The organism is Natronorubrum sulfidifaciens JCM 14089, from assembly GCF_000337735.1.
In the GTDB taxonomy this organism is placed as follows: domain Archaea; phylum Halobacteriota; class Halobacteria; order Halobacteriales; family Natrialbaceae; genus Natronorubrum; species Natronorubrum sulfidifaciens.
Window position 1 is genome coordinate 1 of record NZ_AOHX01000025.1, and the last position, 110,485, is coordinate 110,485.

At 61.8% G+C, this 110,485-nt stretch carries 119 protein-coding genes, 5 tRNA genes and 3 pseudogenes (1 of these 127 cut by a window edge); 78 read left to right on the plus strand and 49 right to left on the minus strand.

Translation table 11 applies throughout. The annotated features are described in order from the left end of the window. Complete coding sequence (locus C495_RS01100; RefSeq protein ID WP_394295658.1) at positions 1 to 1,959, plus strand: TRAP transporter permease; 1,959 nt, start codon at positions 1 to 3, stop codon at positions 1,957 to 1,959. 40 nt (positions 1,960 to 1,999) lie between these two features. Here the strand turns inward: C495_RS01100 and C495_RS01105 are convergent, their stop codons facing one another. From C495_RS01105 to C495_RS01120, 4 genes are all read right to left on the minus strand, one after another. Continuing rightward, on the minus strand, positions 2,000 to 2,311 hold the full coding sequence (locus C495_RS01105) for an MTH1187 family thiamine-binding protein (protein ID WP_008159215.1): 312 nt from the start codon (positions 2,309 to 2,311) through the stop codon (positions 2,000 to 2,002). 229 nt (positions 2,312 to 2,540) lie between these two features. Beyond that, on the minus strand, positions 2,541 to 2,894 hold the full coding sequence (locus C495_RS01110; RefSeq protein WP_008159217.1) for a HalOD1 output domain-containing protein: 354 nt from the start codon (positions 2,892 to 2,894) through the stop codon (positions 2,541 to 2,543). A 518-nt stretch (positions 2,895 to 3,412) separates the two neighbouring features. Continuing rightward, positions 3,413 to 3,483, minus strand: a tRNA-Gly gene (locus C495_RS01115). 445 nt (positions 3,484 to 3,928) lie between these two features. After that, positions 3,929 to 3,999 (minus strand) — tRNA-Gly (locus C495_RS01120). A gap of 497 nt (positions 4,000 to 4,496) precedes the next feature. On the opposite strand from C495_RS01120, the gene C495_RS01125 reads away from it, so the two are divergent. From C495_RS01125 to secY, 25 genes are read left to right on the plus strand one after another with little or no spacing between them, the layout of a single operon-like run. After that, positions 4,497 to 5,399: a putative RNA uridine N3 methyltransferase gene (locus C495_RS01125; protein ID WP_008159218.1), complete on the plus strand. Its 903-nt coding sequence runs from the start codon at positions 4,497 to 4,499 to the stop codon at positions 5,397 to 5,399. Between the two features lie 4 nt (positions 5,400 to 5,403). Then, entirely contained in the window at positions 5,404 to 6,423 is a 1,020-nt protein-coding gene (locus C495_RS01130; RefSeq protein WP_008159219.1) for a 50S ribosomal protein L3, read from the plus strand. A gap of 3 nt (positions 6,424 to 6,426) precedes the next feature. Further along, the gene (gene rpl4p, locus C495_RS01135) at positions 6,427 to 7,179 is read left to right on the plus strand and encodes a 50S ribosomal protein L4 (protein ID WP_008159220.1); all 753 of its coding nucleotides are present in this window, start codon (positions 6,427 to 6,429) and stop codon (positions 7,177 to 7,179) included. Continuing rightward, positions 7,176 to 7,430 carry a 50S ribosomal protein L23 gene (locus tag C495_RS01140; protein ID WP_008159221.1) on the plus strand — a complete coding sequence of 85 codons (255 nt, stop codon included), beginning with the start codon at positions 7,176 to 7,178 and terminating at the stop codon, positions 7,428 to 7,430. Before rpl4p ends, C495_RS01140 begins: the two co-directional genes overlap by 4 nt. A gap of 2 nt (positions 7,431 to 7,432) precedes the next feature. Then, positions 7,433 to 8,155, plus strand: a complete 723-nt coding sequence (locus C495_RS01145) for a 50S ribosomal protein L2 (protein WP_008159223.1) — start codon at positions 7,433 to 7,435, stop codon at positions 8,153 to 8,155. Continuing rightward, positions 8,152 to 8,574 (plus strand): 30S ribosomal protein S19, encoded by a 423-nt coding sequence (locus C495_RS01150; RefSeq protein ID WP_008159225.1) that lies wholly within the window; start codon positions 8,152 to 8,154, stop codon positions 8,572 to 8,574. Before C495_RS01145 ends, C495_RS01150 begins: the two co-directional genes overlap by 4 nt. Before the next feature lie 7 nt (positions 8,575 to 8,581). After that, a complete protein-coding gene (locus C495_RS01155) occupies positions 8,582 to 9,067 on the plus strand; it encodes a 50S ribosomal protein L22 (protein ID WP_008159227.1) in 486 nt (161 codons plus the stop codon). Continuing rightward, positions 9,067 to 10,008 (plus strand): 30S ribosomal protein S3, encoded by a 942-nt coding sequence (locus C495_RS01160; RefSeq protein WP_008159229.1) that lies wholly within the window; start codon positions 9,067 to 9,069, stop codon positions 10,006 to 10,008. Before C495_RS01155 ends, C495_RS01160 begins: the two co-directional genes overlap by 1 nt. After that, positions 10,008 to 10,220, plus strand: a complete 213-nt coding sequence (rpmC, locus tag C495_RS01165) for a 50S ribosomal protein L29 (protein WP_008159232.1) — start codon at positions 10,008 to 10,010, stop codon at positions 10,218 to 10,220. Before C495_RS01160 ends, rpmC begins: the two co-directional genes overlap by 1 nt. Before the next feature lie 7 nt (positions 10,221 to 10,227). Beyond that, complete coding sequence (locus C495_RS01170; protein ID WP_008159233.1) at positions 10,228 to 10,632, plus strand: ribonuclease P protein component 1; 405 nt, start codon at positions 10,228 to 10,230, stop codon at positions 10,630 to 10,632. Next, a complete protein-coding gene (locus tag C495_RS01175) occupies positions 10,623 to 11,057 on the plus strand; it encodes a 30S ribosomal protein S17 (protein ID WP_008159236.1) in 435 nt (144 codons plus the stop codon). The genes C495_RS01170 and C495_RS01175 overlap by 10 nt, the downstream gene beginning before the upstream one ends. After that, positions 11,057 to 11,455, plus strand: a complete 399-nt coding sequence (locus C495_RS01180; protein WP_008159238.1) for a 50S ribosomal protein L14 — start codon at positions 11,057 to 11,059, stop codon at positions 11,453 to 11,455. Before C495_RS01175 ends, C495_RS01180 begins: the two co-directional genes overlap by 1 nt. A gap of 3 nt (positions 11,456 to 11,458) precedes the next feature. Then, positions 11,459 to 11,815, plus strand: coding sequence for a 50S ribosomal protein L24 (gene rplX / locus C495_RS01185; RefSeq protein WP_008159240.1), 357 nt, complete (start codon positions 11,459 to 11,461; stop codon positions 11,813 to 11,815). Then, on the plus strand, positions 11,812 to 12,513 hold the full coding sequence (locus C495_RS01190) for a 30S ribosomal protein S4e (protein ID WP_008159242.1): 702 nt from the start codon (positions 11,812 to 11,814) through the stop codon (positions 12,511 to 12,513). The genes rplX and C495_RS01190 overlap by 4 nt, the downstream gene beginning before the upstream one ends. Beyond that, a complete protein-coding gene (locus tag C495_RS01195; protein WP_008159244.1) occupies positions 12,510 to 13,046 on the plus strand; it encodes a 50S ribosomal protein L5 in 537 nt (178 codons plus the stop codon). Before C495_RS01190 ends, C495_RS01195 begins: the two co-directional genes overlap by 4 nt. Then, complete coding sequence (locus tag C495_RS01200; RefSeq protein WP_008159246.1) at positions 13,039 to 13,227, plus strand: 30S ribosomal protein S14; 189 nt, start codon at positions 13,039 to 13,041, stop codon at positions 13,225 to 13,227. The genes C495_RS01195 and C495_RS01200 overlap by 8 nt, the downstream gene beginning before the upstream one ends. Position 13,228: 1 nt before the next feature. Then, positions 13,229 to 13,621, plus strand: coding sequence for a 30S ribosomal protein S8 (locus C495_RS01205; protein WP_008159247.1), 393 nt, complete (start codon positions 13,229 to 13,231; stop codon positions 13,619 to 13,621). Between the two features lie 2 nt (positions 13,622 to 13,623). Next, a complete protein-coding gene (locus C495_RS01210) occupies positions 13,624 to 14,157 on the plus strand; it encodes a 50S ribosomal protein L6 (RefSeq protein ID WP_008159249.1) in 534 nt (177 codons plus the stop codon). Positions 14,158 to 14,160: 3 nt separating this feature from the next. Next, positions 14,161 to 14,886, plus strand: a complete 726-nt coding sequence (locus tag C495_RS01215) for a 50S ribosomal protein L32e (protein ID WP_008159251.1) — start codon at positions 14,161 to 14,163, stop codon at positions 14,884 to 14,886. Continuing rightward, positions 14,879 to 15,328: a 50S ribosomal protein L19e gene (locus C495_RS01220; RefSeq protein ID WP_008159253.1), complete on the plus strand. Its 450-nt coding sequence runs from the start codon at positions 14,879 to 14,881 to the stop codon at positions 15,326 to 15,328. The genes C495_RS01215 and C495_RS01220 overlap by 8 nt, the downstream gene beginning before the upstream one ends. Then, positions 15,328 to 15,876 (plus strand): 50S ribosomal protein L18, encoded by a 549-nt coding sequence (locus C495_RS01225; protein ID WP_008159254.1) that lies wholly within the window; start codon positions 15,328 to 15,330, stop codon positions 15,874 to 15,876. The genes C495_RS01220 and C495_RS01225 overlap by 1 nt, the downstream gene beginning before the upstream one ends. Further along, entirely contained in the window at positions 15,873 to 16,526 is a 654-nt protein-coding gene (locus C495_RS01230) for a 30S ribosomal protein S5 (protein ID WP_008159256.1), read from the plus strand. The genes C495_RS01225 and C495_RS01230 overlap by 4 nt, the downstream gene beginning before the upstream one ends. Then, the gene (rpmD, locus tag C495_RS01235) at positions 16,523 to 16,990 is read left to right on the plus strand and encodes a 50S ribosomal protein L30 (protein WP_008159259.1); all 468 of its coding nucleotides are present in this window, start codon (positions 16,523 to 16,525) and stop codon (positions 16,988 to 16,990) included. Before C495_RS01230 ends, rpmD begins: the two co-directional genes overlap by 4 nt. Positions 16,991 to 16,992: 2 nt before the next feature. Beyond that, a complete protein-coding gene (locus tag C495_RS01240; protein WP_008159261.1) occupies positions 16,993 to 17,493 on the plus strand; it encodes an uL15m family ribosomal protein in 501 nt (166 codons plus the stop codon). A 3-nt stretch (positions 17,494 to 17,496) separates the two neighbouring features. Next, on the plus strand, positions 17,497 to 18,954 hold the full coding sequence (gene secY / locus C495_RS01245) for a preprotein translocase subunit SecY (protein WP_008159263.1): 1,458 nt from the start codon (positions 17,497 to 17,499) through the stop codon (positions 18,952 to 18,954). Between the two features lie 676 nt (positions 18,955 to 19,630). On the opposite strand, the gene C495_RS01250 is transcribed toward secY, so the two are convergent. After that, positions 19,631 to 19,891: a cytochrome C oxidase subunit IV family protein gene (locus C495_RS01250; RefSeq protein WP_008159264.1), complete on the minus strand. Its 261-nt coding sequence runs from the start codon at positions 19,889 to 19,891 to the stop codon at positions 19,631 to 19,633. 122 nt (positions 19,892 to 20,013) lie between these two features. Between C495_RS01250 and C495_RS01255 the strand changes: the two genes are divergently transcribed. Beyond that, on the plus strand, positions 20,014 to 21,417 hold the full coding sequence (locus C495_RS01255; RefSeq protein ID WP_049890083.1) for a hypothetical protein: 1,404 nt from the start codon (positions 20,014 to 20,016) through the stop codon (positions 21,415 to 21,417). A 509-nt stretch (positions 21,418 to 21,926) separates the two neighbouring features. On the opposite strand, the gene C495_RS01260 is transcribed toward C495_RS01255, so the two are convergent. Both C495_RS01260 and coxB read right to left on the minus strand, forming a co-directional pair. Next, positions 21,927 to 24,407, minus strand: a complete 2,481-nt coding sequence (locus C495_RS01260) for a cbb3-type cytochrome c oxidase subunit I (protein ID WP_008159268.1) — start codon at positions 24,405 to 24,407, stop codon at positions 21,927 to 21,929. Continuing rightward, positions 24,407 to 25,417, minus strand: a complete 1,011-nt coding sequence (gene coxB, locus C495_RS01265; RefSeq protein ID WP_008159270.1) for a cytochrome c oxidase subunit II — start codon at positions 25,415 to 25,417, stop codon at positions 24,407 to 24,409. The genes C495_RS01260 and coxB overlap by 1 nt, the downstream gene beginning before the upstream one ends. 449 nt (positions 25,418 to 25,866) lie before the next feature. On the opposite strand from coxB, the gene C495_RS01270 reads away from it, so the two are divergent. Next, entirely contained in the window at positions 25,867 to 26,157 is a 291-nt protein-coding gene (locus C495_RS01270; RefSeq protein WP_008159271.1) for an amphi-Trp domain-containing protein, read from the plus strand. Positions 26,158 to 26,400: 243 nt separating this feature from the next. Here C495_RS01270 and C495_RS01275 read toward each other — a convergent pair whose 3' ends face one another. Beyond that, the gene (locus C495_RS01275; RefSeq protein WP_008159273.1) at positions 26,401 to 26,817 is read right to left on the minus strand and encodes a hypothetical protein; all 417 of its coding nucleotides are present in this window, start codon (positions 26,815 to 26,817) and stop codon (positions 26,401 to 26,403) included. Between the two features lie 97 nt (positions 26,818 to 26,914). Here C495_RS01275 and C495_RS01280 point away from each other — a divergent pair, with 97 nt between their 5' ends. Beyond that, entirely contained in the window at positions 26,915 to 27,550 is a 636-nt protein-coding gene (locus tag C495_RS01280; protein ID WP_008159274.1) for an adenylate kinase, read from the plus strand. Between the two features lie 5 nt (positions 27,551 to 27,555). On the opposite strand, the gene C495_RS01285 is transcribed toward C495_RS01280, so the two are convergent. The 3 genes and pseudogenes from C495_RS01285 to C495_RS18585 all read right to left on the minus strand — a co-directional run. Continuing rightward, positions 27,556 to 29,064 carry a DUF7289 family protein gene (locus C495_RS01285; RefSeq protein WP_008159276.1) on the minus strand — a complete coding sequence of 503 codons (1,509 nt, stop codon included), beginning with the start codon at positions 29,062 to 29,064 and terminating at the stop codon, positions 27,556 to 27,558. Between the two features lie 334 nt (positions 29,065 to 29,398). Then, positions 29,399 to 30,463, minus strand: a pseudogene (locus tag C495_RS01290) (IS4 family transposase); the annotation flags it as partial. Positions 30,464 to 30,482: 19 nt separating this feature from the next. Continuing rightward, positions 30,483 to 30,833: pseudogene (locus C495_RS18585) on the minus strand (IS4 family transposase); the annotation flags it as partial. 365 nt (positions 30,834 to 31,198) lie between these two features. Here C495_RS18585 and C495_RS01300 point away from each other — a divergent pair. The 7 genes and pseudogenes from C495_RS01300 to C495_RS01330 all read left to right on the plus strand — a co-directional run bounded on the left by C495_RS01300 (position 31,199) and on the right by C495_RS01330 (position 35,474). Beyond that, positions 31,199 to 32,152, plus strand: coding sequence for a DUF106 domain-containing protein (locus tag C495_RS01300; RefSeq protein ID WP_008159282.1), 954 nt, complete (start codon positions 31,199 to 31,201; stop codon positions 32,150 to 32,152). Positions 32,153 to 32,294: 142 nt separating this feature from the next. After that, positions 32,295 to 32,870 (plus strand): (d)CMP kinase, encoded by a 576-nt coding sequence (gene cmk / locus C495_RS01305; RefSeq protein ID WP_008159284.1) that lies wholly within the window; start codon positions 32,295 to 32,297, stop codon positions 32,868 to 32,870. A gap of 4 nt (positions 32,871 to 32,874) precedes the next feature. After that, the gene (locus tag C495_RS01310) at positions 32,875 to 33,795 is read left to right on the plus strand and encodes an RNA-guided pseudouridylation complex pseudouridine synthase subunit Cbf5 (protein ID WP_008159285.1); all 921 of its coding nucleotides are present in this window, start codon (positions 32,875 to 32,877) and stop codon (positions 33,793 to 33,795) included. Positions 33,796 to 33,963: 168 nt separating this feature from the next. Then, positions 33,964 to 34,034 (plus strand) — tRNA-Pro (locus tag C495_RS01315). A gap of 169 nt (positions 34,035 to 34,203) precedes the next feature. Continuing rightward, the gene (locus tag C495_RS18300) at positions 34,204 to 34,440 is read left to right on the plus strand and encodes a DUF7563 family protein (protein WP_008159287.1); all 237 of its coding nucleotides are present in this window, start codon (positions 34,204 to 34,206) and stop codon (positions 34,438 to 34,440) included. Between the two features lie 402 nt (positions 34,441 to 34,842). Further along, positions 34,843 to 35,115 (plus strand): annotated as a pseudogene (locus tag C495_RS17135) (hypothetical protein); the annotation flags it as partial. A gap of 104 nt (positions 35,116 to 35,219) precedes the next feature. Continuing rightward, positions 35,220 to 35,474 carry a DUF7692 domain-containing protein gene (locus C495_RS01330; protein ID WP_049890112.1) on the plus strand — a complete coding sequence of 85 codons (255 nt, stop codon included), beginning with the start codon at positions 35,220 to 35,222 and terminating at the stop codon, positions 35,472 to 35,474. Here the strand turns inward: C495_RS01330 and C495_RS01335 are convergent. The 3 genes from C495_RS01335 to C495_RS01345 all read right to left on the minus strand — a co-directional run bounded on the left by C495_RS01335 (position 35,471) and on the right by C495_RS01345 (position 36,562). Continuing rightward, positions 35,471 to 35,854, minus strand: a complete 384-nt coding sequence (locus C495_RS01335) for a hypothetical protein (RefSeq protein WP_049890086.1) — start codon at positions 35,852 to 35,854, stop codon at positions 35,471 to 35,473. The two genes, C495_RS01330 and C495_RS01335, sit on opposite strands and share 4 nt — an antisense overlap. A 79-nt stretch (positions 35,855 to 35,933) precedes the next feature. After that, positions 35,934 to 36,113, minus strand: coding sequence for a hypothetical protein (locus tag C495_RS01340; RefSeq protein ID WP_241430570.1), 180 nt, complete (start codon positions 36,111 to 36,113; stop codon positions 35,934 to 35,936). A 113-nt stretch (positions 36,114 to 36,226) separates the two neighbouring features. Then, complete coding sequence (locus tag C495_RS01345; RefSeq protein WP_049890088.1) at positions 36,227 to 36,562, minus strand: hypothetical protein; 336 nt, start codon at positions 36,560 to 36,562, stop codon at positions 36,227 to 36,229. Between the two features lie 110 nt (positions 36,563 to 36,672). On the opposite strand from C495_RS01345, the gene C495_RS01350 reads away from it, so the two are divergent. Next, positions 36,673 to 36,855: a hypothetical protein gene (locus C495_RS01350; protein ID WP_008159299.1), complete on the plus strand. Its 183-nt coding sequence runs from the start codon at positions 36,673 to 36,675 to the stop codon at positions 36,853 to 36,855. 10 nt (positions 36,856 to 36,865) lie between these two features. Here the strand turns inward: C495_RS01350 and C495_RS01355 are convergent, their stop codons facing one another. Further along, on the minus strand, positions 36,866 to 37,357 hold the full coding sequence (locus C495_RS01355) for a type IV pilin (protein WP_008159301.1): 492 nt from the start codon (positions 37,355 to 37,357) through the stop codon (positions 36,866 to 36,868). Between the two features lie 2 nt (positions 37,358 to 37,359). Next, complete coding sequence (locus C495_RS01360; protein ID WP_008159302.1) at positions 37,360 to 37,758, minus strand: type IV pilin; 399 nt, start codon at positions 37,756 to 37,758, stop codon at positions 37,360 to 37,362. Positions 37,759 to 38,061: 303 nt separating this feature from the next. Between C495_RS01360 and C495_RS18440 the strand changes: the two genes are divergently transcribed. From C495_RS18440 to C495_RS01375, 5 genes are all read left to right on the plus strand, one after another. Beyond that, positions 38,062 to 38,196 carry a hypothetical protein gene (locus C495_RS18440; protein ID WP_275039958.1) on the plus strand — a complete coding sequence of 45 codons (135 nt, stop codon included), beginning with the start codon at positions 38,062 to 38,064 and terminating at the stop codon, positions 38,194 to 38,196. Beyond that, positions 38,196 to 38,414, plus strand: a complete 219-nt coding sequence (locus C495_RS18305) for a hypothetical protein (RefSeq protein ID WP_008159304.1) — start codon at positions 38,196 to 38,198, stop codon at positions 38,412 to 38,414. Before C495_RS18440 ends, C495_RS18305 begins: the two co-directional genes overlap by 1 nt. Beyond that, entirely contained in the window at positions 38,393 to 38,527 is a 135-nt protein-coding gene (locus C495_RS18445; protein WP_275039959.1) for a hypothetical protein, read from the plus strand. The genes C495_RS18305 and C495_RS18445 overlap by 22 nt, the downstream gene beginning before the upstream one ends. Before the next feature lie 61 nt (positions 38,528 to 38,588). Beyond that, positions 38,589 to 39,404, plus strand: coding sequence for an Nmad3 family putative nucleotide modification protein (locus tag C495_RS01370; protein ID WP_008159306.1), 816 nt, complete (start codon positions 38,589 to 38,591; stop codon positions 39,402 to 39,404). A 273-nt stretch (positions 39,405 to 39,677) separates the two neighbouring features. Beyond that, on the plus strand, positions 39,678 to 40,214 hold the full coding sequence (locus C495_RS01375) for an acyltransferase (protein ID WP_008159308.1): 537 nt from the start codon (positions 39,678 to 39,680) through the stop codon (positions 40,212 to 40,214). A gap of 156 nt (positions 40,215 to 40,370) precedes the next feature. Here C495_RS01375 and C495_RS01380 read toward each other — a convergent pair whose 3' ends face one another. Together C495_RS01380 and C495_RS01385 are read right to left on the minus strand one after the other, a co-directional pair. After that, on the minus strand, positions 40,371 to 41,525 hold the full coding sequence (locus C495_RS01380; protein WP_008159310.1) for an NAD(P)/FAD-dependent oxidoreductase: 1,155 nt from the start codon (positions 41,523 to 41,525) through the stop codon (positions 40,371 to 40,373). Positions 41,526 to 41,640: 115 nt separating this feature from the next. Continuing rightward, a complete protein-coding gene (locus C495_RS01385) occupies positions 41,641 to 42,660 on the minus strand; it encodes an arginase (RefSeq protein WP_049890089.1) in 1,020 nt (339 codons plus the stop codon). Between the two features lie 86 nt (positions 42,661 to 42,746). Between C495_RS01385 and C495_RS01390 the strand changes: the two genes are divergently transcribed. From C495_RS01390 to C495_RS01400, 3 genes are all read left to right on the plus strand, one after another. Beyond that, complete coding sequence (locus tag C495_RS01390) at positions 42,747 to 43,427, plus strand: metal-dependent transcriptional regulator (protein ID WP_049890090.1); 681 nt, start codon at positions 42,747 to 42,749, stop codon at positions 43,425 to 43,427. Between the two features lie 156 nt (positions 43,428 to 43,583). Beyond that, positions 43,584 to 44,516 carry a ZIP family metal transporter gene (locus C495_RS01395; RefSeq protein ID WP_008159315.1) on the plus strand — a complete coding sequence of 311 codons (933 nt, stop codon included), beginning with the start codon at positions 43,584 to 43,586 and terminating at the stop codon, positions 44,514 to 44,516. 316 nt (positions 44,517 to 44,832) lie between these two features. Then, on the plus strand, positions 44,833 to 45,366 hold the full coding sequence (locus C495_RS01400; protein WP_008159316.1) for an Rrf2 family transcriptional regulator: 534 nt from the start codon (positions 44,833 to 44,835) through the stop codon (positions 45,364 to 45,366). Between the two features lie 255 nt (positions 45,367 to 45,621). On the opposite strand, the gene gyrA is transcribed toward C495_RS01400, so the two are convergent. Together gyrA and gyrB are read right to left on the minus strand one after the other, a co-directional pair. After that, positions 45,622 to 48,096, minus strand: a complete 2,475-nt coding sequence (gyrA, locus tag C495_RS01405) for a DNA gyrase subunit A (protein WP_008159317.1) — start codon at positions 48,094 to 48,096, stop codon at positions 45,622 to 45,624. A 17-nt stretch (positions 48,097 to 48,113) separates the two neighbouring features. Then, positions 48,114 to 50,036, minus strand: coding sequence for a DNA topoisomerase (ATP-hydrolyzing) subunit B (gyrB, locus tag C495_RS01410; protein WP_008159319.1), 1,923 nt, complete (start codon positions 50,034 to 50,036; stop codon positions 48,114 to 48,116). A gap of 313 nt (positions 50,037 to 50,349) precedes the next feature. On the opposite strand from gyrB, the gene C495_RS01415 reads away from it, so the two are divergent. The 3 genes from C495_RS01415 (at position 50,350) to C495_RS01425 (ending at position 55,114) form a co-directional block, all read left to right on the plus strand. Continuing rightward, on the plus strand, positions 50,350 to 51,351 hold the full coding sequence (locus tag C495_RS01415; protein ID WP_008159321.1) for a potassium channel family protein: 1,002 nt from the start codon (positions 50,350 to 50,352) through the stop codon (positions 51,349 to 51,351). Between the two features lie 159 nt (positions 51,352 to 51,510). After that, positions 51,511 to 53,973: a DNA topoisomerase VI subunit B gene (locus C495_RS01420; RefSeq protein WP_008159323.1), complete on the plus strand. Its 2,463-nt coding sequence runs from the start codon at positions 51,511 to 51,513 to the stop codon at positions 53,971 to 53,973. A gap of 49 nt (positions 53,974 to 54,022) precedes the next feature. Further along, positions 54,023 to 55,114, plus strand: a complete 1,092-nt coding sequence (locus C495_RS01425) for a DNA topoisomerase IV subunit A (protein ID WP_008159325.1) — start codon at positions 54,023 to 54,025, stop codon at positions 55,112 to 55,114. Between the two features lie 137 nt (positions 55,115 to 55,251). Here the strand turns inward: C495_RS01425 and C495_RS01430 are convergent, their stop codons facing one another. The 3 genes from C495_RS01430 to C495_RS01440 all read right to left on the minus strand — a co-directional run bounded on the left by C495_RS01430 (position 55,252) and on the right by C495_RS01440 (position 58,279). After that, entirely contained in the window at positions 55,252 to 56,613 is a 1,362-nt protein-coding gene (locus C495_RS01430) for an Nramp family divalent metal transporter (RefSeq protein ID WP_008159327.1), read from the minus strand. Positions 56,614 to 56,779: 166 nt separating this feature from the next. Further along, entirely contained in the window at positions 56,780 to 57,481 is a 702-nt protein-coding gene (locus C495_RS01435; RefSeq protein ID WP_008159329.1) for an MBL fold metallo-hydrolase, read from the minus strand. 60 nt (positions 57,482 to 57,541) lie between these two features. Next, entirely contained in the window at positions 57,542 to 58,279 is a 738-nt protein-coding gene (locus tag C495_RS01440; protein WP_008159331.1) for a fumarylacetoacetate hydrolase family protein, read from the minus strand. A gap of 261 nt (positions 58,280 to 58,540) precedes the next feature. Between C495_RS01440 and C495_RS01445 the strand changes: the two genes are divergently transcribed. Then, positions 58,541 to 58,615 (plus strand) — tRNA-Glu (locus C495_RS01445). Positions 58,616 to 58,744: 129 nt separating this feature from the next. On the opposite strand, the gene C495_RS01450 is transcribed toward C495_RS01445, so the two are convergent. The 8 genes from C495_RS01450 to C495_RS01485 form a co-directional block, all read right to left on the minus strand. Continuing rightward, positions 58,745 to 59,848 (minus strand): ABC transporter ATP-binding protein, encoded by a 1,104-nt coding sequence (locus C495_RS01450; RefSeq protein ID WP_008159333.1) that lies wholly within the window; start codon positions 59,846 to 59,848, stop codon positions 58,745 to 58,747. Further along, complete coding sequence (locus tag C495_RS01455) at positions 59,845 to 60,663, minus strand: ABC transporter permease (protein ID WP_008159335.1); 819 nt, start codon at positions 60,661 to 60,663, stop codon at positions 59,845 to 59,847. Before C495_RS01455 ends, C495_RS01450 begins: the two co-directional genes overlap by 4 nt. Next, a complete protein-coding gene (locus tag C495_RS01460; RefSeq protein ID WP_049890113.1) occupies positions 60,660 to 61,610 on the minus strand; it encodes an extracellular solute-binding protein in 951 nt (316 codons plus the stop codon). The genes C495_RS01455 and C495_RS01460 overlap by 4 nt, the downstream gene beginning before the upstream one ends. 360 nt (positions 61,611 to 61,970) lie before the next feature. Next, positions 61,971 to 62,675 (minus strand): TOBE domain-containing protein, encoded by a 705-nt coding sequence (locus tag C495_RS01465; RefSeq protein ID WP_008159340.1) that lies wholly within the window; start codon positions 62,673 to 62,675, stop codon positions 61,971 to 61,973. Between the two features lie 2 nt (positions 62,676 to 62,677). Beyond that, positions 62,678 to 63,481 carry an amino acid ABC transporter ATP-binding protein gene (locus tag C495_RS01470; RefSeq protein ID WP_008159342.1) on the minus strand — a complete coding sequence of 268 codons (804 nt, stop codon included), beginning with the start codon at positions 63,479 to 63,481 and terminating at the stop codon, positions 62,678 to 62,680. Continuing rightward, positions 63,478 to 64,197 carry an ABC transporter permease gene (locus C495_RS01475; RefSeq protein ID WP_008159344.1) on the minus strand — a complete coding sequence of 240 codons (720 nt, stop codon included), beginning with the start codon at positions 64,195 to 64,197 and terminating at the stop codon, positions 63,478 to 63,480. Before C495_RS01475 ends, C495_RS01470 begins: the two co-directional genes overlap by 4 nt. Positions 64,198 to 64,418: 221 nt before the next feature. Then, positions 64,419 to 65,363, minus strand: a complete 945-nt coding sequence (locus C495_RS01480; RefSeq protein WP_008159347.1) for a substrate-binding domain-containing protein — start codon at positions 65,361 to 65,363, stop codon at positions 64,419 to 64,421. A gap of 369 nt (positions 65,364 to 65,732) precedes the next feature. Next, positions 65,733 to 66,050 (minus strand): hypothetical protein, encoded by a 318-nt coding sequence (locus C495_RS01485; protein ID WP_008159348.1) that lies wholly within the window; start codon positions 66,048 to 66,050, stop codon positions 65,733 to 65,735. A 172-nt stretch (positions 66,051 to 66,222) separates the two neighbouring features. Between C495_RS01485 and C495_RS01490 the strand changes: the two genes are divergently transcribed. The 13 genes from C495_RS01490 to gcvPB all read left to right on the plus strand — a co-directional run bounded on the left by C495_RS01490 (position 66,223) and on the right by gcvPB (position 80,987). Next, the gene (locus C495_RS01490) at positions 66,223 to 66,711 is read left to right on the plus strand and encodes a DUF309 domain-containing protein (RefSeq protein WP_008159350.1); all 489 of its coding nucleotides are present in this window, start codon (positions 66,223 to 66,225) and stop codon (positions 66,709 to 66,711) included. Positions 66,712 to 66,869: 158 nt separating this feature from the next. Further along, the gene (locus C495_RS01495) at positions 66,870 to 67,667 is read left to right on the plus strand and encodes a M14 family metallopeptidase (RefSeq protein WP_008159352.1); all 798 of its coding nucleotides are present in this window, start codon (positions 66,870 to 66,872) and stop codon (positions 67,665 to 67,667) included. 189 nt (positions 67,668 to 67,856) lie between these two features. Beyond that, positions 67,857 to 68,345: a YeeE/YedE family protein gene (locus C495_RS01500; protein ID WP_008159354.1), complete on the plus strand. Its 489-nt coding sequence runs from the start codon at positions 67,857 to 67,859 to the stop codon at positions 68,343 to 68,345. Between the two features lies 1 nt (position 68,346). Then, the gene (locus C495_RS01505) at positions 68,347 to 68,814 is read left to right on the plus strand and encodes a DUF6691 family protein (RefSeq protein WP_008159356.1); all 468 of its coding nucleotides are present in this window, start codon (positions 68,347 to 68,349) and stop codon (positions 68,812 to 68,814) included. Positions 68,815 to 68,905: 91 nt separating this feature from the next. Continuing rightward, positions 68,906 to 70,228, plus strand: coding sequence for a PQQ-dependent sugar dehydrogenase (locus tag C495_RS01510; protein ID WP_008159358.1), 1,323 nt, complete (start codon positions 68,906 to 68,908; stop codon positions 70,226 to 70,228). Between the two features lie 86 nt (positions 70,229 to 70,314). Beyond that, on the plus strand, positions 70,315 to 70,659 hold the full coding sequence (locus tag C495_RS01515; RefSeq protein ID WP_008159360.1) for a glutaredoxin family protein: 345 nt from the start codon (positions 70,315 to 70,317) through the stop codon (positions 70,657 to 70,659). A gap of 122 nt (positions 70,660 to 70,781) precedes the next feature. Beyond that, a complete protein-coding gene (locus C495_RS01520) occupies positions 70,782 to 71,363 on the plus strand; it encodes a DUF7110 family protein (RefSeq protein WP_008159362.1) in 582 nt (193 codons plus the stop codon). Between the two features lie 555 nt (positions 71,364 to 71,918). Beyond that, the gene (hmgB, locus tag C495_RS01525) at positions 71,919 to 73,256 is read left to right on the plus strand and encodes a hydroxymethylglutaryl-CoA synthase (protein WP_008159364.1); all 1,338 of its coding nucleotides are present in this window, start codon (positions 71,919 to 71,921) and stop codon (positions 73,254 to 73,256) included. A gap of 125 nt (positions 73,257 to 73,381) precedes the next feature. After that, on the plus strand, positions 73,382 to 74,170 hold the full coding sequence (locus C495_RS01530) for a sulfite exporter TauE/SafE family protein (protein ID WP_008159366.1): 789 nt from the start codon (positions 73,382 to 73,384) through the stop codon (positions 74,168 to 74,170). Between the two features lie 21 nt (positions 74,171 to 74,191). Beyond that, positions 74,192 to 76,666, plus strand: a complete 2,475-nt coding sequence (locus tag C495_RS01535) for a heavy metal translocating P-type ATPase (RefSeq protein ID WP_008159368.1) — start codon at positions 74,192 to 74,194, stop codon at positions 76,664 to 76,666. A gap of 115 nt (positions 76,667 to 76,781) precedes the next feature. Then, positions 76,782 to 78,017 carry an AI-2E family transporter gene (locus C495_RS01540; protein ID WP_008159369.1) on the plus strand — a complete coding sequence of 412 codons (1,236 nt, stop codon included), beginning with the start codon at positions 76,782 to 76,784 and terminating at the stop codon, positions 78,015 to 78,017. Positions 78,018 to 78,174: 157 nt separating this feature from the next. Continuing rightward, the gene (gene gcvPA, locus C495_RS01545; RefSeq protein ID WP_049890091.1) at positions 78,175 to 79,512 is read left to right on the plus strand and encodes an aminomethyl-transferring glycine dehydrogenase subunit GcvPA; all 1,338 of its coding nucleotides are present in this window, start codon (positions 78,175 to 78,177) and stop codon (positions 79,510 to 79,512) included. Then, a complete protein-coding gene (gcvPB, locus tag C495_RS01550; RefSeq protein ID WP_008159373.1) occupies positions 79,509 to 80,987 on the plus strand; it encodes an aminomethyl-transferring glycine dehydrogenase subunit GcvPB in 1,479 nt (492 codons plus the stop codon). The genes gcvPA and gcvPB overlap by 4 nt, the downstream gene beginning before the upstream one ends. A 25-nt stretch (positions 80,988 to 81,012) precedes the next feature. Here the strand turns inward: gcvPB and C495_RS01555 are convergent, their stop codons facing one another. Further along, positions 81,013 to 82,731: an NAD(+)/NADH kinase gene (locus C495_RS01555; protein ID WP_008159375.1), complete on the minus strand. Its 1,719-nt coding sequence runs from the start codon at positions 82,729 to 82,731 to the stop codon at positions 81,013 to 81,015. Between the two features lie 191 nt (positions 82,732 to 82,922). On the opposite strand from C495_RS01555, the gene C495_RS01560 reads away from it, so the two are divergent. Then, a complete protein-coding gene (locus C495_RS01560; protein WP_008159377.1) occupies positions 82,923 to 83,366 on the plus strand; it encodes a CBS domain-containing protein in 444 nt (147 codons plus the stop codon). A gap of 59 nt (positions 83,367 to 83,425) precedes the next feature. Here C495_RS01560 and C495_RS18005 read toward each other — a convergent pair whose 3' ends face one another. Then, positions 83,426 to 83,599 carry a DUF7838 family putative zinc beta-ribbon protein gene (locus C495_RS18005; protein ID WP_168927105.1) on the minus strand — a complete coding sequence of 58 codons (174 nt, stop codon included), beginning with the start codon at positions 83,597 to 83,599 and terminating at the stop codon, positions 83,426 to 83,428. Between the two features lie 166 nt (positions 83,600 to 83,765). Between C495_RS18005 and C495_RS01570 the strand changes: the two genes are divergently transcribed. From C495_RS01570 to C495_RS01580, 3 genes are all read left to right on the plus strand, one after another. After that, positions 83,766 to 84,299: a cob(I)yrinic acid a,c-diamide adenosyltransferase gene (locus C495_RS01570; RefSeq protein ID WP_008159380.1), complete on the plus strand. Its 534-nt coding sequence runs from the start codon at positions 83,766 to 83,768 to the stop codon at positions 84,297 to 84,299. Positions 84,300 to 84,443: 144 nt separating this feature from the next. Continuing rightward, on the plus strand, positions 84,444 to 84,704 hold the full coding sequence (locus C495_RS01575) for a DUF7553 family protein (RefSeq protein ID WP_008159382.1): 261 nt from the start codon (positions 84,444 to 84,446) through the stop codon (positions 84,702 to 84,704). Between the two features lie 40 nt (positions 84,705 to 84,744). Further along, positions 84,745 to 84,819, plus strand: a tRNA-Val gene (locus tag C495_RS01580). 277 nt (positions 84,820 to 85,096) lie between these two features. Here the strand turns inward: C495_RS01580 and C495_RS01585 are convergent. After that, positions 85,097 to 86,827, minus strand: coding sequence for an MFS transporter (locus tag C495_RS01585; RefSeq protein ID WP_169330511.1), 1,731 nt, complete (start codon positions 86,825 to 86,827; stop codon positions 85,097 to 85,099). Positions 86,828 to 87,009: 182 nt separating this feature from the next. On the opposite strand from C495_RS01585, the gene C495_RS01590 reads away from it, so the two are divergent. After that, positions 87,010 to 87,906, plus strand: coding sequence for a universal stress protein (locus C495_RS01590; protein ID WP_008159386.1), 897 nt, complete (start codon positions 87,010 to 87,012; stop codon positions 87,904 to 87,906). A 199-nt stretch (positions 87,907 to 88,105) separates the two neighbouring features. Continuing rightward, positions 88,106 to 88,555: a MaoC family dehydratase gene (locus C495_RS01595; RefSeq protein WP_008159392.1), complete on the plus strand. Its 450-nt coding sequence runs from the start codon at positions 88,106 to 88,108 to the stop codon at positions 88,553 to 88,555. Positions 88,556 to 88,595: 40 nt separating this feature from the next. On the opposite strand, the gene C495_RS01600 is transcribed toward C495_RS01595, so the two are convergent. From C495_RS01600 to C495_RS01610, 3 genes are all read right to left on the minus strand, one after another. Further along, entirely contained in the window at positions 88,596 to 89,000 is a 405-nt protein-coding gene (locus tag C495_RS01600) for a hypothetical protein (protein WP_008159393.1), read from the minus strand. A 43-nt stretch (positions 89,001 to 89,043) separates the two neighbouring features. Continuing rightward, positions 89,044 to 89,226 carry a hypothetical protein gene (locus tag C495_RS01605; protein WP_008159394.1) on the minus strand — a complete coding sequence of 61 codons (183 nt, stop codon included), beginning with the start codon at positions 89,224 to 89,226 and terminating at the stop codon, positions 89,044 to 89,046. Positions 89,227 to 89,555: 329 nt separating this feature from the next. Continuing rightward, positions 89,556 to 90,572, minus strand: coding sequence for a Gfo/Idh/MocA family protein (locus C495_RS01610; protein WP_008159396.1), 1,017 nt, complete (start codon positions 90,570 to 90,572; stop codon positions 89,556 to 89,558). 609 nt (positions 90,573 to 91,181) lie between these two features. Here C495_RS01610 and C495_RS01615 point away from each other — a divergent pair. Next, positions 91,182 to 92,432 (plus strand): acyl-CoA dehydrogenase family protein, encoded by a 1,251-nt coding sequence (locus tag C495_RS01615; RefSeq protein ID WP_008159399.1) that lies wholly within the window; start codon positions 91,182 to 91,184, stop codon positions 92,430 to 92,432. A 44-nt stretch (positions 92,433 to 92,476) separates the two neighbouring features. Here the strand turns inward: C495_RS01615 and C495_RS01620 are convergent, their stop codons facing one another. Continuing rightward, on the minus strand, positions 92,477 to 93,664 hold the full coding sequence (locus C495_RS01620) for a thiolase family protein (protein ID WP_008159401.1): 1,188 nt from the start codon (positions 93,662 to 93,664) through the stop codon (positions 92,477 to 92,479). Between the two features lie 251 nt (positions 93,665 to 93,915). Here C495_RS01620 and C495_RS01625 point away from each other — a divergent pair, with 251 nt between their 5' ends. Both C495_RS01625 and C495_RS01630 read left to right on the plus strand, forming a co-directional pair. Beyond that, on the plus strand, positions 93,916 to 94,917 hold the full coding sequence (locus C495_RS01625) for an FAS1-like dehydratase domain-containing protein (RefSeq protein WP_008159403.1): 1,002 nt from the start codon (positions 93,916 to 93,918) through the stop codon (positions 94,915 to 94,917). Between the two features lie 265 nt (positions 94,918 to 95,182). Continuing rightward, positions 95,183 to 95,398, plus strand: a complete 216-nt coding sequence (locus C495_RS01630) for a hypothetical protein (protein WP_008159404.1) — start codon at positions 95,183 to 95,185, stop codon at positions 95,396 to 95,398. A 114-nt stretch (positions 95,399 to 95,512) separates the two neighbouring features. Here the strand turns inward: C495_RS01630 and gvpM are convergent, their stop codons facing one another. From gvpM to C495_RS01670, 8 genes are all read right to left on the minus strand, one after another. Then, a complete protein-coding gene (gene gvpM / locus C495_RS01635; RefSeq protein WP_008159405.1) occupies positions 95,513 to 95,779 on the minus strand; it encodes a gas vesicle protein GvpM in 267 nt (88 codons plus the stop codon). Next, positions 95,776 to 96,684 carry a gas vesicle protein GvpL gene (gvpL, locus tag C495_RS01640; protein ID WP_008159406.1) on the minus strand — a complete coding sequence of 303 codons (909 nt, stop codon included), beginning with the start codon at positions 96,682 to 96,684 and terminating at the stop codon, positions 95,776 to 95,778. The genes gvpM and gvpL overlap by 4 nt, the downstream gene beginning before the upstream one ends. Beyond that, positions 96,681 to 97,025: a gas vesicle protein K gene (locus C495_RS01645; RefSeq protein ID WP_008159407.1), complete on the minus strand. Its 345-nt coding sequence runs from the start codon at positions 97,023 to 97,025 to the stop codon at positions 96,681 to 96,683. Before C495_RS01645 ends, gvpL begins: the two co-directional genes overlap by 4 nt. After that, positions 97,022 to 97,576, minus strand: coding sequence for a gas vesicle protein GvpJ (gene gvpJ / locus C495_RS01650; RefSeq protein ID WP_049890116.1), 555 nt, complete (start codon positions 97,574 to 97,576; stop codon positions 97,022 to 97,024). Before gvpJ ends, C495_RS01645 begins: the two co-directional genes overlap by 4 nt. A gap of 89 nt (positions 97,577 to 97,665) precedes the next feature. Beyond that, entirely contained in the window at positions 97,666 to 98,565 is a 900-nt protein-coding gene (locus C495_RS01655; protein WP_008159413.1) for a hypothetical protein, read from the minus strand. Then, on the minus strand, positions 98,562 to 99,116 hold the full coding sequence (locus C495_RS01660) for an Hsp20/alpha crystallin family protein (protein ID WP_008159416.1): 555 nt from the start codon (positions 99,114 to 99,116) through the stop codon (positions 98,562 to 98,564). Before C495_RS01660 ends, C495_RS01655 begins: the two co-directional genes overlap by 4 nt. Beyond that, positions 99,116 to 99,370, minus strand: a complete 255-nt coding sequence (gene gvpF, locus C495_RS01665; protein ID WP_008159418.1) for a gas vesicle protein GvpF — start codon at positions 99,368 to 99,370, stop codon at positions 99,116 to 99,118. The genes C495_RS01660 and gvpF overlap by 1 nt, the downstream gene beginning before the upstream one ends. 2 nt (positions 99,371 to 99,372) lie before the next feature. Continuing rightward, positions 99,373 to 99,996, minus strand: coding sequence for a GvpL/GvpF family gas vesicle protein (locus C495_RS01670; protein ID WP_008159419.1), 624 nt, complete (start codon positions 99,994 to 99,996; stop codon positions 99,373 to 99,375). A gap of 344 nt (positions 99,997 to 100,340) precedes the next feature. Between C495_RS01670 and gvpA the strand changes: the two genes are divergently transcribed. The 4 genes from gvpA to C495_RS01690 all read left to right on the plus strand — a co-directional run bounded on the left by gvpA (position 100,341) and on the right by C495_RS01690 (position 102,781). Continuing rightward, positions 100,341 to 100,625 (plus strand): gas vesicle protein GvpA, encoded by a 285-nt coding sequence (gene gvpA / locus C495_RS01675; protein ID WP_008159420.1) that lies wholly within the window; start codon positions 100,341 to 100,343, stop codon positions 100,623 to 100,625. Then, positions 100,626 to 101,663 carry a gas vesicle protein GvpN gene (gene gvpN, locus C495_RS01680; protein WP_008159422.1) on the plus strand — a complete coding sequence of 346 codons (1,038 nt, stop codon included), beginning with the start codon at positions 100,626 to 100,628 and terminating at the stop codon, positions 101,661 to 101,663. 78 nt (positions 101,664 to 101,741) lie between these two features. Then, positions 101,742 to 102,299, plus strand: a complete 558-nt coding sequence (gene gvpO / locus C495_RS01685) for a gas vesicle protein GvpO, halophile-type (protein ID WP_008159429.1) — start codon at positions 101,742 to 101,744, stop codon at positions 102,297 to 102,299. Positions 102,300 to 102,448: 149 nt separating this feature from the next. After that, positions 102,449 to 102,781 carry a CHY zinc finger protein gene (locus C495_RS01690; RefSeq protein ID WP_008159430.1) on the plus strand — a complete coding sequence of 111 codons (333 nt, stop codon included), beginning with the start codon at positions 102,449 to 102,451 and terminating at the stop codon, positions 102,779 to 102,781. Here C495_RS01690 and C495_RS01695 read toward each other — a convergent pair. Then, positions 102,778 to 104,145, minus strand: coding sequence for a winged helix-turn-helix transcriptional regulator (locus C495_RS01695; protein ID WP_241430571.1), 1,368 nt, complete (start codon positions 104,143 to 104,145; stop codon positions 102,778 to 102,780). The two genes, C495_RS01690 and C495_RS01695, sit on opposite strands and share 4 nt — an antisense overlap. A 174-nt stretch (positions 104,146 to 104,319) precedes the next feature. On the opposite strand from C495_RS01695, the gene mutS reads away from it, so the two are divergent. After that, positions 104,320 to 107,016: a DNA mismatch repair protein MutS gene (gene mutS, locus C495_RS01700; protein ID WP_008159432.1), complete on the plus strand. Its 2,697-nt coding sequence runs from the start codon at positions 104,320 to 104,322 to the stop codon at positions 107,014 to 107,016. Between the two features lie 82 nt (positions 107,017 to 107,098). Here the strand turns inward: mutS and nucS are convergent, their stop codons facing one another. After that, positions 107,099 to 107,869 carry an endonuclease NucS gene (nucS, locus tag C495_RS01705; RefSeq protein ID WP_008159434.1) on the minus strand — a complete coding sequence of 257 codons (771 nt, stop codon included), beginning with the start codon at positions 107,867 to 107,869 and terminating at the stop codon, positions 107,099 to 107,101. Between the two features lie 129 nt (positions 107,870 to 107,998). On the opposite strand from nucS, the gene C495_RS01710 reads away from it, so the two are divergent. Further along, the gene (locus C495_RS01710) at positions 107,999 to 108,553 is read left to right on the plus strand and encodes a hypothetical protein (protein ID WP_008159435.1); all 555 of its coding nucleotides are present in this window, start codon (positions 107,999 to 108,001) and stop codon (positions 108,551 to 108,553) included. Between the two features lie 60 nt (positions 108,554 to 108,613). Here C495_RS01710 and C495_RS01715 read toward each other — a convergent pair whose 3' ends face one another. Next, on the minus strand, positions 108,614 to 109,117 hold the full coding sequence (locus tag C495_RS01715; protein ID WP_008159436.1) for a hypothetical protein: 504 nt from the start codon (positions 109,115 to 109,117) through the stop codon (positions 108,614 to 108,616). 336 nt (positions 109,118 to 109,453) lie between these two features. Here C495_RS01715 and C495_RS01720 point away from each other — a divergent pair, with 336 nt between their 5' ends. After that, positions 109,454 to 110,485: the 5' portion of a beta-CASP ribonuclease aCPSF1 gene (locus tag C495_RS01720; protein ID WP_008159438.1), read on the plus strand. 906 nt of this gene lie beyond the right edge of the window; the window shows 1,032 of its 1,938 coding nt (coding positions 1-1,032); its start codon is at positions 109,454 to 109,456; the stop codon falls past the right edge of the window.

A 110,485-nucleotide genomic window follows, 5' to 3' on the forward strand; every position in this document is an offset into this window, starting at 1 on the left:
ATCAGAGATGTGTATAAGAGACAGGTCCTCGGCTGGTCGTACTCCCAGCTGATGCCGCGTGCCCGGTACGGGATCGTGTTCCTTGGTGCGATCTTACTCGTGTACATCGTCAACGAATTCATCGACGTCGTCGAAGAGGAAGACCGCCTCTCGGCGGTGTTGCTCACGATATCTGCAGCCGTCGTTATTACGACGGCGGTCTACCTCTTTACCAACTATAGTGCCCTCTATGAAGGCGCACGCGGGATCGCGACCGATTCAGCACTCGCGCTCGCGCTTGCGTTCACGCTGGTCATCATCTATCTGACCTGGCGATCGTTCGGGATGACGTTCCTCGTCGTGTTGCTTGCCGGCATCGGATACGGTCTGTTCGGCCAGTACATCGGTGGCATCCTGGGACACGGCGGCATCACGTCCGAACGGATGCTTCGCCTCCTCGTCCTCGAGGTCGAGGGCTTTTTCGGGTCACTCAACCGACTCGTGGCAGCATGGATCGCGCCGTTCCTGCTCTATGCTGGCCTGCTCAAAGCCTACGGCGCGTTCGACATGATCTTGCGGCTGGCAGTTCGCTCCGCGAAATACATCTCGTCGGGGGTCGCCCAGACCGCAGTTGTCGCCAGTGCTGTCATCGGCTCTGTTAACGGGAGTCAGACCGCAAATGCGGGAATGACCGGCTCGTTCACGATTCCGATGATGAAAGAGAGCGGTCTGAAACCCGAGACCGCTGGCGGGATCGAGTCCGTTGCCTCGACTGCGGGTCAGGTCCTGCCACCCGTGATGGGTGCAGCAGCGTTCATCATGGTCTCGGTGATCGGTGGCTCTGTCACGTACGTCGACGTGATGCTCGCTGGACTCATCCCGGCAGCAATCCTCATGGTCTCGATTTTCGCCGGTGTGCACTACATTGCAGCACCGCAAATCGAGAACCCCACGATGGACGACTACTTCGAAGGAACCAAAACCACTGGTGAGTTCATTTACGAGGGTCTCAAGTACTCGATTCCGCTCGTAATCCTCCTCTACGTGCTCGGTGTCCTGCAGTACACCGTGATGACTGGGGCGCTGTGGACGGCGGTCGCAATGATCATCACTGGCATTACGTTCCCGATTGCCAGAGCCCTGTATGAAGGGGAGAGCCTGTCGGCAACGGGCCGTGAAGTTCTCGCCCATACTCGCGATGGCGCCCGTGAGGGTGCTGTGGTGCTCGCACCGGTTGCAATCATCCTTGCAGCGATCAACGGCGTCGTCGATATTCTGCTGACGACTGGCGTTCCGACGGCGGTCTCGCTCGCATTGATGGACCTCTCCGGTGGCGTCCTCCTCCTCGCGGCAGTGATGTCGATGATCATCTGTATCCTCCTCGGACTGGGGATGCCGACATCGGCAGCGTACACGATCGTCGCGTTGCTGGTCGCGCCTGCACTGACTGGACAGTTCCTCCTTCCCGACTTCGCTGCACACTACTTCGTCTTCTACGCGGCAATCCTCGCCGGATTGACCCCGCCAATCGCCACGTGCGCTGCGGTCGCCTGTGGGATTGCCGGAGCAAGCTTCTGGAAGACCGTCTGGGAGGCACTGAAAATCTCCGCGCCGCTCTATGTGCTTCCGTTCGCGTTCATCTACCATCCGGAACTCGTCTCCGGAGCGTTCGACGCGACTGCGATCAGCGCTGGCCTCCTCGCCATGCTGGGTGCACTGACGATCATCCACGGGATCAACTACCGATTCGCCTTCGGTCGAAGCGTGTCCGCCGGTGCTCGAGTCGTCTTCTTCGCACTCGGGATCATCGTGATGGTCTATCCTGACCTGCTGGTGCAGCTTGGCGCACTCGCCGCCACGGCCGGCCTCTTGGTCGTCCAGACGATCGTTGGCAAACCCGATCCGGTCGGCAAGCTCCAAGCGCTTGCAACCGGACTCAACGGTGGGAGCAAAGAGCCGGTCGAAGCCGAACGTCCGTAACCGCACTGCGTTTCGACTCTTTTCGCCGGTCTCTCGAGCGTTACTCGTAACTCGTCGCCGGCCGACCGAGCTGATCCTCGACAGCCTCGACTTTCTCCGACGCGGTCGTTTCACGCGTTCGCTTGTCGTCGATCTTCAACACCGTGCTCACACGGTCGCCGTCGACGGCTTCGTGGGCCGCCTGCGCGGCTGCAAACAGCTCTCCGATATCGTCGGCTTCGATCACCGTCCCCATGGGGTTCGTTTCGTACGCGACGTCGTAGGCCTCGAGTGCGTCGACGGCCTTCGCGACTTCGCCCGACATACTCTCCTCGATCACCGGTGCCACGCTCAGGAGTGCAACGACTGTCATCGGTCGTACTGAGGACGCGCCAGCCCCTAAATCCGACCCCGTACGACTGGACTCGAGACGATTATCGTAGCCACTGGCCGTCACTGCACACCAGCTCGCACGACAGCTGTGTGATCTGTGTGTACATCGGTTCAGTTGTTACTATACCGACGCTCGCGGAGTCACGACTGGCAGCTACGAAACGCAACGCCGGTCAAGAGTTCACCAACGAGAACAGACGGCACCGTGCTCAGTTCGGCTGTGGGTGGTGACTCGAGTCCGTGGGCGGGTAGATGATGACGTCGCCGTTCGCATAGACGTACACCTCGTACTCGAGGGCGGTGAAGGCGACGTGGCCGCCCGTTCGTTCGGTGCCGTCTGCCTTCTTTCTGAAGAGTCGGTCGAGTGCGTCCGGGTCAACGCTGTCGTACAGCGAGAACTCGCCCTGTGAGACGTCGGTGTCTGCGATCGACGCAAGCGCGTGGACGATCGTGGTCGTAATCGTCGCAGTGCCGTCGATATCGTGGTGGAAGACGTAGCGACCGTTCGTTTGATCGTACTGAACGTCGTCTGCGTCGTCGGTGGATGAAAATTCAGTTTCCATAGGCGATCTGCGGGGGGTCAATCGTCTACCGATCCGTAGTTCCCCATAGTATAAAAGCCAATCGCAGGCAGGATTTATAAACAGATACGACGGAATACCGCCGGATAGTTCAAAGACAGCGATTATCAGTTGGCAATGAACGTTGTGGTAAGTGATTCGGTGGTGAGAGGAACGGTTTTCGACCACTACCCGCACACAGCCACGCTGCGTCTGCGACGCTAGCAGCGATTCGACCGACGGTCAGAACGGGTACTTCGACTTCGCTCGAGCGTGCGATGGCTGGGATTTGCACCAGTCCAGACGTGCTCGCACCGCTGTGTGCGATTGGGGTGATACAAATTCGAGAACGATGTTCACGGCACAGACAACTCGCTACGCTCGCGGGATTACATGCAGCGAAATGCGCTGGCTGGGATTTGAACCGCTCCTGAGAACCTGCTCACTCTGCTCGCAGAACCTCAGTATGCTTCATATCCAGATCCGATATCTGCCGCTCACGGAGTTGTTCGCGGTAGAAATGCGCTGGCTGGGATTTGAACCCAGGTTGTGACCATGGCAAGGTCACGTGATACCACTACACTACCAGCGCGTACTCACTCAGTGACGAGTGCAATTGAACCGAGTCGCTACGCACACTTATAAATGTCGAAACGGAGACCGAACGCCCCCGATGACAGTCGGCGTTCGTCTCATCGCGACACTATTTTCGTGTCCACCGCATAGCAGTCTCGCGGTCTCGAGTACATGACACCGCCGGCTCGTCTCGTGACGCTCGTCCTTGAGGCATGGTCTCGAGGATACACCGATCGACAAGAACGTCTCACTCAAGTCGTGCTCACGAGATCGTTCCAGTTCACGGCGCATACGCTGTGCGGTGCTCGTCGAAGTTGTTGGTCGTCGAAATGCGCTGGCTGGGATTTACACCACTCCCAGACGTGCTCGCGACGCTGTGGGCGACTGGACTGATTCAAATCTGAGAACGATGTTCACGGAATAGACGACTCGCTTCGCTCGTCGGTATCGTTCAGTGAAAATGCGCTGGCTGGGATTTGAACCCAGGTTGTGACCATGGCAAGGTCACGTGATACCACTACACTACCAGCGCCCTGTTGCGCACTTACACCTACATCGGGAGGCATGTATAAGCGTTGCGAACCGGGTTGCCGTATGGGTGTTCACGACGTACCATGTGGCTGGGCTGTGGTACTCACCATCCGACTCACTATTTATTTTTGTTCGCGTGCGCGCGAACACCAGCAACTCAGTCATCCGAGCAGCACGCCAGTCAGACGAACTCCCGTCGGTCAGTGCCGGGACACCCGCAACTGCTCCGCGACACGCCAGGAGATCGGGACCGTAGCCCCTGAAGAGGGATTATCGTCGGCGTTCGCAGTTCCCCGCCGAAGGTCGGGTCTTGGAGTCTCCGGATGGCTGTGACAATCCCTATCAGTTACTATTGAAAACCGTCATCTGAGACGACCCGTCTGCCCCGAATTCACACGTGTGAGCCGTTCACAGCCGCAATCGAATCCGCTATCCTTTTACGGTGGTATCGGCAACACATCGCTACAGTCTAGTGACGCGGCGCCGAAGCGTCTCGGCATGACCGTCAGCATACTCGTCCCGTCGTCGCTCACCCGTGAAGCCGAGGACAAACGCGAGGCAACTCGCAAACTCGGATACGTCGCCCGCGCGGCGACGATCTTTCGGGCTGATCGCCTGATCGTCTACCCGGACCGGGAAGGCGAAACGGGCAGATTCGACGGCGGGTTCGTAAGCACCGTCTTGCGGTACGCCGCAACACCGCCATACCTCCGAAACGAGGCATGGGGAATGCGGGACGAACTGGAGTATGCGGGCGTCTTGCCGCCGCTCCGCGCCATGTCACAGACCGGCTCCGAATCTACCGGTTCGGGGTCGTCAAGACAAGGAATCGTGACCGAGGTCGGACCTGAAGGGCGCGTCCGGGTCAATTGCGGCTTGCAACACCCGATCTCCCTCAACGTCCCTCCGAAAATGGAGGTCGACGAGGGGGAGCGCGTGACCGTCAGGATCTCTTCGCGACGACCGGTCCGGGCGAAACTCGAGAACAAGCCCCTCCCGGGGCTTGCAGTCGAGCGGACGGACCTTTCCGCAGCTCTCGGCCGTGAGGACGCTGGCGTCTGCATCGCTGCCTCCCGATTCGGTGAAGAACTCACCGTCGGGCGGCTCGAGACGTTGGCCGGACGCATCGATCGTGACGGGCTGACCGTCGCATTTGGTGCGCCCGAGAGAGGGCTGCCGGATATCCTCGGAATCGAGGCATCGGCTGTCAACGCGTCGTCGGGACAAGGCGACGCGGCCGAATCGTCCACTGGGGACGACACAGCCGATGACGGAGTCGAACCCACAGCCGATCCAGGGTTCGACCTCTGGCTAAATACGGTTCCGAATCAGGGCAGCGAGGTTGTGCGAACGGAAGAAGCTCTGTTCGCCACCCTCGCTCCCCTCTCACTGCAAGAGTGATAGAATGCCACAACCAAACGCACCACGCAAAGGCTCACTCGGGTTCGGCCCACGACAGCGGGCGACCAGCGAGGTCCCACGCTTTAACTCGTGGCCGGACGACGACGGACAGCCGACGCTCCAGGGTTTCGCGGGCTATAAGGCCGGTATGACCCACGTCGTTATGGTCGACGACAAAGCGAACTCGCCGACCGAGGGAATGGAAGAGACCGTTCCCGTGACGATCGTGGAGACGCCGCCAATGCGCGCCGTTGCTCTGCGAGTGTACGAAGACACGCCGTATGGTATGAAGCCACTGACTGAGGTCTGGACCGACGAGTTCGCACCTGAACTCGATCGTGTGCTGGACCTTCCCGGTGACGATTACGACGTCGATGCTGCTACGGACGAGCTCCGTGGCTACCTCGAAGAGGGACGCGTCGACGACGTCCGCGTCATCACCCACACGGTACCGGGGGAGATTCCCTCGATGCCGAAGAAGAAACCGGACGTGATGGAAACGCGCGTCGGCGGCGGCTCTCTCGACGAGCGCGTCGACTTCGCCCTCGAGACCGTCGAGGACGGCGGCGAACACGTCATGAACGACATGTTCCGCGCCGGCGAGTACGTCGACGCAAGCGGCGTCACGAAAGGGAAAGGGACGCAGGGTCCCGTCAAGCGATGGGGCGTCCAGAAACGCAAGGGCAAACACGCCCGGCAGGGCTGGCGTCGCCGCATTGGCAACCTCGGCCCCTGGAACCCATCCCGCGTCCGCTCGACGGTCCCACAGCAGGGACAGACGGGATACCACCAGCGGACGGAACTGAACAAACGCCTCGTCGACATCGGCGACGGCGCAGACGCGACGGTCGACGGTGGCTTCGTCAACTACGGCGAAGTCGATGGACCACACGCGCTGATCAAGGGCTCGCTCCCCGGGCCGAACAAGCGTCTCGTACGCTTCCGCCCGGCGATCCGACCCGGAGACCAGCCGCGCCTCGATCCCGAGGTGCGCTACGTCTCCACCGCATCCAACCAGGGATAACACATGGAAGCAACAGTACGCGACCTGGACGGCGACGAAACGGGCTCGGTCGAGCTCCCGGCGGTCTTCGAGACGACGTACCGCCCGGACCTGATCGCCCGCGCCGTTCGTGTCGCCCAGGCAAACCGGAAGCAGGACTACGGTGCCGACGAGTTCGCCGGCATGCGGACGCCGGCTGAATCGTTCGGTAGCGGCCGCGGGATGGCCCACGTCCCACGCCAGGACGGACGCGCACGACGCGTTCCCCAGGCGGTCAAAGGACGAAAGGCCCACCCACCAAAGGCCGAGAAAGACCAGTCCGAATCGATCAACACGAAAGAAAAGAAACTGGCCGTCCGCAGCGCCATCGCGGCAACGACGGACGCCGAACTCGTCGCCGAACGCGGCCACGAGTTCGACGACGACGCCGAGATTCCGGTCGTCGTCGCAGACGAGTTCGAAGACCTCCAGAAGACGAAGGAAGTCGTCGAGTTCCTCGAGGCCGCCGGTCTCGAGGCCGACATCGAACGCGCAGACGAGGGTCGAAGCGTCCGTGCGGGTCGCGGGAAGACCCGTGGACGGAAGTACAAGACGCCAACGTCGATCCTCTTTGTCACCTCGAGTGAGTCCGGCCCATCCCGTGCGGCCCGGAACCTCGCTGGTGTCGACGTCACGACGGCTGCAGAGGTCAACGCGGAAGACCTCGCACCCGGCACGCAGCCGGGTCGACTGACCGTCTGGACCGAGAGCGCACTCGAAGAGGTGGCTGACCGATGAGTTCGATCATCGAACACCCACTGGTCACGGAGAAGGCGATGAACGACATGGACTACGAGAACAAACTCCAGTTCGTCGTCAACCCAGACGCCACCAAACCCGAGATTCGCGACGAAGTCGAATCCCGATTCGACATCTCGGTCGCTGACATCAACACGCAGGTAACGATGAAAGGCAAGAAGAAAGCGACGATCAAACTCTCCGAGGACGACGACGCGCAAGAAGTCGCCTCCCGGATCGGGGTGTTCTAAGAATGGGACGACGCATTCAAGGACAACGACGTGGACGCGGGACCTCGACGTTCCGTGCCCCATCCCATCGCTACAAGGCGAAACTCGACCACAAAAAGGAAGAAGACGACGACGTCATCCGCGGCACAGTCGTCGATATCGAACACGACCCCGCCCGCTCGGCACCAGTCGCCGCCGTCGAATTCGAAGACGGCGACCAGCGACTCATCCTCGTTCCAGAGGGTGTCGCCGTCGGCGAGGAGATTCAGGTCGGTGTTTCGGCTGAGATCAAACCCGGAAACACGCTCCCACTCGCGGAGATTCCGGAAGGGGTTCCGGTCTGTAACGTCGAGGCAAACCAGGGCGACGGCGGTCGATTCGCTCGTGCCTCCGGTGTCAACGCAGACCTGATCACCCACGACCGCAACGCAGCGGTCATCCAGCTTCCAAGCGGCGAGGTCAAGCGCCTCGACCCACAGTGTCGCGCCACGATCGGCGTCGTCGCTGGTGGGGGCCGTACGGAGAAGCCGATGGTCAAAGCAGGGAACAAGTACCACAAGATGAAAGCCCGAGGCACGAAGTGGCCTCGCGTCCGTGGTGTGGCGATGAACGCCGTCGACCACCCGTTCGGTGGCGGTGGCCGCCAGCACCCCGGCAAACCAAAATCTGTCTCGCGGGACGCCCCGCCAGGACGGAAGGTCGGTGACATCTCGTCCCGACGCACCGGTCGAGGTGGCAACAAATGAGTCAGGAGTACCGAACCGGCCGTGAAGGTGAGTTCACTTACCGCGGCCACACGCTCGAGGAGCTGCAGGATCTGGAGCTTGAGGATGTTGCAGAACTGCTCCCCGCACGCCAGCGGCGAAGTATTGTACGCGGCCTTTCCGTCGAGAAGCAGAAGCTACTCGAGAAGGCACGCGAGAAAGACGAAGAGGAAACGGCGAACGCGCCGATCCGAACGCACCTGCGGGATATGCCGATCCTGCCGGAGTTCGTTGGTCTGACCTTCGAGGTCTACAACGGCCAGTCGTTCGAGCGCGTCCGTGTCGAACCCGAGATGATCGGACACTATCTCGGCGAGTTCCAGCTGACCCGAAACTCCGTCGAACACGGACAGGCCGGTATCGGCGCGACTCGATCCTCGAAGTTCGTCCCACTGAAGTGATCACCGTATGGGAATCAACTACTCAGTCGACGCCGACCCGGACGCAACTGCGAAAGCGATGCTCCGCGAGCGTCACATGAGCCACAAGCACAGCAAAGAGGTCGCCCGCGAACTCAAGGGCCGCTCGGTTGAAAACGCCCAGGCGTACCTCCAGGACGTGATCGACCAGAAGCAGTCGGTCCCATTCAAATCCCACAACTCCGGCGCGGGTCACCGCTCCGACGTTGAGGGCTGGGACGCCGGCAAATACCCCGAGAAGGTCTCGGAAGCGTTCCTCGACCTGCTCGAGAACGTCGAATCCAACGCCGATCACCAGGGCTTCGACGGGGAGTCGATGGAGATCGTCCACGTCGCCGCCCACAAGGTCGGCGAGTCAGTCGGCCGCAAGCCCCGCGCGATGGGGCGTGCGTCTGCCTGGAACACGCCGCAAGTGGACGTCGAGATCGTAGTCGAAGAGGTCGAAGACACCGAGGACGACGAGGTAGATAACTAATGGCTGACGAACACCAGTTCATCGAAAACGGCCTTCAGCGGTCCCAGATCGACGAGTTCTTCCAGGAAGAACTCGGCCGCGCAGGCTACGGTGGCATGGACGTCGCCAAAACGCCGATGGGAACCCAGATCGTCCTCAAGGCCGAAAAGCCCGGGATGGTCATCGGCAAAGGTGGCGAGAACATCCGGAAGGTCACGACGGCACTCGAGGACAAATTCAACCTCGAGGACCCACAGATCGACGTGCAGGAGGTCGAAGAACCCGACCTGAACGCACGTATCGTCGCTGATCGACTGGCCAACGCACTCGAGCGTGGCTGGTACTTCCGGAAAGCCGGTCACACGACGATCGACCGGATCATGGAAGCCGGCGCACTCGGCGCCGAGATCGTCCTCTCCGGAAAGGTGACGGGCGCTCGATCGCGTGTTGAGAAGTTCAACCGCGGCTACATCAAGCACAACGGCGAACCCGCCGAAGAGGTCGTCGACCACGGCCAGGGCGTCGCGGTGATGAAACTCGGTACCATCGGGGTCAACGTCAAGATCATCCCGCCAGGTGCCGAGTTGCCCGACGACTTCGCCGTCTACGAAGACATGGACCCCGAGGAAGTCGTCCCTGACGCCGTCGAAGCTAACGAGGCCGAAGGTGTCGAGGAACTCCTCGAGGGCGAACCCGAAGCAGCCGAGGCGGCCGACGCCGGTGCCGAAGCTGCGGCCGATGAGGCCGTCGAGACGGACGCCGAGGCTGACCTCGACGAAGACGTCGTCGAGGAAGTCATCGAAGCCGAAGTCGACGCCGAAGAGGAAGTCGACGTCCCCGATGAGTCTCCGATCGAGGAAGACCTCGATGAGCTCGAGGAGGATGTCGAGGCCGAAGCAGAAGAACTCGTCGCGGAGATGGAAGACGACGAAGACGACGCAGACGAGGGAGGTGACGCCTGATGGCGATCCTCCACGTCGAAGAGATCCGCGACATGACGCCCGCCGAACGGGAAGAAGAACTCGAAGAACTCGAGACGGAGCTGCTGAACCAGAAGTCCGTTCTCGCAGCCGGTGGTGCACCGGAGAACCCGGGCCGCATCGGCGAACTGGGTACCACCATCGCGCGGATCAAGACGATCCAGCGCGAGGAAGGCGACCTGGACGAAGAATAATCGAACAATGGCACTGACACCCGAGACCCTGCCGCGACACGAACTCAACGGACTCCCCGTCCGAGTCGTCGAGAGTGACGACGATTCGCGAGTGGGTCTAGAAGGGCGCGTCGTCATCGAGACGACCAACACCCTCTCGATGGAAGTTCGAGACGACGGCGAGTCTCGGGTCGTGATGGTGCCGAAGTCGGGCTCGACGTTCGAGTTCGCGATCACAGATGACGCCGCCGACTCACCAAAGGAGTCGGGGACCATGTCCAAACTGGCCGACACTCAACCTGCGGGCACCGAGCAATCGGACGCCGCAGACAGCGCCGGCGAGGATGTGGCCTACGTTACGGTCGATGGCTCGCGACTGCTCTCACGACCCGCCCGACGCACGGAAACTAGTGGTGATTCACCATGGCAATAGGACTAGACGTTGAAACCCCTCCGGAACCAGAAAACCCGGAGGAATACGACTACAAGACGTGTCCGTTCTACGGCGAACTTCCCGTTCGAGGACAGATCCTCGAAGGGCAGGTCGTCTCGACGGACATGGACAAGACCGTAGTCGTCGAGCGAGAGTACGATGTGGCGGTTCCGAAATACGACCGCCTCATGAAACGACGCTCGCGCATTCCGGCACACGTGCCGGGCGTGCTCGAGCCGCTCTCGGTCGGTGACTCGGTCAAGATCGCAGAGACCCGACCACTGTCGAAGACGAAATCGCACGTGGTCGTCGAAGTAACTGAAGAAGCGACTGCAGCCGACGTCGCCGAGCTGACCGGCGAAAGCGAGCCGGACCCACAGCTTTCGGCCGACGACCTCGGCGGCAACGACGAGGGTGATCAGTGATGGAGGCAATGAAAGCCGACGTCACGCAGGGACTCAAGAAAGGGTCGCTGGTCACGTGTGCCGACAACTCGGGCGCACGGGAGCTGAAGGTCATCAGCGTCGCGGGTTACCACGGCACCAAGAACCGCCAGCCGAAGGCGGGACTCGGTGACAAAGTGACCGTTTCGGTCACCAAGGGTACCCCGGAGATGCGCCGACAGGTCCTCGAGGCCGTCATCGTCCGCCAGCGGAAATCGATCCGCCGGCCCGATGGCACGCGACTGAAGTTCGAGGACAACGCGGCCGTCATCATCGACGAGAACGAAGAGCCCCGCGGCACGGAGATCAAGGGCCCGATCGCTCGCGAAGTCGCAGAGCGCTTCGGAGCAATCGCAAGCACCGCGACGATGATCGTATAGACAATGAGCAAGCAACCACACAAACAGCGAAATCAGACGGAGCGTGCGCCGCTGCACAAGCGAGGAAAGCAGCTCCATGCGACGCTGTCCGACGACCTCCGCGAGGAGTACGACACCCGACGCACCCGCGTTAACGCGGGCGACACCGTCGAAGTCATGCGTGGCGACCACGCCGGCACTGAAGGAGAGGTTCTTCGTGCTATCCTCGAGGACGGGACGATCCACGTCGAGGACGTGACGGTCGAGACGGCAGACGGCGAAGAAGTGCCACGACCGCTTGCCCCCTCGAACGTCCGTATCACGGACCTCGATCTGGAAGACGAGCGTCGCGAGGCGCGCCTCGAAGGTGATACCGAATGACAAAACACCAGAAACGACTGTCAGTACCGAAGTCCTGGCCGGTCGAACGGAAGACTGACGTCTTCACGGTCAAGGCCGGTGCCGGCCCACACGGCAAAGAAGGCGTTCCGCTCGTCGTCTTGCTGCGGGACGTCCTCGGCTACGTGGACTCGAAGAAGGAAGCACGATACGCCCTCTCCGAGGATGCGATCCTCATCAACGGGGACCCGATCAACGACGAACAGCGCCCGATCGGCATGTTCGACATCGTTGCGTTCCCCGGTCGAGAGGAGTACTACCGCGTCTTCCCCGACGAAGGCGGTCGACTCGCGCTGACCGAGATCGACGAGGATGCTGCGGAAAGCCGCCTCGGCAAGATCGCAGGCAAACAGCAAGTCCCTGGCGGGGACACACAGCTGACGCTGCACGACGGTACAAACGTCCTCGTCGAGGACGGCAGCGAGTACAACACGAGCGACTCGGTCGTCGTCGACAACGACGACAAATCGATCGTCGCCCACTTCCCGTTCGAAGAGGGTGCGCTCGTGACGGCCGTCAGCGGTAACCACGGCGGCAAGATCGGCGAGATCGACGCGATCGACATCACGCCAGGAAGCGGTCCGAACACCGTCGGCGTCTCTACCGACGACGACGGGTTCGAGACCATCCAGGAGTACGTCGTCGTGATCGACGAGAACTTCACGGGTGATGATGAATGAGCGAAGCTGACATCGGCGAGTTCCACGAGATGCGCGAACCCCGCGTCGAAAAAGTCGTCGTCCACATGGGCGTCGGCCGCGGTGGCCGCGAACTCGGCAAAGCCGAAGACATCATCGAGGAAGTCACTGGTCAGGAGAGTGTCCGTACCCAGGCGAAACGGACCGAACCCGACTTTGGCATCCGTCAGGGCGACCCGATCGGCGCGAAGGTGACCCTTCGCGGCGAGGACGCCTACGAGTTCCTCGAGACGTCGCTGCCGCTTGCAACGTTCTCCGCAAGCCAGTTCGACGACACGGGCAACTTCAGCTTCGGAATCGAGGAACACACCGAGTTCCCAAGCCAGGAGTACGACCCGAACGTCGGGATCTACGGCATGGACGTCACCGTCAACCTGGTCCGTCCAGGCTACCGCGTCGCAAAGCGCGACAAGGCGAACCGGTCGATCCCCTCGAGCCACCGACTCACCCCCGAGGACGCAATTGCGTTCATCGAGGCGAACTTCGATGTGAGCGTGGAGGCAGACGATGAGTGAAAGTGAAACAGACGTAGAAAACGAGCGCACGGGCGAGCACGCAGCAAAACGGACGGGCCAGGAAGCGGCCTGCCAGCGCTGTGGCCGCAAACAGGGACTTGTCGGCAAGTACGACATCAACCTCTGTCGGCAGTGCTTCCGCGAGATTGCTCGTGACATGGGATTCAGGAAGTATCGATAATATGACTGGAAACGATCCACTCAGCAACGCGCTCTCGGGACTCGACAACGCCGAGAGCGTGGGGCATCTGACCCACGAGGTAACACCCGCCTCCAACGAGATCGGCAGCGTACTCGAGGTCTTCTACGACCGCGGGTACATCGACGGCTTCGAGTACGTCGACGACGGTAAAGCCGGTCAGTTTGAGGTCGAACTGAAAGGAGCGATCAACCAGTGTGGCCCCGTCAAGCCCCGCTACGCCGCCGGTGCCGAGGACTTCGAGAAATGGGAGAAACGCTATCTCCCCGCTCGAGGCTTCGGTGCACTCGTCGTCACGACGAGCAGCGGCATCATGAGCCACTACGAGGCTCGTGAGCAGGGAATCGGTGGTCAGGTTATCGCATACGTCTACTAACCATGCGAGTCGAACTGGAAATCCCTGACAACGTAACCGTCGAGATCGACCATCTCGACGTGACCGTCGACGGTCCGGAAGGCAGCGTTACGCGCCGCCTCTGGTACCCAGACGTGTCCGTCGAGACGGAAGACGACAGTGTGGTAATCGAAAGCGAGGCCGAGGACGCGAAAACGAACGCGACCGTCGGCACCTTCGAGAGCCACATCCGTAACGCCTTCCACGGCGTGACCGAGGGCTGGGAGTACAAGATGGAAGCCTTCTACTCTCACTTCCCAATGCAGGTCCGCGTGGACGGCGACGATGTCGTCATCGAGAACTTCCTCGGCGAGAAGGCACCGCGACGCACGACTATCCACGGTGAAACCGACGTTTCCGTCGACGGCGAACGCCTCGTCCTTTCCGGCCCGAACAAAGAGGACGTCGGCCAGACGGCGGCGGACATCGAGCAGCTGACGCGTGTCAGCGGCAAGGACACCCGTGTCTTCCAAGACGGGGTCTACATCACCGAGAAACCCGCGAAAGGAGGTGCCTGATAGATGGCAGACGAAGACCAACCGAACGACGAGCCACAGGAACTCGAGGACATCAGTGGCGTCGGCGAGAGCAAGGCAGATGCCCTGCGCGACGCCGGCTTCGAGTCCATCGAGGACGTCAAAGAGGCCGACCAGGACGAACTGGCCGAGGCCGACGGCGTCGGGAACGCACTCGCGGCCCGAATCAAAGCCGACGTCGGCGATCTCGAGGTCACCGAAGAGACCGAAGCCGAGATCGAAGACGAAGGCGAGGAAGAAGAAGAGCCAGCCGAAGACGTCGAGACGGAACTGCAGCCCCGCGGGCTGACCGAGAAGACGCCCGACCTCTCCGAGAACGAGGAGCGACTCCTCAACCGTCGGAAGGCCGAAGGGAAACCGCAGTTCAACCGACAGGACTATCACAAGAAAAAGCGGACGCCGGAATCCTGGCGGCGACCTCGCGGCGGCCTCTCGAAACAGCGCCGCGGTGTCAAAGGTAAGGGTCCGAAAGTGTCCGCCGGCTACCGCACGCCCGAAAGCGTTCGGGGCAAACACCCGAGCGGCTTCGACGAGGTCTACGTCGAGAACACGGACGACCTCGAGGGTGTCGACGGCTCTCGCGAAGCGGTTCGGATCGCATCCGCCGTCGGCGCACGCAAGCGCGAGCGGATCGAAGAGCAGGCCGAGGAGCAGGGCGTTCGCGTCCTAAACCCGACCTACGAAGAAGTCGAGGTGGAATCCAATGACTGATCTCTCCGCACAGAAGCGACTCGCAGCAGACGTCTTAGACGTCGGTCAGAACCGCGTCTGGCTCGATCCCGACGCGCAGGCGGATATCGCCGAAGCGATCACCCGCGACGAGATCCGCGAACTCGTCGAGGACGGTCGCATTCAGGCCGCAGACGCCTCGGGCAACTCCCGAGGGCGTGCCCGTGAGCGCAACGCAAAACGCGCATACGGCCACCAGAACGGCCCCGGCAAGCGCCGCGGCAAGAAAGGCGCTCGCCAGAACGAGAAAGAAGAATGGCAGAGCAAGATTCGCGCACAGCGACGGAAGCTGCGTGAACTCCGCGACAAGGGCGAGCTGACGCCCACGCAGTACCGCCAGCTCTACAAGAAGGCCGGCGGTGGGGAGTTCCGTAGCGTCCGGTATCTGTTGAACTACATCGACGACACCTACGGTGACCAATAATGGCGACAGGACCACGATACAAGGTACCGATGCGGCGTCGCCGTGAGGTCCGGACGGACTACCACCAGAGGTTGCGCCTGCTGAAATCGGGCAAGCCCCGACTCGTCGCTCGCAAGAGCAACAAGCACACTACGGCGCAGCTGATCACTCCCGGACCTCAGGGAGACGAGACGCTCGCAAGCGCACACTCGAGCGATCTAGAAGCGTACGGCTGGGAAGCACCCACAGGAAACATCTCTGCGGCCTACCTGACCGGCCTGCTGGCCGGCAAACGAGCCGTCGAGGCAGGTCTCGAGGAAGCAGTCCTCGACATCGGTCTCAACACGGCAACCCCCGGAAACAAAGTGTTTGCGGTGCAGGAAGGCGCAATCGACGCAGGTCTGGAGATCCCGCACAACGACAGCGTGCTCGCAGACTGGTCGCGTACGCGTGGCGAACACATCGCCGAGTACGCCGAACAGTTAGACGAGCCACTGTACAGCGGTGAGTTCGACGCAACGGAACTCCCCGAACACTTCGACGACGTACGAGAGGCGATTCTCGAATGAGCAACTACAACGACAGTGGATGGGAACCCGTCACCCGTCTCGGCCGAATGGTCCAAGAGGGCGAAATCGACGACATGGAGACTGCCCTCAACTCGGGACTTCCACTGAAGGAACCCGAAATCGTCGACCAGCTCCTGCCGGGGCTTGACGACGAAGTGCTGGACATCAACATGGTCCAGCGCATGACGGACTCCGGACGACGCGTGAAGTTCCGGTGTGTCGTCGCGGTCGGTAACCGCGACGGCTACGTCGGCTACGCGGAAGGTCGAGACGACCAGGTCGGGTCTGCCATCCAGAAGGCGATCGGTATCGCGAAGCTGAACATCATCCAGGTGCCACGCGGCTCCGGGTCGTGGGAAGACCGCTCGGACCGACCACACTCGCTGACCCACCGGACCACCGGCAAAGCCGGCTCCGTCGAGGTCGAGGTCATCCCTGCCCCCGAAGGGCTTGGACTGGCCGCAAGCGACACCGTTCGTGCCGTCCTCGAACTGGCCGGCATCGAAAACGCCTGGACCAAGAGTCACGGCAACACGCGAACGACCGTGAACCTCGCGAAAGCGACGTTCAACGCGCTCGAGAACGCCTCGCAGTCGCGTCATCCACAGCGTCGTCCAAACCGAGAAGAAGCCGAGGTGGCTGACCAATGAAAGCGCTCGTGCAGGTCCGCGGTGAGGTAAACCGCAAGGGCGATATCCAGGACACCCTGGAGATGCTTAACATCCACAGCGTCAACCACTGTACCCTCGTCCCCGAGACCGACGCATATCAGGGGATGGTCACGAAGGTCAACGACTACGTCGCTTACGGCGAACCCGACGCTGACGTCCTCGAGACGCTGCTCGCAAAGCGAGCCGAGCCGCTCGAAGGCAAACAGTCGGACGTCGACGAGGAGTGGCTCGCCGAGAACACCGAGTACGATGACTTCGGTGCGCTCGCCGAGGCACTGCTCGCAGAGGAGACGACGCTTCGTGAGGAAGGACTGTCGCCGACGCTTCGACTCCACCCACCACGCGGTGGCCACAACGGCATCAAGAAGCCGACTGTCGAAGGCGGCCAACTCGGAAAACATACAACCGAAGAGATTAACGATCTCCTCGAGTCGATGCGATAACAATGACGAGTAAAAAACGACGCCAGCGCGGATCGCGCACGCACAGCGGCGGCACCCACAAGAACCGACGTGGTGCAGGCCACCGTGGCGGTCGCGGCCGCGCCGGGCGGAGCAAACACGAGTTCCACAACTACGAACCGAAGGGGAAACACGGCTTCAAGCGACCCCACGGCATCCGCAAGGATGTCGCCGAGATCGACGTCCAGAAACTCGACGAGGACGCGATCCTCTATGTCGCTGACGGCCAGGCCGAAGAGACCGACGACGGATACAAACTCGACGCCCGCGATATCGTCGAGGACGGCCACGAGGTCGACATCGTCAAGGTCCTCGGCTCCGGCCAGGTCCGAAACACACTCGAGATAACGGCAGACGCCTTCTCGGCAGCCGCCGAGGAGAAACTCGAGGCTGCCGGCGGCGAGGCGATCGTCTCGGAACGAGGGCAGGAAGCCGACGCCGAAGACGCTGACGCCGACGCCGACTCCGAACAGAACGAGGAATAACATATGGGATGGAAGGAAGCCGCCGAACCGGTCTTGACGCGGATGCCCGCAGTGCGTCGTCCAGAGGGGCACGTCCCCTTCAAGCGGAAGCTGGTGTGGACTGCAGGCATCCTCGTGTTGTACTTCTTCCTGACGAACATCTCGCTGCTCGGCAGTGCAGAAGGTGCAACCGACATCTTCGGCCAGTTCCGTTCGGTACTTGCAGGCGAGCAAGGCTCGCTAATGCAGGTCGGTATCGGACCGATCGTCACGGCGAGCATCGTCTTGCAGCTACTCGGCGGTGCGAACCTACTCGGTCTCGACACGAACGATCCACGGGACCAGGTGCTCTATCAGGGGCTGCAGAAGCTGCTCGTCATCATCATGACGGCGCTGACTGCGCTCCCGATGGTGTTCGCCGGCGGCTTCCTGCCAGCTCAGCAGTCGCTGACGCTCGGTGGACTCGAGTTCGGCCACACGCAGGTCCAGACCCTGATGTTCCTCCAGATCTTCGCTGGCGGGATCCTCATCCTCTATATGGACGAGGTCGTCAGCAAGTGGGGGGTCGGCAGCGGGATCGGCCTGTTCATCATCGCCAGCGTGAGCCAGCGGCTCGTCGCCGGATTCCTCTCGCTCGAGCCCGGCGCGTTCTTCTATGACTGGTACCGGATCATCACCGGACAGGTCGAGATCGGCTCGTTTGTCGCCGGTGATGGGCTGTACACGCTGTTGCTTCAGGACGGGCATATCATCGCCTTACTGACGACGCTGCTGATCTTCGGAATCGTCGTCTACGCGGAGTCGGTCCGTGTCGAGATTCCGCTCAGCCACGCCCGCGTCAAGGGTGCTCGCGGTCGCTTCCCCGTGAAGCTCATCTATGCGAGCGTCCTGCCGATGATCCTCGTCCGTGCGCTGCAGGCGAACATCCAGTTCATGGGCCAGATCCTCCAGAGTCAGTGGGCCGGCATGCCTGCGGCGCTGGGGACCTACACTGATAGCCAGCCTACCGGTGGGCTCTTCTACTACTTCGCACCCATCTACTCACCTGACGACTGGATGTGGTGGACGGGGACCGTCACTCAGGAAGCATGGCAGGTGCTGATCCGCATCTCGATCGACCTGACGTTCATGGTCATCGGTGGTGCGATCTTCGCCATCTTCTGGGTCGAAACCACGGACATGGGTCCGAAAGCGACGGCACGGCAGATCCAGAACTCCGGGATGCAGATCCCCGGTTTCCGACAGAACGTCGGTGTCATTGAGAAGGTCATGGAGCGGTACATCCCGCAAGTGACCGTCATCGGTGGCGCGCTGGTCGGCCTGCTCGCCGTCTGGGCGAACATGCTCGGGACGATCGGTGGCGTCACCGGAACTGGGCTGCTGCTGGCTGTCTCCATTACGTACAAGCTGTACGAGGAGATCGCCGAGGAGCAGATGATGGAGATGCATCCGATGATGCGCGACATGTTCGGCCGCGACTAGCGACCACTGCCGTCTCTCGTTTCTCTCGTTGCCACTGCCGATCACCGCACACTCCATCGAACGACGGCTGTACGATATGTGTCGATCGGGTCTGTCGCATCGTTCTCAACCCGATAAGACAGCGGCCGTCACCGGAATCTCTCCCTCGAGTCTACGCGATGATCGTGGACACACCACTGCGACAGCGAGCTGTGTGTCGCTACTCGATGTGCTGTCGACAACCGATTGGTTACACTGTTCCAGTCGTTGCACACACTCGCCGGTGAACGATACTGAGTCGTATTCTGAGACCACTGCTCGTGTGAACGAGACGCTGGCGCGACAGTGTCGACGTGGCCCGTACGCAGCGTGGCGTCGGCTAACCATGTGAGATGTCATTCCCGACTCGTTCCTTGCGGCCGGATCATGTCGCACGGTCGGAGATGAGCTGGAGGCGGCCTGCTTCACGATCGCGATTGACACACGTCACAGTGTTCTCATACGTACCGTCGGCGCTGCTGTGCAGGCGTTGTGAGCATACCAATCGAAGACTGATTGACTGGCGAACGATCGACGTACTGCTCGACAGTGCGGTCCAACTACGCCCCTCGAGAAATGACAGTAGTGGTCGGAGCGCTGGTGTCCAAAACGACAAACAGTGGATCGCTCCCGCGAAAACAATCAGTTACCGGTCAGGTTACTGAATGGAGTAGCCTGCTGCAACAGTCAGCAGGAACACCATGAACACGGCGATGAGCATCATATAGGAAATCGCACGTGGCTCTTCCCGAAGGTGCTGGTAGTAACCAGCAATCAGCAGCGATTTGATAACGGCCAGTACGACTGTCCCACCGATAGCTGCTTGTTCTGAAATACCAATTTCGAAAAAGACGAACTTGGCGGTCCCTAACACCAGCAACACCACGTATATGATGGAGTATGTCCGAACGTCAGCCATTGGTGTACAATGTGTATGACGGCCACTTATAGCTTCCTCATACGATCGGTTGGACTGGTGTCCAGTACAACACCGTCCGGTGAAACGATACGTAGATGGGGGCGTAGACTAACGGCACAACAATGAGTAGACGGTCGGCCCGCCTCCGCCGAACCGGTGTCCTCGGTGTGGTTTCGATTCTGGTACTTGTGATCGCTGTGGGAGGTGTCAACGCGAGCAATGTCGCGAGCGGCCTTTCGGAGCAAAGCAGTGGGGCGCCGATCCCGATGTGGCAGTCTCTTGCGATCAGCGGTGGTTTCATCGTTGCTGCAATATTGCTGTCCTTACTCGTCATTGATCGGACACTGCTCGAGCGGTTCCAAGCTGCCGGGATCAGTGTCTCCGTCGCACGCCTTCAGACGGCTGGGGCGATCGCGTTTGGAACGATCGGCGTGGTCATGCTCGTCCTCGTTGTCGTCGTCGGCTTGATTGGTCCACAGATGGGGACCTTCAGTGCAGCCGTTCTATTGACGTTCGTCGGCGGTCGCGCCCTGCTGACGATCGTCACCTACGCTGTCGGTAACCCTTGGCACGCACTCAACCCGTGGCGACAGATTGTGACGGTCCTTCCGACCGGCTACGCATCCTATCCAGCATGGCTCGGATCGTGGCCCGCAGTCGGAGGATTGCTCGTCTTGGTCTGGCTCGAGGTGATCGCCCCACTGACGACCTCGCCACGCGTCCTCGTGTCGGTTGTCCTCGTATACACGATCGTCACGATCGGTGGGGCACTCGTTTTCACTCCCGAGGACTGGTTTCGAAAGGCTGACCCGATCTCGGTCTTGTTTCGTCTCTATGGTGCGGTTGCGCCGCTCCAGCGAACATCGGACGGCCTCGAGATTCGGTATCCCGGAGCTAGACTGAGTGATGAGGGAGTCATCACTGACCGGTCTGAGGTGGCGGTAATTCTCGTGGTTCTCTGGGAGTTGACTTACGGCGGTGTCATCGCAACGAGGCCGGGTGTCCAAATCGTCGGGACACTTGTCGACATCGGACTCCCGCCCCAACTCGTTTATCTCGGGTTGTTGCTGGTCGGCTTTGTGCTTTTCTGGACGGTCTACTGGCTTGCTGTCGCATACACGTACAGCCGCGTCGAGCCGACTCGCTCGGAGCGATCGCTTGCGATCCGATTCGGGCCGCCACTGCTTGCAATCGCAGCAGGCTACCACTTTGCACACTACGCCGGCTTTTCCCTGTCGCTGTGGCCATCACTCATCGACACGATGCTGTCGCCGTTGAACCCGCCCGAAAATCCGACTCAGTACTTGCTAACGTCGTGGTTCGGATACGTGAAAATCGCGAGCATCCTGCTGGGCTATCTCCTCGCGGTGTGGATCACCTACGCTGTTTCGTTGGATCTGTGTGTCGATAGAGCGGACGCGATTCGATGTCAGTATCCGTTTCTCGTCGTCATGACCGTCCTCACTCTCGTGAGTGTCTTGCTCATCTCCGTTCCACCGGTCGAGCCAGTATATGTCCCCACCTGATCACCGGGTCGTATCCGGACAGTCGCAGACCGCCCCCGGTTCACTCGACGGACAACCATGACGGGCGATCACCTGTCGAGTTCGCTCTGAGACGGCACCAGCGGCGTGTCACGCTCCGTCGCTGGGTCCAGACTTTGATACTGGGCCGAGAACACGTAATCGGCTGACAGACGAATCCGATGACAACTCAGACAGATCGCTGTACCTATCTGCCGCCGATCGCCAGCACGGGTCGGCGATTGGCGAGAAGTGACTACAGTGAACACCGTATCAAGGGGCGTACTCGAGCGGCCGTCAACGTGGGACAGCTCTACAGGCGTGGATAGACGTTCCCGTGTCGACCGTTCTTCTCACTCCCGCGAGAGCGTCCGAACGGCCCGGTTCGCTTCCAGACGAACGCTCGAGTTCATCGAACCACCGACAGACAATTGCTCTGTCCACAGTTCACACTCGGTGGCTGGCAACGGACACCAGAAGACAAAAAATCGAACCCGTGTAGCGGGTGGCCGCTACATCAGGTAGAACAGTGGGAACAGGAAGACCCACACGATGTCGACGAAGTGCCAGTAGAGTCCGAAGAACTCGACTGGACGGTGGTCCTCGAGGTAGGCATCGACGCTGATGATCCGGTAAATCATGAACACGGCGATGAGCAGCCCGAGGATCACGTGGAGTGCGTGCAGGCCGGTCGTGACGAAGTAGATGGAGTGCTCGAGACTGGTCCACCAGTACTCGTCAATTGCGAACTTGTAGGAGTACTCATAGGCCTTGACGCTCATGAACACCAATCCGAGCAGGAGCGTCGCACCCATCGCACCAAGCAGCCCGCGCTTGTTCTGTCGCTCGGCGAAGACGAGCGCGAGGATGACCGTGAAACTCGAGGTCAACAGCACGTAGGTGTTGAGTAGACCTGGCCAGGAGGCGAACGGAATCGTCTCCCAGTTGCCCCAGCCCATGTGGAGGCGCATGAAGACGAACGCCCCAATGGCAGCGCCGAAGACGACGACGTCGGACGCCAGGAACACCCAGACACCGAACTTGGTGTTGCCGACTCCGCCGAACGGCCATCGTTCCGCGATCGGCGTCTCGGGAACGTTGAACTCTTCGACGCCGAACTTGAACAGCGTGAATCCAAGGATCGCCACACCGAGTGCCGTAAGCACAGGGTAGATGATACTCGGTTCAGCGGCAGTGCCGACGAGCGCATCCGGTGCCGTTCCGGTCCCTTCAGCGAACTCGACCATGTACGGCGTGAGTCCCGAGAGCCCAAGGAAGAACACGAAGGTCCCGAGACCGATTCCGAGAGGCCAGATGCTGGCGTGGTCTGCGTGTTCTTCGTCGTGGGCGTGGGTTGCGGTCGTCGTCTCGTGACCGGTCGCAACGCCACCGTCAGTGGCTGCTTTCGAGTCGTCAACGAACTCGAGTCGACCGCTTGCGTAGCTTGGCCGGTCAGTCCAGTTCTCCAGCGGCGGGGGCGACGGAATCGCCCACTCGGCGGTACGGGAGAACTCCCACGGGTTGTCGGGCGCTTCTGGTCCCGACACCCAACTCTTCGCGAACGTATAGAACATGATCAGGAACGATGCGCCGAGGACGAACGCCCCGACAGTCGCAACCTGATGATAGAACTGCGTTCCCTCGGTGTAGGTGAAGACGCGGCGTGGCGTCTCCCATGCGAGGAACATCGGGAAGTACAGCATGTTGAACCCGATGAAGTAGACGGCGAAGTTGAGTTTGCCGAGCGTCTCGGAGTACATTTTCCCGGTGATCTTCGGCCACCAGTAGTAGAGGCCGGCGATCAACGCCGTGACGCCCGAGACCATCACGTAGTGGAAGTGGGCGACGACCCAGTAGGTGCCACGGAACTCGTAGTCAAGCACGACCGCGCCGAGGAAGACCCCGGTGATGCCGCCGAGAATGAACAACACGAGCGCGCCGAGGCTGAACAGGAACGGCGTCGTGAACCGAACCCGTCCCTTGACCATCGTGTAGATGAGCGCGAAGACCATCAGGTCGAACGGTAACGAGATCCCGATGGTCGTTGCCATCATCAGCGTCTTGATCTCGAGGTTAATTGTCGTCAGGAACATGTGGTGCATCCAGACGAGGAACGACTGAACGGCCACGAGGACCATCGCGATGATGACCCACTTGCGGCCGACGAGTCGTCGGCCGGTGAACGTCTGGAACGTCTCGAACATGATCCCCAGCGCGGGGAAGAAGACGATGTACACCTCTGGATGGCCGAAGAACCAGAACAGGTGGCCCCACAGCAGGCCCGATCCCTGATCAGTCGCGAAGTACTGCGTCAGGAAGAGCCGGTCGATCGACAGCAACAGCAATGCGGCGAGCAGTGCTGCGAACGCAAACAGCATCATCCAGACCGTCAGCAGCCACGACCAGGAGAACATCGGCATGTTCCAGAGGCCGAGCCCTTCCGCACGGGACCGGTGCATGGTGACGAGGAAGTTCACCGTCCCAATCGTAATCGAGAAGACGAACAACATCAACGCGAGCACAGTCGCGTTACTGCCGGTTGTCGCTTCTAGTGCGGGCGTGTACGTTGGCACGTTCAGTGGGGCGTACATCGTCCAGCCACCGGAGAACGCACCTCCCTGGAAGAACGAGAGTCCGATGAGGATTCCCGAGAACAGGTAGAACCAGTAACTCAGCGCGTTCAGCCGGGGGAACGCGAGGTCCTTTGCACCGATCTGGAGCGGGATAAAGTAGTTCGCGAACCCGGATGCGATCGGTGAGAGGAACCAGAAGACCATCAGTAGCCCGTGGGCGGAGACGGCCTGGTTGAACTGGTTACCGGACAGAAGTCCTGTGCCACCGGCCTCCCAGAGGTGGGCTCGGAACACAAGCGCAAGGATTCCACCAAACAGGAGGAAGAACATCGACGTCGCCAAATAGAGGATTCCGACATCCTTGTGGTTCGTCGTGACGAGCCACCGCTTGATGGACGTCATTGGCGGCAGATCACTCATCAGTTCTCACCTCCGTCGTCGTTCTCATTGTCTTCTTCATCGGTAGTTTCGTCGTCGTTGTCATCGTCATCACCGTCTTCGGCGGCGTCACCGATCGTGTAGGTTTCGCTTGCCGGGCTGGTGATTTCGATGGTGTCTTCGATCGTCTCGAACTCGTCGTCGGCGAACGTGATCGTCAGATCGTACTCGCCACCCTGTTCGATTTCATCGATGGAGACCGTGCCGTCTTCGAAGTCACTGCCGTCGCGAGTGTACTCGAGGTCAGCATCGTACTCGTCGTTGTTCTGGTGGACGAGTTCGACCTGGAAATCGTCAGTGACGTTCGTAACCGCTTCACCGTCTTCCGTCTCGATAGTGATATCGAGCGCCAATTGGCTGTCGAGCCACGTATCGAACTCGTCTTCTTCCATGACCTGAACGGTGCCGAGCATGTTCGAGTGGAAGTCACCACAAAGCTCGTAGCACTTAATCTCGTGCTGAGCACCGGGTTCTTCGGCCATGAACCACGTTTCGTCGTACTCACCGGGGATCGCGTCCGCTTTCACGCGTAGATCCGCGATCCCGAACGAGTGCCAGACGTCGCCCGCAGTCACCTCGATTGCAACCGGTCGGTCAGCAGGGACGTTCAGTGTGTTCGTCGCTTCGACGCCATTTTCGTACTCGAAGTGCCAGGCGAACCCGTCACCTTCGATATCGACTTCGATCGGATCCTGTTCGAACTCGTCCTGTGGATCCTCGACGTACAGGAGCATCCCGTACGTCCAGATCACGAGCGAAATAACGATAACGGCGCTGATACCGAACGATAGGAACAATTTTTTTCCGCCCTTTCCACCTGTCGGTAACTCCCCGAGTGTGGGCAGTGAATCGTCTTTCGGCTCGTCGGTGTCACGATATTTGTACGCGTTGTACAATGTGTATGCGACAACGACGACACCGACGAGCGTACCGAGTCCGAGGAACACCACGAAGATGTCTCCGAACACGTCTGCGCGCGTATCTGCCTGCATCGGGGTCGTAAGTGCGCTGTAGATTGTATTCACCTCTTTTGAAGACCGCTTATATGACGGAGGATGGTTGCTGGGGCCACTTATCTATTTGGAAACGATTTGACGGGCTGTCTTCCCGGTTATACGTGTGTCAACATCTCGCTTCCACACAGTGCCATGCTACCACCAGTCCGCAGTCTTTCAACGACTCCTTGGACTCAGGGCCCTTTTTTCTATCGCTGCAGTCGTTGATTTCCATTGGAACGGACACGTCTTCTCGGTCAAAAAAACGCCACAGGGCGAACTTGTTCGGATGGTGTTCAACTATCTATCACGTTTGTTCGAAACATTGCCGCCATCTACTACCCAACTGTGCTCGCGCGCACCAAGAAAAAATATCACGGCATCCGCTTTCCTCCACAGTGCGATTTAGCAGAAGGTTCTATACGCAATAGCCCAAAGGAAACAGCATGCCAGAAGAAGTCCTCTTCAAGTTCGAACAGCGGATGGAACGCGGCGACATCGCAACCTACCTTCGTACCGTCGCAGATAGCCTCGAAAACGGCGACCCAATCTCGATCGAGGCTGGCGGAGAATCAGTAACGATGACCCCGCCAGCACGACCGACGTTCGAGATCAAAGCCGAACGAGAAACCTCGAGTTCCGCACCCGATAAACCGGGCGAGCTTGGGCTAGAGTTCGAACTCGAATGGAAAGAAGGCGATGACGACTCCGACGCTGGTGACCTTTCTATCGAGTAGGTGCTGTGATCGGTCGACTCTAGTAACAACTCAAACGGTTTCTATACCGATTGCACAGCCGTCGGGCGATCGTGTGCACTGACGTTCAGTGGCTACTATCGGCGCTGCCTGGACCATTGCCGGTGATACCGTTGGACGGCAGTTAACGAGAAGTCGGCCGTGGCACACGATCGTCCCCGAACGCGGCGGCCGGGTTCAAGCACCAACTCTTCGAATCGTTGTGACCGACAGTGTTAGCGACACCTACAGTTCGACGACCCAAACGCGAACGTCTGTCGGGAGATCATAAACACGCTGTACGATCGTATCGAGACACTGGGCGATCCGATTGGGGTCTGCTTTCGCGCTGATCTGGACGTTGACGCCCTCTGCATCGTCGGGACGGTGGATCTCGTCGATTTTGAACGCTGGAAACTCGCCCAGAACGGATTTGAGTGTCTCGAGTTCCTTGTCAGTGCAGTCGAGATTGATCAGCCCATCGCCGAACTGGAGCCACGGCACGCCAAGTGCTGGGTCGGGGCCGTCGGAGTCGCTGTCATCGAGCGCTGTCTCGTCGACCTCGAGCGTCAAAAACCCGCTTCCGCGGTGGCGGTGGGCAGTGATAGCGTCGACGTACAGTTTTTGTCGCTCCGCAGGATCAGCTGCGTCGAAGCGCGTCATACAACGGTGAACGCGCTCACGTCTTTAAGCTGTTATGTGACAGCGATGACGTACACATTTCTTTAAGCCTTTATGGGAGGGTGGTGAACGGTGGGATATGGCACAGCCACGAATTCTGATCCTGGGTGCACCCGGGGCAGGAAAGGGGACCCAGAGCGCAAACATCACCGACGAGTTCGATGTCGACCACATCACCACCGGTGATGCACTCCGAGCGAACAAGGACATGGACATCTCCGAGATGGACACGGAGTACGACACGCCACGCGAATACATGGACCAGGGCGAACTCGTCCCCGACGAAGTCGTCAACGCCATCGTCGACGAAGCGCTGAACCAAGCCAACGGCTTCGTGCTCGACGGCTACCCACGAAACTTAGAGCAGGCCGAGGAACTGCAGGATATGACCGACCTCGACGTCGTTCTCTACCTCGACGTCGGCGAAGACGAACTCATCCACCGACTGACCGGCCGACGGATGGACCCCGAGACGGGCGACATCTACCACGTCGAGTACAACCCACCGGAGGACCCCGAGGTCGAAGAACGCCTCGAGCAGCGCGACGACGACACCGAAGAAACCGTCAAGGAACGACTTCGCGTGTTCCGTGATAACACCGAGCCGGTGATCGAGTATTACGAGGACGAAGGTGTGCTCGAGCGCGTCGAGGGTGAACAGGCTCCGGACGACGTCTGGGAAGACGTGAAGGCGACGATCGAAGACGCGGCGTAGATCAGTTAGTCGTCTTTGATGTCGATCTTGTGCTCGGCGAGATTGAGATAGGTGAGTTGTGGTGCTGGTTCGTATCCTTTAGGAATTACGTCAACGTTTGTGTTCTCAAGGCCGACCGGCGTTATACTATTTGAGGCAGAATCGAATGCAATCGAATTGGCAACGATCGCACCATCGAAGCCGACATTACCAGCGCCGCTGAAATCAACTTGATAGTCATCATCTTCGGGATCGAATTCATCACTTGCAACATAGAGGAGTCCTTTGAACGTGCTACTCGAGTCGTGAAAATCGACAGTAGATGTAGATGTGCCATAAAGTTGGATAGTTTCTATACTATCATTATCATCGCACGTTGGTTCCACATCATCGTGAAGTTCGAAATCGCCCCGCGCATATATCTTCAGACTATGTTCTCCGTCTCCACAGTCAGACACAGTAATCCCTCCATTCTCGGTCGTCACACTGCCGTTGACAACAACGACTGCATCACCATCTGTGAGATTAAAATCGTATGACTCAGTGAGATTTTCTTCATAATACTCGCCAGAGAAATTAGTGGTGGTCGAATTTAATCCGTTAATCGATTCGTTCTGTTTAAAATCCGTATTCAGTCGCTGGATCGTGCTGTCTAGTGGAGGAAACTGTTTTTCGGACACATCTCCGAGGTCGGTCCCTGATTGATGTTCGTCAATATATTCTTCACTTGGTACTGCGACACCTGTGGAGAATGCACTGCTAATTTCGTCGTATCCAAGTCTAACTTTGAGTTTCCCGTCGTTGTTCTCGGCACCGTAGCAGGCCTGCTGTACGGTTAGATCACCGGCCTGCTCCACGAAGTACTCCTCCCAGCCCAGGCAGTACTCGCTTTTGACCTCTACGAACACGTGATCGTTTGCGACATAATTTCTCGGCTCTGGCTTTACGTCGGTTCGAGTCAACTGTATATCTCCCGATCGAAGCGTCTTCTCTTCAGTGAGCGTGACGACAGGGAACGACAGTGTAGAGGTTCGGCTATCGTAGTTGATCGCTGGTGCCGAAACGACTCGCGTTCGCTCACCAGTCTCGTGGAAGACACCGCCACCTTCGTAGGCGATTTTCGTCCCGTCGTCGCTCTCGTATTCGATCGTTCCGATCGTCCCATCAGAAATGTTCGTTCTGTTCTCGCCGGAGTAATCCTGTGACCAGATCTCGTAGGTCGCCGAGTCATGGTGTGCGATCGCACCGTGTTCTCCTGCTTCCAACTCTAGCGAGTGAGAAACATCGTCAGAGGCGGTTGCGGTCGAAATTCCATGGCTCAACTCGACGAACGTCTGTTGGACCCGTTCCTGTTCGGACTGCTGCTCTGCGCCGCTGATAGCATCCCCAGCAACAAGAAAAATTCCGAGACTCCCAATCGCAACCATGCCAATCAGAAGGACGATCCCGATCAGCGTCGATTGCGCCCGCCCCGACAACATCGTCGTTTCGGTCCCGCGTGGTGCGCCCATGTATTCTGTTTCGACAGTCATCATAATAATATAATCGGTCAATCCATCCGTTCTAGCTTAGCGACTGACTGAGACGGTGATCACGCCGAAATTGCGTCGGATCTGACCGCTATCATACCGAGATAGCTGCTGTTCCNCATCCGTTCTAGCTTAGCGACTGACTGAGACGGTGATCACGCCGAAATTGCGTCGGATCTGACCGCTATCATACCGAGATAGCTGCTGTTCCAGCAACCCAGCCGGTTCTTGGTCATGTCTCCCGTCGAAGGCGGCGCACTCGCGGTCGTGAGTGCGCCGCCGTTCTAGAGCCGTCGCTGATCAGTCCGGGCGATCCAGCCCGTCTCGTCAGGCGAGTTCGTTACCAGAACTCGCCTGACTCCACCTGTTCACGTAACCTCGGACGGTGTGGATTTGGATCTCGTGACGACCACAGCAACAACGAATCGAGATCCGGTAGCTCGTACCCCAGATCCAGCATCAGGTACAACTGGATCAGATGAGCGTGCCGTTCGACAGCGTGTGAACATCGTCGTCGAGGAAGCCGCGTCGACGACGCCGAGGCGTCGTCGGCGCAGTCTCGCTGGTTTGCGTCCAGTTTCTGGAGTTCGTCGACGATAACCCGGCTCATCAGCAACGAGAGTGCTGCCATGATGATCAGTGCCTCGATGATGTAGGCGTCGGTCGTGTTGATCTCGTCCAAACCGAACCGTGATTTGAGTTCTTTGAACAGCAGTTCGATCTCCCAGCGCGCCCGATAGAGCTGTGCGATATCGGGCGCGCGGTAGTCGTCTCTGTCCAGATTCGTCAGGTACAGATGATACTCACCGCTGTCATCGTTACGAACGCCAACTAATCGGAAGGGTCGGGTCGCGCTGGCGCCCGACCCTCGTTTGCGGTCGAATGAGAGCGTGATCTGTACGTCGATTTCCTGTCGCTGCAGGTCGTCCAGGACGGCCTGCAGCGACTGCCCTTCCAGCGGAATGCTGTTCCCTCGCCACGTACGGAGTTCTTCAACGATCTCGAAGTCTGCGTTCGCTTTGACGCGAGAGACGAACCAGCCGTCATTGGCGTCAATGCGGTCGAACAGCCAGAAATCGTAGTAGCCGAGATCGAACAGAATGAGAGCGCCAGCTACCCACTCTCCGGTGGGTAGCTGGCTCCGTTCGTGGGTGCTCGCGTCGGTTGTCTGGAATCGCGTCGGAAGCCCAGTCGAGAGCGATTCGGTGAGGTGGAGTTTCGCCCCGGCTCGGTCGTCATCGAGTGCGTAGACGTCTCTGGCGTCTTGATAGAGCGAGATGACTGTCGCGTCGACGATGAGGACGTCTCGAAATCGTTCGAGACGTCCGCTGAGTTCGGTTCGACCCGTATCGAGATTCTCGATTGCATCATCGAGAATCTCTCGAAGAAGTGCAACGAATCCCGGTTTGANCTCGAAATCGTTCGAGACGTCCGCTGAGTTCGGTTCGACCCGTATCGAGATTCTCGATTGCATCATCGAGAATCTCTCGAAGAAGTGCAACGAATCCCGGTTTGAACCAGCCGTGAAACGTCGCATACGAGAGTTCGTCACAGTCAGCCATCTCGACGTAGCGTTCGAGAAACGCCTGGATGGATCGATCAGATCCGGCGGCAAAGCCGAGGGAGAGCGTGTAAAACAGTGCAACGATGTCGAGTTTCCGCTCTCGTTGGATGAGATTCGTTGCGCGAGCACGCTCGCGCAACTCATCAGATGGAAACGCTCTTTGAATTCGGTTCACAACTACTGAATCCGGTGGTGTGTACACACTCTCCACCGGATTCTCACATTCCTAGTAACTGACTATTCTAGCTCGACGTCTCTGGATACCCCGATCTGCTAAACTAGAACGGATGNCACTCTCCACCGGATTCTCACATTCCTAGTAACTGACTATTCTAGCTCGACGTCTCTGGATACCCCGATCTGCTAAACTAGAACGGATGTCGGTCAATCCAACACGTTACGAACAGCGAGACCCCAAAGTTTCGTGTTTCGCCCCCGTTTTGGGGGTCGTTCACCCTCTCGAGTCCGCAGAAACAGTCGTGTATTGTCATATTTCCCATAGGTGAAGATAACAGGCTCTCGACTGACAACCGAAGATAAACACTTGTATACCGAACGTACCCTAGCCCCAAGCAGATGACTCGTACAGCGGAGAAGATCAACGACCTCGTTCGTGAGGATTCCTCGATGGGCGACGCTCTCGAGGCGATCCGCGAGGAAGCCGACAAGAACGGGGGCGAGGTCCAGTGGGCCGACGTCAACGACGACCTGTCGAGTGGACAATGGGGTCGACTGATCGAAAAGGGCGTACTGGTCGACGGCGATGAGGGATTCGAAATCGCCGATCGTGAGGCCTACGACGAGGCTCTCGACGGTGACGGCGACGGTGGGAGCTTCGACACCGATGTCGATATCGATGCCGAGGAATCCCAGTGGTCACAGTGGGACAAACTGGCAGGTGTGGGTGCACTCCTGTTGATGTTTGGCTACTGGATCGAGTCCGTCCGGGATACGGTGGGCGGTGCGCTCGATATGTTTCTGGGGCCGCTCGATGCCGCGCTGCCGTTTTATGCCGTTATTCTCTCCGTGGCATTGCTGACCGGACTGTACTCGACGCTGCTGCAGGCAAACCTGATGAACCCCGAAATCATGGGGAAGTATCAAGAGCGGATGAAAGCGATGCAGGAGAAACAGAAAGACGCCCGCAAGCGCAAGGAAGAAGCCGAGGAACGCGGCGCCAGCGAGGCCGAACTCGAGCGCCTCGACGAGGAACTCGACGAAGTTCGCGAAGAGCAGATGGAGGCCATGGCGGAGAACCTCGGGATGTTCAAAGAACAGTTCCGACCGATGGTCTGGATCATGCTGTTTACCATTCCGTTGTTCCTCTGGATGTACTGGAAGATCCACGGGGTTGGCGTCGGAAGTGGTGAAGCGACGATCATCATGCCAATCGTCGGCGAGACGAACTGGAGTTCAGGACTGCTCGGCCCGATGCCGGCCTGGATCCTCTGGTATTTCCTCTGCTCGATGGGCTTTACGCAACTGCTGCGAAAGGCACTGAACATCGACATGACGCCGTCGACGGCCTGAGTTCGCGTCACTCTCGAGGAAGAAGACATCCGTCCGGCGGTCGGTTCGGATGGGTGTGTTCGACTGCAACTCGGTTCGTTCGAACCCGCCTCTCTGTCGACCGATTCAAAACCCATTTTACCGGCCGCCGCGCAGTTCGAATATGTTACTCACCGTCTCAGGCCCGCCGGGCAGCGGGAAGAGCACCACTGCGGAGTTGCTCGCCGACGCATTTGATCTCGATCACATCAGCGGCGGTGACATCTTTCGAGAACTGGCCGATGAACGCGGCTATACGCCGCTCGAGTTCAACAAACTGGCCGAGGAAAACGACCAGATCGACCGCGATCTCGACCGACGGCTTCGGCGTATCGCCGTCGAACGAGACGATCTCGTCCTCGAGTCCCGGCTGGCCGGTTGGCTGGCCGGCGAGCAGGCGGATTTCCGCTTCTGGCTCGATTCACCGCCACGGGTTCGTGGTGAGCGAATCGCCGAGCGCGAAGGAAAAGACCCCAAACGAGCGACCGAGGAGACACAGGCCCGTGAGGCCAGCGAGGCAAAGCGCTATCAGGAGTACTACGGGATCGATATTCAGGATCTGACGATCTACGATCTCTCGGTGAATACGGCTCGCTGGGAGCCCGATGCCGTCCTCGATATGCTCGTGACGGCCGTCGGAGAGTACGAAGCCGACGGTGACGAAGGACAGGCGACCGTTCCGATCGACTACGAGTTCTAAGCCGATGGCACCTCACTCTCGTCTCCGTGGCCCACCCGACGAACGGACGCCAGCCGACCTGCTTACCTTCGGTGTCGTCAACCTCGATAAGCCACCCGGCCCGTCCTCACATCAGGTCAGTGGCTGGCTTCGAGACGCCGTTGTCGAGACGCTCTCCGAACGCGGCGCTGACGCCTCGATCGATCAGGCAGCCCACGCAGGCACGCTCGATCCGAAGGTCACCGGCTGTCTCCCCGTAATGCTCGGCGAGGCGACCCGGCTCGCACAGGTCTTCCTTGAGGGTCCCAAAGAGTACGTCGCGGTCCTCGAGTGTCACGCACCGGTTCCGGCCGATGCCGAGTCCGTCATCGCCGAGTTCGAAGGGCCGATTTACCAGAAGCCGCCGCGAAAGAGTGCGGTCTCGCGTCGCCTGCGCGTGCGTGAGATGTACGATCTCGAGGTCCTCGAGACTGACGACCGACAGATCCTGCTGCGGATTCGGTGTGAGAGTGGCACCTATGTCCGCAAACTCTGCCACGACCTGGGGCTCGCACTCGGCACTGGCGGCCATATGGGTCATCTCCGTCGGACGGCGACCACGCCGTTCGATGACACCGATCTCCATAGCGCCTCCGAGTTCCTCGATGCGCTTGCGTTCTGGCTCGAGGACGACGACCCCGAGCTACTCTACGAGGTCGTCGATCCAGCAGAGCGAATCCTCGAGGACATCCCGAGCGTGACGATCGCCGAGAACGCCGCCCGCGAGGTCGCAAACGGGGCCCCAGTGTACGCACCGGGCGTTCTCGAGACCGACGACGACGTTGCCACTGGCGACCTGCTCGCCTGTTATACGCCCAACGGGGCTGCCGTCTGTCTCGGGACGCTGGTCGGCGATCCAGAGGCCGATCAGGGGACTGTGGTCTCACTCGAGCGCGTCCTCGTCTGAGACGGTTTACTGGAGTCACTGACCGCCGAGTCATGCTGGCGATCGGTGAGACACCGGGACAGCAATCCGTATGAATCGAACAACGGAGCCGCGTTCGATACGCGACGCCGTCACGCACTCGTTGTGAAACGACACGCTTAAACAGCAGACAGCCGTCGGATGAGATACGGGACCGTGGGGTAGTGGTATCCTCTGCGGATGGGGTCCGTAGGACCCGAGTTCAATTCTCGGCGGTCCCATATTTTGCGTCGCAAAATTGGGAGCACGAGGTGCCGCGAAGCGGTACCTCGGCAGTCCCACTCAATATTATCTAGATGTTCAACTCCTGGGGCCTCAACCCCCTGAGCCTGCCGAAAATCCAATTCTCGCTTTCGGTATAATTCAACCTGATCAACAGGTTTTGCAGGGGTGGTCGGCGTGACGATCTCGCTCCAGTCGTCGACCGCTGACTCGAGCTGTCGTCACTGTGGTGCCCACGTTTCTGATCGGTTCAGCCGCGTGTTCGGTGACGACGATCGCGTTCACCGCTGTTCTGAGTGCGATACCTACGCGAGACTGAGCCGCGGCTCCGCTGCTGGCGTGGACGTTAGGATTCCAGATCCGGAGACGTCACCCGGCCGCCACGGAGGTGAGGCCAATGCGTGAGGGTTCGTTCGTTCCCGCAAGTCAGCTGTACGATGTCGGGAATCAGACGCCCATCGCCCATCCGGCCCACCACGCGACGGACGGCGACGTTCGTCGTGCGCTCGAGCAGCAAAAGAGTCGGGCTGAGGAGAGTTCCGATCAGCTAAACGATCGGAACTCGGTCCCTCCACAGGGACAGTCGGACCCCGTTCCGATCAATCGGATTACTCCATCCGGCTACCGGCGAGTAGCGTACGGCGTACAGCAGTCGGTACAGATGGCGATGATTCGGTTGGCATCTTCTATGCCACTCATAGAGTGCCTGCGGTCTGCTAATGGCTTTGCTGTAGTACCCAACTGGTTAGGACCGCTTCTCGATCGATCGGGAGAAGCAGACACTAATCACAAGCCCGGTGGTGCGCGATGAGTGTCGACAGCGACCGCGATGGTCGCAATATCGAGACAGAACTCGAGAGTCCAGCAACCGGTCACTTCGGCATTCCCGTTGACGCGAAGTGCGTGGGCTGTGGGCGCGTTCGAATCAAACGTGCGAGCCTCGAGAAACTGGATTAGGAGCCACACGTCGATCCAACCACGCTCGAGGCGAGTGATCTCACGTCGTTCAAGCACGTGTGTCATCCTTGCCGTGGCGCAACGTGGTGGACTCCGGTCGCCGTGCTGACCGGGCTGCTCAAGTCGGGACTCATCGACGATGGGCCGACAGATCACCCCCACTTGGGCCGATATGAGCCGTTGAGTGAGCCGAAAAAACGAGGATTTCGGGGGTCGTGTGGACGAGCATTCGAATCAGAACCGACGGCGACTACGCGTATCGACGAGACGCAATCGAACGAGCAGCTGACGTCTACGACTGCAACAGGACAAAGGCCGTGGTCAGTGCCTGCGATGACGTCCCCCACTTTGTCCGCGCGATTCAGCAGGTCCTCGAGCGCGATGATCTCACGCTCAAGCAACGCCGGGAGATCGCCGAAACGCTCTCGACGAGAGCGATGACTTTCGAGGTCGAGTCGGAGATCGTCGTCGACACCGATTAGAAAATATCGCCGATCGCGATCTTCGCCTGTTGGGTCCCGCGGTGATCCCCACCGCCGTGCCATCGGAGCAGCGGGAGATCGGCCGCACGAACCATCTTGTCCTTGACGACCGTCAACCCGCTGCGGCCGTGGGGACGGTAGACCACGAAACAGTACCAGCCGTCCGCCCGCCGTAGCTTCTCGTGGTAGGCGCGGTAGACTTTGAAATTGCCCGGCTGGCCGTCGGCGTGCTCGAGCATCGTTGATTTGATCTCGACTGGCGTGCCGTTCTGGAATCGAGCGTCATGCCAGCTGGCGCGCTCGAGAGCGAACCGACGCTTCCGCGCCATCCGCTTTTCGCAGATTGTTCCGAAGTGGTTGGCTCGCTTCGATCGGTTCACGGTGCCCTCCGTTCGTCTCGCCAGCGCTGGTCGGCTCGAGCACTCGACCACGTGAAGAACGCCGCGAAGAACAGCGCGCTCACTCCCAGTCCGTATGCGGTCGTCGCGATCGACGTGATCGCGACCGTGTCGAGCCGCCGATGACCGCGAGGGTTTGTCTCGAGAAGACACCGCGCTCGTAATCCATCCGTAGTTCGTGGGCGACATCGACAACGGTGAACCGAGCAACGCCGATCAGATAGCGGAGGGCGACAGCCATGCCGGTCACATCCTACGCGCTCGTCGCGCGCCTTTATTATTTCCTCGCCATCATCGCGTTGTCCGGCAGCTCGAATTCGTGGGCCGTGGGCTGTGGGCTGTCGTCGGCCGACATCACGACCCACCCCCGAGCACGTTCAACAGCACCGCCAGGAGCACGACGACGGTCTCCACGTCGGTCCAGTCTTCGGGCGTGCTTTCGTTGGTCAACCAGCCGATCAACAGGATCGAGATCGAGAGGATGAACGCGTCGGTGCTGTCCGTCCCGTGGGCCGAGTAGAGCGAGCCCACGACAACTTCGAGTGGCGCGCTGAACTGAAGCGTGCCGACCGCACCGATTGAGAACGACGCCAGCACGAACAGCGGGGCGAGAATACTGTCTGTCAAGTCGATACCGTCTTCCTGACGAACCGAGTCAGGGACGTGCTTCTGCGGGAGGCGTACTACCAGACGACCAGCCGGTTTCCCCGCGCTGACAAAACCGTCAGGAAAACCTCGGGAACACCTTGGGTTTCCCGTCAGTCACCAACTTTTATGAGATGGGGGATTGCCCGCCTGCTATGGCACTGAACAAACTCCGCCAGCTGGATCAGGATTCGGTCGGCATCACGCTCCCGAAAGACGATGTTCGTCTCGAGGGCCTGTTAGATGAGAATGGGCGGCTCGAGGGCGAACATCACGTTCATATTCGGCATGAAGGAGAGGGAGAATGGTCGCTCGAGTTGCTGGAAAGTTATAAATAACGGTGGTTAGTTACGGCTCGTAGTTGGCCAGAATTGTCGAAGTACCATCGGATTCCCAGGTGATGGTAACCTCTTCAATCTCGCCATTGGGTTCAATATCGGTACCATCGTCAGATAAAGTTTCATCAACCGAATCGGTTACTTGTATTTCATCAGCTTCTGTTCCAAATTCAATGGTGTCTCCTGCGGTGAAGTCGCCACTACCTAAGTCACCAGTTGCGGTACCATTTTCAGTGTCGACTGTGGCAGTAAGAACACTCAGGTCAATATCGTCTCCACTCGTATGGGAGATACTAACATTTTCACCGTCGTTGGAAGTTTCCCAATCGTACTGTGCCTGGGGTGCACTATCGTCCAGGTCGCCAATATCTAGCACGAACGCCGCAATCACGGCCGCGAGAATGACCGTTATCGCGACCATGAGGATCACGCCAATAACGGGTGACACTGTCCGCTCAGTTTCGTCACCAATAAGTTTTGGTCTAATTTGTTTCAAATCCATTGTTATGGCTCGTACTCCGAAATGATGGTCGAAGATCCGTCACCCTCCCAGATAATCTGATACGTGTCGGAACTATTACCATCGAACTCGTATGTACTACCTGCTGTAATCGAATCACCCCAATCGCCATTGGCTTGACCCTCTGGACTCATAGTTACTGCATCTGGGTTGATGTCATCACCACTCGTCATGGTGACGGTGACATTTCCATCATCATCTTCCCAATCAAACTGTGCTTGTGGAGCACTGTCGTCGAGATCACCAATGTCCAGCACGAACGCTGCGATCACTGCTGCGAGAATGACTGTGATTGCAACCATTAAAATAACACCAATCACAGGCGATACAGCTCGCTCGTCTTCGCTTCCGATTAGCTTGTTTCGATATGTTGTGAGATCCATAGTTGATTTGCGTTTTCACGCACCCGCAACAGTGAGATGACTTCGCTCGAGTGCCACAGTGGCACCCGACGGCGCTCGAGGGAGCTACAAATCGACCCTCAGCGGTGCCGTCTCGTCGTTGCGGTGCTACTTGCAGCCAGTGATGTCTGCATATATATAATTATCCTAAAGTCCAACGTATTGGTGAAAAGAATGTTTTGGAGCGCTTTCAGAACTGATAATTAGGGAGGTGTAGAGACCCTACAGCACCCCCTTGAAGCTACGCAGTCTTGCGGTTTTGACGACTGTTCAACGATACAACACATGTTTGAAGTCTCACATCTGAAACCCAGTCTGGACTGGGACACCCCCGTAATCGACGAGCGCGACCTCGCGCGCACCGACGACGGCGGGGCAGACAGTGATCCGTGGGCGGCCGTCCTCGACTCCAGGCTGTGATGCGATATGCGAGTCAGCAGCCGGCCAACGGCTCCGACGCGGTCTCGAACGCGCTGGAGCTAGACTCCAGCATCGGGAACCATCGCTCTCGAGACGGGACGGCTGCCAGCACGTTCATCGAGACGTTTCGAGAAACAGACGACCATATCGTTGCAATCCTCGACGAGGTCGACGTCCTGGAAGACGAGACACTCCTGTGGGGCTCGGCGATCTGCTGAACGTGACGATCGTCGGCATCACGATCGACGAAGACGACTTCGTCGCCAACTACCAGCTGAATGGGCGGGTCAAATCCCGCTTCTCGAGTGGACTGATACCGTTCCAGTGCTAGCAGTGACGAGTCCCCGACGCGACCGGCGGCTTTAGGTTCCAGCCACGCCGACCACCGAACAATGACGGTCGTTCTCGCTGGTGTCGGTGCCGACAGCACGAACCTCGGGGCACTCGCCCCGCTGTACGATGATGGACGCTTCGAGTACGTGCCAATCCCTGAGAAGACCCAAGCGACAGACGAAACCACGACCCTCGGCTCGTGGGACCTGCGTGCAAGCGAGGGAACTGCGGCGTCGCTCACGAACCGAATCACGCCCCAGCCGATCGGCGATGCCGATAGAACCGTCTCCGGCGACGAACTCGAGTCGTGGCCGTTCCACCGCGATCCGAACTTCGATGCCCTGACCTACGGCGAACATCGAACGAGTGGCTACGTCTCGAGGCTTCGAGCGCTCGAGTCGGGCGATATCGTCGGCTTCTATGCTGGCTTGCGCCGTCCCGATGGCGACCGCGCCCATCGCTATCTGATCGGCTACATGACCGTCGATCGCGTCGATGTCGTCACACCCGAGATGCCCCACGCCGAACGCGAGGCGATCCTCGAGGCCCACCCCGAAAACGCCCACACGAAACGTGCCAGCGATGGCGAGTGCTATCTGGGCAAACCGATCGTGCTCATCGACGGCCGCGAGCACGGCGGGCTGTTCGATCGGTATCCGATCCAGCTCTCGGAGTACTACGTCAAGTCGGGCAACGAACGCGCACAGTACTACCTGCGCGAGGAGATCGCAAACGCGTGGGACGTTCGTGCCGGCGGCGAGAATATGATGTACAAACCGGCCTATCGCTGTGCAGTCTCGAGCGATGCCTTTCGACAGCAGGTCGGTCGCTGCCGAGAGCGCACCGCAGATGATGCAGTGATCGAGTCGACGTAGACTATAGTAACCACTGCACGTCACTGCACACCGCATCGCACGACGAGAGCGCGGGTCGGAGCGTGCGCGGGTCGGAGCGAACGGCGTGAGTGAGAACCGCGGAAACGCGAACGGGGAGGAACGACCCATGAGCGAGAACCGCGAACTGGCGAGCGGGAACGATGTGACCCGTTCGCTGTGCGATGCGTGTGTCAATCGGTTCAGTTGGTATGATCGCTATCAGAGAATCCCGATCGGTCGGTTTCATGTAGTGATAGGTCGTATCCCTCGACAGTGACTGATGAGAATACATCCCGTCACGACCGCATTCGTCGGCATCCAACACCAGGGCCGGGCAACTCGCTGTCTGGGTGGCCGACCGCTCGCAGTCCCGCTCGAGTCGCGATTTCGTATCTCGTCGTCTGGCTTGTCCGGATCTCGCCGAGTCTCCGTCTCAAGCGCTGGCTGTTGCGCCGGCTGGGTGTCACCGTCGGCCCCGGGGTCTCGTGGGGGCTTGAGGCCACGCCGGACGTCTTCTGGCCGGAACTGATCACGATCGAAGCAGAGGCGCTGGTCGGCTACGACGCGACGATCCTCTGTCACGAGTTTCTCCAAGACGAGTATCGGACGGGCGAGGTTCGGATCGGCGAGCGGGCGATGATCGGTGCTGGAGCGATCGTGCTGCCGGGTGTCGAAATCGGTGCGGATGCACGCGTCGCGGCGAACTCACTCGTGACACGCGATGTCCCGCCGAACACGACCGTCGCGGGCGTCCCAGCCGAGCCGATGGGGACAGACGACACCGACGAAAGGCCTCCATCGAAGTCGTAAACACACGACAAGCGCCAGCCCGACGAAAACGAGCACTCGACGAGCAGGGAGAGAAAGAAAAACGAGAGAGCAGCACCGCTTCTCGAGACAACACGCGAAACCGCGTTCGACTCGAGCAAGCGGCGTTCAATCGGAGTCGGTGGGCGAGCCGTCGACTTACAGCGACGACCAGGACTTGCGGGCTTCGTTCCAGGACGTGATGTCTGCGATCCAGCGGGCGGCGATCATCTTTTTGAGGTTCTTCGCGGCGAACCCACCGAAGGTATCGACGGGCAGCATGTCGACGTCGTGGGCGATCGCTTCGTCGCCGACCGAGATGACGGTCCCTTTGTCCTCGTGTTCCCAGGTCTTGAGCGGTCGGTTCTCGATGGCACGGGCGATGTTCTCGCCGGCGACTTCCGCGGCCTGCCAGGCGGCCTGTGCGGTCGGCGGTGCGGGCTGGTCGCCCTGATCGATGATCGCCGAATCGCCAATCGCGAAGACGCGTTCGTTGGTCGTCTGGAAGTTTGCCTTCGTGTTGACGCGGTTGTGTTCTTTGTCGAGGTCGGCCGTCTCGAGGGCGTCTCGGCCCGTGATTCCACCGGTCCAGACGAGGACGTCGTGTGCGAGCGGTTCGCCCTCGTCGAACTCGATGACCTCGTTGGTGGCTTCCGTGATCGGATCGTCCGTATGGATACGGACGCCAGCATCCTCGAGCAGGTCACGCAGCGCCTGCTGGCACTCCGGATCGTTTCCGGGGAAGATTTCGTCGAGCGCCTCGACGAGGTGGATTTCGATCGGTGCACGGTGGTTGTCGCGGAACTCCGCAATTTCGCCGGCAGTCTGGATGCCCGAGAGGCCAGCGCCGCCGATGATGACCTGTGCGGGGTCGCCACGGGTGGCGTCCTGACTGGCCTGTTTGACGGCGTCGTGGATTTCGAGGGCGTCGTCGAGGCTTTTGAGCGTCAGCGAGTGTTCCTCGAGGCCGGGGATGCCGTAGTAGGCGGTCTGGCTCCCGAGGCCGACGAGGACGTAATCGTACTCGACGTCATCGGAGTCGGCCAGTTCGACGACCTGTTCGTCGACATCGAGACCGACGACTTCGTCCTGAATGAACCGGGTCGATGGATCGGCGATCTGATTGATCGGGAACGAGATATCCGAGCGGACGCTTGGGTCACGGATGACTCGGTGTGATTCGTGAAGGACCAGATGATAATCGACATCTGCGATCCATGTGAGTCGTACGCTGCCCCCGAGCTCCGACTGGAGCTTTTTGATCGTCCCGGCACCGGCATAACCGGCTCCGAGTACGACGACGTTCTCAGTCATACCTAACAGTCAGAAACACTACGATACAAAGTTGTTGGAAGGGACATACAGTGTTCTATGTTACCATGCAACACTGTTCGCAGGGTGTGTTGATGGTTCAATCCAGGCGCAGCGTCTATAGAATCCGATTGCCGAACGCGCTCGCGGAGAGTTCCGCTGCGAGCGTCGCTGTTTCGTTCCCTTCGTCGAGAATCGGGTTCACTTCGACGACGTCCATCGACCGGAGCAGTTCGTCAGCTTCGTGACGCCGCGAAACGGCCTCGAGAGCGGCATGGGCTTCCCGATAGGTGACGCCGCCGCGAACGGGTGTTCCGACGCCGGGTGCTGTCTTCGGATCGAGCCAGTCGAGGTCGAGGCTGACGTGAACGCCGTCGGTGCCGGTCGTGGCGATATCGAGGGCGTCGTCGACGACGGATGTCATTCCACGGTCGTCGATATCAGCCATCGTGAAGGCCGTCATCTCGCTGTCGCGAAGCAGGGTGCGTTCGCGCTCGTCGATACTTCGGAGGCCGACGTACGCGATTGATGTTTCGCGGACGCGGGGAGCGTGCGCCCACGCCGACTCGTCGAACGCACCCCGACCGAGCGTTGCGGCCAGTGGCATGCCGTGAACGTTACCGCNTGATGTTTCGCGGACGCGGGGAGCGTGCGCCCACGCCGACTCGTCGAACGCACCCCGACCGAGCGTTGCGGCCAGTGGCATGCCGTGAACGTTACCGCTGGGTGAGGTTTCGGGCGTGTTGAGGTCAGCATGGGCGTCGAACCAGATCACACCGAGGTCGGCACGTCGTGCAGACCCCTGCATCGAACCGATCGACACGGAGTGATCGCCACCCAACACGAGCGGAAACTCGCCGGCTTCGAGGGTCGCTTGGACTTGGTCGGCAAGCCGTGTGCAAACGTCTTCGACCTCGCGAAGGAACTTCGCGGTTCCTCGATTCGGCTGTTTGGCGTCCGGATCGCGCTCTTCTGCTCGAGGAATCGACAGATCTCCCGCATCAACCGGCTCGACACCCGCATCTGACAGGCCGTCGGCCAATCCTGCGTATCGAATCGCCGACGGCCCCATGTCGACGCCGCGGCGATCAGCGCCGTAGTCCATCGGTGCCCCAATAATCCTGACAGTTCGACCCATACGTGTGGTACACCCCGTGACGGTTTGATCGTGGCGGTCACGCGAGCGACAGATTTAGGGTTAGATGAGGCTAAAACAGGGTTACGATGATGCTGAGCGACGTGATGGAAGACTATCTGAAGGCGATCTATCAGCTCCAGCGTGAGACCGATGAGCGAATCAAGACGTCGGCGATCGCCGAGGAGCTAGACGTCACGTCGCCGACTGTCACCAGTATGCTCGACAAACTCGAGGACCGTGGCCTCGTCGACCGCGAAAAGTACCGCGGTGTCACCCTGACTGGCGAGGGCGAAACCGTTGCCCTCGAGGTGATCCGCCACCACCGACTGCTCGAGGCCTATCTGACGGAACATCTCGACTACGACTGGGCGGAGGTCCACGAGGAAGCAGATCGACTCGAACACCACATCAGCGAGAACTTCGAGGCCCGCGTGGCGGACGCGCTTGACCAGCCGACGGTCGATCCTCACGGCTCGCCGATTCCCAGTGCTGACCTCGAGCCACCTGAGCGACCGGACGGCGCATCTGTCACTGAGTTCGATGAAGGCGACGTCGTGATCGTTGAGGAAGTCGCTGACCGTGATGCCGAGGTACTCTCGTATCTTGCTGATCACGGCGTCGAACCGGGGGTCGAACTCGAGATCATGGAAGTCGCGCCCTTCGGGATGGTGACCGCACGCTCGAGCAGTCACGACGATTCCGTTTCGCTTCCCGAATCCGTTGCACACCACGTTCGCGTGGCTGTGCCGGCGGAACTCGAACAATAACGGATCACGAATGATATCCGTACAGGAAACCCGTGAGCGACTGCGTTTAGAGTCAGTCTAACCACTGAGAAATGGAAANAAAGCTATATGTTTAGACGGGACTAATCATTGTTCAATGATGACTCGATACTTCGGTAGTGGAGGTGGAGCCGTCCCATGACGGCACGGTCGATCGACGATCTCCCACGATGGGTGCTGGCTGTTGGTCCGGTGGTGGTTCTCACGGCTGTGTTCGGGCTCCTCTATCTCACGTCTCCGTTCAGCGGCATCGACTCGGCTGACGGGGTGAGTACCGTCGAAATCGTCTGGACGGTGACGATCATTGGTGCGATCGCGGGCATTATTCCAGTCGCGATCGGGATGCTCTGGTTTCCCTTTATCCGGAATCTCGAGCCGAGGTATCTCCACGCGTTTATGGCGCTTGCAGCAGGTGTCCTCGTGTTCATCGCGATCGAAATGATCGAAGAGATCGTCGAGTACAGCGCCGTGGTCGACAGTACGCTCACTTCGGGGACAGTCGCTGTCGTCGGTGTCGGTGGGACGTTCGCCGTGATGTACGTCGCCAGCAAGTGGCGACAGAACAAGATGGCGAGCCAGGACAAAAGCGGGCTCCATATCGCCTACCTTGTTGCACTCGCGCTGGGGCTGCACAGCATCGGTGAGGGGCTCGGAATCGGCGTCGCCTACGTCCAAGGCGATGCGTCACTCGTGATGTTGCTTGTCTTAGCGTTCGTCATGCACAACGTGATGGAAGGGCCAACCATCGTTGCCGCTGTCGCCCGTGAACGGGAAACACCGCCCGTGAGACACTTCGCTATGATGGGGGTCATCGCCGGTGCCCCAGTTATTCTCGGCGGCTGGGTTGGCAGCTTCGCGAACTCGCCGCTGCTCGCAATGTTGTTCTATGCAATTGCCGTCGGGGCGATCATCCAAGTGCTCATCGAGGTCGCCGAACTCATCCGCTTCGACGCCGAAGCCGTTCTGAGCCGGACGAACACGGCGACGTTCGTCGGCGGGTTCGTCCTCATGTTCTTCCTCGAGGACGTCCTCACCGAGTTCGTCCTCGAGGGCTGGCTCATTCCTGTCTGAGACCGTTGGGACGGAGACGGCNGTCCTCATGTTCTTCCTCGAGGACGTCCTCACCGAGTTCGTCCTCGAGGGCTGGCTCATTCCTGTCTGAGACCGTTGGGACGGAGACGGCAATCCACACGCATCCAGACGCTGTGGTAATGGATGAAAATACCGTGTTCGTAAACAATCTCCCAAGACAACGTAAACAGGCACCAACTCACAGACTGCCCCCGAAGCAAAACGCCTTACTACAGGCGGCTCAAACATCAAAATCCTAGCGAAACAACCTGACTCACCCGTCGGGTTTAAGGAAATCAACTACGAATATCCCAGTATGTCATCCATCGAACTCACCCCCAGCCAGAAGAAAATCCTCCGTGCATTGACGAACCTTCACAAGGAATCCGAGTCTGCGATCAAAGGTGAGGATATCGCCGAACAGGTCGACCGAAACCCCGGCACGATCCGCAACCAGATGCAGAGTCTCAAAGCCCTGCAGTTGGTCGAAGGCGTCCCAGGCCCGAAAGGAGGGTACAAACCAACCGCAGCAGCGTACGAGGCGCTCGAAATCCAGCAGATGGACGATCCAGCCTCCGTCCCACTCGAGCACGAAGGCGAACCCGTAAGCGACGTCATCGTCGAGGAAATCGACCTCTCGAGTGTTCACCACCCCGAACTCTGCCGTGCCGAGATCCACATTCAGGGATCGATGGGTGAGATCCACGAGGATGACTCGGTCATCGTCGGACCGACACCACTCTCGAAACTCGTTATCGAAGGGCGTGTCGACGGGAAAGACGACACTAACAACATTCTGATTCTTCGAATCGAGGACATGGTTGCGCCCGCCGAAGAACCAGCACACTGAACGCGCGTTCGGCGCTGACAGCCTATCCCGTCTCCGTTCGTATCAATAGCTGCTTCTATAGTAACAACTGCAACGAGTTACACACTGATCGCACAGCTGTCGTGCGATCAGGTGTGCAGTGACGTGCAGTGGCTACTATCGGAATAGACCAGCGTGGAGTCGCTTACGCACTCGAGGCCATTCCCACCGGACGTTTGCAGCCGAGTTCGCACTGATCGAGTCGTGTGCGACCGAAAAAGGAATGCGGTGCCGTGGTCAGTTCTCGTCGGCGTCGACCGTTGTGGCCGCCGGAATCTCGTCGACGCTTGCGACCGCGTCGCCTGCTTCGACGTCCATGACGATCACGCCCATCGTGTTTCGTCCAACCGTCGAGATTTCGTCGACGCGCGTCCGGACGATCTGGCCGCGCTCGCTCATCATCACGAGTTCGTCGTCGTCAGCGACGGCTTTGACAGCCGTCACCGGCCCGTTTCGATCGCCCGTTTTGATGTCGATCAGGCCCTTGCCGTAGCGCGATTGGGTGCGATACGCCGAGAGGCGAGTGCGTTTGCCGTAGCCGTTTCGAGTGACGGTCAACAGCGCCCGCTCGTCGTCTTCGTCGGTCGCAACCAGTCCGGCGACCGCGTCGCCGTCCTCGAGTTTGATCCCGTTGACACCGCGGGCGTTGCGCCCCATCGAGCGGACTTCGCTCTCGTCGAAGCGGATCGTCATCCCGCCTTCAGTTGCGATGACCAGATCCTGTGAGCCGTCAGTGACTTCGACGTCGACGAGTTCGTCACCGTCCTCGAGGTCGGCCGCGATGATCCCGGTCGAGCGGATGTTGTCGAATGCCTCGCCAGCGGTTCGCTTGACGTAGCCGTTCCGGGTGGCCATCGTCACGAACTCGCCGTCGCCGAAGGCGTCGGTGTCGACGATGGCCGTGATATCCTCATCGGTGTCGAGATCGAGGATGTTGACTGCGGATTTCCCGCGCGCGGTCCGGCCCATCTCGGGGATCTCGTAGGTCTTGAGCTGGTAGACTTTCCCCTGATTGGTAAAGCACAGCAGGTAATCGTGGGTGTTCGCGCGGAACACCGTCGTGACGCGGTCGCCGTCTTTGACGTCCGCGCCGATGATTCCCTTACCGCCCCGTCCCTGCGGGCTGAACTGGTCGATCGGCATCCGCTTGACGTAGTCGTCTTCGGTCATGACGACGAACACCTCCTCTTCCGGAATGAGGTCCTCGTGAGTGACCGTCCCCTGGTCCTCGATGATCGAGGTCCGGCGGTCGTCGCCGTACTCGGCTTTGATCTCGCGGAGTTCGTCTTTGATGACCGCAAGCAGTTCCTGCTCGCTCTCGAGAATCGTCGTCAGGCGCTCGATCTCGGCCTGGACATCCTCGTACTCGGCTTCGATCTCGGCCGTCTCCATCGAGGTGAGACTGCCCAGTTGCATTCGGACGATGTGCTCTGCCTGGGCTTGAGAGAAGTCATACGCATCCTGCAGGGCCGCTTTCGCCGCCGCGCGATCCTCGCTGTTGCGGATCAGTTCGACGACGTCGTCGGCGTTTTCGACGGCCGTTAGTCGGCCCTCGAGGATGTGGGCTCGATCCTCGGCTTCTTCGAGGTCGTACTCACTGCGTCGGCGAACGACTTCGCGCCGGTGGGCGACGTACTCCTCGAGTGTCTCTCGCAGCGAGAGCACCTGCGGCTGGCCGTCGACTAACGCGAGGTTGATGACGCCAAACGTCTTCTCGAGGTGGTTCTCGAGCAGTTTGTTCTTGACGACTTCGACGTTCGCGCCGCGTTTGCACTCGACGACGATCCGGACGCCGTCGCGGTCGGACTCGTCGCGTAGGTCCGAGATTCCCTCGATCTCGCCGTCGTTGACGTTTTCGGCGATTCGCTCGACCATCCGGGCCTTGTTGGCCTGGTAGGGGAGTTCGGTGATGACGATTCGCTCGCGGCCGTTTTTCCACTCCTCGACTTCGAACTCGGCCCGCACGCGGATGCGCCCGCGACCGGTCTTGTACGCCGAGTAGATGGCGTCGCGACCGACGATGTTCGCACCCGTTGGGAAGTCGGGGCCCTTGACGTGCTCCATCAGGTCCTCGACCGTCGCGTCAGGGTTGTCGATGAGTTCGATCGTCGCGTCGATCACCTCACCGAGGTTGTGCGGCGGGATGTTCGTGCTCATCCCGACCGCGATCCCCGAGGAGCCGTTCACCAGAAGGTTCGGGAACGCCGCCGGGAGGACGTCGGGTTCCTGCAGTCGGTCGTCGTAGTTCGCCGAGAAGTCGACTGTATCCTTCTCGATGTCCTCGAGTAACTCCTCGGAGACGGATGCCATCCGCGCCTCAGTATACCGGGGCGCGGCGGCCGGGTCACCGTCCATCGAGCCGAAGTTCCCCTGCCCGTCGACGAGCGGATAGCGCATCGAGAAATCCTGAGCCATCCGGACGAGCGTGTCATAGATCGCGCTGTCACCGTGTGGGTGGTAGTCACCCATCGTCTCCCCGACGATCGAGGAGGATTTGCGGTGAGAAGAGCCACTCGAGACGCCCATCTCGTGCATCGCATACAGGATGCGCCGATGGACGGGTTTGAGGCCGTCCCGGACGTCCGGGAGGGCACGCCCCGCGATGACGGACATCGCGTAGTCGATATACGACTGTTCCATCTCATCTTCGATGCGGACGTTTTCGATCGCCCGTGCCTCTACGTCGGTCGGTTCGGGTACGTCTGAACTCATATCTTACCTCACCACAGTTAGATGTCGATCCACTCGGCTTCGGGCGCGTGTTCTTTGATGAACTGCTTGCGTGGCTCGACGGCGTCGCCCATCAGCACGGAGAACATCTTGTCGGCCGCAGCCGCATCCTCGATCGTGATCTGTTTGAGGATGCGGTTGTCGGGGTTCATCGTCGTCTCCCAGAGCTGTTCGGGGTTCATCTCCCCGAGCCCCTTGAATCGCTGGACGCGAGTCGGGTTCCCGTCACACTTCTGTTCGATGATCTCGTCGCGTTCGGCTTCGGTCATTGCGTCGTACGTTTCGCCGCGGTAGCGAACCCGGTACAGCGGTGGCTGGGTCGCATAGACGTACCCGCCCTCGAGCAGCGGGCGCATGTGTCGGTAGAAAAACGTCAACAGCAGCGTCCGGATGTGTGCGCCGTCGACGTCGGCGTCCGTCGCCATGATGATCTTCTTGTAGCGGACGTCCTCAACGTCGAACTCGTCGCCGATCCCCGCACCGATCGCGGTGATCATGTTCCGAATTTCGTCGTTCTCGAGAATGCGATCGAGTCGGTGTTTCTCGACGTTCAAAATCTTCCCTTTGATCGGGAGCACGGCCTGAAACTCGGGGTTTCGGGCCTGTTTGGCGCTGCCACCTGCGGAGTCACCCTCTGCGATGAACAGTTCGGCCTTTTCGGGGTCTTTGGTCTGACAGTCCGCGAGTTTGCCGGGCAGCGAGGTCGACTCGAGGGCGGACTTGCGGCGTGTCAGTTCCTCGGCCTTCTGGGCGGCCTTGCGCGCTTTGGCGGCCTCGACGGCCTTGGTGATGATCGCTTCGGCGGTGTCGGGGTGTTCCTCGAAGTAGGTGCCGAGTCCTTCGTGCATCGCGCTCTCGACGATTCCCCGAACCTCGGAGTTGCCGAGTTTCGTCTTCGTCTGGCCCTCGAACTGCGGATCGGGGTGTTTGATCGAGATAACTGCAGTGAGTCCCTCCCGGATGTCCTCGCCTTTGAGGTTCTCCTCGAGGTCGCCGAGCAGGTCGTTCTCGCCGGCGTAGTCGTTGACCGTCCGCGTGAGCGCGGTCTTGAAGCCGGTGAGGTGGCTGCCACCCTCGCGCGTGTTGATGTTGTTCGCGAAGGCGTGAATCGAGCCCTGGAGCTCTTCTGTGGCCTGCATCGCCACCTCGACTTCGATGTTCTGGTCGTCGTCCTCGAAGTAGATGACGTCCTCGTGCATCGCCGAGCGCGTCTCGTTCAGGTACTCGACGAACTCACGGATGCCACCCTCGTACTCGTAGGTTTCCTCGGTCGGGCCGTCCTCGGCGCGTTCATCACGCAGCGTGATGCGAACGCCAGAGTTGAGGAATGCCAGCTCTCGAAGCCGATTCGAGAGCGTCGAGAAGGTGAAGTCACCGGTCTCGAAGATGTCGATGTCGGGCCAGAACCGGATCGTCGTTCCCGTCCCCTCGTCCGGGTCCATATCGCGAACCCGCTCCATATCGCCGACAGGTTCGCCCGACTCGAAGGCGTGTTCGAAGACGCCGCCGTCGCGTTTGACCTCGACCTCGAGTCGACTCGAGAGGGCGTTGACGACCGAGACGCCGACGCCGTGGAGGCCACCGGAGACCTGGTAGGACTTGTTGTCGAACTTCCCGCCAGCGTGGAGAACAGTAAGAATCACCTCAAGCGCCGGGCGGTCGTATTCGTCGTGTGTATCGACGGGGATACCACGGCCGTCGTCTGCGACGCTCACCGAGCCGTCGTCGTGGATGGAGACGGTGATGTCGTCGCAGTGGCCAGCCAGTGCCTCGTCGATCGAGTTGTCCACCACTTCGTAGACCAGATGGTGGAGCCCTCGAGAATCGGTAGAGCCGATGTACATCGCCGGTCGCTTTCGCACAGCCTCCAGGCCTTCTAAGACCTGAATCTGTCCGGCGCCGTACTCGCTTTCCTGGGACATGTAAAACCTGCTTTCGGGTAGTGGTCCCCACCTAATAAAAGTCACGTGTACGCGCTCGCGCGCGAAGCCACCACAAGACAGGTGCAGTCGCTGCTTGTCGGCTCTCGGGGCGGGTATCCGGTCGTGAAGGGAGGGTCGACCTCTTTATACCCCGGTGTTTCCGGTAGATGTGTGGTTTCACGGCGCTCACTCGGCTCGAGTCACACCCGTCTGGAGCGCTCGGCGACTGATCGCGGGCCCGTGATCGCGCTCAAAAAGCCGTGTCAGTACCCGGGGTGCCGTTGACGGTCTTCGGTCCTGTAGGGGAGACGAAATGCAACCGCTGTATCTGGCCGTCGGGTTCGTCGTGCTCGTCGCCGTGGTCGTCGACATCCTCTGGACGACACTCTGGGTCGACGGCGGGGCTGGTCCGCTTTCCGGACGGCTGACGACTTGGACCTGGCGTGGCCTGCGGACGGCGAGCAACGACCACCCGCGCGCGCTGAGTCTCGCCGGGCCGCTGATCCTCGCGTTCACGCTTGCGATGTGGATCGCACTGCTGTGGCTCGGCTGGACGATGCTTTTCGCTGGCGACGAGACGGCCCTCGTCAGCGCCCATACCGGCGCGCAAGCCGACTGGGCTGGCCGCTTCTACTACGTCGCCTACACGATGTTCACGAACGGAAACGGCGATTACACACCGACGACGAGCGGCTGGGAGCTCGCCAGTTCGTTCACGACCGCGACTGGAATGGCCTTCGTCACGTTGGGCGTCTCCTACATCCTCACCGTCCTCGGCGCAGTGTCACAAAAGCGCTCGTTCGCCAGCGACGTCACTGGGCTGGGCGAACGCAGTGAAGCGTTCGTGCGCGCGGGCTGGACCGCTGAAGACGAGTTTCGCGGCCTCGAGCGCCCACTCGAGTCACTCGCGACGCAGCTGTCTCTGCTCGCAGACCAGCACAAGGCCTACCCGGTTCTCCACTACTACCACAGCGAACGGGCCTCTCGAGCGTCGTCGATGGCCGTTCCCGTCTTCGACGAGGCGCTGACGTCCATTCGTCACGGCGTCTCGGACGATGCACAGCTCAACCCAACGCTGGTCGAAGACGCTCGCTCGAGCGTCGACAGCTATCTCGACACGCTCGAGACGGCGTTCATCGAGCCTGCCGACGAGATCCCACCGCGACCGGAACTCGGCCGACTCCGGGACGACGACATCCCAACCGTTCAGGACGACGCGTTCGCTGACGAGATTACGGCACTGTCCGACCGTCGCCGGAAGCTACTGGGTGTTGCACGGGCCGATGCGAGACACTGGCCGCCGCTCGAGGAGTGAGAACGTCGGTTGGAGTCTGTTCCGGCGTGGCAACGGTGTGGTGCCAGTATGCCGTTGGAATCGGCATCGTGAGAGCCGTTCACAGCTGCCTCAAGCCGTCGATTCACTTTCACTCCGGTAACACACACCTTTTAGCCCCGCCGCTAGTATGGGGGGACAATGACGTCGTTTCAGTCGACACTCGAGGACGAGGTGGGGATCGCCGAGGAGCTGGCCGAGAGCCAGCAGGCGATTTCGATCGCCGAGTTCTTCGAGAAGAACAAGCATATGCTCGGCTTCGACAGCGGCGCTCGAGGTCTCGTCACGGCTGTCAAGGAAGCCGTTGACAACGCCCTAGACGCCGCTGAAGAATCCGGGATTGCCCCGGATATCTACGTCGAAATCGAAGAGGTCGGCGACTACTACCGGCTGATCGTCGAGGACAACGGCCCGGGCCTGACAAAAGACTCTCTCCCCAAAGTCTTCGGGAAACTGCTCTACGGCTCTCGATTTCACGCGCGCGAACAGTCTCGTGGCCAGCAGGGGATCGGAATCTCCGCTGCCGTGCTGTACGCCCAGTTGACGAGCGGGAAACCCGCCAAAATCACCAGTCGAACCCAGGGTGCAAGCGAAGCCCAGTACTTCGAACTCATCGTCGACACCGACGAGAACGAACCCGAGATCAGCGTCGAGGAGACGACCTCGTGGGATCGGCCCCACGGCACGCGCATCGAACTCGAGATGGAGGCGAACATGCGTGCCCGCGGACAGCTTCACGACTACATCAAACACACCGCGGTCGTCAATCCCCACGCCCGCCTCGAGTTGCGCGAACCGAAGAACCACTTCAAGTTCGAACGGGCGACGGACCAACTCCCCGAAGAGACCGAAGAGATCCGCCCACATCCTCACGGCGTCGAACTCGGCACCGTCATGAAGATGCTGTCGGCGACGGATTCACAGACGGTTTCTGGGTTCCTCCAGGAGGAGTTCACCCGCGTCGGCAAGAAGACTGCCGAGTCGATCATCGACGAGTTCCGCGACCGCTACTACGGGCGCGAGATGCGCTGGCGACCACCTACGACGGGCGAGGACATCGACCTCGGAGCTGCGGTGTCGGCGGCGACGGCGAACAAGGGAGCCGATGCGACGGCTGCCTTCGCCGACGCCATTGCCGACGCGGTCGCCGACCACGACCGAATCGCCCACCACGAACTCGTCGACGCTGTCGACGTGGCCGCCGCCGACGCCGAAGCCGATTACGGAACGACGTTCGGCGACACCGTCCGCGAAAACGCCGTCGAGGCCGTCTGGCTCGAGATCATCGACGCCGCAGACGACACGGAAGCAGACAGCAAGTCCGATGGGACGGCAGCCTCACGGCTCGTCGCTGAGCTGTACACTCTCGCCGATGAGGCGACGAGCACCCGAAAGGACGACGAGATTATCCACGCCTTCGCCGAGCGCCTCGCAGCCACGTTCGACGACGAGTCCGAGGCCGACAACGTCCGCCACCGACTCACCCGGACGCAACTCCGCGAGTTCGTCGACCGTGCTGCGGAACTGACCGAGGAGTACGACGACGTCTCCTTTGGAGAGACAGCACGTGAGAACGTCACTGACGCCGTTTGGGACGTTATGGCGACGGTTCCCGACGACCCGCCACTGGTTCGCGAACTCGACAGCGACCGGGATGCCGCCAGCAACCTCGTCGACGGGATGCGTGCGGCCGACATCATGGCCCCACCGACGCGATGTCTCTCGCCGATCACGGAGGAGTTGATCACGGCTGGTCTGAAAAAGGAGTTCGACGCCGACTTCTATGCCTCTGCGACTCGAGACGCCGACGTTCACGGCGGCGATCCGTTCATCGTCGAGGCCGGCATCGCCTACGGCGGCGAGATCCAAGCCGAGGGCAGTGCCGACGTCATGCGGTTTGCAAACCGCGTTCCACTGGTCTACCAGCGCGGCGCGTGTGCGACGACGGACGTGGTCAAATCGATCGGCTGGCGCAACTACGGCCTCGACCAGCCCGGTGGCTCCGGGCTGCCGAACGGCCCTGCGGTGATCATGATCCACGTCGCCTCGACGAACGTCCCCTTCACGAGCGAGTCGAAAGACGCCGTCGCAAACGTGCCGGCGATCGAAGACGAGATCGAACTCGCGATCCGTGAAGCCGCCCGCGAACTCAAAAGCTATCTCAACAAGCGCCGCTCGATGCAACAGCGCCGGAAGAAACAGAACGTCCTTGGGAAGATCCTCCCCGAGATGGCCGCCAAAGTCGCCGAGGTGACCGACCGCGAGGAGCCCGATATCAACGACGCCGTCGCACGCATCATGAACAACGTGCTCGTCGAACGCAGCGTCAAAGAAAACGGCGACGGGCAGGCCGTCTCAGTCACCGTCGAGAACAACTCGAACACGGCCGAATCGCTCGAGATCACCGACATCGTCACCGCCGAACCGACGAACCTCTCCGAGGACGCCACCGTCGTCGAGATGGACGGCGAGTGGTTCGTCAAGTGGGACATCGACGTCTCGAGCGACGACGAGGCCGCCCTCGAGTATGTGGTTCCCGATGATGCGGCGTTCGATCTGGACGTCAAGGGCGTCGAAAGCGAGAAACTCACGGTGTCAGCATGAGCGTGCGACCGAGTGCTCTGACAGAACGAAGTGACTTTACGGTGATACAATGAGCGCAGACAACGACCAACAGGCACGAGAACAGTTGATCGACCTCGCGGCACAGTTTTACGACCAGTTCGAACTGGGCGAGATCCCCCACATGTCCGTCCCGACGCGGACGAAAAACAACATCGAGTACGACGAAGACAAAGGCGTCTGGGTGTACGGCGACCGAGAGTCAACACGCTCTGCGAACTCCGTTCGTGGTGCGCGAAAGCTGCTGAAGGCCGTCTACACGATTGAGTTTCTGGCGAACCAACTCGAGGAAGACCGCTCCTCGACCCTGCGTGAGTTGTACTACCTTTCTGAAAGCTGGGACAACAACGAGGCGCAGTTTTCCGATCAGGACGAGTCCAACGGCCTGATCGAGGATCTGGAGATCGTTTCGGGTGTGACCCGCGAGGACTTCCACATGCGCCCGGAGGAGTCGGGCGCAACGATCATGGGGCCGCTGCACCTGCGCGAACAGACCCGCCGCGGCGAACGCGATATCCACTGTCAGGAAGACGTCGGCGAAGGTGGCTACCAGATTCCGAACAACCCCGACACGATCGAGTTTCTCGACTGCGATGCCGACTTCATCCTCGCCGTCGAGACCGGTGGGATGCGGGACCGACTCGTCGAGAACGGCTTCGACGACGAGTACAACGCCCTTATTGTCCACCTCAAGGGCCAGCCCGCACGGGCGACTCGACGGATCATCAAGCGACTCCACGACGAACTCGACCTCCCGGTGACGGTCTTCGCCGACGGCGACCCGTGGTCGTACCGAATCTACGGCTCGGTCGCTTACGGCTCTATCAAGTCGGCCCACCTCTCGGAGTATCTCGCGACGCCGGCTGCCCAGTACATCGGCATCCAGCCGGCCGACATCGTCGAGTACGATCTGCCGACCGACCCGCTCAGCGACTCGGACATCAACGCCTTAGAGAGCGAACTCGAGGACCCGCGCTTCCAGACCGACTACTGGGAAGAACAGATCGAACTCCAACTCGAGATCGGCAAGAAGTCCGAACAGCAGTCGCTCGCGGCTCGGGGACTTGATTTCGTGACGGAGACGTATCTCCCCGAGCGTCTCAGCGAGATGGGCGTTATCTAAACGCACCTTGAGCCACGTTCGAACCGAGCAGCAACGCCCGTGACAGACCGTTTTCAGCGCTTGACGATCGTAGAGAGTCGGGAAGCGACAGCTGTGTGGACGGGAAGGCGACAGAAAGCAGGTAATTCGCAGTTGTGTTATCCGATGAAGCCGAGCCGAAGCGCAGCCCCCATCGCACCGAAGATGAGGACGAACACGAGGCTGACGACGTAGTAGATGTGCCAGGCTCGAGACGGGCGGAACGGCTCGGGTAGGTGTTTCTCGACGACGTACCAGTTGGCCGGGTAGAAGAAAATCTCCGTAACGGCGAGGATGGCGGCGACGTAGAGCAACAGCGTCACGGGGACGTCCCCGAGTGCGAGCACCATCACGCTGCTGACGGCGACGACGCCGGCGACGACGAGCTTTCGGATGCGCTCGCTGTCGATGCTCTCGTCCTCGAGCGCCATCGGGAGGATGTCACCGGTCGCACGTGCGGCCCCGTCGAGAAGCGTGATAACCGTCGAGTAGAGGGCTGCGAACGCGCCGATCAGCATGGCGTAGTACGACCATTCGCCGAAGGAGTCGCTCAGGATGTTGCCGATCGCGAACGCGAGGTTGGCGTCCGTCGGCGGGTTCGGATAGAGGACGTTCGTCGCGAGAATAACCATCGCGGCGATCAGGACGAAGCTGAACACGTAGCCGACGTTGAAGTCACGGCGGCCGGTTTTGATCCATGCGCGGATGTAGTCGTGGTGGGCCGGATTGTTCGGATCGAGCCCCTTCTGTCGCAGTTCACCAGCCCCTTCGCCTTTGGCCATACTCCAGCTTCCGATCAGGATACTCGTACTGAAGCCGGTCGGTGCGAACCCGGCGGCCGCGGCAAACAGCGCGACGAAGGCGGGTCCGGTGAGGTCGGGGATCGCGAACGTCGTTTCGGCGATCCGTTCGGGTGATGGCGGCCCGACGAGGGCACCGAGCATGACGAGCACACCGACGGCGACCGTAAAGCCGATCAACGCCTTCTCGAGGACGGAGTAGCGCGACGTGATCACGAGCACGCCGGCAGCGCCGACGAAGAGGACGTACGCCCACGCTGCGGTGAGCCAGCCGGGAGTCAACGCGGCGATGAACGCGGCCGTGCTCATGCCGACGCTAGCCGTAATGAACGTGTACATGACGGTGAAGACGAGGATTGTCACCCAGAGCGCCCAGTTTTTCGGCCCGGGGAGATCACCGTAGGCTTCGATCGGGTTCGCCCCGACGCCGTAGTTATACCGAATGCCCAGTTCCCAGGCACCATACTTGACGACGTAGATGAGGCCGAACATCCAGATTGCGACGAGTCCGAACGTCCCACCGAGCGTCGGGGCGAGAACGATGTGACTCCCGCCGATGCTGATCAGCGCCCAGAGCATCGACGGTCCGAAGTGGTTTTTAAAGAAGCCAGCCCACCCAGCGGACGGGTAGGTAAGCTCAGGTTGGGAGGCTTCGACCTCGGTTTCGGTTTCACCAGCCATGTGTCTCACCTGTTCGTGGAGTTGCGGCGACGGACGGCACGTGGCCACCCACCCGTGTCTCCCTCAAACGTGAAGATATGTCAACAGTAAGCATGGAGAGTATGAGTGACTAGGCGATCCGTGACTTATGTCCATGGATTCGTCCCCCGATGAACAGTGCTTGCCGTTACTGTTCGCCGAGCACCACTGGAACTGCGCGGTTTGCGACGTCGACGACGAACGCGTCCGCGTCGGTCTCGAGCGCCTCGAACGTGTCGTAGTGGATCGGCAACACGAGCTCGGGGCGAATTCGTTCCGCGAGCGCGGCGGCCTCGTGGCGATCCATCGTAAACGCGCCGCCGATCGGCGGGAGAAACAGGTCGATATCCAGGTCGTCGTGGAGTGGGAGGACATCGGTGTCGCCGGGCCAGAACGCCGAGACGCCGTCGATGGTGACGGCAAAGCCACAGCCCTCGCCTTCGGGATGATACGGGTCGCCGTGTTCGTCGACGTGTGGGCCCGCAGGATCGTTGTACGCGGGCGTGGTGAACAGATCCAGCGGGCCGAGGACGAACGATTCGTCCGCACGGACGCGCTCGACCACGTAGGGCAGGTCCTCGGGCTGTTCGTCGACCCGGTCGATCTCGCTGGCGTCGATCGATTCGTGGACGACGACGATCGCGTCCTCGTGAGCCACCCGACGAATGCCGTCGGGATCGTAGTGATCGTCGTGAGACACCAACACGAGATCGCCGTCGCGGGCGTTGTACTCCTCGAGCACCCCGTATCGACCGGGGTCCATGTAGATGACAGCACCCGTTTCGCCCTCGAGGCGAACGGTCGCGTAGCCGAGCCAGTCGACGGTCACTGCACCGAAACGGACGGTCATACTGGGTCGTACACTCGAGCGACTCGAAAAAGGTTCGGCTCGCAGCGTGTGTATCGCCGCTTACGGCCGGCGGATCGAGTGCGAAAGCGTGCCGACGCCCTCGATTTCGATCTCGACCTCGTCGCCATCGGACAGTGGACCGACGCCTTCCGGTGTTCCGGTCGCGATCACGTCACCCGGCTCTAAGGTCATGTAGGCCGTGATCTCGGCGATCAGTTCCGGAATGGGGAAGATGAGCTGCTCGCGCGAGCCGTCCTGTTTCAACTCGCCATTGACACGGGACTGCACCGATGCGTCGGCCGGCACCTCATCGGGCGTTGCGAGCAGTGGGCCAAGCGGTGCAGCGCCGTCGAACGCCTTCCCGCGAATCCAGTTCTGTTCTTTCTCCTGATCGTCGCGGTTCGAGATGTCGTTGACACAGGTAAAGCCCTCGACGACGTCCATCGCCTCGGAGACGGGGACGTGACGGCATTGCTCGCCGATAACGACGCCCAGTTCGGCCTCGTAGTCGATGCGCTCTTTCCCGGCCGGCGCGGTGACGGTGTCGTCGTGGCTCGCGATCGTGTTCGGCGGCTTCAGAAAGATCAGCGGGCGATCCGGAACGTCGGAGCCCATCTCATCGGCGTGGTCGGCGTAGTTACGGCCGATACAGACGATCTTCGACGGCTCACACGGTGCGAGCACGTCGATCTCATCGGACTCGAGTGCATACTTTTGGTTCCCGAAGTGAACGTGACCGTTCTCGAACTCGCCGCGGCGGACAGCACCAGCCGGATCACGGAATCGAACGTATTTCATGCGGGATGGGTCGTGGCGTGTGGTCAAAAGGATTGAGATGGCGGCGGCACTCGCGCTGTCTGTCCCGTGGGTACGTAAGCAGTGCTGGCCCTACGTCACCGGGCACCGAGACGGCGTCGACTCGAGTGGATGTGACAGGAACGCAAGTACGTCAGTAACTGCCACGACGGACGCAGAACGGAACGCTTTTTACTAGGCCGGCGCAATCGACTAATGCGTTCGAAGGATGCGCCGGAAACCCGGTGCGAGAACGCGATGAACGCTCCGTTGGTGTAGTCCGGCCAATCATTTCGGCCTTTCGAGCCGATGACCAGGGTTCAAATCCCTGACGGAGCACTTTTCAACTTACGCTACTCTCCCTGAGTGGTACGACCGTTGGATACGCGCCGACCCGGGTTTGAGCGTCGATCAGACTCGAGGGGCGTCGACTCGGTCGCTCGAGTGGAGACAGTGTGTGCCGACAGCTTACGTGCTGGCTTCGGGAGCCAACGCCTCGTCGAGACGCGTGCAGCCGTCGGGACCGAAAATCGATAGCTGCTGTGCTGGGAGTGCAACGGCGACCGCATCGCCGACGGTGGGTGGACTCGCGGGTTGCTCGACGACGAGGTCGTTTGCGGCGTCGACGCTGATCGTCACGTCGTAGCGTTTTCCGAGGTCCGTAACGCGTGTCACCGTTCCCGCCAGTGAGAGCGGTGTGTCGGCACTGTCAGGCGGTCGTATCGAGAGTGCTGTCGGTCGAACGTGACACGTCACGGTGGTTCCAGTCGGCAACTCGGTCTGTGTGTCGGTCAGCACGAGCTGTTGCTCACCAAGCGAAACCGTGAGTGGCTGTTGGTCGGTGATCGGTCCCGAAACAGTGTTCGAACGGCCGAGAAATGACGCCACGAACGCCGTCGGTGGGGATTCATACAGTGACCGTGGCTCCCCGGAGCCCGATACGGTGCCCTCGTTCATCACGACGAGTCGATCAGCGAGCGCCATCGCCTCGTCCTGATCGTGTGTGACAAACAGCGTTGTGACACCGGTTTCCCGCTGAATGCGAGCGATCTCGTCACGCAACCGTTCGCGCAGCGTCCGATCGAGTGCCGACAACGGTTCGTCGAGCAACAACACGTCAGGCTGGGGTGCTAACGCTCGAGCGAGTTCGACTCGGCGTTGTTGGCCGCCGCTGAGTTCGGCTGGATACGCTGCTCGCTGATCGGACAGATCGACCAGCTCGAGATACTCGCTGACGAGTTCCGTTCGCCGTTCGGAGTCGATGTTCCGTGCTGTAAGCCCGTAGGCGACGTTGTCGCTGACTGTCATATGCGGATACAGCGTCGATTGCTGAAAGACGACGCTGATGTGGCGAGATTCGGGGGGCGTGTCGGTGACGTCTGCGCCACGGAGAGCCACCTGCCCCGACGTTGGGTGGATGTGGCCAGCGATCGCCTGCACGATCGTCGTCTTCCCACACCCACTCGGCCCGAGCAGCGCGACTAGCTCGCCTTCCTCAACGCCGAACGAGACGTCGTCGACCGCCAGTTCGCTCCCGTAGCGATGGGTGAGCGAGTCGAGTTCGAGCATCATTTGTCGATCACCGTTGGCACGCGCCCGAATCGCTGGACGGCTGCGAGAACGACGAGCGTGATCCCAAGCAGAGCCACCGCAAGCGGGACGATCGCATCGATTCCGCCGGCGATGAAGTCGACCCAGATCCGCGTCGGCATCGTTCGTGGGTTGTATGCGACCATCATCGTCGCGCCGAACTCCCCGATCGCTCGAGCGAACGTCAAGCTGATTCCCGCGAGAATCGCCCCGCGAGCTAACGGCAGTGAGACGTTCCAAAACGTCGAGAGCGGGCCGTAGCCAAGCGACCGTGAGGCCTGTTCTAACCGTTCGTCAACCGCGCCAAAGCCTGCTCGAGCGGTAATGATGACGAACGGCGCAGCGACGAACGTCTGTGCGAGGATAACACCGAGCAGACTGTCCGTAAGCGGGAGGCCAACGGCGGCAGCGGCCGCACCGATCGGGGTGAACCGTCCAACGGCCGAGATGAGCATTGCGCCACCGACGACGGGTGGGATAATGAGCGGGAGGATCACCAGCGCTTCGACGAGTCGCTTCCCGGGAAACGACCGTCGGGCGAGGACGTACGCGAGCGGAACCCCGAGGACGGTCGCAATCGCAGTCGATACTGGTGCGGTGAGCAGCGAGTTGCGAATCGCGCCTTGGGCGGCCGGCGTGGACAACGCCGCGACGATGTTCGTCGTTCCCGTTCGTGAGAGAAACGTAACGAACGGGAGCGCAAAATACACGAGGATGAGTCCACCAAGGAGCGCCGGGATCAGTAGTTCCGTACTCCGTTTCGAGTGGCGAGATTGCAGTCCAGTGCCGAGGCTCATACGTCGACCGCCTCCGGCAGAGTCCCCGTTGGACGGGGGAGACTGTCCCCAACGGTCAACCCGGCGTCGACGAGCAACTCAGGAGTGTCGATGAGAAACTGAACGAGTTGGTGCCCGGCATCGGGGGCGTCAGCCTCGTCGTTGACCGTCGCGTTGTACAGGATCGGGCGGCCGACTGCAGTGTATCCCTCCTCATCCGTCGTAAACTCGGCCGTCGCATACTGATCGGCCAGTTCGGGGGTTGCGAAGTTGTATGCCTCGGGGAACTCGACGAACGGCATCCCGTGATCGACCGCCATATTGTGATAGACAATCGCTGCGGCCCGTGACCCGCTTTCGACTCCCGCCATCATCTGTGGCTCGTCCGGTTCCTCATGAACGAGCGCCAACAGGTCGTCGCGAAAGCCCTCGAGGCCGTATTCGCGTTCGGCAAGTTCGAACGCCTGCACAGCGCGATAGCCGAGTGGATCGAGGTCTGGATCACCGATCGAGAGGTCGCCCTCGTCGGTGTCCAGTGCGATTTCATACCACGGCTCGCCGTCCTCGAGTCGCTGCCCAAACCGGGTGTTTTCGTTGTAGCCGATCCCGAGGCTGTTGGCGGCAAATTCGACGTCCCAGTCGGTGAACTCGCCGTACAGTCGGTCACGGAGAAGTGTTGCGTCGGCACTGACGATGACATCTGGATGTTTGGTTCGGTCTTCGACCATCCGCATCACCGCATTTGCGCCGTAGTACTCTCCACGAACCTCGATTCCGGTCTCCGCTTCGAACGCCGGCCCGATGTGATACTCGAACGTGTGAGCGAGGCTTCCGGCGGACAGCACACTCACTGTGCTGGTGTCGGCTCCGAGACAGCCAGCGATACCCAACCCGATGACGCTGCTCGAGGTCGTAAGCACCGTCCGGCGATGCACACGGTCTCGAGCGTGATCGCCAGTGTGGTTCATGTTCACTTGTTTATCCTCGCCCCACATATAACCATTCCAAGTTTCTATACGGAAAATTAGTAACCGATTTTGGTTTCCAGCTATGTCGGTTCGGCGACGAAACGGACGCATGGTGAGCACCGTAAACGAGACTCGTTACCCACGTGCGTCTCGGCTGATACGGGACTGCGACACTCCGACTGATCGACCACGGCGTCGTGCAGACGCTAAGTTCGTTGTCCTTTGATACGAACTGCGGTCGGTACGGCCCCATCGACTCCGCCATCCCGTACTCGAGACCCCAGTTCGTCTCAGTGGACAGACTGCTGTTGCCAGTCCGAAACGACGACAGCGGTGATGCCAACCGACGTCGCTGGCCGGTCACACGCGTCGATCCGACTCGAGGTGGATCGCTCGTGCTGCGGTCGCTTTGAACGAAGCAGTGATCGGCTGGTCGGTCTCGAGCCCCAGCCGGGTTGCGCTGGCGTTCGTGATGAGCGCCTGCAGGGGACTGTCCGTGCCAAGTTGGATCGTCACTCTGGTGATCGCATCGCCTGATTCGATGGCCGTGACGGGACCCGTGAATTGGTTGCGAAGGCTGGTATCGTCCGCTTGAGGTGTTTCGTCCGGGTCGGTCAGGACGACCGCATCCGAACGGACCGTAACTTGAACCGCGTGGGCATCGTCGGGAACGAGCGCCAGTATCGAGCCGATGGCCGTCTCGACAGTCGCGAGTTCGCCCGTTCGCTCCCGAACGGTGCCTGGAAAGACGGACTCCGTGACTCGAGCGACACCGTCGAGTTCGGCCTCGTGGCGGTCGAACTGCCGGCGTAGCTCGTTGGCTGTCTCCGTAAGCACTGTGCCACCGCCGCCGCTCCCGCCCCGTTTCCGTTCCGTGATGGGGCCAACTGCATCCTCGATTTCGACGACACGGTTTTGCAGGCGGGCATACGACCGACCCAGCCGGTCGGCTGCCTTGTGCATCGAGCCGTGCTGGTCGATCGCGTCGAGCATTTCGATATCGCGGCGATCGATCGTCACCTCGTCGACCGCGAGCTTCGTACTGTATTCTTTTTCGATCGTCATTCTCAGTAGATCAACTCTCCGTCGATAAATTTCTGCGCACGGTCGTCTGACGGGCGTTCGAACACCGTTTCGGTGGGGCCGACCTCGATAATCTCGGTCCCGAGGAGGACCGCAACCCGATCCGCGATACGCTCTGCCTGATGCATATCGTGGGTTGCGATGGCGACGCCGATGCCTCGATCCCGTGCCTCGAGGACGGCATCCTCGAGGACGGCCGTGTTCCGCGGATCGAGATCCGAGGTCGGTTCGTCGAGCAAGAGCACGTCGGGATCGTACGCGAGTGCGCGGGCGAAGGCGACCCGCTGGGCCTCGCCGCCGGAAAGCGAGGTCGCCTCCTGGTCGGCTTTCTCGCCCAAGCCGACGCTCTCGAGGGCGTCGACCACATCACTGGTGGCGTTTGCTCGCCCGACGAGACTGGCGAGTTCGTGGCGAAGCCGGTCGGGCCACGACTGGCGAACTCGCACCCCGTACTCGGCGTTGCGCCGCACGCTCGCATCGAAGAGACTCGCGTCCTGAAAGACCATGCCGATCCGTCGTCGACACTCGAGTCGGCGCTGTTCGGACGCCTGCCAGATGTCGACGCCACCGTGGGTTATCGTGCCCTGGTCGGGCGCATCGAAGAGTGCAAGCAGTCGCAACAGGGTCGACTTGCCGACGCCGGAGGGACCGATGATCGCGACGACTTCGCCGGCCGACACCGACAGCGAGAGGCCCTCGAAAACGGGTTCATCGCCGTAGCTGTGGTGGATGTCGATCGCCTCGAGCGTCGTCGCTGCCCCCCGCACATCGGTCGGTTTGAGCGTCATCGGTAGCCTCCGTCGTCGCTTCCCAGTCGAACCACGATTGCGTTGACGAGCAAGACGAGGACGACGAGGATCGCGCCGAGGATCATCGCTGTCTCGTACTGACCCTGTCGGGCCTCGAGTTGGATGGCCGTCGTCAGCGTTCGTGTCTTCGACGTGCCGTCCGAGCTGGCGATGTTGCCGCCGACGATGAGGACGGAGCCGACCTCGCTGATCGCCCGGCCAAAACCGGCGAGCACTGCCGTTGCGATGCCGTATCGGGCCTCTTTGATCGTGACGAGCGCCACGTCGAGGCGCGTCCCGCCCATCGCGTACGCCGCATCGCGAACGTTCTGCTCGACGCTACTCACCGCAGCGAGGCTGACGCCGGTGATAACTGGGGCCGCGAGGATGAACTGTGACATGATCATCGCCTCGGGCGTGAACACGAGCTCGAGCGAGCCAAGCGGCCCCTGATTGGACACCGCAAACAACACGATGAGTCCGACGACGACGCTTGGAAAGCCCATCCCGGTGTTGATGATCGACGTGAGCAACGCCTTTCCGCGAAACTCTTTGAATCCGACGAGCAGTGCAATCGGGAGGCTACACAGCGTACTCAGCGTGACGGCGACGAGACTCACATAGAGTGAGACATAGATGATACTCCGGATGTAGTTCCACTCGAAGGGGAACTCACCCACGAACGCGGTGGTAATATCAACTATCATATCAACCATCCGCTATCGGTTCGGGAGCGTTCTCGGAGTCGTCGTTCGCCAGACAACCAGACAGAACTGTAGTCGCAGCGCCAACGCCCCCGAGGCCCGTATGACGTTGTATCCCCATGGATATATCGCTGTTCGAAGAACGTATAGAGGTTTCGGCTTTCACAACTTCGGACAGTCGACTCGATCAACCACAAACGCGCGTGGTCGTCCGTCGTCGCGACCAGTCGACGCTACGAGTTTCCGCCGTCGTCGCTTGCACTCCAGCCTTCGGGCACGTACTGCTGGAAGTTCGGGGCTTCCGAAAGCGCTTCCGGGAAGAACAGTTGTTCGTCTTCGGTGGTGTAGTTCTCGATGATCTCCTGACCCTCGGGTCCCGTGATGTACCCGATGTACGCCAGCGCGAGATCGTAGTTGACGTGGTCGTGCGCGTCCGGATTGACAGCGACGATGCCGTACGGGTTCATCAGACTTTCCGGACCGTCTTCGACAGGCCCCTGAACGAGAATCTCGAGGGTGATGTTCCCGTGCATCGAGAGATACGTCCCGCGGTCGGACAGCGTGTACGCGTCGAGTTCGCTGGCCCGGTTGAGCGCTTCGCCCATCCCACCGCCGACGTCTACGTACCACTCACCGTGGGTTTCGGAGTCGATTCCTGCGTCTGCCCAGAGTTCCAGTTCTTTCGTATGCGTCCCCGAGTTGTCGCCGCGAGAGACGAACGTCGATTCCGAATCTGCGATCGCGTTCAGTGCCTCGCTCGCGTCGTCGCTACTCGCGATCGATGCCGGATCGTCCGGGCCGCCGACGATGACGAAGTCATTGAACATGAGGTCGCGCCGGTTGATACCGTAGCCGTCCTCGATGAACTCGTCCTCGAGCGATCGAGCGTGGACCATCACCACGTCCGAGTCGCCGCTTCGCGCGGTCTCGAGGGCAGCACCGGTCCCCTGTGCAACGGTGTCGACAGTCACGCCGTACCGGTCTTCGAACGGTGCGTTGAGTTCGTCGAGCAGGCCGGTGTCCTCGGTGCTCGTCGTCGTCGTGAGCGTCAGCGTTTCGCCGCTGATTTCGGGACCGCCATCGTCGCCATCGTCGCCGCTGAGTGCCGTACAGCCGGCCAAGCCGACCGCGGCACCGCTTCCGATCGCCGCGATGAACTCTCGTCGTTGTATCGTCATAGATACCACGTCAAACGCGGGATGGATATAGATTTGGGTAGTCGAGTAACCGAAATCAGTTATAGAACGTTGCACACTGAATCGACTTCGTACGACTGTACCCGTTTTTTCAGCACGGCTGGCACAGCAGTGATACCGGAATCAGGTACATAACCAAGAGCAATCGTTAGTGACGGACGCACTGTCTCGTCAGTGACGTCGGCTCGAGTCGAGCGTGCGTTTGGCGGCGGATCGGGCCCGCCCACGCCGCTTGCCGGTCACGGAGACTCATCGAGACACCAATCCAGCTCAGACGGTGTACTGGAGTGACGTCCCGCCGATCGCCGACCCGTGCTGGCGATCGACGGAACATCGGGACAGCAATCCGTATCAGTGATCGAGACTGGGTCGCTGAAACGTGGTTTCGTCCGTCGTCGGCTCCTCGAGTGCCGACTCGAGTTCCGGGGCCGCGAGGATTTCGTTTCGGGTGGGTTCGTTCGGCTGGTAGAAGTAGTACGTGTCCGCACAGCCAGCAACCAACTCCGAAAGCGGTCGCTCCTCGTCGTGGACAACCGATACGAGATCGCCCGTGACGGCGATCAACACGGCATCGGCTGGTTTGTACAGGGCTGTTCGAAGCTCGTCGACGGTACAGTCGGCGGGCACCTCGAGGAAAACGCCGTCGACGGTCACCCATCGGGTCTCCATACGCCTCCGTTCGGGCGTCAGCCCCTATACGATTGGGCCCGCAGCATCAGGTCGCAGTCGGCCTCCAGTGGCGCTGTATGCTCGTCGGCGACAGCGGCGTGCGTTCGCGTGCGATCGGTGCGTGAATCGTTTCGTCCGGCAGTATTACCCGTCGGCTCGTCCAACGCCGAGTATGGACGAGCATACCCACGACCCGACCGTCTCCCCACCGGCCGGCTCCGGGAGCCCGACGGGGTGGCTCGCCGACGACGACCGCTGGGAACACGGCACCCTTCGGCGGGCGGTCGTCCACGGTGTCCGGCTGTACAACGCCGGGGCGTACCACGAGTCACACGACTGTTTCGAAGCGGAATGGTACAACTACGGGCGGGGAACCACCGAGAGTGCCTTCGCTCACGGAATGGTGCAAGTCGCAGCGGGCGCGTACAAACACGTTGATTTCGAGACCGACGACGGCATGCGGAGTCTCTTCGAGACGGCGCTCCAGTATCTACAGGGCATTCCGCGGGATTACTACGGCGTCGATATCCTCGAGGTCCGAACCACGCTGACCAACGCCATCGAAGAGCCGAGCGTGATCGACAACTGGCAGCTCTCGCTTGACGGCGAGCGGCCGACCGCCCGAGCGGTCGATTTCGAGTACGCGGCGTCACTCGACTAACATCCCAGCTGAACCGAAGGACACACATCGCACTGTCCGCTGGTTTCGCTCGCGCCGTTCGCTCACGGGTCGTTCCTCCCCGTTCGCGTTCCGATCCGCGCTCTCGTCGTTGGTAAGAGACCGAATCGCCTTTGAGCGCAGAGCCCAATTACTTGGTAATGAGAGTTGCACAGCTCGGGTCGGGAACGCCGGAAATCGCCGTCGTTGCAGGGGTCCATGGCGATGAACCTTGTGGCGTTCGGGCCGTCGAGCGGTTGCTCGACGAACGCCCGCCCGTCAAACGACCCGTCAAGCTTATCGTCGCCAACGAGGCGGCCCTCGAGCGACGCGTGCGGTTCGTCGACGAGGATTTGAATCGAACGTTTCCCGGCCACCCGGATGCACCGACCCACGAGGGACAACTCGCACACCAACTCGTCGAGGAACTCGAGGACTGTTTGGCGTTCTCGATGCACTCGACGCAGAGCCACGCCGATCCGTTCGCGATCGTCAACGGCATCAACGAGACCGCACGGGAGCTGGTGCCACAGCTACCAGTGGCGGCGATGGTCGAGACGAGCAACTTCGCGGAGGGGCGACTCTTCTCGAAGGTCAACACGATCGAAGTCGAGTGTGGACTGCAGGGTTCGGAGACGGCCGCTCAGAACGCGGACCGGCTGACACGATCGTTCCTGACGGCTGTCGGCGCGTTGCCCGGCGATACCGTGGCTCGAGATCTGCCGGTCTACCAGCTCACCGACGTCATCGGCAAAACACAGGCCGACACCTACGAGGTGTTCGTCGATAACTTCACCGAGGTCGACGCCGGTGATCCGTTCGCCGCAGCCGACGGCGACACCCAAGTCGCCGAGGAGCCGTTCTATCCCGTTCTCATGTCTCCGAACGGCTATCGCGACGTCTTCGGCTACGCCGCTGACAAACTCGAGATTCTGACGACGCCACCGACCGCGGACTAATATCGGCATCCATCCGTAGTGTCAGGCCACCCGCGCTGTCCTGTGAGGCTATCGGGACAACATTCTATCAACGGTGCTCGCTCTTGCAGTCCGCTTTTCAGCAGCATCGACCGAAGCGGTCGTCAGAGATATACACAAGTTTCCCCGCGGCAGCAGTGTTGATACGCTCTCGTCCCCTTCCGCTGAGTGATGACTGCAACGATTATCGTCGCCATGCTTGCGGAGCTGTTCCCCAACGGGATCAGCCACTACGCAGTCGGCGGCCTGTTCGTCGGTCTCGGGGCCGCCGTGATCTACCTCGGGACCGGCATTGCCCCCGGCGCGAGCACGTTCCTCGAGTCGACGCTTTCCTACGGCTCGAGTCTCTCGCGGTTCCAGCAGTATCGCCCCTCGCGTGACTGGCGAGTCGTGTTCACGCTCGGCATCGTCGCCGGTGCAGCCGTCTACGCGCTGGCGTTTCAAGACGGTATCTGGACGACCGACGTGCAGTGGTGGCGGCTCCTGTTCGGCGGCGTCCTCGTCGGCATCGGGACCCGTGTCGGGAAGGGCTGTACCTCGGGCCACGGCGTCTGTGGCGTCGGCTCCGTCTCGGGGACGTCGTTCGTCGGCGTCGCGACGTTCCTGTTCGTCGCGATCGGTGTCGCACAGCTGGTACAGGCACTGGGGGTGAGCCCGTAGTATGGCCGCCGACCACGAGCAACACCCGTTGTTTCTGCCGCTGATCTTCGTCGGCGGGCTGCTCTTTGGCTTCGGGCTCGGCTTCAGCCATATGGCCCAGCCCGAGGTCGTCCTGAACTTCCTGCAGTTCGAAGATTTCGGCCTGCTGTTCGTGATGTTCGGAGCGGCGATCGTGACCGGCATCACCTTTTTCGGCATCAAGCAGATCCGCACGACGGCTCCACTGACAGGGGACACCTACGTCCGACGGCTGAAAACGCTCGACAAGAACGTCGTCATCGGCGGCGGTATCTTCGGCGTCGGCTGGGGACTGTCGGGGATCTGTCCCGGCGCAGCCTACGCCAGCCTCGGGATCGGCAACTACGCCATCCTCTGGGGGATCCTCGGCATGTTTATCGGCGCGTACATTCAGGGCTTTTGGCGCTCGACACGTGCCGAACAGGGGTCGCAGGCAACGACCGCTGACTAACGCCACCCCTCGTTTGCTGGCGCGTCTTTCCGGCCGGACTCGAGGGTATGCCCACCGATGAACACTCCCGTCGTCGTCCCGTTGGTCGACTATGGGCGCACCAACACGACGGCGTGTCCTCGCAACGACTGGCGGCCTCGTAGCGCTTGCCGGCTGTCTGCTGGGGTCGAACTCAGCGGTCGATGAGCTGACAGTTCCTGAAACGACGCCCGACGATGACTGGGCCGACCCCGAGTGGCGGCCGGCAGCGGGCGTCCCCTCCGAGGACGACGTGACCACGACGACGGCAGTCACCGGCCTCGAGATTCCGTGGGACCTCGTCTTCGCTGCGGACGACGCCTTTCTCACCGAACGCGACGGCGGTGTCCGCCGGTTCGATGCAGCCACGCTGGCGACTGACGCCGAGCTGTCTCCCGACGACGGCGAACTGCTTCTCGAGGCAGCCGACCTGCCCGACCGATCGGCACCCGGGGAGGGCGGCACCTTGGGGATCACCGCGCATCCGGAGTATCCAGACCGAGCCGAGCTGTTCATTTACTATACGGTCGCCGACGGCGCAGTCGGCAACCGGGTTGTCAGCTACGACCTCGAGTCGGAGACGCTCGAGGCCGTCCTCGACGGGATTCCGGGGGCAACGACACACAATGGTGGTCGGATCACGTTCGGACCCGACGGCTATCTGTGGGTGGTGACCGGTGACGCCGAGAATCCGGCGCTGACTCAGGACCCCGGCGCTCGTGCAGGTGCCGTGTTTCGGCTCACACCGGACGGTGAGCCAGCCTCCGGCAACCCCGACTGGGGGACAGACGGCGACCGGCGGATCTACACGCTCGGTCATCGCAACCCACAGGGTATCGCCTTCACGCCGCAGGGAACGCCGATCGTGGCCGAGCACGGGCCGTCGGCTCGAGACGAGGTGTCGATCCTCCGACCGGGCGGCAACTACGGCTGGGACCTCGTCCGCGGCGGCCCGGACGACCCGGAGTACGGCAGCTACGCCGAGTACGATGATGCCATGCCGCCGGTCGTCAACACCGGGCCTGAGACGACCTGGGCACCCTCCGGGATCGCCTTCTACGACGGCGATGCAATCGTTCCGTGGGAAAACCACGTCCTCGTCTGTGGACTCGGTTCGAACGCGCTGTATGCTCTGAAACTCGTCCCAGACGGAGCGACGCTCGAGGATGGGGACGGCGTTCGCTATGACGCGCCGTGGCTCGACGATCGACTCACCGCGACGGCGTACACCCTGTTCGAGGGCGAGTTCGGTCGACTTCGCCACGTCGAACCCGGTCCGGACGGCTCGCTGTACCTGCTCACGTCGAACCGGGACGGGCGTGCAAGTGCCGGCTTCCCGACGGACGAGGACGACCGCCTGATTCGTCTCGAGCCTGCATCGTCCTCAGCCGCGTAGCGAGTCGAGCGAATTCGGTCCGATCGATCGCGTCGGGATGTGCAAATGACGCAAGGCCTATCCCCTTTCATCGACACAGACTGGATATGGACTTCCCACCGAACCAAGGTCTCGATCAGGACGAAGTCGACGAGCAAGTCGAACAGGTCATCGCCGACAACGACGTCGTCCTCTTCATGAAGGGGACCGAGCTGATGCCCCAGTGTGGGTACTCCCGCAAGGCGCTCGGCCTCATCAGCCAGTATCGTGACGACTACGAGTGTGTCGACGTCCTCGAGAGCCTGGACGAATATCGCAGCGCACTCGAGTCCCACAGCGGCTGGGAGACGATTCCGCAGACGTTCGTCGACGGCGAGTTCGTCGGCGGCTCGGACATCCTCGAGGAACTCGACGAACGCGGCGAACTCGACGAGACGCTCGACACGGCGTAAGCCGAACACATAATCCGGACGATATTCATCCGGGCCCAAGCGACACGTATTCAATAGCAGGTCATATAAGTCCCGCGCTCGTACTAGGAACCCAGCGACTGTCGCCGCACACCTTCCCACCTATGTCAACAGAGGAATCCAGACACGTATATCGGCTGCACTCGACCCTCGAACTGCCCCTCGAAGACCTTCGCACGCATATCGACGAGGCGACGTTTCCGGACGGCGTCACCGACGTAGAGATAACGCGACGAAACAACACACTCATCCTCAAAGCGGTCGCCGAGGACGAATCGGTCAGCAAGTACACGCCGACTGCACAGCTCAAAGCCAGCATCACGGAAAACCGGGTCTACGAGGAAGACCCCGATGAGCGCCGCAACTCGTTCCGCTGGGACGAAGACGAAGAAGAAGAGATCGAGTCCGAACTCGTGGAGTTCGCGGCGTTCAAAGGCGACCGCGAAACCGTCCTCCAGAACTCGTTGCTCCAGTACCAGATGTTCCTCGTCCTCTGTGGCATCGCCGAAGCCGCCGAGAAAGGCACCCTGACGGCAATTTCCGAACGCGACGGCGATCTCGAGGCAACCCGAATCGTCGAAGGCGAGCCACGGCCGGCCGACATCGAAGTCGTCGAGGGGCCACGAGACCACAACTCGAGTCAGGGCGGCGTCAACTGGCGGGATAACAAGTTCATCAGCGACTAACGGACGAGACACTATTCGTTCGAGCGGAGCCACGGATTGCAATCGCTGTTCTCGCGAGCCACAGCTTTGTCGCGGACCGTTCGCGCGCCACACAAAATGGCGGCCCCAGCGAGGCCGGACCGTGGTGGCACGAGTCGCGGCGTCGACCACCGACCTGAGCGGGGCGTCTCGAGTGAGTGGTCGTGTCGGCCGGGGATCGCACGGACCGCCGGTCGAGGACGGAATGGGTGGTTCTCGACCACATGTCAGTTCGAAGCCATTGGAAATAAGACATTTGGTTCGATTATCAAACCGCACAACACTCGCTGGTCGCGTCGATAGCGGGACGCGACCGACCCCGAACTGTTCTCGAGTCTCCGTTTCAGGGTCGGGGTGGTTGTCGTCACGGGAGAGTCATCCGACGACAGTGACTCGGACGCACACGAGCGGTGTTGTGTTATGAGACAATTGGACACTCGAGACGCACGGACACGTGAAGTGGCGTGTCGCAGACTTTCGACGGATGTCGAACTATCGAACGACAATATCATATAGCCTCGTCAATAGTCACTACCTATGACAGCAGTCGGTATCGACGCCATCGAGATCTGGACCGGGAATCTCAAACTCGACTTGCCGGGGACGTTCGCGCCACAGAAGGGCGAAGACCCCGAAAAGTACACGAAAGGGCTCGGCCTCAACGCGAGTTCGTTCCCCGACAGCTACGAGGACATCGTCACGATGGGCGCAAACGCTGCCCACCGTCTGATGGAGCGTAAGGGTCTCGAGCCCGACGATATCGGCCGCATCGACGTTGCGACCGAGAGCGCCTTCGACAACTCCAAGCCCGTTTCGACGTACGTCGCTGGCTGTTTAGAGCAGGTGTACGACGGTGACTTCCACCACGCGAACAAAGGCGAGCGGAAGTTCGCCTGTATCGCGGGAACACAGAGTCTTGACGACGCCTACAACTGGATCCGTGCCGGCCGAAATCGTGGCCGCGGCGCGCTCGTGATCGCAACCGACACGGCACTGTACGCCCGCGGTGACGCTGGCGAGGCCACGCAGGGTGCCGGTGCCGTCGCGATGTATATCTCTGAGGACCCAAGTCTCGTCGAACTCTCGACCGAGCAGGGCTACGGCTCGGCTGACGAGACCGACTTCCTCAAACCCAACCAGCAGTTCCCCTCCGTCGACGGCAAACGCTCGGTGCAGGTGTATCTCGCCCGCATGCGCGAAGCCCTCGAGGACTACGAGAGCGTCGCCGGCGATACCCATCCGGACCAGTTCGCCTACGTGCCGTTCCACACGCCGTTCCCGGGCATGGTTCGCAAGGCCGGTCTGTTGGTCTACCGGCACATGATTCGCGACACGCCGATCGAGGAGGAACTAGCCGACGAAATCGGTCGTCAGCCGCGTCCCGAAGCGTTCGACGACGAGGAGGCATACCACGACGCGCTTCGCGAGTACACGGACGAACTCAAGCGCACCGACACGTATCAGGAGTGGTACGGCAAGACGATCGACCCGACGCTGACGATCTCGCGCGAGGTTGGCAACTGGTACACCGGCTCCGTCCACGTCGCCCGCGTGAGCGCGTTGAAACACGGCCTCGAGAACGATCTCGACCTTGCCGGCAGCCAGCTACTGGTCGGTTCCTACGGCTCCGGGGCGCAGGCGGAAGGCCACGCGGAAACGGTTCAGGACGGCTGGGAGGACGAAATCGAGGCGCTGAACCTCGAGGAACAACTCGAGGCACGATACGATCTGAGCTGGGAGGACTACGAGGAGATCCACGACGTCCACAACCACGATATGGACGTCGACGTCGAGGAGTTCACGACGCCGGAAGCCGAGTTCGTCTTCGACGGCTGGGGCCGGATGGGCGAACGGAAGTACCGGTACGTCGAGTAGCACCATCTCACACTCGATTCGAGAGATGAACCACTGAGACACGGGTCATCGGTCGAACCGAGGCGAAACCGATTACCTCCTCGAGTGGCTACCTCGAGCAACGCACGTTCGCGACACGATCACGTATGGATCCACTCACACTCCTCGGCGTCGACGTTCTGTTGTTTCTCGTGATTGGCCTGCTTGCCGGTGCCCACTGTATCGGGATGTGTGGACCGCTCGTAACGGTCTATGCGGGGCAGATGGACAGCGGCAGGGACAGCCAGCGCGGCCATCTCACGACGTATGAAGTCCGCCAGCACGCGCTGTTCAACATCGGTCGGACGGCGAGTTACACCCTGCTCGGGGCGGTGTTCGGCACGCTTGGGAGCGTCCTACTTGTCTCGACGGCCGAACTCTCGCCTGTCGTCGAGTTCGCTCGTGGCAGCGTCGGACTCGTCATCGGTGGCTTCGTCATCGCCACTGGCGTCTACTACCTGCTGGGGCGGACGACCGGTGGCATCAACGTACCCGGCCTCGAGCGAGTCGTTGGCTGGCTGACGGCTCGGGTCCACCGGCTGGCGAACGGCCCCGGCATCGTTGGGCTGGGCGCGCTCCATGGCCTCCTGCCCTGTCCGATCCTCTATCCGGCGTTTCTGTACGCGTTTGCGATTGGCTCGCCGACGGGCGGCGCACTCGCGCTGGCTGCACTCGGCGTTGGGACCATTCCCGCCGTCTTCGCCTACGGGACGTTCATCGACCGTGTCGACATTACCCACCGGCGGCGTGTTCACCGCCTGCTCGGCGTCGCGTTCGTCGTGCTCGGCTACGTGCTGTTCGCCCACGGGCTGATGAGCCTTGGCTACCACGTCCCGCATCCGGAGTTGCCGTTCTACGAGGGACTCGACGCGCCGGGCGGACACGACCACCACTGAAATCACGGTTCATAGATCACGATGACTACCGACCAATCGACCGACTCCGGCTGTACGCTGTGTGACCTCCCCGTCGAGGGCAGTGGCGTGACAGCCGACGGCGACGACTTCTGCTGTGTGGGCTGTCGCGACGTCTATCAGACACTCGGCGACCTCGAGGACCTCGAGGTCGACGCCGAAGCCATCCGTCGCACGCGAGCGGCTGACGACGATGCGGACGGCATGCGGGAGGTGCCCGCCGACCACGAGGCGACGTTCCTCGAGGTCGACGGGATGCACTGTGCGACCTGCGAGGCGTTCATCGAGTCGGTTTCGTGTGAGACCGACGGCGTCAGCAACGCGAGTGCGAGCTACGTGACCGACACGGTCCGGATCGACCACGATCCGGAGGCAGTGACACAGGAAGATCTACAGGAGACGATCAGCGGGCTTGGCTACAGCGCCTACGACCGCGAGGACGCGTTTAGCCGCCGGCAAGCCGACAACTGGGCGATGGGGCGAGTTGTCGTCGGCACGCTCATGGGGATGATGGTGATGTTACAGTACATCGTCCTCATCTACCCCATCTACTTCGGGGGCCTGTTCTACGACGAGCGAACGACGGAGTTCCTCGAGGCGACGCTTGCGAGCGAGCTTGCGACGCCGTTTTACCTCGCCATTGCGGCGCTAACGACGATCGTACTGGCCGTGACGGGGAAGCCGATCCTGCAGGGGGCGTACGTCAGCGCACGGACTCGGTCGCCGAACATGGATCTACTCGTCACGATTGCTGCCGTCAGTGCGTATCTCTACAGCACGCTGTCGATCGTCGTTGGTGGCGATCACATTTATTACGACGTTACTGTCGCCATCATCGTCATCGTCTCCGTCGGCAACTACTACGAGACGACGATCAAACAGCAGGCGACCGAACGCCTCTCGGATCTCACCTCCATTCAGGTCGACGAGGCCCGCCGCGTTCGTGACGACGGCGGCCACGACGACGTCGCCGTGGGTGACCTCGAGGCCGGCGATCACGTCCTCGTTCGCGCTGGCGAGCGGATTCCCGTCGACGGCGACGTCGTCGATGGGGAGGCCGCGGTCGACGAGGCGGTCATCACCGGCGAGTCGCTGCCGGTCGGCAAGGCTGCCGGCGACACCGTCGTCGGTGGGTCCATGGTCGCCGACGGCGCGGTCACTGTCCGCGTTGGCGACGACGCGACGAGCAGCCTCGACCGCATCACCGAACTCGTCTGGGACCTCCAAAGTGGCACCCACGGCATTCAGAAACTCGCGGATAAACTGGCGACGATCTTCGTCCCGGTCGTCCTCGTCCTCGCCGTCGTTGCCACGACGGTGTACATCGCCTTGGGCGACGGGGTCGCCGATGCGTTGCTCATCGGCCTGACGGTGTTGATCGTCTCCTGTCCGTGTGCACTCGGGCTGGCGACACCGCTTGCAGTCGCGGCCGGGATTCGGGACGCCCTCGAGCGATCGATCGTCGTCTTCGACGACAGCGTCTTCGAGCGCATCCGCACCGCTGACACCGTCGTCTTCGATAAGACCGGGACGCTGACGACCGGCGAGATGACCGTCGTCGAAGCCGATTGCGACGACGACCTCACGGAGCAGGCGGCACTGCTCGAGGCCCAGTCGGCCCACCCGATCGGGCAGGCGATCGCCGCCTTGCGCCCAGCGACGGACGGTGGCTCGGACGTCCTCGAGGAACCGACAGAAGAAGACACGGCCCTCGAGTCGGAGGCGAGAGCCGAGAGCGACCGCGTGGGGTCGTTCGAGACCCATAGAAACGGCGTGAGCGGCGTCGTCGACGGCGAAGAGGTCATCGTTGGGCATCCGGATCTCTTCGCCGACCGTGGCTGGACGATCCCCACCGAGATCACCACACAGATCGACGACAGTCGAGAGACGGGACAGGTGCCGGTCGCCGTCGGCCGCAACGGGAGTGCCGAGGGCGTCATCGTCGTCGGCGACGAACTCCGCGAGGCGTGGGACGAGACGCTGACGGCGATCTCGGAGACCGACACTGAAATCGTCGTCCTCACCGGCGATGACGCGAAAGCAGCGAGCCGCTTCCGCGAGCATTCGGCCGTCGATCAGGTGTTCGCGGGCGTTCCACCCGAAGGCAAAGCCGAGACCGTCGAGCGCCTCAAAGAGCGCGGTCAGACAGTGATGATCGGCGACGGAACCAACGACGCGCCAGCGCTCGCGGCCGCCGACCTCGGGATCGCCCTCGGCGGCGGGACCGCGATGGCTGCCGATGCGGCCGACGTCGCCCTCGTCGACGACAATCTGAGTTCGGTCGACACCGTCTTCGAACTCGCTCGAGCTACCGATCGACGCGTGAAAGGCAACATCGGCTGGGCGTTCTGTTACAACGCGATCGCGATCCCACTCGCCATAACGGGACTGCTCAATCCGTTGTTCGCGGCGCTCGCGATGGGGGCGAGCAGCCTGCTGGTCGTCACGAACTCGTCGCGACCGTTGCTCGACGACTGATTCTGTCGAACAGTCGTCCGTTTCGAGCCGGCATCGCCCTCGTGATCGACACTGTGAAGCCGAAAACTGCAACCAGTCAGTGGACTAATGCGTTAGCACGGCCATAGTGTGAGGTATGTCCGACCGGGACGATGCGTCGGGATGGTTCGCCGAGGGACGGGCGCTGACTGCCCTCGCAGTGGTCAGCGTCGCGCTCGCCACGTTCATTATTCTGCCGTATCTCCAGTATGTCCTCCTTGGAATCGTCCTCGCGTACGTTCTGGCACCGGCACAACGTCGCCTCGAGCGAGTCGTGGGCTCGATGACCGCAGCGCTCACGCTCGTCATCGTCGCCATCCTCACGATTCTCTTACCGGTCGCGTACGTGCTCGCGATCGCGTTCCGCCAGGCACTCGACGTCGTGAGCGCGGTTCAAGACGGGACGCTAAACGCCACCGACATCGAACAACGACTCGAGGAGACGGGTGTTGCCGTCGATCTGGGGGAGATGTACGGCACCTATCAGGAACCGATCGCGACCGGGTTACAGGGCCTTGCAACGAGTGGAATCGAGTTCGTCAGCGGCCTTCCCGGGATTCTGATCGGCGTCACGGTGACGCTGTTCGTGCTCTTTGCGCTGTTGCGAGACGGTGAGCAACTCGTCGCGTGGAGTCAGGCCGTGATCCCAATCGACGACGAGGTTCAACGGGAGTTGCTCTCGGAACTGGATCAGCTCATGTGGGCCTCCGTCGTCGGTAACGTCGGCGTCGCGGCCATTCAGGCAGTGTTGCTCGGCGTCGGGCTGGCCGTCCTCGACGTTCCCGCCGTCGTCTTGCTCACCGTCGGAACGTTCGTCTTCGCGTTACTCCCACTGATCGGCGCGTTCGGTATCTGGCTCCCCGTCTCGCTCTATCTGTTCGCCATCGGCCAGTTCGTTCCCGCGGCAGCACTCGTCGTCTACGGCTCGCTGGTCAGCGCCTCCGATACCTACCTGCGACCCGCACTGATCGGCCGAACGAGCGCGTTCAACTCCGCGATCATCGTCGTCGGCATCTTCGGCGGCCTCGTCGTCTTCGGCGCGGTCGGGCTCTTCATCGGCCCCGTCGTGCTCGGCGGCGCAAAAGTCACACTCGACGTGTTCGCTCGAGAGCGAACCCGGGAGCTGACACCGACGGGCGAGGCGGCAGAGACGGACGCGGCCGAAGCGGCTGCCGTCGACACCGAGCCCGAAACTGGTGTACTCGAGGAACCGGACGAGGAGCACACCGGAACCGACGACGAGCACGCCCTCAGCGCGGACGAGACGGATGACCCGGTCACGGATTCAGAGACCGAGACTGCAGACGACTCCGATACCGACCACCCGTCGTAGCCGCCGTGTGCCGGTTGTCGAGCCGACACGATCGCAGCCGAAGGGGTGCGTTCATTACCCCGTGACTGCAACGCACACGTATCATGTCTCGACGCGACACGGACGGGCGATACGGACGGGGACTCGCCGGTCGTAGTCGGCCGGGACAGTACTAGCTATGCACGGATCAGACGCGATAGGGAGTCCATACGCTCCACACACGGACGAGGAACGTTCGAAAATGCTCGAGGCCGTCGGCGCAGCGACTGTCGAGGAGCTGTTCGATATTCCGCCAGCGATCGAGTTCGACGGGGCGTTCGGTATCGATGCCCGGTCAGAACGGGAGACGAGACGACTGGTACGCTCGATGCTGGATCGAAACGACACGCTGACTGAACTGTTGGGTCGTGGCCACTACGGCTACTACATTCCGTCGCTGGTCGACCACCTCGCGGATCGCTCGGAGTTTCTGACCTCCTACACGCAGTATCAGCCGGAGGTCTCGCAGGGCTTCCTGCAGGTCCTCTTCGAGTACCAGTCGCTGCTGGTCGAGTTGACCGGCCTCGAGATTGCCAACTGCTCGATGTACGACGCGGCGACGGCACTCGGCGAAGCCGCCACCCTCGCCGAGCGCGTTCGGGAGACGAGCGGCCACCGCGTGCTCGTTCCCGACCGCCTGCTCGAGGGTCGGCGCTCGACGCTCGAGAACTACGTCGCCGGAACGGACCTCGTCGTCGAGGAGTACCCCCTCGATGACGGCGTCGTCGACCTCGAAGCCCTCGAGGGGATGGTCGACGAGGACGTCGTCATGCTCTACGCCGAGAACCCGACGGTCCGCGGGACGATCGAGGAGGGACTCGAGTCGATCGGCGACCTCGCGACGGCCCACGACGCGCTGTACGTGCTGGGCTCGGACCCGATCGCACTCTCCTTGCTCCAGCGGCCGGCAGATGTCGGTGCCGACGTCGTCGTCGGCGACGCGAGCGTGCTCGGCCTGCCGACCAGCTACGGGATGGGGCTTGGCCTGTTCGCGACGCGCGAGGATTTCCTCCGGCAGGTCCCCGGCCGACTGGTTGGGGTTAGCGAGGACGCGACCGATCGGCGTGCGTACACGCTCACCCTCCAGACCCGCGAACAGCACATTCGCCGAGAGCGTGCAACGAGTAACATCTGTACGAATCAGGCGTGGGTCGCGCTCCGAACCGCGATTCACGCCGCGTCGCTCGGGCCACACGGCATGGTCGACCTCGCAAAACGCGGCGTGACTCGCGCCGAGGATCTCGCGGAGCACCTCGACGAGATGACCGGTGTCGCGGCACCAGTCCACGACCGGCGTCATTTCCGCGAGTTCGTCGCCCACGTCGACCAGCCCGCAGCCCCGATCGCCGAAGATCTCGAGCGCCGTGGCTTTGCGGTCCACGTCGTCGGAGAACACGAGATTCAGGTGTGTGTCGCTGGCGTGTCAGATGCGAAACTCGAGCGGTTTGTTGCCGCGTTCAAAGAGGTGGTACAATGACCAACAACGCAGAAACGCCCGAAGACGGATCGGTTCGCTACGACCAGGCTCGCTACGTCGAGAACGGCCAGTACGAGCCGTTGCTCGCCGAGAAGGATCAGACACGCGTCGAGATCGGCGACGATGACGACTCGCCGCTGCCCGACGACCTCACGCGTGACAGCCTCGAGTTACCCGAACTCTCCGAGCCCGAGCTGGCGCGCCACTACACGCGCCTCTCGCAGATGATCTACGGGATCGACAGCGGCCCCTACCCGCTTGGCTCGTGTACGATGAAGTACAACCCCAAGTTCACCGAGGACGTGGCCGCGCTGCCGAGCGCGGCCGTCCACCCGGACCGCTCGGAGCGCTCGACGCAGGGGAGCCTCGAGCTCATGTACCGCCTGCAGGACTATCTTGGCCGAATCGGCGGGATGGACGCCGTCACCCTCCAGCCGCCGGCAGGTGCAGCCGGCGAGTTCGTCGGCATCCGCGTCGCTGCAGCCTACCACGAGCACAACGGCGAGGGCCACCGCGACGAGGTCATCATCCCCGACAGCGCCCACGGGACGAACTTCGCAACCGCCGCACTCGGCGGCTACGACGTGGTCTCCCTGCCCAGCGACGAGGATGGCCGGGTCGACCTCGAGGCACTCGAGGCTGCCCTCTCGGAGAACACTGCGGCACTCATGCTGACGAATCCGAACACGCTCGGCCTGTTCGAACGCGACATCACCGAAATCGCCGAGATGGTCCACGACGTCGGCGGGCTGCTCTACTACGACGGCGCGAACCTGAACGCCCTGCTCGGCCGCGCTCGCCCGGGCGATATGGGCTTCGACGTGATGCACTACAACGTCCACAAGACGTTCGCGACGCCTCACGGCGGCGGCGGCCCCGGTGCCGGGCCGGTCGGCGTCGTCTCCGAACTCGCTCCGTTCTTGCCGTCGCCGCGGGTTCGCGAAAGCGAGGATGGTGCGAGCGAGCCGAGCTACGAGCTGTTCGAGCCCGACCACACCATCGGCAAGGTCCACGGGTTTCAGGGTAACTGGCTCGTCCTCGTCAAGACCTTCGCCTATATCGCACGACTCGGTGACGCGGGACTGGCCGACGCCAGCGCGAAAGCCGTGCTGAACGCGAACTACCTCGCGAGCCAGATCGGCTACGACGTCCCCTACGAGCCGTTCCACCACGAGTTCGTCGCCAGCGCCGGCGAGCAAGACGCCGCGGATGTCGCCAAACGCATGCTCGACTACGGCGTCCACCCGCCGACGACCAAATGGCCCGAAATCGTCCCCGAGGCGCTGATGACCGAGCCGACGGAAGTCGAAAGCAAGGCCACGCTCGATCGCCTCGCCGCCGCGTTCAACGCCGTCGCCGACGAGGCCGACGGGGCGCTCGAGGCCGCCCCCAACCGAACGACGGCGCGTCGGATCGACCAGACCAGCGCCGCCCGAAACCCGCGGCTGTCCTGGCACGCGCTCGAGGACGAGTAACCACGAATCCGTCCGTTTCTGGCCGCTACTCCACGGGCGTCGTGAGCCCGTCGGCCAAGTGCTCGAGCAAGGCGGGATGGAGCGAGCCGTTCGAGCCGAGCAGTGCCCGTCGGTCGTCGGTATCGAGGACGAACTCGAAGGGGACACCCGATTCGTCGGTGATCGTCGCCCCGGCAGCGCGGGCGATGACGAGGCCAGCGGCGATATCCCACGAGTAGGTGTCGTGCTCCCAGACCGCGTCGGCGCTGCCGCTGGCGAGATAACAGAGGTTGAGCGCCGCCGAACCGAGCCGTCGGACGCCGCGAGACTCCTGATAAAAGTGCGAGAGGAACAGCCCGTCGGGATCATACCCCGAGATGAGCATACTCTCGTCGAGTCGGTCCCGATCGGTCGTCCGAATCGGATCGCCGTCGCGCCACGCCCCCTGAGTTGCGATTGCGGTGAATAATTCGTCGGTTTCGGGGACGTAGACGACGCCCATCACTGGCTCACCGTCCTTGATCAGTGCGACCGAAACCGAGTAGTTGGGGTTGCCGTGTGCGAAGTTCCCGGTACCGTCGAGGGGGTCGATCACCCACAGATACGCCGTGTTCTCGCCGGTCTGACGGGTACTCTCCTCGGAGAAGATCGCGTGGTCGGGAAACTCGTTGCCGACGGCGGTCGTGATGATCCGGTCGGCTTGGTGGTCGGCCTCGGTCACGATGTCGGATTTGTCGCTTTTGACGGCGATCGATTCGACCTGTCCGTGGAGTTCTCGAAGCGGCTCACCGGCGGCTTTGGCGGCTTCCGTCGCCACCGTAAGCGCGCGTTCGACGGTATCCATCCCCTCACAGTCCGTCGCAGCCGTCCCCGGGTGTGAGGGGGGCTCGAGTTGTTTTTCGGGTGGGACCGTCGCGTCTCGAAGGTTCCAGCCGAGTTTCTTCGTGATCGCCGTAAAGAAGTGATCGTCGTAGCTGGTTCGGACGACGTGGGCGCGTTTTGCAGCCCCCGTCACCGTAATCTCGTCATCCCGACTCAAGATCGTGTGGGCGCGGCCGCCGTCGACCAGCAGACTGGCCTGTCCTCGCGTGATGATCCGGAGCTCCGTCTCGGGGGAGACGACGATCGGTCTGACGCCGAGGTTGTGCGTATGGAGCGGCACGATCTGGAGGGTATGGTTGTTCACGGGGTAGTGGACGGGGCCGTTGGCCGACAGCGAGATCCCGGTCGAACCGGTCGGTGTCGAGACGGCAAGCCCCGTTCCCTCGAACTCGCCGATGTACTCGTTGTCCGCGTAGACGTCGAGTCGCGTCACCTTCCGGTCGATGGGGTTCTCCGGGGGCACCTGCTGGACCATGACGTCGTTGATCCCCGTGGCGTCCACGCCGGGCGCGGTGACGTGGACCTGTTGGCGGCTGTCGACTGCCGCCCGCCCGTGTAACACCTCCTCGAGTGCGTCCTCGAGGTCTTCGGGTTCGACACGGGCGAGAAAGGCCAACGTGCCCGTGTTGACGCCTAACTGTGGAATCTCCCGCGGCGCAAACGTCTTGACTCCCTCGAGAAACGTCCCGTCGCCACCAAGGGTGATCCCGAGCGTGGCCCGGCTCTCGTCGTAGACCGCGCCGATATCGTCGCCGACGTCGACGGTCGAGAGGCCGATACCACGCTCGGTGGTCCACTCCGTGAGCGTCTCGAGTGGCCCCTCGCTGTCGGGACTGACGATCGCGATAATTTCGTCCGTCGTTGCCAGTCTGCGCCCTTGCATACGTCGTCTCCTAGCGGCCGGACCTGTTTAGGGGTTCGCCGTAACTCGACGCGTGCGAACCCGTTTCCAGCCGTAAACAGACTCGCCATTCGCCCCAGTCTGACGAGGCCGACTCGAGTCGGGAGATGGATGTGAGACGGCAGCCGTCGAACTGGGGGAACACTTGTATCGCTCAGGAGTGACGTGCGTGTATGGCAGTCATCGATATCGCCCGCGGGTCCGTCGTGACCGTCGACCCGGACGCATCGCTTTCGGACGTGGTTCGGACGATGCGAACGGAACGGGTCGGCAGTGTGATCGTCGCCTCGGCAGCGGAACCGCTCGGACTCGTCACCGACCGCGACCTCGCGTTCGAAGTCCTCGATGAGAACGACGTGACACAGGAGACGCCGGTCGCCGAGATCGTCGACGACGACCTGCGGACAGTGCCCGCCGACGCGGGCGTCTACGAGCTCGTTGAGCTCATGTCCACGAACGGCGTTCGCCGACTTCCCGTAGTCGACGACGGCGACCTCGTCGGTATCGTCTCACTTTCCGATGTCGTCGTGTTGCTGGGGATGGAACTCCAACACGTCGCAAACACCATCCGGGCCGTCTCGCCGGCTTACGAACGGGCCGCGACGAAACTGGAGTGACGACTCGAGACCTCAGTTGTGTCACACACCACGAGCAAAAACGACGCCGGTCCCGACCGTTAGGCGCTCGAGTCGACGGCGGTTCCGTTGTCGCTGATTCGAACGAAGCCGTAGTCACACTCCGGACAGTGCCACTTGACCTTCTCGCCGAGGTGCACCGTCGTGCTCGCAGCGCGGTAGAACGTCCGGTCGGCGTCGCAGTCGGGACAGTAGTGCTCGAGTTCCATAGCCATGTGCGGGAGTTGCGCACGGGGCCTGTTGAAGATACTGATTCCGGCATCCGTTGTCGTCCCGTCGTCGCTCGAGGGCACCATCAAGGCGCTTGCGGGCGACAGACGAGCGTCGTGTCACACAGCCTGCCTGACAGAAGTTAAGTACTCACCGGCCCTCAACTCGAGTATGTCGATCTACACAGGTCGCGGTGATGAGGGGAAGACCGATCTCCGAGATATGACTCGCGTCTCGAAATCGAGCGCGCGCATCGAAGCCTACGGCACCGTCGACGAACTCAACGCCCTCATCGGCACGATTCGGCCGACTGACCACGACGACATCAACGAGCGGCTGCGGACGATCCAGAACCAACTCCACGTCGTGCTGGCGGACTTCGCCAACCCCGACCCCGACGAGGACGATCCTGTCGTCCGCGCCGAACACGTCGACACCATCGAGGCGTGGATCGACGAGTACGACGAGGAACTCGAGCCGCTGACCTCGTTTATCCTGCCAACCGGCAGCGAACACGGCTCGAAACTCCACCACGCGCGGACGGTCTGTCGACGTTCCGAACGACGGGCGGTCGCACTCGCCAACGAAGAGCCGATCAACGAACAGGCCGTCCAGTACCTCAACCGCCTTTCTGACGGCCTGTTCACCCTCGCTCGTGTCGTGAACAAACGCGACGGCGAGCGCGAAGAACAGCCCCAGTACTAACCCCGTCGCACGTGGTCGGCCTCGAGTGACCATCGAGTGCTGACTCGGATTCACAGGCGTGCTCGAGCGCGATGAACCCATGCGGCCGTATTCTGTTGTCTGCGAAAGGGCTATATTCTCAGGTCGCCTGCAGATGTGTGAGACATGAACAACCACTTCCACGACAGCCTGTACTATCTCACCCGCGCCGCCGAACACGCAAAACAGGGCCTGCTCGAGACCCTCGAGCCCTACACGGCCGCGGTCCGAAGACGGCTTGGCCGGGAGCCAGCCCCCGAACCGACTCGCTTCGATACCGTTCGAACCGGCGTCTCGAGTGGCGAACGTCGCGTTCGTGGGGCTGTCGGACGAACTCGTGCGACGCTCTCGAGGGCTCGCTCGAGCGAGCGTGTTGACGACCGATGAAAGGAAGTCTTAAGTTGACTGCACGGAAATAATCCCGTGCGGGTTGGTGATCTAGTCCGGTTATGATACCTCCTTCACACGGAGGAAGTCGGCAGTTCAAATCTGCCCCAACCCATTTCTGACGACACAACGACGAGGAGCGCAGCGACGAGTCCGCGTCGTCAGAAATGGAGATGGCAGTTTGAACCAGACGAGTCGCGCACAGCGAACGGACGTGAGCGAGCACGTCTCGGCGTGGTTCAAATCTGGCCCATCCCTATTCAAGGCAAACTTCAGTAGAGTCGCACCCGCCAGTCTTTCGGTGATTGATAGTGTGCTATCAGCGGTTTCTCGAGCCACACACTGAGTCGACCGAACGGATGCCAGCTCGCATCCGAGATACCCGACGTCGGTTAGTCCTCTGTGGCCGTTTCAGACGCCTCACGTGTCGCATCCGGTGACGACTCGAGGTGGTCGGTTCCGTCGTCGGCGTCCGGTATCTGCCGTGGTAGGAACGTCGATGCGATAAGCAGGAGTAACACGAACAAGACGAGAAGCAGCAGCGTTGCCCGTTGCGCGTCGAACATCGCCGCCTCGAAGATGCCCTCGAGCAATTGTCGTTGTGCCGGAGTGAGTTGGGTCAGGAACTGTTGTTGCGTGGCGTCGGTCGCTGTCTCTGCGGCATCCTCGAGTGCGATTACCAGGTCAGTTCGTTGTTCGGCCGAAACGGTCTCGTGTTCCGCTCGGAGGACGCCATCGACGACACTGCCATAGAATCGGCCGAGAAAATATGAGCCGATCACTGCGGTCCCCAGGGAAAACCCGATCGAATAGCTGACGTTCAGGACGCCGGATGCCTCGGCGGAGTACGCGGTCGGGACGGCCGACATCGTCATATTGGTGATCTGTGCCAGTATGAGGCCGACGCCAGCCCCATACAGTGCCACCGGGAGCGCCATCCTGACGATCGTCTGACTGGGGCCCGTCTGCTCGTACAACAGCACCAACGCAACGCCCATACACACGATACCGATCTGGATAAGCGTCTTTGGTGAGATGTACTTCCGCCAGTTGGGCGTAACCGTCGAAAATAGGACCGACGTAAGTGAATACGGTAATAGCGCAACCCCAGTTTCAAAGGCGGTGTATCCGAGTACTGCTTGGAGATAGACCGGGAAGATGAAAAAGAAGCCAGCCGAGACGATCGAGCGCATATTGTAGGTGAACACGCCGGCCAAAAACGGACGATTCGTCAGGACGTGCAACGGAACGAGCGGCGACTTCCCGGCCCGTTCCAGTCGACGTTCGTACTGAACGAACGCGGCGAACCCGAGCAGTCCGACCCCGAGAAACCAGATCGCTGGCGACGTCCCGAACGGATTGAACTGCAACTCGCCGACGACGAACGGCCGGCGTTCGACTAACCACCCGTACTTCCCGCTCAGAAGAAACCCGGTGACGAGCGACGTCGCACCGACGATGGACAGCACTGTCCCGCCTTTATCCAGCGAACGGCGCGTTTCTGACAGCGGGTTCGGACTGACGTACTGTGTGAAAAAGAGCACGACCCCCACACCGACGAGTTGCAACGTAAACCCCCACCGCCAACTCGCGTACGTGGTGAGTGCGCCACCGATAATCGGTCCAATAGTCGATCCAACTCCGCTCACGCCAGCTAACAGTCCAAACGCCTTCGCTCGGTCATCGTCCTCGTAACTGATTATCAACACAGTGAACGTCAGGGGAAAGATCACGGCGGCCGCGGAACCCTGGATGAGCGACCAGCCGAGATAGAGGATCGTCGTATTCCAACTCAGCGACGCCACCAGCGTCCCACCGGCATAGACGAGCAGTGCGACTGCCAGCACACGCCGAATACTATGCCGAGACGGCAGCGTCCCGGCTGGGAGAACCAGCGCAGCTGTCACCAGCGAGTACAGTGCAACCGCCCCTTGAATCATGGTGACCGTGGTATCGAACTCGTCCACCATCGTGGGGATCGCCACGTTCATCAGGGATGCATTGAGGACCACGATGAACGTCGTCAGACTCACGGCAATTGCCGGTGCCCAGTACTGCACGCCTGCCTTGAGGTCCGTAGAGAGACGAGTACTCCCGTTGGAAGCAGACTCATCTGTGGGCATATAGTGGTCTAACGCGTTTGACCTCCAAATAGCAGTCACCAGCGTCGAAGCGAACATTCGAGGAGAAAATCGACCGCCGCATTGCTCTCAGCGTTCGCTCCACCTCCCCGTTTGTACGCTCGAGATGACTGTCTTCCAATCGTATCCGAGAGTATTCAGCCCTGTGGTACCAAATACCAATCATGGCGACGGCATCGGAAGAACGGCCGGTACTGGTTGCGATCGCAAACCCCGAGCACGCCGAGCAGTTGGCACGGACGGCCGGTGACCTCGCTCGAGCGACCGACGGTGTCGTACAGATCGTCTCGGTCGTGGTCAAGTCCCACGAGTCGCCGTTTTCGGTGTACACCGACGATGCGATCCTCGAGCAGTACTCGGGCGACGCACAGGAGACGCTGGATCGAGCAACCAGCGTCGCGCCGGATGACGTGACGGTCACCGGCGAGTTAGTGGTCGGCAACTCGGTGTCCGATGGCCTGCTAACAGCGATCGAACGAACCGACGCGCGGGCGCTCGTAATCGGCTGGGAAGAGCGTCGCGGGCGGACCGACGCGGTGCTCGGGACGACCGTGGATCGGCTGCTCGAGCGAGCGCCCTGTGATCTCTACGTCGAACGAATCGGGAGCGAAGCAAACGGCGTCGACTCGGTCCTGTTGCCGGTCGCTGGTGGCCCACACGTTCGTCCGGCAGCCACCATCGCGAAGGCGATCGCGGCTCGTAACGACGCCACGGTGACCATCGCCTCGGTCATCGGCGCTGACGTCGGTACTGACGTCGCACAGGAGTCGGCCGTCGACGCACAGTTAGCCCTCGAGGAGACGCCGGGGCCGAGTGTCGACGTGGAGATACGGCTTCACGACGTCGACGATATCGTCGGGGCGCTCGTCGACGAGGCAGCCACCCACGACGTGCTGGTGTTCGGTGCGACACGACAAGGGGCGTTACATCGCCGACTCGTTGGGTCGATCCCGCGGACCGTCGTCCATCGAACCGATCGAACGGTGATCATCGCCCGTGCTGGCGACGCCGTCGGCGGGCCGATCTACCGACAGCTCCGACGACTCGTGAAGGTTCCGTGACGGTGCGTTCCTGTGACTTCGATGGGGAGTACTCGGACTGGCCAACGGCAAACAGAGATGCCAGTCAGCACGAGGCAGCGTCTCCCGATCACTGGGTGAGCATCGACGACCTGTAGGACGTCTGAGCGCCGACAACCGCCCGACCGTGTCGGGTATCGTTTCCATAGACTCTTGTTTGCGTGACACACAGTTTACGAGGATGCAACACTACGAAGACATCGAGATTGGTGACACAGAGGAGTTCGGCGAGTATCAGGTCACGAAAGACGAGATCGTCGAGTTCGCCGAGCAGTACGATCCACAGGCGTTTCACGTCGACGAGGCGGCAGCCGAAGACTCCGCGTTCGGGACGCTCGTCGCCTCGGGGTGGCATACCGCCTCGATCTGTATGCGACTACTCGTCAACGGTATCCTCGGCGAGCAGGCCGGGATGGGTGCCCGCGGCGTCGACGACCTCCGCTGGAAACAACCAGTCAAACCGGGCGATACGCTGTCGGTTCGAACGGAGGTCGTCGACAAGCGGGTCTCCGAAAGCGACCCCAAACGCGGCTACGTCGATACCCGTCTCGAGGGGCGCAATCAGGACGGCGAGGTCGTCATCACGTGGCTCGCACACGGGATGGTCGAACGCCGTAATCCCGGCGAATAAGTGATCGGGAACCGGCTCGAGCACAGTACCCCTACGATCTTCACACCGTCGGCTCGACGTCGAGTGCAGCGGCGAGAATCGCGGTTTGAACTGTCCGCAAGTCCGTCTCTTGAATGGTCGCGGCGGCCCGGAACCGCTCTCGAAGGCCTGTGACACGCTGTGGAATTGCAGCGAGGTGAACGAGTTCGAACGCCTCGGGGTCGACGCGTTCGGTCGCTTCGAAATCGGCGTGATCGTATAGGGTGGCGAACGATTCGAGTACGTCCGCAGCAAATGCATCCGTCGCCTCGGCCCCCGGATCGCCAGCGGGAACCGACTCCGACGTGTCGTCGAAGTACGTCTCGAGGTCGACGACGCCGGCCTCCTCGTAGAGCGCGTCGGCGAGCGCGTCGACGACCGATTCCGAAGCGTACACGCCGAACAGCTTGTAGTCGTCGCCGGTCATACCCGACGGTTCGAGCGCGACGTATAAAAAAGACGAGCAACGATCACGCCCGCAGTGGCGTCTCGGCTGCGATCTCGACCGAAGCCGTCGTCGAGCGATCCCATTCGCGGTCGTGAGATTCCGAACCGTCGCGTCCGATGTGGCAGCGATCCGATGCGGGCCGTAGCGATGGCTGCGTCGCTCGAGTGACGACAGCGTGGAGACGAGCGATAGACGCGACGATCATGGGGTTCAAATCTCGTAGTGGGCGATCTCGGTCGATCGGCACGATCGACACTCATCGCGGTCGGTGTCGAACGTCTCGCCGCAGTGCCGGCATTCGTACAGGTCTGCGCCACTGTCGACGACCGATCGAAGTCGAGTCAGTACCCCCATCAACTCAGCTATCGGCCGGAGTGAGTATTAATCGATCTGCAGGCATTGTTCGGAAGCCGACGACTCGAGGGGGCGAGACCACCTCGTGAGTGTGACAGCGTCCATCGCGTTGACGCAGACGGATTGCTGGAGTCATCGATCACCGACGCCGCCGCCCCGTGATCAGTACAACAGTCCCTCTCAGTTCTCGAGGACGACCGGGACTCGGTCACCAGTTCGAGCCGCCTCGTAGGCCGCTTCCGTCAGCGCTGTGACCCGCAGTGCATCTCGAGCCGTCGCCGGTGGATCGCTGCCGGTCCGGACGCTCTCGAGAAACGCATCGGCTCGCGTTTGTTCGGTGCGGAAGTCGATGTAGGGGTCGTACTCGTTGGCATCGGCATCGATCTCGCGGACGTCGCGTGGCCCCCACTGGCGGCCCTCGAGGTAGACGGCTCCGTCGTCGTCCCAGCAATGGATGTGTTCGCGAACCGACGGCGCGTCGCCGTGAAACGAGAACGTTCCGGTCGCTCCGTTCGTAAACCGGACGTCGAGATGAGCACGGGCGTCGATTCGCCGGTCGTCGTCGTGAAAGTCCATACTCGCCGTGACGGAGTCCGGCTCGAGCCCGGTCGTCCAGAGCACACCGTCGATGACGTGACTGCCCGTATCGTAAAGAAAGCCACCGCCGGAGAGCGCCGGCTCGAGCCGCCACGTGCCGCGTGCGTCGTCGATCCAGTCCTGTGTGATCGACGCCGTCAACCAGTTCGGTTGCCGGTCGCCAAACCGCTCTCGAGCGGTTCGAAACGCCGTCTGGAGGTGGCGTTGATAGCCGACCATCAGTGTCTGGTGGCTCCGTTCGGCCCGTTCCGTCAGATCGCGTGCGTGCTCGAGGTCGGTTGCGAGGGGTTTGTCACAGTAGACGTGATAGCCGCGTTGGAGCGCCATACGAACCTGTTCGTAGTGGAGCGTGTGCGGCGTACCGATGAGGACGGCGTCGATGGGGTCGGCCTCGAGCATCGCCGTATAGTCGGTGTAGCGTCTCTCAGCCGGGACGTCGAACTCGCGTCCGCTCTCGGTGAGTCGGTCCGCCTCGAGATCGCAGAGGGCATGAACCGTCGCGTCCGAATGCCGGTGAAACTGCCTGCCGACTGTCGTTCCGATGTAGCCGAGTCCAACGACACCGATTCGAAGCGGTGTCTCGAGATGGTCCGCGTGCATACCGTAGGCCTCAGGCTCCGCCGGTATTGTTCTGCGGGCGTCGACAGCAAGTCGCCGGGTGTGAGCACACTCGAGAGCAGGGCCCGTCGTGCGATCAGTCGCCGTAGCGACCGCTTAGCGATTCGAAGGGGCATCCAAACGGGTTCCAGTCCGAGACTGTGCCCGGGTTATTCGGTGCCTGTCAATGGGTTGCCTCGACTACTATGAGACAAGTGCCTGCATAACAATGGATGGCACACACAATCTGGCAGTTGCGGGGATGAACAACCCCGCCGGGTACACGCTCCAACAGACCACGACGCGCTGACCAGCCGATTGCGTGCGTTCGTGCCCGGATCGCTCGAACGTGGACTCGCCCCCGCTTCGAGTTAGCTCATGTCTCTCACGCCAGGGCGGGCTCCCGCCCCCGCCCGGGTTTACTGCCCCTGACTCGTCTCGAGCCGGACGGCCCTGTCACCGACGAGTCAGGCACCCAGTATCGCCGTTGCATACAACGAGCAGAGACGCGGTCTCGAGTCCCAATATGTTAACCGACTGGCCGTTCACAGTTCATCTCCGTAACTGACCGCTTTGTTGTACATTTACAATGTTGTATGCATATGCCTCGGTATGGAGTACCACGACTCTGAGAAAGCGAAGGCGGTTGCAGGACGCGTTGAGGACTTTATGGACGAGGTCGTCCTCCCGCGCGAACGCGAGGCGCTTGCGACCGGCGAGCCGATCACGACCGACGAACTCGAGGGCCTCTGGGAGCAGGCCAAAGCGCGGGACCTGTTCGCCCCGCAGATGCCCGAGAAGTACGGTGGTCAAGGACTCGATTTCAGCGATATGCTCCCCTCGTTCGAACAGGTCGGGCGCTCGCTGATCGGCGCACACGCGATCCGCGCGAACGCCCCGCAGGAAGGAAACATGCACACCTTGGAGATGGTTGGGACAGAAGACCAGAAAGAAGAGTGGCTGCGGCCGCTCGTTCAGGGTGAGATCTCCTCGGCGTTTGCGATGACCGAGCCCAAACAGGGCGGCGGGTCGGACCCGAAGATGCTCCAGAGCACCGCCGTCAAAGATGGCGACGAGTGGGTCGTCAACGCCCACAAGTGGTGGACGACCGACGGCCTCGACGCGGATTTCTATCTCGTGATGGCTCGAACCGATCTGGACGCCCACCCCTACGAGGGAACGTCGATCATCCTCGTCCCCGCCGATGCGGATGGCGTCGAAGTCGTCCGCAACATCCCCCACCTCGGCGGCCACGACATCACCGAACGCGAGGGCGGCCACGCCGAGATGAAGTTCAACAACGTTCGCGTGCCGGTCGAAAACACGATCGGCGAGGAAGGGCAGGGCTTTCAGGTCGCCCAGATGCGACTCGGCGGCGGGCGACTCACCCACTGTATGCGCTACTCCGGGATGGCCGAGCGCTCGCTCAACATCGCGAAGGCGTATCTCAGCGAGCGCGAGGCGTTCGGAACGACCTTAGACGAGAAACAGGCGCTTCGCCACCGGATCGCCGACGCCGAAACGCAGCTCCACGCCGCACGGACGATGGTCCGCCACGCCGCGCGCGAACTCGACCGCAGCGACGCCCGAATCGAGGTCGCGATGTCGAAGGTATTCACCGCGAACGTTACCAACGAGGCGATCGATCTCGCGCTCCAGTGTTGTGGCGGCAACGGCATCGGGAAAGACCTCCCAATCGCGCACTTCTACGAGGACGTCCGTGCGTTCCGGATCGTCGACGGAGCCGACGAGGTCCACCGTCGCTCGATCGCTCGCTGGGCGTTCGACGACATCGCCGACGAAGAGATCGAACACGCCCTCCAGTTCGACGAGAACCTGCGTATCGACGCCCTCGACGAGTAACCTCGAGCGTTCGTTTCGCGGTCGTAATTTCGAGTCGTGGCCGTCTAGACGCGCTCGATAATCGTCGCGATCCCCTGTCCGAAGCCGATACACATCGTCGAGAGCGCGGTATCCTGGCCCGTCCGCTCGAGTTCGTGCACGAGCTTCGTCAGCAACGCTGCGCCGGTCGCCCCGAGCGGGTGGCCGTGTGCGATCGCGCCGCCGTTGACGTTGACGTCCTCCCACGACGCGCCGGTTTCCTCAAGCCAGGCGGCGACGACTGACGCGAACGCCTCGTTGACTTCGAAAAGGTCGATGTCGCCGATCGTCATACCGGCTTTCTCGAGGACCTGTTCAGTCGCCGGGATCGGCCCGGTGAGCATCGTCACGGGATCGACGCCGACGACCTCGGTCTGGGTGATGCGGGCCATCGGCTCCCAGCCGTGTTCCGCGGCGGCCGCCTCGCTCGTGACCAGCAGCGCCGACGCGCCGTCGACGATCCCCGAGGAGTTGCCCGGATGGTGGACGCCTTCGCCGTCTTCGCGGAACGACAGCGGCAGCTTCGAGAGGGTCTCGAGGTCGGTTTCGGGTCGCGGATGTTCGTCCTGCTCGACGGTGATTGTCTCACGGGTCGCTTCGCTCTCACCCTCGAGTTCGGTCTCGACGGGCACGACCTGATCGTCGTACCGGCCCGCCTCCCACGCGTCGCCCCAGCGGCGCTGGGAGTCGACCGCGAGTTCGTCCAGTTGCTCGCGCGTGAAGCCGTAGTTCTCCGCGATCCGTTCGGCCCCTTCACCCTGATGGGTTAGCTCGTCGAAGTGCTCGAAGTAGGTGTCCGTGACGGCATTCCCGCCAGAGACGCCGTCAGCGCCGTCCGAACCCAACGGCACGCGAGTCATGTGCTCGACGCCGCCGGCGATCAGTACGTCGTGTTGGCCGGCCATGACGTTCGTCGCGGCGAAGTTGACCGCCTGCTGGCCGGAGCCACACATTCGATTGAGCTGGACGCCGGGGACGACGTCGCCCCAGCCGGCGACCATCGGTGCGAGGCGACCGATATTGAGCCCCTGCTCGTCGATCGGCGTAACACAGCCGTAGATGACGTCCTCGATCGTTTCGGGGTCGAACCCGTTGCGCTCAGCGAGCGCCTCGAGCGGTTTCGCTGCCAGATCCTGCGGATGTGTGTCCCGGAACGAGCCGTCTCGCTTGCCGAAAGGGGTCCGAACCGCGTCGACGATGACTGCATTGGTCATTGTTCTCATGGTACTCTCTCAGCGCACCCCATAGACGTTCCGCTCGATCTCGAGGCCGTGTTCGGTGCACAGCGAGCCCGTTACGGGGGATCGGGGACTCGAGAGGGACACTTATGACAGTTGTTCACTAACAACCCCGGAGATGGAGCGAAACCGGACCACGACGTCACGATGCCCGCAGCTGAAGACGTGCCCGACCGCCCGGTCGACGCAGACGAGTACTCGAGGTGATATCCGTGCCCAGTAAGTCGATGGCCGACCTCGAGGCGATGGTCGGCGACTCGCGGGTTACCGTCGAAGAGTTTCGGATCGAGCGGGGCAAAGTCGAGGAGTTCGCGCGGGCGATCACGGACCGGAACCCAGTGTTTCGGGACGCAGTCGTCGCACGCGAGCGCGGTTACGACCGAATTCCGGCCCCACTGACGTACGCCCGTGTCAGCACGTTTCCACGGTATCGAGCCGACGGCGTCGAGGGTCACGGCTTCGACCTCGGCTTCGAGCCCGAGTACGTCCTCCACGGCGAGCAGGCCTACGAGTACGAACGGCCGCTACAGGTCGGCGACGTGCTGACGGGTACGACCACGCTTTCCGACGTCTACCAGCGCGACGGCGGCCGGGCCGGGACGATGACGTTCGCCGTCTACGAGACTGCCTACCGAGACGGCGATGACGAACTCGTCCTCACGGAACGGGCGACCGTGATCGAAACCGAGGGTGCCGTACAGAACGCCGACGCGGAGGAACGTCGCGACACGGCAGCCGGCTCGAGCGACGCCACCAGCGAAACGGCGGCAGCGACGGTCGGCACTGAACCGGACGCGGAGGTGCGTTCCCCCGTCACATCCATCGATGACATCGCCGTCGGCGACACCGGGCCGACGATCGTCGTCGACGACCTCTCGCGCCAGCAGTTCGTCAAATACGCGGGTGCGAGCGGCGATTTCAATCCGATCCACTACGACGAGCCCTACGCCCGCGCGGCCGGTAACGAAAGCGTCTTCGGACAGGGGATGTTCACTGCCGGCGTCACCTCGCGGGCCGTCACCGACTGGGTCGGCCTCGAGGCCGTGTCGTCGTTCCGGGTCCGCTTTCACTCGCAGGTCTTCCCCGGCGAGACGATCATCGCGAACGGCGAGGTCGTCGACAGCCAGCCCAGCGATGGCGTCGTCGAACTGGCTCTCGAGGCGACGACTCACCACGGCGAGCCGGTACTGACCGGGACGGCGACAGTGGCGCTCTCGACCGACAACTGAGACGGGCTGCGGTCCCGGGCGAAAGGACACGTTCCTCGCTGTTTGTCGACTACTAATGTGCGTCTGCAACGCCGGTCGTATCGCGCCGCCGGCTTGCATTATGTGGTCTTTACTCCGGTTTCATATGCTGCCAGCGAGCGCGAGTGGCTCGTCCCAGTGGCACCCCCTCGAGACACGGTCAAAAACGGGGTAAGAACTGCATAGACAACGATTGCTTTCGGTTACAAGCCGGATAACTACAACCGGTCACAGCTACCGACCGAGTATGATCACCTGCAGTAACTGCGAGACGCCCCAATTCCTGCAGATTACCCAGAGCCGTGTCTACTTCGAAGACGGAGAGATGATCAACGAAATCTCCGAGACCTACGAGTGTACGCTCTGTGAGGGCAACGGCCGATACGTCTACGACGAGGATCGGAACAAAGAGACCGTCACCGGTGACGTCGAACTCACGACTGAACGGCCGAAGTTCGCCTGAGCACTCGCCGACTCGAGCGATGATCCAACGAAACCGCGCACGATCGCTGGCGTATGGTCTTGTCCGCGTTCGGTTCCGAGGTCGAATCGGCTCGAGCAGTGGGTGATGCTTGTTTTATAAGGTTTCAGTTCCGTCTCGAGAGTGACGATTGCGCTGGTGCTGACGACGGGTGACCGCCGATCGCCGGCGTTCGATATCCCATGCTTCGAAAAGGCCGTACTCGTTCATCGTCTCCATGCCCGCGATGGCCGCCGTGAGTTTGATTCCGACGAGCGGAATCTCTGCGATCGAGACGATCACGTCCGCACGGAGGATCGCCCCGTCTCTGAGCAGGACATCGAGGACATCGACGAGCGCCTCGTCGTCTTTTCGCGGTCTCATTGCTGGTGGAGATCCGAATCCGCTGGCTCATCGTCGCCGCCCAGTTCCGGCGCGAACGTGTAGGGCGGCCACGGGCCGGTAAATCTGACCTCGAGGCCGTCGGTCGCCGCGACGTCGTCGAGAATCGACCCGATCACTCCCTCGTCGTCTTCGTGGGCGAGTATGGTGAGCCGACAGAGCGATTCGCCGTTGTGTTCGTCGCCGGCGATCTCGGCCACGTCATCCGAGAGCGATGCCGTCGGCGAGCGCTCGAGGGTGTGGACCTCTCGCGTATGCTCGTCGAGTCGCGCCTTGAGGTCGGCCGTCAGTGACTCGCGACGACCCGCCCGCAGTTCCGTGAGTCGCTGGTCGAGCTGCTTCTCGAGCAGGTACGCCGTCCCCTCGGTTGCGTCGTCGATCTTCGACGTGAGTTCCTGAAGCCGGTCGTCACGGGCAACCAGTTCGTCGTCGCTGATCGGGTCGGTCTCGACGACCTCGACCCGGTACTCCCAGTGGGCTGTAAGCTCCGAGAGGGTCTGCTCGAGGGTGTCCGCCTCCTCGCGAAGCCACTCGCGGACACCGTCGTCGTCGCCGCGGAGGATCGTGTCGAACTGGAACGGGATTGGAGTGCCGAAGGCCTCGCCGGCCTCGTCGACGACCGTCTGGTGGCGGACGAGCCAGCGCCGGATCTGCGTGAGATCCGCCGAGTCGTAGATGCCATCGCAGGCGTGGACGACCGCGCCGATACCGTCCTCGACGACGACCGAGACTGACTCACCGTCGACGCCGGTCGTCTCGAGCGAGTCGCCCGCGTCGGCCCGGACGAGACAGTAGAGATACCGTCCGTCCTCGATCTCGGGGACCCCGTCGCCGGCCGTCTCGGCATCGTCGACGCCCTCGAGGCGGTCCACTCGATCGGAGCTCACTGCTCGTCACCTCCGAACACGGAGTAGCCGGGTGCGGGCGCGATCTCGGGCTCGCCGTGGAGCTGTTCGATCACGTCGTTGACCAGCCCGTTCAGGTCGTCGCGGAGATCGTCGACACTGTCTTCGATCTCCTCGTCGCGTTTGAGCTGTTCGATCTCGGCTTCGATCGTCGCGAGCTGGCGGCCGAGGCGCTCGATTTCTTCGTCTGAGAGATTGCCCGACTCCATGCGGCGGACGGCTTCGCGCTCTAAGGCGGCGATCAAAATCTCGATGACAGTGACGACGAGACTCACCAGTCCCTGACGTGCGTCCTCACCGTCGCCGACGTCGATCTGCGTCATTCGTTCTCACCATCCGTATCCGCCGTCTCCGTGTCGCCGTCTGTTGTCTCCGTGTCAGCACTGTCGTTCGCGTCGGCATCGTCGTCGCTGAGCAGATCGAATCCGCCGCTCGTCGGCTGGTCCGGCTCCGGCCGCGCGCCGACGTGTTCAGTTCCACGATTGTCGTTCTCGTCGCGTCCACCACGGCTGGTTGACTCGCCATCGGCACTCGAGTCCTCCGCCCGCGTCTCGTCTGCGTACCGTTCGTCAGGCGTGACGTTGACACCGCGTGTCGGGTCGATCGGTGGTTTCGGCCGGTCCATCTCGGCGAGTTCGGGCTCGTCGACCGCGGCGGCGACGCGGCGCATGTCGGTCCCCTCGGGGAACTCGAGGCCGTATTTGGCCGCCGTCTCGAAGGAGGCGATGGCAGCCCGAACCTGCACGCCGAGCAGTTGCGTGTCGCCGATCGAGACGGCGATGTCGGCGTTGATGACGATGCCCTTGTCAAGCAGCATCTCGACGACTTCCGCGAGGTCGGTCTTCTGGCGACTCGGCTGGAAGTCAGTAACCACGCCGTTCACCTCCGACTCGAGTCATCGGGGTCGGCCGTTCGCAGGCGATATTCGTCGGCTCACGTCGTCTCCGGGTCAGTGTGGGTCGGTCAGTCATGTTCGGTCCTCCGTTTTTCCCGTTCGATCTCGAACCGGCGACCGTAGATCCGTTTGCGGCTGGGTGCCGTCGAGAGTTTGACCTCCTGTGGGACGGTCGAGTAGCGAGCGCCGCTCCCGAGGTCGCGGCGGTCGGTCGGGATCGTCGACGCCGCCGTCGGGTTCCGCGAGTTCGTGCTGGTGTCCTGCCGACGCATCTTCTCGCGGTTTTGTTCGTAGAGTCGTTCGAACTTCTCGTGGGTCTCGAGCAGCGCCCATCGGAAGGCGTCGATCCCCTTCATCGCCTGCTGCTGGATGGCGACCTGATACGCCTCCGGGTCGTCCTCGACGTCGATATCGCCGAGGGCCTCTTTCGCCGCGGTCGTCGAATCCATCTCCGTCCCGAGGAGACCGTCGTCACCGCCGAGGAGTTGCCCGCCATCATCGTCGGCGATGCCCGACACCGCCTTTTCGACCACTCCGGCGTCGTCGCCGTCCTCGAGGTCGTCGACCGCGTCGTCGAGTTCGCGTTTCTCCTCCCAGATGGCGGCCAGATCCGCGGCGTTCCAGGCGTTCAGCAGGTCGATCGCATCGACCAGTGCCGTGACGTCGACGAGTTCGCTGACGCCCTTGTCCTCGTTCGCCAGCACGTCGGGGATCTCGCCCAGTTCGATCGCCTCGAGGAGTTCGTCTCCGTTGACCGCCGCCGGCAACTCGCGCAGATCGATCGCCTCGAGCAGGTCCCCGACTTCGGTTGCCACCCGCGCGAGGGTGTCGACGTCGCCGATTGCCGTCTCGATGATCTCATCGTCGAGTGCGTCGAGCGTCTCCGCGTCGCCGAGCGTCGACTCGAGCCGCTGGAGGCTCTCCGTAGCGTCCTCGAGCAGTGTTTCGAAACCGTCGTCGGGGCTCATTCGTCGCCCTCCTGGTCGTCGGTCCCGGTTTCCGTCGGTTCCGGCGTGATCCGGACCGTAAGCACGCCGTTTGTGATCACCGCGTCGGCCGTCCGGTCGCGCCACGGGACCTCGAGGCGGCCGAGTTCGCGATCCGAGACGGCAACGACGAGCGTGGCGTCGTCACCGAAGCCGACGGTGACGTCGTCCGGATCGGCACCGGCCACGTCGGCGATCACGAGCAGTTCGTCCTCGAACTCTCGCGTCGTCAGATGGTGGTCGCTCGAGGGTGTCGATGGGGGCGTCTCCGCACGGGTGCGTCGCGTTCGTGGCCGACGTCCCGATCGCTCCCGGCCGGCCGCTGTTCCGGAGCGGCGTTCGACGCGCGGGCGGTCGTCGGACGACAACCCGGTTCGAATCGACACGTTGTACTCGAATCGAGTTCGGTCGGGCTGTCGCCCCGACGCCGAGTCGTCGAGCCACTGCAACGCCGTGAGCAGATTCGAGAGCCAGTGGCGCTCGTCGGTCGATGCATCCGGAGTGTCGTCCCGTTCGGGATCGTCTCGTGACATTACGATTTTACCTCCACACGCCCGCTTGTGAGCCGTTCGTGGACGTCGCGGGCGATCTCGAGTTCGGCCTCGAGTTCGGCTTTCCGTTCCTGATACACCGTCTCGGGGCGTTCGCCGAGTTCGTACAGCAGCTGGTTTTCCTTGAGCTCGTCCTCGAGCGCGTCGACGTCGTAGAGTTCGCTGAGCGCCATCGTGTGGAGCGTATCCACGATGCCGACGAACGGCCGGAACAGGAGGTCATCGAGAATGAACATGGTTAGCGCTGGGCCCCGATTGTGACGTCGACGAAGCTGTACGGTGCGAACGGCCCCGTATACCGAACGATGAGGTCGTCGTGGGCGTCCTCGAGTCGAGCGACTGCCTCGTCGAAGCGCTCACGATCGTCGCGCTCGACGAGATAGGAGCGATTGAGGACGAGGCGGTCGCTGAACAGGTCGTTCGGGACCGACTGGGCGGCGATCGGCTCGAGTTCGTCAGCGACGGCATCCTCGAGGGCGTCGTCGTCGATGTCTGTGTCTTCCTCGCGAACGAGCTTGAGTCCGAGTTCGATCCGGCCCTCGATGTCGTTCAATGCACGTCGAAACGCCGGTCTGGCACCCCGGAGGACGTTTTTCAGCTCCCGGTCGCTCTCGAAAGCCATCCCGAACTGCATCGGGACGACCGTCCGTCCGCCGTCGCGGTCCATGACCTCACGGAGGACCTCGTCGTGGCGCGTGGCGTCCTCGTCGGTCTCTTCGGGCTCTGTCGTATCGATGTTGGAGACGACGGCACTGAGTCGGCGGTGTGAAACCGTGTAGACGTGGTCTGCGCCGGCGACGGCGTCGGTTTCGAACTCGACTGGCTCATCCGCCATGATGCCGTAGACGTATCGATTCGTCATCGGTCGACCACCAACCGAGCGTGTCGGCGACCGCTCGACGACGCTACTCGTGCCCGTCGGCGCGGGCCCAGTTCAGCTTCGGTTTCCGGAGGGATCGGTCGGACGGATATCATGGGTGTAGATTGTCGACTACCCGGCGCGCCGCCCCGTCTCGCACCGTCTGGGCGTCACCTGCGGGTACTCGAGGAACGCATCACAGGTCGTACACCACCGCAGCGGGTTATCGTGGTGCTTGCAGGCGCAGCCTCTGGTGTTCCAGCCGGAGAGCTGGGGCATCCGAGGTCGGGTCGGCTTGCAGACGCAGCGCAAGCCGTGTTACGGGTCCCGGATGAACCCCAGACCGTATGGCCCAACCACAACGAAGACCCGACTCCTCGAGTCTCGCGGAGGTACTGGACCGAATCCTCGACAAAGGCGTCGTCATCGACGTCTGGGCGCGGGTCTCGGTCGTCGGGATCGAGTTGCTGACGATCGAAGCGCGTGTCGTCGTCGCCTCGGTCGACACCTTCCTGCACTACGCGGAGGAGATCGCAAAAATTGAGCAAGCCACTGCAGAGGGCGACCTCGAGGAACTCGAGGAACTCGAGGTCGAACCGCGTCCGGAATCGTCGCCACAGTCCGCCGAATAGATGGCCGACGATTCCTCGCGCAAGCGAAAGGTTAGAGGGCGGAAGATCAGGAGCGATCGCTCGACGAAAGAAGGACGGCGAGCCAAGAAAGAACTCGCCCGAAAGGCGTCGAATGCGGGCGCGAAAGACGGCGACAGTCCACTCGCCGATCCAGCAGCCGTCGCTCCCGAGCCGTTCGTCGAGACGGACGCCGTCACCGCGCTTCGAGACCGGATTACGGGCTGGCTCGAGGCGGAGCAGCCGGTCCATCTGATCGGACCGACAGGCTGTGGGAAGACGGCGCTTGCGCTGTCGGCCGCCGAAACGCGCGGTCGCCCGGTCGTCTGGCTCAACGGTGACGAGGCCGTCGACACGGCCGCACTCGTCGGCGACCACGCTGGCGGCGAACGGTACAAAGAGGACGATCGGTTCGTCAGCGGCGTGAGCAAACAGACGGAAATCGTCCGTGAGCGCTGGGTGGACAACCCGCTCTCGGTGGCCGTCCGAGAAGGGGCGACGCTCGTCTACAACGAGTTCTCGCGCAGCGATCCGGCAGCTCACAACGTCCTGCTCTCGGTTTTCGAGGAGGGTGTGTTGGAGCGGCCGGGTAAACGCGGCGAGGATCGAACGATCGACGTCCACCCCGAGTTTCGAGCAATCTTGACCTCGAACGATACCGAGTACGCGGGCGTCCACGACCAACAGGACGCGCTGCTCGATCGGTTCGTCGGCGTTCACGTCGACTACTACGACGCAGAAACCGAGCGCGAAATCGTCCGCGCCCACGTCGACATCGCGAATGAGGACGTCGAGACGGTGGTCACCACGATGCGGACGCTTCGAGACGACCTCGAGATCGTCGTCGGCACGCGGGCGGCGATCACGGCTGCGAAGGGGCTCGCGGTCTTCGACGGGAAACGCAACGGCAAGAGCGAGACCGGCGAGTTCGACGACGACCTGCTGACGGACGTCTTCATGGACGTCCTCGTTCCGAAGATCGCCGGCGACGGGCCGGACGACGTCTCGACGCTCCGATCACGAATCGCCGACTCGGTCTAGGTCGGCGGCCACCAAGGACACACCACGTTCACACACGAACACACGAAAGCAACGAGATCAACGATCCGTTCACACGAAATGGCCGACGCCGATACACAATCGACGACGCAGTGTCAAGCGCTCACTGAGGACGGCGAGCGCTGTTCACGGCCAGCCGAAGACGACGGCTTTTGCCACCAGCACGACGAGAGTGATCCAACCGTGAGTGATAGTCAGACGCAACCAGCCGACGACGAGCAGGAGCAACGCACGCAGGACGCCGACGAGACGGCAGAAAGCGAGCCCAAGAGTCGGGACCTCGGCGTCGACATGACCGCCGAGGAGAAGACCGACCCCGACGCGGTCGACGCCGACGTCGAGACCGACCACGACGAGATCGCCGGCGTCCTCGCCGTTCGACGGACGGTCGAGTCGACGGCAAGCGAACTCATCGGGCGGGAGTTCGACGCCGTCAGCGAGATCGCCCCGACCGACGACGGCTGGCGCGCGATCGTCGAAGTCGTCGAACGCCGTGCCGTCCCCGACACACAGGACATCATCGGCCGCTACGAGATCGAACTCGACGACGGCGCGACCGTCCACGGCTATCGCCGACTGGATCGCTACCGGCGCGGCGATACGGGCGCGTTCGAATAGGACCGTCGTCCAACTCACCCGCCGTGTGTGGCTCGCTCGAGTCACAACGCCGTCCCCTGTCACGTCCCGTCTCACCCACGTACCGACCCACCACGACACTGAATCACAAACACGAAGTGCCGCGGACACGTTGGGCCGGCAGACGAACCGTGTCAGAAATCCCGGTCCGCGGCGTCGATGTCGGCCCCGAAACCCGGTGTGAACACTACCACACCGACCGCGACGTCGTCGCGTTCAAATTCGCGTGCTGTGAACCGTATTTTCCGTGCTATCGGTGTCACGAGGCCATCACGGACCACGACGCGGTGCCGTGGCCGCGCGACCGCGCCGACGAGCCCTCCGTGCTGTGTGGTGTCTGTGAGACCGAACTCACCGTTCCAGCGTATCTCGAGGCCGACTATCGCTGTCCGTCGTGTGACGCGCCGTTCAACCCCGGTTGTCGCGCCCACGCCGATCGCTACTTCGAAATCGAACGCAGTTAGTCGTCCGCCGGCACCGTCTCCGTTCCACTCGAGTCGTCCTCGAGTGGCCGTTCGGCCGCGCCGAGCGCCGCCACAACCTCGGGTGCGAGCGCGTTGCGCATCGATCGGCCGTTTCGGGTGCGGACGACGAGGCCATCGTCTGCGAGCGCGCGTAGGTGGTGTGAGACGGTACTCGGATCGCGCTCGAGTTCGTCGGCCAGTCGACCGTTGGAAGCCGACTCGAGGGCGGCGAGCGTCTCGAGCACCTCGCGTTTCGCGGGTTCTACGAGGGCGGCATGGAGTGCGATGTCGGCGCTGTCGCCACCGGCGGCTGGCACAGCCTCGTCATCGGCCTCGAGATAGTAGCGGCGCTTGCCGTTCACTTTGGCCGCGGTCACCAGCCCCTCGTCCTCGAGGACGCGGACGTGATGGCGGACCGTCGAGAGGGCGATGTCGCTGTCGTCGCTCACCTGCGAGAGATAACTGCCGGGCTCGGCCGCAATCGTTTCGTAGACGGCGCGACGGCGCTCGTTCTCGAGGGGGTCGGAGTCGTCGTACCGGCTGTACTTGAAGATGGGGACGAGTTCCCACGGCAGCAGTGAGCCTATGCGTCGAAGCCAGCGGAGGCCACTCGACTGACCGAGCCAGTTGGCGAGGAGTCCGCTCAGGCCGGCCACACCACCCGCAGCGCCAGCCGATCCCGCCGACGCGCCAGCACCGGCACCAGCGCCAGCACCCGCCGCTGCGGCTCCGGACGCGGTGATCGCTCCCAGCAGGCCGACGAGCACGGCATCCGTTGCCAGTGACGTTCCACCCGCCGGCAGTCCGTTTGTGCCACCGTCAGCCGCTCTCGTCTCGGATGCGTTTGCCCCGGCGCTCCCCTCGCTCGTCGAGACGCCCGCCGAGGCCTCGAGTCCAGCACCCGGTCCACCGATCCGAACCGACGTTTCGAACGCTCCCTCGAGGCCGCCAGCAGTCGCATTGGTCGTCTCTTCGACCGTGTCAGCCGTGTCGTTGGCCGTCGCAGTCGTTCCGTCGACCGTCTCGCCGAGCGTGTCAGTCGCCCCGGCAGTCACGCCGTCGAGGTCGTCGGTAGGCTCGTCGGTCGTGGTCTCGAGGCCGTCGCTCGTCCCGTCGACCGTCTCGGTGAGCGTCTCGGTCGTGTCGTTCGTCGTGGTCTCGAGGTCGTCGGTAGTCGCGTTGGTCGTCTCTTCGATCGTGTCCGTCGTCCCGTCGACGGCCCCCTCGAGGTCGTCGCCCGTCTCGCCCGTCTCCTCGAGCGAGTCGGCGTCCGTCTCGAGTGCGATCGCTCCGCTGGCTGGCGTCGTCGCTGTCGCGACGCCCGTGGCCCCGACACTGACGAGCGAGACGAGAAACAAACACACGAGTATACGGCTCGCGGTCGACGAACGGGTGGGCATACTACTCGAGTCCCCTTCTGCGGTCGATCGTTATACATGTTTCTCGTTTCGTGATACTCTACCAAGGAGAACGGTCGGCGGTCGACAGCTCCGCCCGATCCAGCAAGCTATTTCCGCGCTCGAGGGTGGGTTCCCCATATGGACCCGGCGCTTGGCCCGCCTGCAGCGATGGCCGAGAAACGCGACGAGCTGACGCCGATGATGGCGCAGTATCACGATCTCTGTGCGCGTTATGACGATGCGATCGTGCTCTTTCAGGTGGGGGATTTCTACGAGACGTTCTGTGGAGCCGCCGAACGGACCGCACGGCTGCTCGAGATTGCCTTGACCAGCCGCGAGGATAGCACCGGCGAGTATCCGATGGCGGGGATTCCGATCGACAACGCCGAGTCGTACATCGAAACGCTGCTCGAGGCAGGGTATCGGGTCGCCGTCGCGGATCAGGTCGAAGCGCCCGGCGAGTCGCCGGGAGTCGTCGAACGCGCCGTCACGCGCGTCGTCACGCCCGGGACGCTCACCGAGGACGAACTGCTCGCCAGTGACGACAACAACTTCGTCGCGGCGCTGGCCCGAGGGCACGACACTGACGAACTCGCCCTCGCCTTACTCGACGTTTCGACGGGCGACTTCGTAACGACGAGTTCGGACTCGAGCGAGGCCATCGCCGACGAGATCAGTCGGTTCGAGCCGTCGGAGGCCGTCGTCGGGCCAGACGCACCCGAGGCCGTCTTCGACCAACACTGTATGGTGACGCCGTTCGACGCGGCCGCGTTCGACCACGAGCGCGCAAGAGACATGCTCTCGAGATACGTGCGCAACCCCGACGCCTTGCTCGCGAGCGAGACCGAGATTCGAGCCTGTGGCGCACTGCTCGCCTACGCGGAGTACGTCCGCGGCGGCGACCACGAGGGCGAGCGCGAGACCCCGACCGAGACGGGACACGACGAACTCGAGGCGGACGCCGAGGAGCCGGAACAGAAGCGACTCGAGTACATCACGCAGCTCACTCGCTACGACCCCCGCGAGTACCTCCTGCTGGATGCCGTTGCGCTGCGCAGCCTCGAACTGTTCGAGCCCCGTGGCGTCCACGGCGACGACGAGGCGACGCTCGTCGGCGTGCTGGACGAGACGGCGTGTGCGCTCGGCGGCCGCAAGCTCAGAGACTGGCTTCGCCGACCGCTGCTCGAGCCCCGCCGAATCGAGGCGCGGCTGGACGCCGTCGAGGAGTTGACCGCTGCCGTCCAGCGTCGGGAGACGCTCCACGAACTGCTCCGGAACGTCTACGACGTAGAGCGGCTGATCGGTCGGATCTCCCGCGAACGGGCGAACGCGAGAGACCTCCGGTCGCTTCGGGAGACGCTGGCCGTCGTGCCCGACATCCGGGACCAACTCGCCGACGCCGACTGCGACCGACTGGGGGAACTGCACGCGAATCTCGACCCGCTCGTCGACGTGCGCGAGCTGATCGATGACGCCATCGTCACCGAGCCGCCGATCGAGATCACCGAGGGCGACATCATCGCGGAGGGATACGACGACGCGCTGGACGAGTTGCGGGCGACCGCCCGCGAGGGCAAACAGTGGATCGACGACTTAGAAGACGGCGAGCGCGAGCGCACCGGCATCGACTCGCTGAAAGTCGGCTACAACTCGGTCCACGGCTACTACATCGAGGTGACGAACCCGAACCTCGAGGCCGTCCCCGAGAACTACGAGCGCCGACAGACGCTGAAAAACTCGGAACGATTCGTCACGCCGGCGCTCAAAGACCGCGAGGACCAGATCGTCGGGGCCGAAGAGCGGGCCGACGACCGCGAGTACGACCTCTTCTGTGACGTCCGGAAAACGATCGGCGAGGAGGTCGAGCGCGTGCAGGAACTCGCCCGAGCACTCGCCACGCTCGATGCGCTCGTCTCGCTTGCAACCGTCGCCGCACAGTACGACTACTGTCGCCCCGAGATCATCGAGGGCGACCAGCACGGCCTCGAAATTGACATCGAAGGCGGCCGTCACCCCGTCGTCGAGCGTACCCAAGCGTCGTTCGTCCCCAACGACGCAGCCCTGACCGACGACCAGCGACTGGCGGTGATCACGGGGCCGAACATGTCCGGCAAATCGACGTACATGCGACAGGTCGCACAGATCGTCCTGCTGGCGCAGGTCGGCAGCTTCGTCCCCGCGAAAGCTGCGAGACTGACGCCTGTCGATCGAATCTTCACCCGTGTGGGGGCCAGCGACGATATCGCGGGCGGGCGCTCGACGTTCATGGTCGAGATGGACGAACTCGCGACGATCCTGCGCGAGGCCGACGAGCGCTCGCTGGTCCTGTTAGACGAGGTCGGCCGCGGCACGTCGACCGCCGACGGCCTCGCCATCGCACAAGCGATCACCGAGCACATCCACGATGCGGTCGGTGCGACGACGCTGTTTGCGACCCACCACCATCCGCTGACCGAACTGGCTGACGACCTCGAGGCCGCGTTCACGCTCCACTTCGAAGTCGAACAGGACGACGGCGAGGTCGTCTTCCACCACGAAATCGCCCCCGGGGCGGCGACGGGCTCCTACGGCGTCGAGGTGGCGACCGCTGCCGGGGTTCCCGAAACCGTCGTCGAACGATCGCGTGAACTCGTCTCAGCGGCCGCGAAGACACCGAACGACACCGTCGAGACAGCTACGGACACCGACTCGAGCGCGCCGACACAGGCGACGGCCGATGGCGGCGCGCTCCCGCCGGACCTCGCCGCCGAACTCCGTGCCCTCGAGGTCGCCCATCTCACGCCGGTCGAGGCGCTGACGGAACTCGACCGGTTGCAGCGGCTGCTCGAGGAATGAGGCGGCGACTGGACAGATAACACCGCTCACGGGGACGTCTCCAGCCTGAAACGGGAGTCACGTCACCGCAGCCAGCGCCGGCCTACTCGCTCGTCGGCTCGAGGGAAACGAACTCGAGGCCGTGATCGACGAGTAGTCGGTCGGCGCGGTCGGTCACCGAGGGGGCGACCAGAATCCCGCGGATGTCGGCATCAGCGTGCAACTCACGTTCTAACGCGTCGACGTATCGCCGAAGTTGGCCCACGGCATCCGGGCCAACGCGGCGGCGTTTGAGTTCGACGACGACGGTTCGGCCGGCCGCGTCCTCACCGTAGATGTCGACAGCACCCGCGGCCGTCTCGCGTTCGGTCGCAAGCGGTTTAAAGCCGGCCTCGAGCAGCGCTGGCTCCTCGAGGATTCGCTGGCGGAGGTCCGCTTCGGTGCCCGACAGCGTGAGATCGGTCTCGTCGGTGCCCGAAAACGCCGAGACCTGCAACACGTCCTGAAAGCGAACGCACAATCGCTCCTCGGGTGTCGACCGGACGCTTTCGAGGACGAGCGCATCCTCGCCGTCCCCATCGGCGGGACGATCACAGAACACGTCGTGTGTACAGCCCGGCGGCTGCCAGTTGACCGGCTGTTGGCCTTCGTCGGTGTGGACCAGCGCTGCCCCGTCGGGCTTGAGCATCACGTGGCGATCGCCCGCCTCGAGCGTGCTCGAGGCCCGCCCCTCGTAGTCGACGGTACAGCGGCCGAAGACGGTCACTAACGCGGCGCGCTCGAGCCCGTCGGCAATGGCCTCACAGGCAGCCTCGAGTGCGGGCTGCTCGAGCGTGACGGCCCGTGCGGCAGATGTCGATGTCCCAGCAGTCACTGCAACAGCGTAGCTGTCGAGTGGGCAAAAACGATCCGGACTGCCCGAGAGACGACCAAACGGTCGAATCCGGGACTGTCAGCGCGTGTCAAAAAGCCTTATGGCCATACATCCACGCGTTCGAACTGAATGACGAACGGACACAACCGCCGACGGTTTCTCCAGCTCACCGGCACCGGCGCTGTTGCATCACTTGCTGGCTGTACCGATCTCGGACTGTTGAGTGACGACGAAGCCGACGAGCGGCTGACCGCCATCGTCGAACCGGATCAGGCTGCTGTCGAAGCACTTTACGACGACCTCGAGTCGGGCGAGATCGACGAGATGGAGTTCCAACAGCGCGCTCAGGAACTGCAAGAGGAGACGATCGCGGAGTTCGAAGCGTATGCGGACGACGAAGACATCCAGATCGACGAGTCCACGACGGAAGGTGCCGGGCTGTATCTGATCGACGGCCCGGACGAGGCGATTCTCAGCGCCCTCCGAAGCGGCCCCGTCACCGTACTGTACGGCAGCGATGCCTACGACCTGATCCTCGAACAGCAGGCACAGCAACAGCAACAACAAGAACAGCCCGAGCTGGACGAAGACGACCTCGAGGAGCAACTCGAGGACGAACTCGAAGACGATGGCAGCACCGAGGAGGACACTGACGACGAAAGCGACGCCGAAGACGACGAGTAACGTCACATCGCTCCCGCAGCGAAACGCTCGGCTCCCTCGTCACGCGATCGGGGCCGACGCTCACTCGGATTCAGCCGATCGGGCGTCGACGCTGAACGGACTCTCGCGTTCGGTCCAGTTCCAGCCCGGGAGCCGTTCCTGAAAGCCGGCCGCGAGTGCCGCCTCGAGGTCGTCCACACCCGCGTTTTCGTTCTCGTCCCCGTGGACCTGTACGTCGGCGTAGTGAAAGGTTGCCTCGCCGAGTGTCCGCAGGGGCTGGGTGCCGGCGATTGTCGCTGCAAGCTCGCGGCCGAGGATCTCATCGACGACGAAGCCGGGATAGTCGCCCTCAACGTCGATCTCCCGGAGAATCGCGACCATCGCGGCGACGTTGACCGCCAGATCACCGTCGGCAAAGACGGCGTCGACTGCCTCGAGATACTGGGCTTCGGTGACGTGATCGACATCCGTCTCGAAGACGTCACCGAGGTCGTCGCGGACGTGGTTGATGATCGGGACGACGGTCTCAGCTCGGTCTGCAACCCAGTTTCGCTCCATCACGACACGCTCCGGTGTGAGTTCCATACCCCCTGTTTGTGACGGATCATCCTGATGTTTGCGAAGGCTTTTATACCGCGCAAGCAGTAGCGTCGAATAAGCGGGTTCTCCCTGGAATCTTCCCGCACGAACCAGGATAACCGACCTGGGAGCGTGTTCGTACACACGGCATAACGCGATGATTTGGGATACTGGACGGTATATGATCACTGTTGTCACACAACGACAGCGTGGATCTCTGACATCGAGAGCAACACACAGCGACCGTCGCTTGGCTGGTCTCGAGTCGCAGTTCCCAATCGCGTCCGGCCGACAGAACACCGGCTCCCGGCGGCGAGTTCACGCAAGCCACAATCGGCGATTATGAGTACTGTAGAGCAGCAACTCGACGATTTGAAAGCAGAGATCACGAGCGAGTTACCGAACGATATCTCGGTCTCCTCGGTGAAATACGAAGGCCCCGAACTGGTGGTCTACACGCGCGATCCGAAGAAGTTCGCCCAGCAGGGCGACCTCGTTCGGAAACTCGCGAGTAAACTTCGCAAACGGATTACCATCCGACCTGATCCATCCGTTCTCTCACGGCCTAACGAGGCCCGCGAGGAGATCATGGGTGTGATCCCCGACGAAGCGGGCGTTACGGACCTCGATTTTCATGCCGACACCGGCGAAGTCGTAATCGAGGCCGAAAAGCCCGGCATGGTCATCGGTCGCCACGGTTCGACGCTTCGCGAGATTACGAAAAACGTCGGCTGGACGCCCGAAGTCGTCCGGACGCCACCGATCGAATCCTCGACGGTCTCAAACGTCCGCAGCTTCCTCAAACAGGAACGTGACGAACGACGGGACATCTTGGAGAAAGTTGGCCGACAGATCCACCGCGAGGAGATGTCCGACGACGAGTACGTCCGCATCACCACACTGGGATGTTGCCGTGAAGTCGGTCGCGCGTCATTTATCATTTCGACGCCGGAAACACGCATCCTCGTCGACTGTGGCGACAAGCCCGGCGCAGAGGGCGAGGTCCCGTATCTCCACGCCCCCGAGGCGCTTGGCGCAGGACCACAGACGATCGACGCCGTCGTCCTCACCCACGCCCACCTCGACCACTCCGCACTTATCCCGCTGCTGTTCAAATACGGCTACGACGGCCCGATTTACTGTACCGAGCCAACGCGAGATCTGATGGGCCTGCTCACGCTCGACTATCTGGACGTCGCGGCCAAAGAAGGCCGCACGCCACCGTACGAAAGCGAGCAGGTTCGCGAAGCGATCAAACACACCATCCCCCTCGAGTACGGCGACGTCACGGACATCGCCCCCGACGTCAAACTCACCTTCCACAACGCGGGCCACATTCTCGGCTCCGCGGTGAGTCACTTCCACATCGGCGAT

What these genes read in the sequence shown, in the direction of transcription:
- C495_RS01105 (WP_008159215.1), bottom strand. Translation starts at nt 2,311, where the DNA reads ATGACAGTCGTTGCACTCCTGAGCGTGGCACCGGTGATCGAGGAGAGT.
- C495_RS01110 (WP_008159217.1), bottom strand. Translation starts at nt 2,894, where the DNA reads ATGGAAACTGAATTTTCATCCACCGACGACGCAGACGACGTTCAGTAC.
- C495_RS01125 (WP_008159218.1), top strand. Translation starts at nt 4,497, where the DNA reads ATGACCGTCAGCATACTCGTCCCGTCGTCGCTCACCCGTGAAGCCGAG.
- C495_RS01130 (WP_008159219.1), top strand. Translation starts at nt 5,404, where the DNA reads ATGCCACAACCAAACGCACCACGCAAAGGCTCACTCGGGTTCGGCCCA.
- rpl4p (WP_008159220.1), top strand. Translation starts at nt 6,427, where the DNA reads ATGGAAGCAACAGTACGCGACCTGGACGGCGACGAAACGGGCTCGGTC.
- C495_RS01140 (WP_008159221.1), top strand. Translation starts at nt 7,176, where the DNA reads ATGAGTTCGATCATCGAACACCCACTGGTCACGGAGAAGGCGATGAAC.
- C495_RS01145 (WP_008159223.1), top strand. Translation starts at nt 7,433, where the DNA reads ATGGGACGACGCATTCAAGGACAACGACGTGGACGCGGGACCTCGACG.
- C495_RS01150 (WP_008159225.1), top strand. Translation starts at nt 8,152, where the DNA reads ATGAGTCAGGAGTACCGAACCGGCCGTGAAGGTGAGTTCACTTACCGC.
- C495_RS01155 (WP_008159227.1), top strand. Translation starts at nt 8,582, where the DNA reads ATGGGAATCAACTACTCAGTCGACGCCGACCCGGACGCAACTGCGAAA.
- C495_RS01160 (WP_008159229.1), top strand. Translation starts at nt 9,067, where the DNA reads ATGGCTGACGAACACCAGTTCATCGAAAACGGCCTTCAGCGGTCCCAG.
- rpmC (WP_008159232.1), top strand. Translation starts at nt 10,008, where the DNA reads ATGGCGATCCTCCACGTCGAAGAGATCCGCGACATGACGCCCGCCGAA.
- C495_RS01170 (WP_008159233.1), top strand. Translation starts at nt 10,228, where the DNA reads ATGGCACTGACACCCGAGACCCTGCCGCGACACGAACTCAACGGACTC.
- C495_RS01175 (WP_008159236.1), top strand. Translation starts at nt 10,623, where the DNA reads ATGGCAATAGGACTAGACGTTGAAACCCCTCCGGAACCAGAAAACCCG.
- C495_RS01180 (WP_008159238.1), top strand. Translation starts at nt 11,057, where the DNA reads ATGGAGGCAATGAAAGCCGACGTCACGCAGGGACTCAAGAAAGGGTCG.
- rplX (WP_008159240.1), top strand. Translation starts at nt 11,459, where the DNA reads ATGAGCAAGCAACCACACAAACAGCGAAATCAGACGGAGCGTGCGCCG.
- C495_RS01190 (WP_008159242.1), top strand. Translation starts at nt 11,812, where the DNA reads ATGACAAAACACCAGAAACGACTGTCAGTACCGAAGTCCTGGCCGGTC.
- C495_RS01195 (WP_008159244.1), top strand. Translation starts at nt 12,510, where the DNA reads ATGAGCGAAGCTGACATCGGCGAGTTCCACGAGATGCGCGAACCCCGC.
- C495_RS01200 (WP_008159246.1), top strand. Translation starts at nt 13,039, where the DNA reads ATGAGTGAAAGTGAAACAGACGTAGAAAACGAGCGCACGGGCGAGCAC.
- C495_RS01205 (WP_008159247.1), top strand. Translation starts at nt 13,229, where the DNA reads ATGACTGGAAACGATCCACTCAGCAACGCGCTCTCGGGACTCGACAAC.
- C495_RS01210 (WP_008159249.1), top strand. Translation starts at nt 13,624, where the DNA reads ATGCGAGTCGAACTGGAAATCCCTGACAACGTAACCGTCGAGATCGAC.
- C495_RS01215 (WP_008159251.1), top strand. Translation starts at nt 14,161, where the DNA reads ATGGCAGACGAAGACCAACCGAACGACGAGCCACAGGAACTCGAGGAC.
- C495_RS01220 (WP_008159253.1), top strand. Translation starts at nt 14,879, where the DNA reads ATGACTGATCTCTCCGCACAGAAGCGACTCGCAGCAGACGTCTTAGAC.
- C495_RS01225 (WP_008159254.1), top strand. Translation starts at nt 15,328, where the DNA reads ATGGCGACAGGACCACGATACAAGGTACCGATGCGGCGTCGCCGTGAG.
- C495_RS01230 (WP_008159256.1), top strand. Translation starts at nt 15,873, where the DNA reads ATGAGCAACTACAACGACAGTGGATGGGAACCCGTCACCCGTCTCGGC.
- rpmD (WP_008159259.1), top strand. Translation starts at nt 16,523, where the DNA reads ATGAAAGCGCTCGTGCAGGTCCGCGGTGAGGTAAACCGCAAGGGCGAT.
- C495_RS01240 (WP_008159261.1), top strand. Translation starts at nt 16,993, where the DNA reads ATGACGAGTAAAAAACGACGCCAGCGCGGATCGCGCACGCACAGCGGC.
- secY (WP_008159263.1), top strand. Translation starts at nt 17,497, where the DNA reads ATGGGATGGAAGGAAGCCGCCGAACCGGTCTTGACGCGGATGCCCGCA.
- C495_RS01250 (WP_008159264.1), bottom strand. Translation starts at nt 19,891, where the DNA reads ATGGCTGACGTTCGGACATACTCCATCATATACGTGGTGTTGCTGGTG.
- C495_RS01255 (WP_049890083.1), top strand. Translation starts at nt 20,014, where the DNA reads ATGAGTAGACGGTCGGCCCGCCTCCGCCGAACCGGTGTCCTCGGTGTG.
- C495_RS01260 (WP_008159268.1), bottom strand. Translation starts at nt 24,407, where the DNA reads ATGAGTGATCTGCCGCCAATGACGTCCATCAAGCGGTGGCTCGTCACG.
- coxB (WP_008159270.1), bottom strand. Translation starts at nt 25,417, where the DNA reads ATGCAGGCAGATACGCGCGCAGACGTGTTCGGAGACATCTTCGTGGTG.
- C495_RS01270 (WP_008159271.1), top strand. Translation starts at nt 25,867, where the DNA reads ATGCCAGAAGAAGTCCTCTTCAAGTTCGAACAGCGGATGGAACGCGGC.
- C495_RS01275 (WP_008159273.1), bottom strand. Translation starts at nt 26,817, where the DNA reads ATGACGCGCTTCGACGCAGCTGATCCTGCGGAGCGACAAAAACTGTAC.
- C495_RS01280 (WP_008159274.1), top strand. Translation starts at nt 26,915, where the DNA reads ATGGCACAGCCACGAATTCTGATCCTGGGTGCACCCGGGGCAGGAAAG.
- C495_RS01285 (WP_008159276.1), bottom strand. Translation starts at nt 29,064, where the DNA reads ATGATGACTGTCGAAACAGAATACATGGGCGCACCACGCGGGACCGAA.
- C495_RS01300 (WP_008159282.1), top strand. Translation starts at nt 31,199, where the DNA reads ATGACTCGTACAGCGGAGAAGATCAACGACCTCGTTCGTGAGGATTCC.
- cmk (WP_008159284.1), top strand. Translation starts at nt 32,295, where the DNA reads ATGTTACTCACCGTCTCAGGCCCGCCGGGCAGCGGGAAGAGCACCACT.
- C495_RS01310 (WP_008159285.1), top strand. Translation starts at nt 32,875, where the DNA reads ATGGCACCTCACTCTCGTCTCCGTGGCCCACCCGACGAACGGACGCCA.
- C495_RS01340 (WP_241430570.1), bottom strand. Translation starts at nt 36,113, where the DNA reads ATGGCTGTCGCCCTCCGCTATCTGATCGGCGTTGCTCGGTTCACCGTT.
- C495_RS01350 (WP_008159299.1), top strand. Translation starts at nt 36,673, where the DNA reads ATGGCACTGAACAAACTCCGCCAGCTGGATCAGGATTCGGTCGGCATC.
- C495_RS01355 (WP_008159301.1), bottom strand. Translation starts at nt 37,357, where the DNA reads ATGGATTTGAAACAAATTAGACCAAAACTTATTGGTGACGAAACTGAG.
- C495_RS01360 (WP_008159302.1), bottom strand. Translation starts at nt 37,758, where the DNA reads ATGGATCTCACAACATATCGAAACAAGCTAATCGGAAGCGAAGACGAG.
- C495_RS18440 (WP_275039958.1), top strand. Translation starts at nt 38,062, where the DNA reads ATGTTTGAAGTCTCACATCTGAAACCCAGTCTGGACTGGGACACCCCC.
- C495_RS18305 (WP_008159304.1), top strand. Translation starts at nt 38,196, where the DNA reads ATGCGATATGCGAGTCAGCAGCCGGCCAACGGCTCCGACGCGGTCTCG.
- C495_RS01370 (WP_008159306.1), top strand. Translation starts at nt 38,589, where the DNA reads ATGACGGTCGTTCTCGCTGGTGTCGGTGCCGACAGCACGAACCTCGGG.
- C495_RS01380 (WP_008159310.1), bottom strand. Translation starts at nt 41,525, where the DNA reads ATGACTGAGAACGTCGTCGTACTCGGAGCCGGTTATGCCGGTGCCGGG.
- C495_RS01390 (WP_049890090.1), top strand. Translation starts at nt 42,747, where the DNA reads ATGATGCTGAGCGACGTGATGGAAGACTATCTGAAGGCGATCTATCAG.
- C495_RS01395 (WP_008159315.1), top strand. Translation starts at nt 43,584, where the DNA reads ATGACGGCACGGTCGATCGACGATCTCCCACGATGGGTGCTGGCTGTT.
- C495_RS01400 (WP_008159316.1), top strand. Translation starts at nt 44,833, where the DNA reads ATGTCATCCATCGAACTCACCCCCAGCCAGAAGAAAATCCTCCGTGCA.
- gyrA (WP_008159317.1), bottom strand. Translation starts at nt 48,096, where the DNA reads ATGAGTTCAGACGTACCCGAACCGACCGACGTAGAGGCACGGGCGATC.
- gyrB (WP_008159319.1), bottom strand. Translation starts at nt 50,036, where the DNA reads ATGTCCCAGGAAAGCGAGTACGGCGCCGGACAGATTCAGGTCTTAGAA.
- C495_RS01415 (WP_008159321.1), top strand. Translation starts at nt 50,350, where the DNA reads ATGCAACCGCTGTATCTGGCCGTCGGGTTCGTCGTGCTCGTCGCCGTG.
- C495_RS01420 (WP_008159323.1), top strand. Translation starts at nt 51,511, where the DNA reads ATGACGTCGTTTCAGTCGACACTCGAGGACGAGGTGGGGATCGCCGAG.
- C495_RS01425 (WP_008159325.1), top strand. Translation starts at nt 54,023, where the DNA reads ATGAGCGCAGACAACGACCAACAGGCACGAGAACAGTTGATCGACCTC.
- C495_RS01430 (WP_008159327.1), bottom strand. Translation starts at nt 56,613, where the DNA reads ATGGCTGGTGAAACCGAAACCGAGGTCGAAGCCTCCCAACCTGAGCTT.
- C495_RS01435 (WP_008159329.1), bottom strand. Translation starts at nt 57,481, where the DNA reads ATGACCGTCCGTTTCGGTGCAGTGACCGTCGACTGGCTCGGCTACGCG.
- C495_RS01440 (WP_008159331.1), bottom strand. Translation starts at nt 58,279, where the DNA reads ATGAAATACGTTCGATTCCGTGATCCGGCTGGTGCTGTCCGCCGCGGC.
- C495_RS01450 (WP_008159333.1), bottom strand. Translation starts at nt 59,848, where the DNA reads ATGATGCTCGAACTCGACTCGCTCACCCATCGCTACGGGAGCGAACTG.
- C495_RS01455 (WP_008159335.1), bottom strand. Translation starts at nt 60,663, where the DNA reads ATGAGCCTCGGCACTGGACTGCAATCTCGCCACTCGAAACGGAGTACG.
- C495_RS01460 (WP_049890113.1), bottom strand. Translation starts at nt 61,610, where the DNA reads ATGAACCACACTGGCGATCACGCTCGAGACCGTGTGCATCGCCGGACG.
- C495_RS01465 (WP_008159340.1), bottom strand. Translation starts at nt 62,675, where the DNA reads ATGACGATCGAAAAAGAATACAGTACGAAGCTCGCGGTCGACGAGGTG.
- C495_RS01470 (WP_008159342.1), bottom strand. Translation starts at nt 63,481, where the DNA reads ATGACGCTCAAACCGACCGATGTGCGGGGGGCAGCGACGACGCTCGAG.
- C495_RS01475 (WP_008159344.1), bottom strand. Translation starts at nt 64,197, where the DNA reads ATGGTTGATATGATAGTTGATATTACCACCGCGTTCGTGGGTGAGTTC.
- C495_RS01480 (WP_008159347.1), bottom strand. Translation starts at nt 65,363, where the DNA reads ATGACGATACAACGACGAGAGTTCATCGCGGCGATCGGAAGCGGTGCC.
- C495_RS01485 (WP_008159348.1), bottom strand. Translation starts at nt 66,050, where the DNA reads ATGGAGACCCGATGGGTGACCGTCGACGGCGTTTTCCTCGAGGTGCCC.
- C495_RS01490 (WP_008159350.1), top strand. Translation starts at nt 66,223, where the DNA reads ATGGACGAGCATACCCACGACCCGACCGTCTCCCCACCGGCCGGCTCC.
- C495_RS01495 (WP_008159352.1), top strand. Translation starts at nt 66,870, where the DNA reads ATGAGAGTTGCACAGCTCGGGTCGGGAACGCCGGAAATCGCCGTCGTT.
- C495_RS01500 (WP_008159354.1), top strand. Translation starts at nt 67,857, where the DNA reads ATGACTGCAACGATTATCGTCGCCATGCTTGCGGAGCTGTTCCCCAAC.
- C495_RS01505 (WP_008159356.1), top strand. Translation starts at nt 68,347, where the DNA reads ATGGCCGCCGACCACGAGCAACACCCGTTGTTTCTGCCGCTGATCTTC.
- C495_RS01510 (WP_008159358.1), top strand. Translation starts at nt 68,906, where the DNA reads ATGGGCGCACCAACACGACGGCGTGTCCTCGCAACGACTGGCGGCCTC.
- C495_RS01515 (WP_008159360.1), top strand. Translation starts at nt 70,315, where the DNA reads ATGGACTTCCCACCGAACCAAGGTCTCGATCAGGACGAAGTCGACGAG.
- C495_RS01520 (WP_008159362.1), top strand. Translation starts at nt 70,782, where the DNA reads ATGTCAACAGAGGAATCCAGACACGTATATCGGCTGCACTCGACCCTC.
- hmgB (WP_008159364.1), top strand. Translation starts at nt 71,919, where the DNA reads ATGACAGCAGTCGGTATCGACGCCATCGAGATCTGGACCGGGAATCTC.
- C495_RS01530 (WP_008159366.1), top strand. Translation starts at nt 73,382, where the DNA reads ATGGATCCACTCACACTCCTCGGCGTCGACGTTCTGTTGTTTCTCGTG.
- C495_RS01535 (WP_008159368.1), top strand. Translation starts at nt 74,192, where the DNA reads ATGACTACCGACCAATCGACCGACTCCGGCTGTACGCTGTGTGACCTC.
- C495_RS01540 (WP_008159369.1), top strand. Translation starts at nt 76,782, where the DNA reads ATGTCCGACCGGGACGATGCGTCGGGATGGTTCGCCGAGGGACGGGCG.
- gcvPA (WP_049890091.1), top strand. Translation starts at nt 78,175, where the DNA reads ATGCACGGATCAGACGCGATAGGGAGTCCATACGCTCCACACACGGAC.
- gcvPB (WP_008159373.1), top strand. Translation starts at nt 79,509, where the DNA reads ATGACCAACAACGCAGAAACGCCCGAAGACGGATCGGTTCGCTACGAC.
- C495_RS01555 (WP_008159375.1), bottom strand. Translation starts at nt 82,731, where the DNA reads ATGCAAGGGCGCAGACTGGCAACGACGGACGAAATTATCGCGATCGTC.
- C495_RS01560 (WP_008159377.1), top strand. Translation starts at nt 82,923, where the DNA reads ATGGCAGTCATCGATATCGCCCGCGGGTCCGTCGTGACCGTCGACCCG.
- C495_RS18005 (WP_168927105.1), bottom strand. Translation starts at nt 83,599, where the DNA reads ATGGCTATGGAACTCGAGCACTACTGTCCCGACTGCGACGCCGACCGG.
- C495_RS01570 (WP_008159380.1), top strand. Translation starts at nt 83,766, where the DNA reads ATGTCGATCTACACAGGTCGCGGTGATGAGGGGAAGACCGATCTCCGA.
- C495_RS01575 (WP_008159382.1), top strand. Translation starts at nt 84,444, where the DNA reads ATGAACAACCACTTCCACGACAGCCTGTACTATCTCACCCGCGCCGCC.
- C495_RS01585 (WP_169330511.1), bottom strand. Translation starts at nt 86,827, where the DNA reads ATGCCCACAGATGAGTCTGCTTCCAACGGGAGTACTCGTCTCTCTACG.
- C495_RS01590 (WP_008159386.1), top strand. Translation starts at nt 87,010, where the DNA reads ATGGCGACGGCATCGGAAGAACGGCCGGTACTGGTTGCGATCGCAAAC.
- C495_RS01595 (WP_008159392.1), top strand. Translation starts at nt 88,106, where the DNA reads ATGCAACACTACGAAGACATCGAGATTGGTGACACAGAGGAGTTCGGC.
- C495_RS01600 (WP_008159393.1), bottom strand. Translation starts at nt 89,000, where the DNA reads ATGACCGGCGACGACTACAAGCTGTTCGGCGTGTACGCTTCGGAATCG.
- C495_RS01605 (WP_008159394.1), bottom strand. Translation starts at nt 89,226, where the DNA reads ATGATCGTCGCGTCTATCGCTCGTCTCCACGCTGTCGTCACTCGAGCG.
- C495_RS01610 (WP_008159396.1), bottom strand. Translation starts at nt 90,572, where the DNA reads ATGCACGCGGACCATCTCGAGACACCGCTTCGAATCGGTGTCGTTGGA.
- C495_RS01615 (WP_008159399.1), top strand. Translation starts at nt 91,182, where the DNA reads ATGGAGTACCACGACTCTGAGAAAGCGAAGGCGGTTGCAGGACGCGTT.
- C495_RS01620 (WP_008159401.1), bottom strand. Translation starts at nt 93,664, where the DNA reads ATGACCAATGCAGTCATCGTCGACGCGGTTCGGACCCCTTTCGGCAAG.
- C495_RS01625 (WP_008159403.1), top strand. Translation starts at nt 93,916, where the DNA reads ATGGCCGACCTCGAGGCGATGGTCGGCGACTCGCGGGTTACCGTCGAA.
- C495_RS01630 (WP_008159404.1), top strand. Translation starts at nt 95,183, where the DNA reads ATGATCACCTGCAGTAACTGCGAGACGCCCCAATTCCTGCAGATTACC.
- gvpM (WP_008159405.1), bottom strand. Translation starts at nt 95,779, where the DNA reads ATGAGACCGCGAAAAGACGACGAGGCGCTCGTCGATGTCCTCGATGTC.
- C495_RS01645 (WP_008159407.1), bottom strand. Translation starts at nt 97,025, where the DNA reads ATGACGCAGATCGACGTCGGCGACGGTGAGGACGCACGTCAGGGACTG.
- C495_RS01655 (WP_008159413.1), bottom strand. Translation starts at nt 98,565, where the DNA reads ATGAGCCCCGACGACGGTTTCGAAACACTGCTCGAGGACGCTACGGAG.
- C495_RS01660 (WP_008159416.1), bottom strand. Translation starts at nt 99,116, where the DNA reads ATGTCACGAGACGATCCCGAACGGGACGACACTCCGGATGCATCGACC.
- gvpF (WP_008159418.1), bottom strand. Translation starts at nt 99,370, where the DNA reads ATGTTCATTCTCGATGACCTCCTGTTCCGGCCGTTCGTCGGCATCGTG.
- C495_RS01670 (WP_008159419.1), bottom strand. Translation starts at nt 99,996, where the DNA reads ATGACGAATCGATACGTCTACGGCATCATGGCGGATGAGCCAGTCGAG.
- gvpA (WP_008159420.1), top strand. Translation starts at nt 100,341, where the DNA reads ATGGCCCAACCACAACGAAGACCCGACTCCTCGAGTCTCGCGGAGGTA.
- gvpN (WP_008159422.1), top strand. Translation starts at nt 100,626, where the DNA reads ATGGCCGACGATTCCTCGCGCAAGCGAAAGGTTAGAGGGCGGAAGATC.
- gvpO (WP_008159429.1), top strand. Translation starts at nt 101,742, where the DNA reads ATGGCCGACGCCGATACACAATCGACGACGCAGTGTCAAGCGCTCACT.
- mutS (WP_008159432.1), top strand. Translation starts at nt 104,320, where the DNA reads ATGGACCCGGCGCTTGGCCCGCCTGCAGCGATGGCCGAGAAACGCGAC.
- C495_RS01710 (WP_008159435.1), top strand. Translation starts at nt 107,999, where the DNA reads ATGACGAACGGACACAACCGCCGACGGTTTCTCCAGCTCACCGGCACC.
- C495_RS01715 (WP_008159436.1), bottom strand. Translation starts at nt 109,117, where the DNA reads ATGGAACTCACACCGGAGCGTGTCGTGATGGAGCGAAACTGGGTTGCA.